Here is a 115,343-nt window from a genome sequence, read left to right as displayed (position 1 = left end):
CAGGTAGCCTCCATCGTCATGAAGTTGAATACACAATAAAAGCACGTGACTGCGCTCGTCGATCACGCTGCGCTCGATCGTCTGCCACGATATCTCGGATACCACCTCAACAGACGCACGTATGCTTAGATCGAGTCTATCCCACTGTTTCCGTAAGGTTATCTCCGTCAACTCCGCATCTATGGCCGACCCTGCCCATGCAACAATTCGTAGCGTGCCCTCGATACTGGAGGACACCAACGTGTCCTTCAGTTCACGCAATAGTCGCTCTGTGATCCGTTCGGCGCGATTCGACCGAAAATCGTCTACTATCCCTTCTAGGCGTCGAACGTCGGTTTTATTCTGCGGCGCTGTTCCCGACAATCCTGCGATCTTCTCAGCCATGGCTTCTTCGACAAGCAGGATCGAGAAGCCACTCAAGACGACATACTGCCGAGTCCAACGTTGCCATACCAATAGCACTGCGCTCGCATAGTACTTGAAGCAACTAGTGCCAAAGGCCGTCATGCTCGCACGATGCCAAACCGCGCACAGAAAAGCCGAGCTTATTGTCGAGGGAACGCCAAGCAAGCAAAGCCAGAATTCCATGTCCCCTGAGTGCTCATGATGCTTCGGCCAAGAGAAGAAAACAATTGAAGTCGTCACGAGGATGAGACCGATCGAGGCCACACCCAGCAACCAGACCGAAGGCCCTTTAGATACTGGTAGTTCTTCGAACTTCGGAATCGGCCAACCCATACTCACACTCCCAATTCATCGGTGCTGGCGAGTAGCCTCGCGCCGCAGGCAGTTCGGCAGCCGTGCACCGCGATAGGATGCCCGTTTTCCGTGTAACCTTCATCACCTTCAACGATTTGCACTATGCCGTGCTCGGGGCACCTAACCCGGTCGCCACGAAGCGCGCAGGCGCGACCGCCAATGACCAACGTGGTAGAAGCTGAAATGACACTTCCGCCGTGGTCGGTCGTGTCGCCATATCGAATCGGTGACTTGGTCACTACTAGTCCTTTCATTCGTAAAAGTGAATTTCTCTTGCTGGAAGACGTGTAAGACTAGGTTCTCGCTATATAGCGTTCCCTGACGTCACTTATGCAGCCTCCCCGACCTTCGGCTCTCACGTTCGCAAGCGCTTCGCGGCGCGAGACGATCCCACATATGACCCAAAAAAGCGCCCCCAGCGAGGCCGAAAAAACATCCTCGCACCAGTGAAAAAATCATGGAGATAATAGCTGCAACGTCCCAAAAAAATAATTGCTCCCCTGACTGATCGAAAATTCGGTAACTGACAAGTGCGCCCACAAACCCACCTAGAATTGCACCCCAAAGAGGCCCTGGAACTCTCATACATCGTCCAACCTTCTGTTCCTCGATATTGGAAACGACCCTGGAGAGTGGCTCTCACTCAACTGTGGGATTCGATCTTTTCCTCACTTGTAGCAGACGCGATCCAAAATAGACCGGAGCGCCAATCGTGTACGCCTCAAGCGAATATATGATTCCCGGAATGCCCGCCAAGCTGTTTCTCTTCGGAACAATCCCGACCTTTGGATCGCACCTCATATGATCCCATCCCTTATAATTCGTCACCTCGGGAGCCTTGCTCTTGAGGTCTCGAAATTCAGGCGAATCATAGTCGGAGATTGAGTGCTCCTCGCCCTTCACGGGATAGTCGAGATAAGTGCGCCCCCAAGCTTCCCCAATCGGCAAAGAACTCTGTATGACTCGCCCATTTTTCATCTCGATATAGCCACGGTCATCGACCACAACGAATTGCTTGACGTCCTGTGGCATGGGAAATTGACCATCATAGTGACCCCAATCTGGAACGAAAACATGCGCGTCGTTTTCGAACGTTCTCCCCCCGTCGCGGGACATTAGGATGCCACTGAAGTCTTCTAGCGGAATGGCAATGTACCGCGTCGATGGATGGACATAACGATAGAAGACAATGCGGTAAAACTGCGGAGATGCCTCACTTCTGATTCCAAGCTTCGAATCGACGTACCACAATGCGCCTTCACAGTCCCATCCTTTCAGTTCAAGCCAGCGGTGATCGTCGAACCGATAGATGACTTGCACGGGTGGATCCTTCGGCAGCCGCGCCGCCACGCCAGGCACCAGTGGCACGGCTGCAATAAGTCCAAGCGCAACCGAGATTGCACGCAGAATCTTGGCCCGACCGCGGTTCCATAGCCATGCAAAGAAGAGAACAATGCATCCCATACTCCAAAGCGGCACTACCCACCAGACGAAGGCGGTGTAATTAGCTGCCATGGTTCAGCCCTCCACATGCGGGTTCGGCAACGGCCACTGCCCCGTTCCACCAGCAGGCGTGGTTATCGCATCGTAGGAATCGAGCAGAACGTGTTGCACGGGAAAAGCCCATGCCGATGCGCCCACGTGTGCATAGCGATTGACGATTCCAGCAGGCAGTTTCGGATTGTTCATTTGTCGTTTGATGCCGGGCGGCAATAGTCCGCTCGTGAAATATCGTTTAGCGTCCGAATCTGGATTTTTCGGATGCCGCCAATCCCCGCGATGCAAAAGGCTCCACCAGAATTTTTCATCGTCGAACGCCACACTCAGTCCTACTGCAACGTCGAACGACATGCACTTTTCAATCGTCTCATGGCTCAATGTGATAGCCGAGTGCTGTGACCAATTTGATTGTCGTTTTGCCAATCTCGCAAGTCCATCCGCCTCTGTCTCAAAGCGGTCCACCAAGACGAAACCCGGATTGCCGTGCATCACCCACGCCCGCGCCACCTTATACGGATAGCCACGCGCCCCAAGCGTTACATTGATCGCACTCTGATCAGCCGCCACGTACGGGACTTGCGTGGCGGAAGGGTCGCTCTCGACACCCGTTGCGAGATTTACAACCTTTCTCAGCGTCCTCGCACCTTCGGCACCCAACGCAGTGCCTGCAAGATGCTCGCCTAGCCGATCCTTGCCTTCCAGAACGGCGAATTTATACGGCTCTGGAATGGCTGGGCCATTAATAGTCCGCTTCCCCTTGTCACTTGGAATCGGAAAAGCTCCATATGGAATTTCAAACTGCTCTGGGCCCACGCCGACGACATGCCCGTCCGAGAACACGCGCTGTTTGAAGTTCTCCCCCAACATCTTGAGCGCGACGTCCTCCACGCCTTGCCAACCGATTCCTTGGACATTGGGATGACTAACGACAGTATCTTGCGGGCAAAAGTAGTTGTAGACGGTTCCGAAGTTATCGCGGCTGTGACACGTCTCAGACCACGCCTTCGGGTTAGCTACGCCAGTACTGACGATACGCGACGACTCTACTGGCCTGCGCGCGTCATGCATCAACTTTACGAAATTCGAGAGAGTCTGAACGCGTGCGTCCCGAGACTGATGCTTTCCCGGAAATTCGAGCTCGATCTCGTTGGGGTCCAAGGCATAGGGCGAATCGCAGAGTATCACGCTGTCGACCGGCCGCTGTTTTGCTTCACGCACCATGAAGTTTGCCAGCATGGTTATCTCAGTACCCTGGCTATGAGCAATGATGTTGATAGCATCGTACTTAGCCGACGGGTGCTGACGGATCTCCAAGATCAAATCGGCGAGCCTGCGAGCGGCATGCACGTAGTAGATTCGATGCGGGTTCCTGTAAAGCCGAGCATCGGAACCTGAACCCAATCGCGCTATGGCAGCGCCTAGGTTGTAAAGCCGCCCACTAACGCCTGGCCCCCACATGTCGACCAGATTGTTCGTCGCATTAGGGAACGGGCCGCCGTCTTTCGAATAATGCTTGCTTAGCCAATTGTCGAAGTTGTCTCGACATGCGTATCCGGTCGAGGCATCGGTGCGACGGTCGATGTAATAAGCATCATACGGCAAATCGGGATTGTGGTTGCTGGCGTCGAGCTGTGCTTTGTAGCGACGCTGATCCTCTAGGTAGGCATCACGATCCACAGGCCTATATCCCCAGTGGAAAGGAATGACGGGAGAGCGCCCTTCTTCCCTGACACAAGGCAAGGACGGAACGTTATCTAGATTCAACTCCGGAATATTGTCCTCCGACCCTTCCGTCCAGGTCCCCCACTTATGTGGCGTTAGATCATCGCGTCCAAGGCGTTTATTCAGCCCCGCGCAGATATGCTTGTCGATGAGCGGCATGAACTGACCGTCATCGTTCACCCCGTGAATCGCGATGACGATACATGGCATCGGCCGCTTGGCGGGAACTTTGCATTCGAGCATTGCACCGCTATGAGCGGGCATCGGGATGGCTTGCACGCCTTCCTTCGAATTGCGAAGACTATTTTGCTCGATTGTCGCGTTACTCATGACTTGCACCCAGCACTTCAATCTTCAAGTTTTCTACGTCGTTGCGCTCAAACAATGGGCTCATACCATTCGCGTCTGTAACGCCCTCCTTAGTGTTTCCGTCGGGCAGATGAACCCGGAAACGATGATGCCCAAGCGGCGTGTCTGGATCGTCTTCCGGGTGCAAAAAGAACTTGCGTGCGAACGAGCCACTCGCAAACGACGGCATTGCCGCCGACGCCGTCTCGGCCCCGGCCTTCGATATTGACGGTGTTTTGACGAGAAAATTGCTACTACCGCCGACTTGCGGTTGGCTACCGGCCAACTTGAAGAACGCGCCACCGCCATTCGAAATAAGCAATTCCTCCTGCGCGGCTAGCAACAATCGCTTCCCCTTTATGATCACATCACCACTTGCAGTTAGCTCGATGGGGCCTGACTGAGCTTGAACCTGCACGGGACCATTCACGGCGAACAGCTTGAGTCCAAGCTTGTGGGCAAGAAGCGAAACAGCCTTGCCCGCCGCGACCGCGAACTTCTCTACGACGTTGAACTCTGCGTTTCCACCAGTCGTAGCAGTGATGTGCCTTCCGCTCGACATTTGAATATCGGCAGGCGTTACTGATACGATGCCATCCGGTGCACTAGTAAGCACTATCGCTTTCTGGAGTTCGGCATAGTCATTCTGCAGGCGCGCTTGCTGCGCTCTAACGTCTGCTAGCTCGGCCTGAGCTGCTTGCACGATGGACTGTAGAGAGGTGGATTGGTCGCAAGCCGCTTGCAACTGGTTCATCGCCTCTTGAATGTCTAGCTGCTTGCCTGAAGCATTCGGTTTCGCATCCGCGCTCAATAGCAGGCCCTTTCCGCCTCTGACCGCTACGTGCTCATCGCTGCGCAACTCCGCACCCCGCCCCCGCTCCTTCCGCTCCGCATCGACCATATGCCCAAGATTAAGCTCACTGGTCTGAAACGGCGTCGTAAGGTGAATGTGCTCGATGCCCTCCTTGTCCTCCATCCGCAACTCATTCTGCGCGGCCGTTCGAATGAGATTGCGAGTGTTGTTCAGATTGGTGACAAGGTCGGGATGCAGGCTGTCATGCATCGCCCCGACGATCATCGGGCGATTCGGGTCCCCGGCAGTGAACTGGAGCGCAACCTCGGCTGAGTCGATCAGCGGGAAATGGTGTCCGTAGTTGTCGCCACTATAGGGCTTGGCGAACCGCACCGGCCGGCTCGTCCCACCCGGGCTCCACTCGTCCAAGTCGAACGGCAGCTTTATTACGTACCAGCCTTCTTGAGTCAAATAGGCGTATCGGTAATTCCCGGGTGAGGTGATGCGTGCCGGCAGGATGCCGTTGATAGCCGGGCGCTCAATCGAATCCATTGGCGTTCGCCATACCCGGTCGGACGGGATGCCCTCGAACGTCACCCTATAGGACTTGTTGCGCGCGCCATGCGAGCGCACCGACGTGATGAAGATCCCGTGCTTTGCATCGACCTGTACAGGGTCGATTTGCATGACTTCACCGGCTTCCAGCCAGAACGGATTACCTGTGCCGATAAAGCTAACCTGCTCGGCCAAATGGGCCTCATGCCGCAGGCGCGCGATCGTCCGGCCCTCTTCGGGCGTTTCGTAGTGCTCACCCCAGTGGTAGTCGACCGCATTGGTGGTGTCGTCGCCTTTCGCGGCATTCTCTTCGACGAGCAGCGACACGTCGGCTTGCCGATGATTGTAGTCATGCAGCCGCACCGACTCCGGCACGCGTCGAGTACGCCGGCGCAACGTCTTGATCGAATCCGCACCGACACTTTCTAGCCCCGAATCTCGACGGAACGGTACGGTCCGGGGCTTGCGAGCATACGCATCGAGATCGTCACCGAAAACGACCACGGCGTAGTCCTTCTTCTGCTCCCAACGGAACCAGATGCCCTCCTCCGCACAGATACGCTGTATGAAGGCGAACGTCGTTTCGTGGTACTGCGTGACGTATTCGTGGCGTTTGTATTCCCGGCGGAGCTTGAAGACGAAGTCGACTCCGGCCCGGTAGCCTTCATGACGCAGCGTGTCGGTGATGATCTCTTCCACCGATTGCTTCTGGAACAGCCGGCTTGTCTTCCCTCGATTCAAATCGGCCAGCTTGGGTTCCAATACAGCGCGATAGCGGGTCTCATCAGCCGAAGTGTCGCACTCGTCGAACTTCGTGATGATGCCGTGAATGGCGTATGCCGGCGCCTTCTTGCTGTACTTCTCCGCATCGTTGCCGTACATCCTGCGAAGCGTGCCCATGTTCGGGTCGATCGGATCGATGGCAAACCGGGCGGGGCGCCCGAGTACCTGATCCATCGGGATTCCGGCCACGGGGCTTGTGAATTCGATCTCGTATCGGTAAAGCTGGCTGATTCTGTCTGAACCAGCGAACTTCAATATCGAGAACGGCGCCGGATGCGGCGCCAGCTTCAATTCATAAGCCTGTAAAGGCATGACCATCGACATCGGAAATCTCACTTAACACGCGAACACAATGGCACAGCCGGGGCACCAATCGGTGCCCCGGCGAGACCCTACGGGATACGTCAATACCGCCCGGGTTAGCTCTTGGCCTTGGGCATCTGCGACACGAGCGACAGCCCGATGTCCATACCCTCGACCTGGAAGTGCGGGATGATGAAGAGCTTGATGCGGAAGAAGCCCGGATTGTCTTCGATATCTTCCACCGTCACCTTGGCATCACGCAGCGGATGCGAAGCTTGCAGTTCGTCGCCCGGATCCTTCATCTCGGTCACGAGACCCTTGATCCAGTTGTTCAACTCCAATTCGAGCAGACGGCGGTCCTTGGTCGTGCCGATGTTCTCGCGCTGAATGAGCTTCAGGTAATGCGCGATACGAGAGAGCAGGACGATGTACGGCAATCGCGCGTTGATGCGGCTGTTGGCCGTCGCTTCTTTCGTCTCGTAGAGCGCCGGCTTCTGCGTGGAATTAGCCGAGAAGAAACACGCGAAGTCGTGGTTCTTGTAGAACGAGAGCGGAATGAAGCCGAGATTCGCGAATTCGAATTCACGCGTCTCGGGAATCAGCACTTCGGTCGGGATTTTCGGCTGAACGCCGGTACCGAGGTCGTACAAGTGAAGAGGCAGGTCCTCGACCTTGCCACCCGCTTGCGGGCCACGAATTTGAACGCACCAGCCGTTAGTTACGAAGCTGCGCGTCATGTTGGCCGCGAACGCGAACGATGCGTTCACCCACAGGTATCGGTTGTGGTCCGGGCCTTTCACCGCTTCTTCGTAATTGAAGGCACGCACCGGCACCGTGTCTTTGCCATACGGCAAGCGGCCGAGCACACGCGGCATCGTGAGACCCACGTAGCGGGCGTCGTCGGTGTCGCGGAAGCTCTTCCACTTAATGTACTCAGCGCGGTCGAAGTAGTTGCCGATATCCTGGATCGCCGCGACTTCTTCCATCGACTTTTTGCCGAAGAACGCCGCGCCCACCGAGCCGATGAACGGCATGTGAGCCGCCGCGGCCACCTTCGATATGTTGCGCAACAGCGCGATATCCATCGGCGAGTTCTCGAACTCGAAGTCGCTGATCATCGCGCTGATCGGCTGCCCGCCCGGCGTGTCATATTCTTCAATGTACGTGAGGCGATACAGGCCGCTCTGGATGAGCTCCGGCGTATCCTCGAAATCGCGCTGCAGTGCTTCCTTCGAGACGTCCAGCACCTCAATGCGTGCGTTGCGACGGAAGTCGGTGCGCGATACGAGCATCTTGAGACCACGCCAACGTCCTTCGAGCGCCTGGAACTCCGGCGCGTGCATCACGGCGTCGAGCTGACGGCTAATTTGGCGATCGAGCTGGCCGATATGGAAGTCGAGCAGCGACTTGTCGAGCCGGTCGACCGGCTGGCTGGATTGCGCCACGAGGTCGAGGAAAGCCCCCATGCCTCGGGCGATGCGCTCGTCAGCCGACGCTTCCGAGAGCATGTCGTTGTCGCGAAAGGCTTCGAGCGGACGCGCCTGGGCGACCGGTTTCAGATTGATTTTGTCGCACAGCGAGGCATAAATGCTGTCGTGTTCGAGCACAACGGTCTCTGTTGCGCGCTGCCGGGATTCGTTCTTGTTCATTGTTCGTTCTGTCTGCTTAGGTAGTGCAGCCTCGTTGCGAGGCGGCGATGGCTTGTCTGGGCCGTCGGCGCTCAGGCATGCCCTTCCGGTTGCGTAGCGGCTGCGGCGATTTGAGCCAACTCGCCGCGCAGCTTGTCAGACAGCCGCTTGTCTTTCAGAACCTTCTCGAACTCGCGACGGAACGTGCTGTTGTCGAGCAGGTTGGATTTCAGGTCGCGCAGCAGATTGCGCATCGCGAGTTGTGCCTGAAGCTCCGGAATCTGGCGTGCGACCTGCTCCGGCTCAAAGTCCTTCATCGAACGGAACGACAGGTTCACCGGCAGTTCGGAGCCGTCGCCAGCGAGCGTGTTCTGCGCCGAAAACCTGAGGTCCGGCGCATAATCGGCCAGCACGGCGTCGAAGTTATTCTTGTCGATATTGACTTTCTTGCGCTCGGCCAGCGGCGCCTGCTCCCGACCAGCGCTGAAGTCGCCGGCAACGAGCAGCTTGAGCGGCAGCTCTACCTTCTTCTGCGCCCCTCCTGTGTGAAGGTCCAGCGTGATCGACACGCGACTTTTTGGGATTTCTCGCTGAAAGCTGTCCATCGGTACTCCTTAAAAATTACCGTCAGATTACCGCCGAAAGATGCCGCCGCGACAGGGACGCTGGCGTGGAGCGCTGCGATCCTCAATTGCAACTGGAACCGCATGACCGTACTCACGGCGCCCCAAGTGCGTGACCTCCATTCAAGCGGCATTTTTTACCGCGACGTATTAGACCGGATTATTGTCTGGACGTCAAAGGAAATTCCAGATCGATTCTACTTCTGTTTTTTTGGGATAACTTATAGCACCGACAGGATAAGAACGGCTAGATAGGCGGGCCGCTATGGTTTGTGTCGACTCGGACATTTCCTATTTTTTTGATAATTTATTGGCTCAAGACACAGCCGTCTCTACTGACGTCATTCAAAAGGCTCCAATGCATCATGCATTAAGTCACCGATCAGAACATTAGTTATGCGAATTTAATGACGGCGTTAGGATACGCATGGGGTATACAGAATTCGATTGCCGAGTTTAGAATCCGCCGGCTTAAGGCAGTAGCAATGCGCGGGCGACGAATACATGCGAATCCACAAACCTCTTTGGCACGACGGCCTCATCCTTTCGCAGCAGCACTTCCAACAACAGGACCGGTGGACCGAATTCGCCTTGCAGCAAATTGTTAGCGCTGCTGTTGCCGATCCGTGGGGCACCCTGCGGGTAGAAGTGGACGAAGAAGCGCTCGCAACGGGACGCTTGAAGTTGACGCATCTCAAAGGGCGGTTTCCGGACGGCACTCCGTTCGACACGACCGTGGCCGACGCGCTTCCCGGTGCACGGGATCTGGCCCAGGGGATTGCGGTCGATCGACAGAGCGTTGTGGTGTATGCCGCGCTCGCGCTTCTCGATGCCAATGGCAACAACTGTCGCTTCGATGAAACTTCGCTCGCCCGTCCCAGACGTTCTTATCGCGAATTCACGAAGGTCACGGACCTGAACGGAATCAGCGAAGTCGAGATAGCGGCCGAACGGCACGCCATCCGGCTACTCTTCGATTTCGAGCCCCACGCGGATGACACCGTATGCGCCATTGCACGGCTCACGCGTGCAAGCAACGGCCAGTTTCAGGTGGATCATCGGTTCGTGCCGCCGTGTCTGACCCTCGGCAGTCATCCGCTGCATCTTGAGCGAATCAACCGTCTGGCCGACATCCTGATGGCCAAGAGCGTGGCGCTCGGCTCGCGTCGCAGTGAGCGACTCGAAGCGATCGTCGAGTATGGCGTCGCGGACGTCCAGCTTTATTGGCTGCTTCAGTGCATCCACACCGCCTGGCCGCATTTGCGACTCTACGCCTCGCACCCGGCCCGACCGCCCGAACACCTGTATGCCACGCTTGCGCAGCTCGCCAGTGCGCTCATGACGTTTTCCACCGCAGCGCAACTGTCCGATATTCCGTTGTATGACCACGCACGGGCCGACGAGGTGTTCGCAAAACTCGAGTCGATGATCCGGGAACTGCTGGATGCCATCATTCCGTCGCGGGTGGTGTCGATCGGCCTCACGCGCAAGGGGCCGACGACCTGGACAGGTCAATTCCTCGACGAACGCCTGGTCGAAGGAACTGCGGACTGGTACCTGTCGGTCAATGCGCCAGTGCCGGTATTCGAACTCGTGGAACGGTTTCCCCGACTGTGCAAGATCGGCTCGCCCGACGACGTCGAGCACATCGTCAATTCGGCGTTGATGGGCATTCCTCTGAAGGCCGTGCAAAGGGTGCCCGGCGCCATTCCGGTCCGGCTGGACAATCAATACTTCGCACTCGATTCCACCAGTCCCCTACACGCGAAGATGCTTGCTGCGCGGGCCTGTCAGATCTATCTCCCCGCTTCCGTGCCGGACGCCACCCTCGAACTCTATGCGGTGCTGCGCTCATGAACAATCTCACCCTCAGACATGATAAGGCGACGTTGATGAGCACTGCCGCTTCCGCCGACTACGTCAGCGGAAGCGGCAGCGGTATTCGTGATTTGCTGCGCGACACGGCGTTGCTTGTCACTTCGCTCGCTGCCGACGGAACGGTGACGGACGCCGCTGCATTGCGCGAGCGGTGCCGGCAGTTGATTACCGACTTCTCGGAGGCACTCACACGCCGGGGTCACCCTGAGGACGTCCGACAGGAAGCGATGATTGCGCACTGCGGATTGCTCGATGAAACCGCGCTACGGGAACTTGGCGACGAAGCTCGTTCGCGATGGGAACTCGAGCCGCTGCAAGTGGAGTTCTTCCGGATGCACGATGCGGGGGAGCGCGTGATCGACTGTCTCGAGGCACGTCTGCGCGATTCCTCCCCGAACGTCGATCTGCTCGAATTCTATTCAGCGATCCTCGGCATCGGGTTCATGGGGCGCTATGCCCGCGATGGGGCGGCCAAGCGCACCGAACTCGTTGCCTCGCTCAATAGCCGTCTGCAGAAGCTTCGGCCTGCTGTCGAACCGACGTTTATCGCGGACCACCCGGGAAGGCGCCTATCCGACTTGTTCTACCGGCTGTCGCCGTGGGCTATTGCAGGCATCGCCTGCGTCGCTGCCGTAGCCGTCTGGGTCACCTGGAATGTGGCGCTCGATTCGCAGCTCGCTCAGCTTGCGCACATCAAGTCCGAAAAGGTCAGCCGTCCGTGAAAGCCGATCTGCCGCACTCGCGCTCAGGGCCCAGCCGGGCGTCGGTTTTTGACCGCGCGCCGGACCAAGGTCTAGGCTACCCGTTCCGCTTGATGGTCGTGCTGGCCGGCGCGCTGGCTTTCGCCGTCACTTGGCTCGTGGCGCAGCCGGGTCCAAGCATGGCCTGGATGCTCACCGGCGTGGTTATCGCGACGGCCGTAGTGCTCATTTACTACCGCACGCGAATCCTTCGGCGAGCACGCAGCCAGAGCGCCGTCGTACTGGCCGCGCTCGGCGAAGCGACTGCGGACATTCCAGTCAGCCTGCTGTCGGTCCGTGAGAACTTGAACCACGACTCGCTGAGTCCAGCCGACGATCGACGCCAGGGCGGCCGCGCGTGCGGCCGCGGTGCTAGCGTTCGCTGTCTGCTCGACCTCGCCTTCAGCCGCGCGGATGACGGACTCGAAGCCGTCTGCGCCGGTCAGCCGCTGCAACGACGATACTCCGTACCACGCTGGCGTCGCGAGGTCGCTCGGCTCAGTCGTGAGCCTTTGATACATCGCGATATACCCAGGCAATGGGCCGGAGCCAAGCATGCGCGCGGCGTCCGCGACAGCCTGACGTATCATGCGCAGCGACTGCGTCAGCAGATCGGCATCGGTATAACGGGCAGGCACCACCGAGAGCACAACAGCGTCCGGAGCACGGCCGTCGCGCCACTGCTTGACGGCAACCGCGAGGTGCGGCAGGTCCTGTGGCCGCTCGGCTCGCAGCCATATCGCACCGTCGCCGACATGCGCGAAGCGGTCCCTGCCGTCCCGGTTGAAGAGCGCCGGCAGGTCGTCGCCGGTGACCAGCACCAGCGGCATGCGTGTGCGCAGCCCGCCACTGAGTGGGCGCTCTTCGGCGCTGGCTGGATCGATTGCGGTCCAGGAGGCGGGCCCAACGATCCTTGGACGCGTGAAGTCGAACTTCAGACTCGCGTTCTGCGCAGCACCGCCCCGGCTTCACCCACGCCATGGCCTCTGCCCCAGCCACTCATCGCGGCCGTCCAGCAACGGCGATGGGTGTCGCCGCGACTGGCCGCTTTCCTACATGGGTTTGCCTTGTTGGCCTGCGGGGCCGCATTCGCGTGTTTCTTTGCGGGCCTAAATAACCAGACGCTCCTCGCGCGCGTTGGCGCGGATCTCGGCCGGTATTCGACCATTCCGGCTGCACGCGACGCCGCGCGCCGTGATGCCCTGCAGACGCTGGTAGCCGATCGCGATGAACTGGACCGGTATGCGCGAGTCGGTGTCCCGCTGCGTCTGTCGTTCGGCCTCTATCGGGCAGAACGCACCATCCCGTCGCTCAACCAGGCGATCGCGAGCTACGTCGCGCCTCCCCCGCCCCCGTCGGTCGTCACGCTCGACAGCATGTCGCTGTTCAACAGTGGCAAGGCTCATCTCAAGGATGGCTCGACGCGCGTGATGGTCGATGCGCTCGAGATGATCAAGGCGCACCCGGACAAGCGGATCCTCGTCGCCGGCTACACCGATAACGTGGGCGATCCGGACAGCAATCTGAAACTCTCGACCGCGCGAGCCGTAGCCGTGCGCGACTGGTTAATCGGAGCGTCCGGCATCTCGTCCACGCAGTTCGCGATCCAGGGCTACGGGGATACGCGCCCCATCGCGAGCAATGACACGGAAGCCGGGCGTGCGAAGAACCGCCGCGTAGAGATCACGCTAGTCCCTGACGCGCGTCATGCAGAGGCCGGAGCCCCCGCGAATTAGTTTTAGCCCCCGAAGCATAGGCTTCGGGATGTTGAAGCCCGGTTAGAGATCCGGGCAGTTGTCGCAGTAAGAAGAAGGGAGTAAGAAATGGCAATTCCGTCATACATGTGGCTCAAAGACGATGGTGGCGCGGACATCAAGGGTTCGGTGACCGTGCAGGGCCGTGAAGGCAGCATCGAAATCACGGCGTTCGATCACAGCCTGCATATTCCGACCGACGGCAACACCGGCAAGCTCACGGGCACGCGCGTGCACGCACCGATCACCCTGATCAAGGAGACCGACGCATCGACGCCGTATCTGTACAAGGCAGTGACGAGCGGCCAGACGCTGAAGTCGGCGGAGATCAAGTGGTACAAGATCGACGACGCCGGCAAGGAAAAGGAGTACTTCAACACGAAGCTCGACAACGTGAAGGTCGTCGCTGTGCGTCCGAAGATGCTCGACATCAAGGTCCCCGACTACGAGAAGCATACCCGCCTCTGCGCACAAGTTGAAAACGGAGATCGAAGCCACGCTGCTCGAATACGAGCCGCGGTTGAGATCGATCGATATCGAGATCAACAAACCGGAGCCGGGCATGTTGCTGAGCTTCACGATGGCGTGTCATCTGCGGCGCGAAGGGCTGGTGCGCTTTGGGACGGATTTCACGCCGGATGGGAGGACTCGCTTAAGGATGCTGCAGCAGGCGCCGGAGCAGTTATGAGCGCATCAGCAGACGCTTCTCGCGAGGCTACAGCCTTATGTGGATTCAGCGTGCGAGTCGATGGCGTTCGCCAACCTTCGACGCATTCTCGATCGACGACGAATGAAGCATTTCTTGCGTGGTTGAGCAGATGTCCGTTGTGCTGCATCGACGGACGTTGTCTGGCATAGCCGACGCGCCCGCTTAAGCCCTGTGGATGACGGTGCTGCGGTTCACGTTTCCGGACGTATTCCGTACGGAAGTCCAGTACCTTAAGGTAACAACCGAAAAGAGCATCTACATGACCAAAATGATAGCGCTGAAAGGCAATCTCACGACGACCGGCGGCCGCGTGCTAGACGGCGACGAATCCATGCGCGATAACGGAATACCCGTTGCGCGGCACATGGGGCTCGCGTCGTGTCCTCGCTGCAAGAAGAACGGACCGATTTCGGGAACGGCCACGAACTGGGGTTTCTCGGGAACGCGAGGCGTAGTGGACGGCGATATCGTCATGTGCGAGTGCCCGCGCGGCGTCAATCGCGTTATTGCAAGGTCTTCGATGTTCGACTCGTGAGCGCAACTGAAGCAAACGCTTGCAGCTACGCTCTAGCCGCTCGCACACGGCGGCGTCTGACGATGACGTGCGCGAACATGCCGTCAACGGCTCTGGACAACGGTTATCCGCGTTGGCGACGTGCCAAAAGGCTCTTCTTGATCCACATCGAATGCATACCGTCGTGGTAATTGGTGGCTATGGCGCTTCTTGGCGAACGCATCTGCACAGCGCTCGCGCAGATGGAAGGCATTCGCCTGCCCAGATCACCTGGACTCGCGACGATGCGAGGCGTATTCGGCTATTGCGGCCGACCATTCCTGCGGCTCGTAGAGGGACGCTGGAATCCGACCCACGGGTGGGTCGATCTGCGTCGTTAGCCGCTTCCCGGACCTGTAGACAATCGCTTACTCAGCAGTTGCGCCTTACCTGATCCCGTCCTGTTTCCCCGTCGGTATCCCGACGTGCGCACCGTGGCTTTTCATACTGACTTCGCAAGCGCGCCAGCGCGTCTCGTCGTATGGCTGGCTGCGCAACTGGTGCGCGTCGGTCTGATGCCCACCGTCGTGCCGCTCGCGAAGCCGCTGCACGCGATAAGTCGCTGGCTCGAACCGCTCATCAGCGACAAAGGCGCCATGTTCGTCTCGCTCGAAGGCGTGGACGTCGAGGGCAAGCCGCTGAAGCTCGACTGGCATCTGCGGCGGCAAGAATTCATGGTCCGCATATTCCCTGTGGCGCCGCTATCGCTCTCGCGAAGCGACTCGCGCGCGGGGACAAACTGCCTCGCGGTGCCATGCCGTGTATTGGCTTGCTGACGGTCGACAAACATCTCGCCGAGGTGCAGGATCTCGCCCTCCATGAGGTGCCAGCGTGAGTAACTATCTCTTTCTCAAATGGATCCATGTCCTCAGTTCGACCGTGCTCTTCGGCACTGGAAGCGGCATCGCATTCTTAAAATGGATCACCGACCGCAGCGGAGACGTGCGAGCGATTCGTATCGTGACGGAGCGCACGGTACTTGCCGACCTGGATTTTTTCCACTCCCGCCATCGTCGTTCAGCCACTCACTGGCCTCGGCCTCGTCCATTGCGCCGGCTATGCATTGCTTAGTGGATGGATTTTCGACGCGATTTGTCTACACGTGATCGCGGGAACTCTTGCTGGCTTCCGGTCGTGTGGCTGCAGATACGCATGCGCGATCTCGCGCGAATTGCCGATAGCGATTCTCAAGCACTGACCCAGCAATACTGGGAATACGGTCGAGCCTGCTTCTGGCGAAGCGTGCCGGCGTTCATTGCGTTCGTTGGCGTATATTGGCTGATGGTGCTCGAGCCCAGTTCATGAACTCATGGGAGGACGTACGCCCACGCTCCCACGCGAAAGAGTGATACCTTGCGACTGCGAACTTTTTTGCAGGAGCACGCGAGCGCCGCGCCCACCGTCGAAGCCTGGCTCACACAGTGGCTCGACATGACGCGCATTGAAACCTCCACCCGCATCGGCTACGACGCGGCCGTCGAGTTCTGGTGTCGCGCGTCCTGCGACAACCGAGGGCGCAAGATGGGTAGCCTGCCGCTCGATCCACAACTACATCGAACTGTGGTTCTGGTCGGGGCTGCGCACGTCGGAGATCAACGGGCTGGAATGGCGCTTCGTGGATTTCAAGGACAACGCGATCGCAATCGAACGGGTGTTAGTGGCCGGTGAGGAGAAGAACCGCACGAAGACGGCCGAGGCGCGCCTCGTGCGCCTGAATCGCCGCGCGTACGCCGCCCTACAGCGCCAGCGTGCCTTCACGCAGGTGGCCGGCGGGCGCGTGTTCCAAGACCCGCGCACGAGCAAGCCGTGGCATAGCGAGGAGGCGTTCACCCGCGTGTACTGGTCACGCATCCTGACACGCCTCGGCATCCGTTACCGCCGCCCGTATAACATGCGCCACTCCTATGCCACCAGCATGTTGATGGCCGGCATGACGCCCGCGTTCTGCGCGCGCCAGCTCGGCCACACAGTCGAGATGTTCCTGCGCACGTATGCGAAGCTAGTCCTATGGAAAACAAGAGCACGGCCACAATGCCGATTGCATCTCAAGTGTAGCTTGCGACGAGCAACGCCGTAGCCCATCCGGACGGATTGTCCCAGCAGCTCGGTTCGGCACGCCACTCGCGCCTCTCTCTCCGCACACGCGATACACGCCGCGTCGTGCTAGCAAACGCTCATCGTCGGCTGCTGTCAGTTGCAATCAACGGTCGGGGGCGGCCACAATGCGTCGATCATTTGGGGAAGAACGGACCGCGACGCGGAGCAAACGCCGGCTGGGCAGGCGACGGCTACCGGCCCGGGCGGGCCACGACCCACCAGCGTCCCCGAATCGTCCTCAGAGTGTCTCTGAAGCCAACCGCCGGGCACCAAAACCCCGCTAAGCCTTTGATATGTGAAGTGAAGGCTGGTGGGCCGGGTGGGACTCGAACCCACTGTCGGTCGATTATGAGTCGACAGCTTATACCAGTTAAGCTTCCGGCCCCTCTCGAAAACGGAGGGCAAAAAGAAAGCGCCGTGCGGCGCTTTCTGATGCTTCAGAAGGATGCCAAAGGCGACTCTCGAAGGTCTGCGAGTTTGCCTGACAACGCCTCTCAATACAAGCCCGACACGCGCATCAATTGCCCTCGAGGAACGACTTCAACTTGTCCGACCGGCTCGGGTGACGCAGCTTGCGCAGCGCCTTCGCCTCGATCTGGCGAATGCGCTCACGCGTCACGTCGAATTGCTTGCCCACTTCCTCCAGCGTGTGATCCGTGCTCATCTCGATGCCGAAGCGCATCCGCAGCACCTTCGCCTCACGCGGCGTCAGCGAGTCCAGCACGTCCTTCACCACGTCCCGCATGCTCGCATGCAGCGCAGCGTCCGAAGGCGCCACCGTGTTCGTATCCTCGATGAAATCGCCGAGGTGCGAGTCGTCGTCGTCGCCGATCGGCGTTTCCATAGAGATCGGCTCCTTCGCGATCTTCATGATCTTGCGGATCTTGTCCTCGGGCATTTCCATCTTCTCGGCCAGCGTCGCCGGATCCGGTTCCAGGCCCGTCTCCTGCAAGATCTGCCGGGAAATACGGTTCATCTTGTTGATCGTCTCGATCATGTGAACCGGAATACGAATGGTGCGCGCCTGATCCGCAATCGACCGCGTAATGGCCTGGCGAATCCACCACGTCGCGTAAGTCGAAAACTTGTAGCCGCGACGATATTCGAACTTGTCCACCGCCTTCATCAGGCCGATATTGCCTTCCTGAATCAGATCGAGGAATTGCAGTCCGCGGTTCGTGTATTTCTTCGCGATGGAAATCACGAGACGTAGATTGGCCTCCGTCATTTCGCGCTTCGCCTGACGCGCCTTCAGTTCGCCCGCCGCCATCTGGCGGTTGGTTTCCTTCAGGTCCTTCAGCGGCAACACCACGCGCGCCTGCAAGTCCAGCAGACGCTGCTGCTGCTCTCGAATCGCCGGGATATTGCGCTCGAGCACCGCGCTGTAGTCGTGCCCTTCCGCGACGACCTTGTCGGCCCAGTCGAGGTCCGTCTCATTGCCCGGAAAGCGGGCGATGAACTCGGCGCGCGGCATGCCGCACTTGTCGACGACCGTATGCAGGATCTGACGCTCGACCTGGCGCACTTCATCGACCTGCGCGCGCAGCGTGTCGCACAGGCGCTCGACGGTGCGCGCCGTGAAGCGGATCGACATGAGTTCGGTCTGAATGGCTTCCTGCGCCTTCAGGTATGCCTTCGACTTGTAGCCTTCCTTCTCGTACGCGCGGCGCATCTTGTCGAACCACTCGCTGATCAGCGAGAACTTTTCGAGCGACTGGCGCTTCAGCGCTTCCAGTTGGGCGGCGTTGGCGCTCGCCTGCGCGGCGCCGTCATCGTCGTCCTCTTCTTCGTCGCTTTCCTCGTCGGCTTCCTCGTCCTCGGATTCGATCGCCTCGGCTTCCTGTTCGGAGAAGCCGTCGGTGTCTTCCGCGTTCGGATCGATCAGGCCATCGACGAGTTCGTCGACGCGCGTTTCCTCGTTCTGCACGCGCTCGGCCATCGCGAGAATGTCGGCGATGGTCGTCGGGCAGGCGGAAATCGCCATGACCATGTGCTTGAGGCCGTCCTCGATGCGCTTCGCGATCTCGATTTCGCCTTCGCGCGTCAGTAGCTCGACCGTGCCCATCTCGCGCATGTACATGCGCACGGGGTCGGTCGTGCGGCCAAATTCGGAATCGACCGTGGAGAGCGCGACTTCGGCTTCTTCCTCGACTTCATCGTCGGCCGAGGCGTTCGGCGCGTTGTCGTTGAGAAGCAGCGTCTCGGCGTCGGGCGCCTGCTCGTACACCGCCACGCCCATGTCGTTGAACGTGCTGATGATGCCTTCGATCGCCTCGGTTTCCGTGAAGTTGTCCGGAAGGTGATCGTTGATTTCGGCGTACGTGAGGAACCCGCGCTCCTTGCCGAGCTTGATGAGCGCGCGCAGTTTCGAACGGCGCTCTTCCAGCTCTTCGACCGTGCCGGGCGCGCTCGACGCGAACGCGTCTTTCAGAAGCGCCTTCTCCTTGGCGCGGCGGTCGCGTGCCTTGGCCTTTTCGACCTTCGCCGCGGGTGCGGCGGCCGGCTCTGCAGTTTGCGGTGCGTCGTCTTCGACGGGTACATCGTTCAGCTTTTTCGTCATGGAGTTCGCCATACAGGCTCTAGTCTCGACTCGCGGCTGCCGGACGGCAACCGATGGAACCGTGAATACCCAATGCGCACGTGCCTCGCCCTGCCTTGGCTGCGTGCCCTGCCCGGGGCGCTACCGCGGTTCGCGCGATGCGCTCGAACGCGAATCGCTCCTACCCGCAATAGCAGCCGCTTCCCTTGCGCCCGTCTGTTCGTCGGCGTGCTTATCCGCCTGTTTTGTGTGTCGCGCCCCGCTCGAGGCAAACGCCGCTTTCGCGCGCCGCGACAGCCGATTCAGCCAGCGCCCTTGCAACTCTCGCAGATTCCCTCAAAGCTTCCGTACGTCTCGCCGCTCAGACTGCCTAAGCCAGCGAAATCGTACAAATCGTTGAAAAAAAGCAACGAATTTTCAACTTTTTATTATAGCAGTTCACTTTTCGCGATCCGGGCTTGCGGCCCGTCCCGCCTTGATCTGCGCGACTTTCGCCGACAGATCCGAAAACTCCGCCACCTCCTCTGCCGAGAGGCTCGCTTGCCGCGCCAGTTGATCGAGCCGCGCGCGATAGCTGTCGTGCCGCAGCTTGACGACGGTCGCGAGCAACTCTTCCGTCAACAAGCGCTTCTGCTCGTCGACGCGTTGCGCGGCGTCTTCATCGGACGGGTCGCGTAGCAGCAAATCCCGAACGTTTTCATCATAGGCGAGAATTTCCTGGAAGATATCCTCGTAGGTCGGCGCATTTGCTGCATTTCTCAAAACGTCCGACAACATCTGAAATTCCGCCGCGCCGCCCAGTTCGCGCACATGCCCGAGTACTTCGCTGAACAACTCGCCGTGCTCGGTCATGGTCACGAGCGTGCGTTCGCTCTCTTCGTCGAGCGATGCCGCGATGCCCGGATACATCACCAGATTGCGCAGCGCCCGCTGCTCCTGGCCCGTCACGCGACGCCGCTCGCTCTTCGGCACCGACGCGCGGGCGACGGCCGCCGCCCGGGAATCGATATCGCAAAGCGCCGCAATTTCCGTGAACGGCGTCGCGAGCCGGTCTGCCAGCATATGCAGGATCTGCACCCGCAGCGCGTTGGCCGGAAGCGCCTGCAGGAGCGGCTTCGCGTCGAAGAGCGCCTTCGCGCGGCCTTCGGGCTGCTCCAGCTCCTTGTCGTTCAGCACTTCTTTCAGCAGGAACTGCGACAACGGCATGGCGCGGTCGACCTGCTCGCCGAAGCCGTCCGTGCCGAACTCGCGCACGTAGCTGTCCGGGTCATGCTCTTTCGGCAGAAAGAGAAACTTGATGGTCCGGTTGTCCGCCGCGTGGGGCAGCGCCGCTTCGAGCGCGCGACGTGCGGCGCGTCGGCCGGCCGAATCGCCGTCGAAGCTGAACACCACGGTGTCGGTCTGGCGAAAGAGCTTTTGCACATGGACGGGCGTGCAGGCCGTGCCCAACGTGGCGACCGCGTTCGCGAAACCGAGCTGCGCGAGCGCGACAACATCCATATACCCTTCGACGACGAGCGCGTACCCCAATTCCCGGATCGCGAGACGCGCTTCGAACAGGCCGTAAAGCTCGCTGCCCTTGCTAAATAGCGGCGTTTCGGGCGAATTCAAATACTTCGGCTCGCCGCCGTCCAGCACGCGCCCGCCGAAGCCGATGACGTTGCCCTTCACGTTGCGGATGGGGAACATCACGCGTTCGCGGAAGCGGTCGTAGCGGCGCGGCTGGCCTTGCGCGTCGGTCTTCTCGCTGACGATCACGAGGCCCGCTTCGACGAGATTGTCGTTGCGGTAATCGGGAAACGCGGCTTCCAGATTCTGCCAGCCGTCCGGCGCGTAGCCGAGGCCGAAGCGCGCCGCGATTTCGCCGGTCAGCCCACGCTTCTTGAGATACGCGATGGCGTTCGGCGCCGCGCGCAACTGCTTCCTGTAGAAATCGCAGGCGGTCTGCATGACTTCCGTGAGCGCGACGCTCACCGCCTTGCTCGGCGCGCTTTCGCTGCCATAACCGCCGCCACGGAACGAATTCGACGGCTCCTGCGGCACCGTCAATCCCGCGCCTTGCGCAAGATCCTTGACGGCTTCGGGGAACGTGAGCCCCGTATGCTCCATCAGAAAGCCGATGGCCGTGCCGTGCGCGCCACAGCCGAAGCAGTGATAGAACTGCTTCGTCGGACTCACGGTGAACGAAGGGCTCTTCTCGTTGTGAAACGGGCACAGGCCCATGAAGTTCGCGCCGCCCTTCTTCAACTGGACGTAGCGGCCCACCACGTCGACGATATCGACGCGGTTGAGCAAATCCTGCAGAAATGCGTGAGGAATCACCGGATGCGAGCGCGGGGTCGGTTACTTCGCGAGCGCCGCTTTCACCTGCGCGGAAACGGCGGTCATGTCCGCCTTGCCCGCGAGCTTCGGCTTGAGCACGCCCATGACCTTGCCCATGTCCTGCGGACCGGCCGCGCCCGTCGCGGCGACGGCGGCCTGCACTTCGGCGGCGATGGCATCGGCGGAAAGCTGCTCGGGCATGTACGCGGCGAGCACGGCGAGTTCGGCGTTTTCCTTCGCGACGAGATCGTCGCGGCCCGCGGCCTGGAACTGGCTCACCGAATCCTTGCGCTGCTTGATCATCTTGTCGATGACGGCGGTCACGCCCGCGTCGTCGAGGGTCACGCGATCATCGACTTCGCGCTGCTTGATGGCTGCGAGCAGCAGGCGAATGGTGCCGAGGCGCTCGGTTTCGCGCGCGCGCATGGCCGTCTTCATGTCGTCGTTGATCTGGTCCTTGAGGCTCATCTTTCACCCGGTGCAAATGCAAAAAGAATTTCGGCTGACTTCCTGCGCTGCGAAAGCAAAAGCCCGCTTGGAGACGTTCCTCAAGCGGGACTGTAAGCGGGCCTTCTGGAGCTTGCAGCGATGCGCGCCGCGGGTCGCGTCAGCCAGAGCGAAGAAGCGCGGCAAAAGGCGCGCGAACTCCTTCGATGACCGTCCGAGTATAGCAAACGGGTTTGCGATCCGAGACCGGTGAAACACCTGCCGCGAGGACGGCTCAGGCGACCTTCGCAGCGCCGTGCGCGTACTCCGACGCCGCCTTTCCCGCCGCCACGCCGGACGCCCACGCCCACTGGAAGTTGTAGCCGCCGAGCCAGCCGGTGACGTCCACCGCCTCGCCGACGAAGAAGAGGCCGGGCACGCGTTCGCTCATCATCGTGGCCGACGAAAGCTCGCGCGTATCGACGCCGCCGCGCGTGACTTCCGCCTTGCGGTAGCCCTCGGTGCCGCTCGGCGTGAGCGTCCAGCCGGACAGCGACGCGCCGATGCCTTTAAGCGTGCGGTCGGGGAGATCGGCGAGGCGCGCATCGACCGGCACGCGCTGCGCGTCGAGCCACGCATGCGCGAGGCGCGCGGGCACGTATTCGGCGAGAAAGTTGCCGATCTGCTTGCGCGATCCGGCTTTCGCTTCCAGAAGCGTTTCGGTGGCGTCGAGTTCAGGCAGCAGATCGACGCGAATCGGCTCGGACGGATTCCAGTAGCTCGAAATTTGCAGCACGCCCGGACCCGAGAGCCCGCGATGCGTGAGCAGCAGGTCTTCGTCGAACTCGCCGCGCGTCTTGCCGCTTCCCGTGCTGATGCGCACCGGCAGCGAAAGCCCCGACAGCGCGGCGAACGGCGCCCAGTCGGCGGACGTGAACGTGAGCGGCACCAGCGCGGGCCGCGTATCGACGAGCTTGTGGCCGAACTGCTTCGCGATGCGGTAGCCGAAGTCCGTCGCGCCGATCTTCGGAATCGACAGCCCGCCCGTCGCGATCACGAGCGCAGCCGCGCCGATCGCGCCGGCGGTCGTATCGAGCGCGAAGCGCGCGCCGTCGTGACGGATCGCGTGCACGCTCACCGGACGCCGCCACGCGACGCCTCCCGCGTCGCACTCGCTGCGCAAGACGTCGATGATCGTCTCGCTGGAGTCGTCGCAGAAAAGCTGACCCTTGTGCTTCTCGTGCCACTTCACGCGATACTGCTTCAGCAGCGCGAGGAAATCGCGCGGCGTGTAGCGGGCGAGCGCCGAACGGCAGAAATGCGGATTCGCGGACAGGAAATTGGCCGGCTGCGCGTTGACGTTCGTGAAGTTGCAGCGCCCACCGCCGGAGATGCGGATTTTCTCGGCGAGACGCTCGGCGTGGTCGATCAGCACGACGCGCCGGCCCGTCTGAGCCGCGACGGCCGCGCACATCATGCCGGCCGCGCCCGCGCCGATAACGGCGATATCGAAGGATTCCATGCCGCGCATTGTAACTGCCGCCGGGAAACGCGCCGTGCGGGCCGCTGCTATACTTTTCGGTTCGCTTTGATGCACCCAATGGATCTCACCCACATGCTCGTTCTCGGCATCGAAAGTTCCTGCGACGAAACCGGCCTCGCGCTCTACGACACCGAGCGCGGCCTGCTTTCGCACGCCCTTCACTCGCAGATCGCCATGCATCGCGAGTACGGCGGCGTCGTGCCGGAACTCGCGTCGCGCGATCACATTCGCCGCGCGCTGCCGCTGCTCGAACAGGTGATGAACGAGGCGCGCGTCGAACGCCAGAGCATCGACGCAATCGCCTTCACGCAAGGGCCGGGGCTCGCGGGCGCGCTGCTGGTCGGCGCGAGCATCGCCAATGCGCTCGCGATGGCGTGGGACAAACCGACTGTCGGCATTCACCATCTCGAGGGGCATCTGCTCTCGCCGCTTTTGGTCGATTCGCCGCCGCCGTTTCCGTTCGTCGCGCTGCTGGTGTCGGGCGGCCATACGCAACTGATGCGCGTGACCGACGTGGGCGCCTACGAGACGCTCGGCGAAACGCTCGACGATGCCGCCGGCGAAGCGTTCGACAAGACCGCGAAACTGCTCGGGCTCGGCTATCCGGGCGGGCCGGAAGTCTCGCGCCTGGCCGAATTCGGCACGCCGGGCGCCGTCGCGCTGCCGCGCCCGATGCTGCACTCCGGCGATCTCGACTTCAGCTTCAGCGGCCTTAAAACCGCCGTGCTGACGCACAGCCGCAAGCTCGACGCATCCGGCGGCAATGTCTGCGAGCAGGCGAAGGCGGATTTGGCGCGCGGTTTCGTCGATGCCGCCGTCGATGTCCTCGTCGCGAAATCGCTGGCGGCGCTGAAGAAGACCGGTCTCAAGCGGCTGGTCGTGGCGGGCGGCGTTGGCGCGAACCGGCAGTTGCGCGAGGCGTTGTCGGCGGCGGCGAAGAAGCGGCGCTTCGACGTTCACTATCCGGACTTGTCGCTCTGCACCGACAACGGCGCGATGATCGCGCTGGCGGGCGCGCTGCGGCTCGCGCGCTGGCCGGAGCAGGCCGTGCGCGACTACGCGTTCACGGTAAAGCCGCGCTGGGATCTCACCGCGCTCGCGCGCGCCTGACTGCCTATTTCGGCGGATTGAACGGCTGCATGATGGCTGCGAACACAGGCAGCGTCTCGCAGCGATCCGCGTGACCCATCAGCGACGGCCAGCGCGTTTGCGCGAAAAGCTGCGGATGCGCTTCGCGCGCAAAGCGCAGCGCGCATGCCACGGCGATGTCCGCATGACCGATCGAATCGCCGAACCAGTACGGCGTCGGGCGCGCGGCGCGGTCGGCTTCGAGCACGTCCAGCACGCGCTCGACCTGCCCCGTGCAGCGATCCACCCACGCCTGCGATTTTTCCTTGTGCAGCACACGCTCATAGACGAGCGCGACGGCTTTGTCGGCAAGGCCCGCGGCAAGCGCGCACACCTTCAGCGCTTCTCGCCGCGCTGCGCCCGCTGATGCGATCAGCGCGCGTGCCGGGCCCGCCTGCTCGTCGAGATAATCGAGAATCATCGCGCTTTCGATCAGCACGTCGCCCGAATCGAGCACGAGCGTCGGCACGCGAATCAGCGGATTGAACGGCGCGATCTTGTCGGCGTCGCCGAACACTGACCACGGGCGATGCTCGAACGCCATGTCGTACAGCGTCAGCGCGATGGCGACGCGCCGCACGTACGGAGAATCGTACTGGCCGATCAGGATCAAGATGCCCTCCGTATGCTGTTGAAGGTCGGGAGAGCATTCTACGGGCGGGCGCGTTCCGGAGACAACGGCGGCGAGCCGGACGCCAGCACGCGCCAGGTGCGCATGAAAAAAGCCGGTCGCTCGGACCGGCTTTCGCTCAACTCGACCACCTCGCGCAATCAGCGTTTGTCGCGCTCGATCACCGCATACGCGCTGTGATTGTGGATCGACTCGAAGTTCTCCGCTTCGAGCACGTAGGCGACGATGCGCTCGTCCGCGTTCAGCCGCGTCGCGATATCGCGCACGAGGTCTTCGACGAACTTGGGATTCTCATACGCGCGCTCGGTCACGAACTTCTCGTCGGGGCGCTTGAGCAGCCCCCACAGCTCGCACGACGCCTCTTCTTCCGCAATGCGCACCAGTTCTTCCACCGCGACCTCGCCCGCCAGTTCCGCGGTGATGGTCACGTGCGACCGCTGATTGTGCGCGCCGTGCTGCGAGATCCTCTTCGAGCACGGGCACAGGCTCGTGACCGGCACGAGCACTTTGAGCGTCAGACGCGTTTGGCCGTCGCGCTTCTCGGCGATGAATGTCGCCTCGTAATCGAGCAGGCTCTGCACGCCGGACACCGGCGCGGTTTTCATCACGAAGTACGGCAGCGTCACTTCGATACGGCCCGAATGCGCTTCGAGTTTCGCGAGCATCGACGCGAGCATGGCGCAGAGCGCAGCCTGATCGAGCGGCTCGCGATGTTCTTCCAGCAGCGCGACAAAGCGCGACATGTGCGTGCCCTTCTGTTCGGCCGGCAAATGCACGTCGAGATTCCATACGCCGACGCTCGGCTGAACGCCGCTTTCCGTGCGCACCGACAACGGATGCCGCACGCCTTTCACGCCGACGCGCTGAATCGCGATCTGACGGGTGTCGGGCGTGCTTTGGACGTCCGGCATCACGAAGGCGGGATTCATCTGATTCATGTTTTTATGTCCTATTTGCGCCGACGCTTCACGCGCGTGGCGCTAAACGGTGAAACGCATACGGCGCGGGACGAAGCCCGCGCCGTATGCAAACACACTGCGGCCATTGCCGATGAACGGCGCGCCCCGAGCGCCCGTGGCCGATTGCGCGTCAGGCGACGCGCTTGGTCAGCTTGCCCGCCGCTTCGACTGCGGACAGGAAACGCTCGCGGATGGAGTGCGCGATGCCGGCCGCATCCAGCCCGACGCTCGCGAGCAGCTTGGCGGGATCGCCGTGGTCGATGAACACGTCCGGCAGGCCGAGTTGCAGCACCGGCTTCACGACGCCGCTTGCCAAAAGCGCCTCGACGCACGCGGAACCCGCGCCGCCCATGATCGTGCCTTCCTCGACGGTCACCAGCGCGTCGTGCGTTGCAGCCAGTTCGCGCAGCAGGTCGGCGTCGACGGGCTTCACGAAACGCATGTTCGCCACGGTCGCGTCGAGCTCCTCGGCGGCGGCCAGCGACGGCGCCACCATCGTGCCGAACGCGAGAATCGCGATGCGCTTGCCGGAACCCATCTTCTGCGACGACTGACGGCGGATTTCGCCCTTGCCGAGCGGAATCGCCGTCATCTGCTTGACGGTGGCGACGCCCGTGCCCGCGCCGCGCGGATAGCGCACGGCCGTCGGGTTCGGCTGCTGGAGCGCCGTGTAGAGCATCTGGCGGCATTCGTTTTCGTCGGATGCGGCCATCACCGTCATGTTCGGGATGCAGCGCAGGAACGCGAGATCATAATTGCCCGCGTGCGTCGCGCCGTCGGCGCCCACCAGACCCGCGCGGTCGATTGCAAATACGACCGGCAGATTCTGCAACGCGACGTCGTGGATTAACTGGTCGTACGCGCGCTGCAGGAACGTCGAGTAAATGGCGACGACCGGCTTCATGCCGTCCGCGGCCAGACCGCCCGCGAACGTGACGGCGTGCTGCTCCGCGATGCCGACGTCGAAGTAACGGTCCGGGAAACGCTTCTCGAACTCGACCATGCCCGATCCTTCGCGCATCGCCGGCGTGATGCCGACCACGCGCGAATCCTGCGCGGCGGCGTCGCAGAGCCATTCGCCGAAGACCTGCGTGTAGGTCTTTTTCGACGGCGCGGTCGAGGGCTTGATGCCTTCGGCCGGGTTGAACTTGCCGGGGCCGTGATACAGCACGGGATCGGCTTCCGCGAGCTTGTAGCCTTGGCCCTTCTTCGTGACGACGTGCAGGAATTGCGGACCGCGCAGTTCCTTGATGTTTTGCAGCGTCGGAATGAGCGAATCGAGATCGTGGCCGTCGATCGGGCCGATGTAGTTGAAGCCGAACTCTTCGAAGAGCGTGGCCGGCACGATCATGCCTTTCGCGTGCTCTTCGAGCTTGCGGGCGAGGTCGAGCACCGGCGGCGCGGCGCGCAGCACGCGCTCCACGCCCGCGCGGGCGGCGGCATAGAAGCGGCCCGACATCAGCCGTGCGAGATGGCGATTCAGCGCGCCGACAGGCGGCGAGATCGACATGTCGTTGTCGTTGAGGATGACGAGCAGCGGCAGATCGTCGGCGACGCCCGCGTTGTTCATCGCCTCGAACGCCATGCCCGCGGTCATCGCGCCGTCGCCGATCACGGCGATGGAATAGCGATTGTCGCCCTGCAGCTTGTTCGCGATGGCCATGCCGAGCGCCGCCGAAATCGACGTGCTCGAATGCGCCGTGCCGAACGTGTCGTACTCGGATTCGCTACGGCGCGGAAAGCCCGAAATACCGTTGAGCTGACGCAGCGTCGGCATCCGGTCGCGGCGTCCGGTCAGAATCTTGTGAGGATACGTCTGATGGCCGACGTCCCAGACGATACGGTCGTTCGGCGTATCGAACACATAATGCAGCGCGATCGTCAGCTCGACCGTGCCGAGGTTGGACGACAGATGGCCACCCGTCTGCGACACGCTGTCGAGCACGTAGGCCCGCAGTTCGTCGGCAAGCGGCTGCAGTTGGCGTCGATCGAGGGCACGCAAATCGGCCGGATCGTCGATGGTTTTCAGCAAGTCGTACATCGTCGTCCCATTTTAGGAAAACTGGCGTGATTCGTTCAGCGCGAGTGACTTCTACGTTTCGCGCCGTGGGCTTCGTCACGCGTTCAACAATTAATGCGCCCGGTTCACGACCAGGTCGGCGAGTTCGGCGAGGCGCTGCGCGCGAGCGCCGAACGGCTGGATAGCGGCGTGCGCGTCGCGGCCGAGCTGCGCCGCGAGTTCGCGCGACGCGTCGAGTCCGATGATCGACACGTAAGTCGGCTTGTCATGCTGCGCGTCTTTGCCGGCGGTCTTGCCGAGCGTCGCGGAATCGGCCGTGACGTCGAGAATGTCGTCGACGACTTGGAACGCGAGCCCGACCGCAGCGGCGTATTGATCGAGCGCGGCGAGCACGTCCGCGCCCGGCTCGTCGCCTGCAAGCGCGCCCATGCGCACCGACGCGCGCAGCAACGCGCCCGTCTTCTTGCGATGCATGGTTTCGAGTTCGGGCCGCGACAGCTTGCGCCCGACGCTTTCGAGGTCGATGGCCTGCCCGCCCGCCATGCCGACGGAGCCGCTCGCGACCGCCAGTTCGCGCACGAGCGCGGCCTGCTGGCGGTCCGACAGACCATTGCCTTCGGCCGTCAGCGCGATGAACGCCTGCGACTGAAGCGCGTCGCCGACGAGCAGCGCCGTCGCTTCGTCATATTGAATGTGTACCGTGGGCTTGCCGCGACGCAGCGCGTCGTCGTCCATTGCGGGCATGTCGTCGTGCACGAGCGAATAGACGTGGATCATCTCCAGCGCGGCGCTCGCGGCTTCGACCGCCTGCGCGCTCGCGCCCGTCAGTTCGCCGGCCGCGTGAACCAAAAGCGGACGCACGCGCTTGCCGCCGCCGAGCACGGCATAGCGCATGGCTTCATGCAGACGCGCCGGCGCGACATCGGTGCCGGGAAGATAGTGCTCGAGCGCGGTTTCGACGCGGTCGAGCGTGGCGCGCATCCAGTGTTCGAAGGTCATAGATCGTCGTCCCCGTTGTCGTTCGTCGCGCGTTCTGCGTCGCCGGGCAGCGGCTTGAGCGTCTCGCCGTCGAGCACGCGAACCTGCTGCTCGACTTTTTCGAGCTGTTGTTGGCAAAAGCCGACAAGCGCCGCGCCTCGGCGGTACGCGGCAAGCGATTCTTCGAGGCTCAACGCGCCCTCTTCCATGCGCGCGACGAGCGATTCGAGTTCGGCCAGGGCCGCTTCGTAATTCTGCGGAAGCGGCGAGCTGTCCGCGCCCGGCGCATCGGCGCGGGCTTCTTCGCTTGTTGCGTCTTCTGCGGTCTTCGCCATGAATCGTGGATGTGCGGTGAAAATTGGAACCAAGTCGCACATTCTACGGCAAAAGCCGATTTTTCGACCCGCATCCCGTGCGCGCGACGCGACGGCGACCCCGGCGCACGGCGACGCCACGTCGCGCGGCATGCGGACGACATGCGCGCGGAACGACTCTTGCGCAAAATCAGCTAAATGAGCATTTGTAGGAACTCTCGCGACAATTTATACCCAAAACAAGACCTTATGCGCCCCGGCGAGGCGGATTTCGGTATAATCGCGGGCTCCCTAAATCGAATCTTCGATGGTTGGGTTGTTCACTGCTTTCACGTCTTCATCGGGAGTGGGAATGTCCAATCTGAGCAATGCATTGCAGTTGAAGGCTGTTCATAGTCAACTGCCAGTCACGGCTTACTTTGACGAAGCGCTTCTCACGCGCGAACTCGACGTACTTTTCAAGCAAGGTCCACGCTATATCGGGCACGAACTCATGGTCCCCGAAGCGGGGAACTATTTCGCGCTTCCCGGCGAAGGCGAAGGGCGCGTGCTCGTCCGCAATCAGCAGAACAACATCGAACTGCTGTCCAACGTGTGCCGTCACCGTCAGGCCATCATGCTGAACGGGCGCGGCAGCGCGGAGAACATCGTCTGTCCGCTGCATCGCTGGACCTATGATCTGAGCGGCCAGTTGCTCGGCGCGCCGCATTTCGCCGACAAACCGTGCCTGAATCTCGGCGCCACGCCGCTACAGAACTGGCAAGGCCTGCTCTTCGAGGCCGAGGGCCGCAACGTCGCGGCCGATCTCGCCAAACTCGGCACGGCGCGTCACTTCGATTTTTCGGGCTTCATGTTCGATCACGTCGAAGTGCACGAGTGCAACTACAACTGGAAGACCTTCATCGAGGTCTATCTGGAGGACTACCACGTCGCGCCTTTCCATCCGGGTCTCGGCAGTTTCGTGTCCTGCGACAACCTCGAATGGGAATTCGGCGACTGGTACAGCGTGCAGACGGTGGGCGTCCACAAGAATCTGGAAAAGCCCGGCAGCCCGACGTATCGCAAGTGGCACGACCAGGTCCTGCGCTTTCGCAACGGCGCGCCGCCGGAGTTCGGCGCCATCTGGATGGTGTACTACCCCGGTCTCATGATCGAGTGGTATCCGCACGTGCTCGTCGTGTCGTGGCTCATTCCGCGCGGCACGCAGAAGACGACGAACATCGTCGAGTTCTATTACCCCGAGGAAATCGCGCTGTTCGAGCGCGAGTTCATCGAGGCCGAGCGCGCCGCGTACATGGAAACGGCGCGCGAGGACGATGAAATCGGCGAGCGCATGGACGCGGGCCGTCGCGCGCTCATGTCGCGCGGCGAGAACCAGGTCGGGCCGTATCAAAGTCCGATGGAATCGGGCATGCAGCATTTCCACGAGTTCCTGCGGCATCAGCTCGGCACCATTTGAGCGCAGCGCATCATCGCAAGAGACGGGCTTTCGGGCCCGTTTTCTTGTTTACACTAGGCGTTCATCCACTTCGAAGTCCGTGCCGAAGATATCAGGAGCCGCCATGCCGCACACTCACTACACCACGCTCATTTCAGCGGCCAATCTCGCCCAATGGCTCGCCGACGCGCCCGGCAGCGTGCTCGTCTTCGACTGCCGCTTCGATCTGGCCGCGCCGGAAGCCGGAGAAACGGCCTACGCCGCCGGCCACATTCCCGGCGCGCATTACCTGCATCTCGACCGCGACCTGTCCGGCGCGAAAACCGGCACGAACGGCCGGCATCCGTTGCCGGAGCGCGCGGCGCTCGTCGAGAAGCTCGCGAGCTTCGGCTTGAACGAAGGCCAGCAAGTCGTCGCTTACGACGCGCAAGGCGGCATGTACGCCGCGCGTCTGTGGTGGCTGCTGCGCTGGCTCGGGCACGATTCCGTCGCCTTGCTCGATGGCGGCCTGCAGGCGTGGGAGGCCGCGGGCAAGCCGCTCGACACCGCCGTGCCGCCGAAGACGCAGGGCACGTTCAAGGCTGGCCAGCCGCTGCAAGTGACCGTGGATGCGCGAGCGATCGAACGCAGTATCGGCACGCGCGATCATCTGCTGATCGATGCGCGCGCCGCCGACCGGTATCGCGGCGAGAACGAAACGATCGATCCGGTCGGCGGCCACATTCCCGGCGCGCTGAATCACTTCTTCAAGAACAATCTGACGCAGGAAGGCCGCTTCAAGACGGCACACGAACTGCGCGAAACCTTCGCCTCGCTCATCGGCGAGACGCCCGCGGATCGCGTGGTGCTGCAATGCGGATCGGGCGTGACGGCGTGTCATAACGCGCTCGCGATGGAAATCGCGGGGCTGCACGGCGCCGCGCTCTATCCCGGCTCGTGGAGCGAATGGAGCGCCGATCCGGGCCGCCCCGTCGCGACCGGCGCGAATCCCTGATCCGTCTTACTTGACGCCGTGCTCGCGGAACCACGCGAGCGCGCGCTTCCAGCCGTCTTCCGCGTCGGCCTTGCGGTAGCTCGGACGATAATCCGCGAAAAACGCGTGCGGCGCGTCGTCGTAGACCACGAACTGCGAGCCGCGCGCGCTCGGCGGGCCGTTCGCGATGGCCTGTTTCATCTGCTCGATGGTGTCCTGCGGGATGCTCGGGTCCTGCCGTCCATATAGGCCGAGTACGGGCACCATGAGTTCGCCAGCGTTGTCAATCGGATTGCTTGGCGAATTCGCCGTCTTGTTGCCGGCGAGGCGCCCGTACCACGCGACCGCCGCCTTCACGCGCGGATTGTGCTCCGCGTACAGCCACGTGATGCGCCCGCCCCAGCAGAAGCCGGTAATGCCGAGCCGCTTGAGATCGCCGCCGTGCTCGCCGGCCCATTTGACCGTCTCGTCGATATCGGAGAGCACCTGCGAATCCGGCACCTTGGAGACGATCTGATCGTTGAGTTGCTGAATCGACGGATACACCGACGCATCGCCTTGCCGCGTATAAAGATCCGGCGCGATGGCCAGATAGCCGAGCTTCGCGAAGCGGCGGCAGACATCGGCGATATGCTCGTGCACGCCGAAAATCTCGTGGATCACGATGATGACCGGCAGATGCGTCTTGCCGAGCGGCTGCGCGCGATACGCCGGAATCAGCGTCCCGTCCGCGCCGCGCACGCCGATCGCGCCGGCTTCGAGGCCGTCGGCATCGGTATGAATGGTCTGCGCGGAGACGGGCAGCACGGCGGCCGCGAAGCCGGTGCCGAAAGCGGCCTTGATGAAGGTGCGTCGATCGAACGGAACGCGCGGGATGAGGCTGTCGACTTCGGGACTCAGCATACGAAGCTCCTGCGGCAAGCGCCGCCAACGCGCCGCCGATGCGGCTCGCTCGTCGTCGAGCCACAGCCGCACCGATGGCACTGAACCGGAAACCGCGCTGGAACGTCTCAGCACGGCGCTACACGACCAGACACGGGCGGCAAGCCGCATCGCCCGGGCGCGCACGACAGCGCGCGTGCCGCTCATTCTAAACAGCTTTGTTCCGCAAGCGCTTAAGCGGTCAGTGCAGCTTCACACGCGGCGCGGTGGACCGGCGCAGCCAGTGCGCGAAGGTATCGAGCACCATGCGCGCGTAGCCATGCAGCGCCGCGACGTGCAGCCGGTACAGCGACATGTACATGAAGCGCGCGAAGAGCCCTTCGATCAGCATGTTTCCGCCGATCAGCCCGCCCATCAGATTGCCGACCGCGCTGTAATGCCCGAGCGAAACGAGCGAGCCGAAATCGCGATAGGTGTATTCGGGCAGCGGCTTGCCGTCCATGCGCCGCGCGAACGCCTTGAACAGAAAGCTCGCCTGCTGATGCGCCGCCTGCGCGCGCGGCGGCACGTTGCGCTCGTTGCCGGGCCACGGACAGGCCGCGCAATCGCCGAGCGCAAAGACGTTGTCATCGATCTCGGTTTGCAGCGTGCGGCGCACGATCAACTGACCGAGGCGATTGGTCGGCAGGCCGTCGAGTTGCGACAGGACCGCGGGCGCCTTGATGCCGGCCGCCCACACCGTCAGGTCCGCGCGAATGATCTTGCCGCTCGCCGTGCGGATCGAGTCGCGCGAGACCTGCGCGACGGTCTCGCCCGTCATCAGCTTCACGCCGAGCTTCGTGAGCAGTTCCGCCGTGGCGGTCGACACGCGCTCCTGCAACGCCGGCAGAATGCGCGGCCCCGCTTCGATCAGCAGGATGCCGATGTCGTTCTTCGGATCCAGCTTGTGCAAGCCGTACGCCGACAGCACTTGCGCGGTGTTGCGCAGTTCCGCCGACAGTTCGACGCCCGTCGCGCCCGCGCCGACGATCGCGATCTGAATGCGCGGCGCGGCTTCCACGACGACCGGCTCCTGCGCCGCCCCTTCGACGGCCAGTTCGGGCACGACGTGCTCGGCGCGCATGCACGCGGCGATCAGCCGTTTGCGAAAAAGCTCCGCCTGACCGACCGTATCGAGCGCAATCGAATACTGCTGCGCGCCCTCGACGCCGAAGAAATGCGTCGTGCTGCCGATCGCGATCACGAGCGTGTCGTATTCCAGTTCGCGCTGGGGCAACAGTTCGCCGGCTTCGTCGTCGCGCAGCGCGCCTATCGTGATGCGCCTTGCCGCGCGGTTCAGGCCGATCATCTCGCCCTGCTGAAACTCGAAGCCGTGCCACAGCGCCTGCGCCGCGTATTCCAGTTCCTGCGTGAACGGGTCCATGCTGCCCGCCGCGACTTCGTGCAAGAGCGGCTTCCAGATGTGCGTCGGATTGCGGTCCACGAGCGTGATCTGCGCGCGCGGCGCTTTGGCGTCCGTTTTGGCGTCGGCCTTGCCTTCGCCCGAACCGAAGCGGTCACCGAGACGCGTCGCGAGTTCGAGACCGCCCGCCCCGCCGCCGACGATAATGAAGCGATGCATGAAGAGCTCTCCCTTTGCCTGATGGATTGCACGGCGCTGTCCGCTCGCCTCGTTGCCTCATTGTGCGTGATGCGACGCGGCATTCACAAGCGCCGCCGTCGCATGAACGACATATGCTCGATGCCGGCCGCTCAGTGCGCCCTCAGTCGCCCTCAGTCGCCCTCAGTGTGCTTCTTCCCAGTTGTTGCCGACGCCCACTTCCGCGACGAGCGGCACCTTCAGTTCGGCGACGCCGCACATTAGTTCGGGCAGACGCTTGCGCACGTCCGGCAGTTCTTCTTCGGGCACTTCGAGCACGAGTTCGTCGTGAACCTGCATGATCATCTTCGTGCGCATGCCTGCTTGTTCGATCCAGTCCTGCACCGCGATCATCGACATCTTGATGAGGTCGGCGGCGGTGCCCTGCATCGGCGCGTTGATCGCGGCGCGCTCGGCGGCCTGACGGCGCGGACCGCTGCCGCCGTTGATCTCGGGCAGCCACAGGCGCCGCCCGAACACGGTTTCGACGAAGCCGTTCATTTTCGCCGTGACGCGCGTGTTTTCCATGTACGCGGCCACGCCCGGATAGCGCGCGAAATAGCGGTCGATATAGAGCTTCGCCGCGTCGCGCGTGATGCCGAGATTCGACGCCAGACCGAACGAGCTCATGCCATAGATCAAGCCGAAGTTGATGACCTTTGCGATGCGCCGCTGGTCGTTGTCCACTTCGAGCGGCGTCACGCTGAACACTTCGGATGCCGTCGCGCGGTGCACGTCCTCGCCTTCCGTGAACGCGCGCATGAGCGAGGCATCGCCCGAAATGTGCGCCATGATGCGCAATTCGATCTGCGAATAATCCGCCGACACGATCTTGCTGCCCGGCGGAGCGATGAACGCCTCGCGAATGCGCCGGCCTTCGCCGGTGCGCACCGGAATGTTTTGCAGGTTCGGTTCGTTCGACGACAAGCGCCCCGTCACCGCGACGGCCTGCGCGTAATTCGTGTGCACGCGGCCCGTAGCCGAATTGACCATGCGCGGCAGCTTGTCCGTGTAAGTCGACTTGAGCTTCGACAGCGCGCGATGTTCGAGCAGCACCTTTGGCAGCGGATAGTCTTCGGCGAGCTTTTGCAGCACTTCTTCGTCGGTGGAAGGCGCGCCGCTGGGCGTCTTTTTCACGACGGGCAATTGCAGCTTCTCGAAGAAAATCTGGCCGATCTGCTTGGGCGATCCGAGATTGAATTCGCCGCCCGCATGCTCGTAGGCTTCGGTCTGTAATTCGATCAGGCGCTTGGCGATCTCGTTGCTTTGCGCGTCGAGCTTCTCGCGGTCGATCAGCACGCCGTTGCGCTCCATCTTGCGCAACACGCGCGCGGTCGGCATTTCGATGTCGCGATACACCCGCAGCAGTCCTTCTTCTTCCGCGACCTGCGGATAGAGCGTCTGATGCAGGCGCAAGGTCACGTCGGCGTCTTCGGCTGCGTATTCGGCGGCCTTCTCCAGCGCCACTTCGTCGAAGCCGATCTGCGCCGCGCCCTTGCCCGCCACGTCTTCGTACTTGATGGTCTTCACGCCCAGATGCCGCAGCGCGAGGTTGTCCATGTCGTGCGGACGATGCGACTCCAGCACGTACGATTGCAGCAGCGTGTCGTGCTCGACGCCGTTCAGTTCGATGCCGTGATTGGCTAGCACTTGCTCGTCGTACTTCAGATGCTGGCCGACCTTCTTCTTCGATGCATCCTCGAGCCAGGGCTTGAGCTTCGCGAGCACTTCGTCGCGCGGCAACTGCACGGGCGCGTCCGGCCCGCGATGCGCCACCGGAATGTACGCGGCGTGTCCCGGCTCGACGGCCACGGACAAGCCGACGATCTGCGCGACCATCGGATCGAGCGAGGTGGTTTCCGTATCGAACGACGTGATCTCGGCGGCTTCGATGCGCGCGAGCCATGCATCGAACTGCTCCCACGTCTGCACGGTCTCGTAGTGATGGACGATCTCGGTGACTTCGGCGGGCGGTGTATCGGTCGGGCCTTCGACGGCATCCGCGATTTCTATTTCGCGCAGCCAGGTCTTGAAACCATGCCGCAGGAACACGTCGCGCAACTCGTCGCGCGATTCAGGGCGTGTTTGCAGCGTCTCTTCGATAGAGTCGATCTGCGAAGTGAGGTCGCATGCCGTGTGCACGGTGACGAGCTTTCTCGCCATCGGCAGGAAGTCCAGAGCCTTGCGCAGATTGTCTCCTACCGCACCTTTGATCTCGCTCGCGTGTGCGACGATGCCATCGAGCGTTTCGTATGCGGTAAGCCATTTGATCGCGGTCTTGGGTCCGCACTTTTCGACGCCGGGCACATTGTCGACCGTATCGCCGATGAGCGACAGATAGTCGACGATGCGCTCCGGGGGCACGCCGAACTTGTTCACGACGCCTGCGCGATCGAGCGTTTCGTTGGTCATCGTATTGATGAGGGTGACATGATCCGTCACGAGCTGAGCCAGATCCTTGTCGCCCGTCGACACGATTACCTTCATGCCGCGCTTTTCGGCCTGCACAGCGAGCGTGCCGATGACGTCATCGGCCTCGACGCCTTCGATCATCACGAGCGGCCAGCCGAGCGCGCGCACCGCGACGTGAATGGGCTCGATCTGCTTGCTCAGGTCTTCGGGCATCGAAGGACGGTTGGCTTTGTAGTCGGCGTACCAGTCGTCGCGGAAGGTCTTACCCTTGGCGTCGAAGATGCACGCGCTATACTCTGCATTGATTTCGCGGCGAAGGCGCCGCAACATGTTCACCATCCCATACAGTGCGCCGGTGGGACCGCCGTCGGGACCACGCAGGTCAGGCATCGCATGGTAAGCCCGGTACAAGTAGCTAGAACCGTCGACCAATAGCAGGGTCTTACCTTCAAGACTGAGTTCTTCAGGCATTATGAACAAGAGAAAAGTGATTCCGAGTCTGCGATCACTCGCAGATCAAGAGCGCGCGACAGCCAAGAAGGCCCGCGCGTCGTGGCAGATGTTCACGATTATGGCAGAGTTTATCGAGGCGACCGAGTACCTCTCGGAGATCCGCCCTGCCATCAGCATCTACGGTTCGGCCCGTCTGAAACCGGAGTCGCCGTACTATCAGCGCACCATCGAAATCGCGCAAAAGTTCTCGGATGCAGGCTTCGCCGTCATTTCGGGCGGCGGTCCGGGCATCATGGAAGCGGCCAACAAGGGCGCGCACGCGGGCAAGTCGCCGTCGGTGGGATTGAACATCGAATTGCCGCACGAGCAGTCGGGCAATCAGTGGCAGGACATTTCGCTGCGCTTCCGTCACTTCTTCACGCGCAAGGTCACGTTCGTGAAGAATTCGGATGCGGTCGTGGTGATGCCGGGCGGCTTCGGCACGCTCGACGAACTCGCGGAAGTGCTCACGCTCATTCAGACGAAGAAGTCGCGTCATGTGCCTATCGTGCTCGTCGGCGCGGAGTTCTGGGCGGGGCTGCTCGACTGGTTCAAGAAGACGCTGTTGACCAATGGCGTGATCAGCGAGAAGGACCTCGATCTGATGCAGGTTATCGACGAGCCGGATCAGGTGCTCGATGCCGTGCTGCGGTTTTATGAAGACCGCGAAGAGAAGGTCGAAGAACCGGCTGAGGGTAAGTCGGACGAGGATCGGATGTTTTATTTGTAAGGCTGTCGATTCATCAAGGGAAGGGCCGCGCCTGGTCCTTCCTTTTCTTCTTCCCGGCAAGGCCTTGCCGCGGCTTCACACTTTTCCATAAACGACCGCGTTGTGAACGGTATGCTCGCGCCCGCGCCGCATTGGGAACGCGCATACAGGCCGCACGAGCGGTACTTCGCGTCGATTCCACGGCTTCCATTAATAGTCTCGGCTCTTCGGGATGGCGTCTGACGAAGAGCCGCCGTCATTTGCCCGCAGTGGCAAGCCTGGAGCAAGCATGAAGCAAGCGCTGTATCGAACACTTCAACTGACCGTCGCGACGGCAATTGCCGTCTCGCTCATTGCTGGTTGCGAGAAGGAGACGAATACGCCAGCCGTCACTCCGTCCGCGACCACGCAGGACGCGAAACTCGCTCTCTTGAAGGACATATCCGGCGTCTGGAGTTCGTCGTCCGCAATCGGACTCACGACAATTCAATACGCCGACAACCGCTTGCAGATCCTCCAGGGCGACACACCGTTAGCGGTCACGCTGGGTGACGTCGATCCTGGCGAGGAAACGGTGAACGTCAACACTGTCGTCAATCGCAAGGAAGAGATCCTCACGCTCCGCAAGAAGTGGAACGCGGATCACACGGCTTACAACCTGACGATGACGGGCAGTGACGGACAACAGGACGTGCTCGGGTTCGTGCGCCGCATCAGCAACGACGATCTCAACAGAATCAGCCGGCTGAGCGTGGCGCGGGCGTCGTCCCCGGCGCCGAGTCAGCCGACCGAATCGGCACCCGCGCCGGTCGCTTCGAGCGACCGCGGCATCATCGACATGTGGCTTGGCGGCATCGACATGAACATGCGTTCGTGTCCCGGCTCGACGTGCGCAGCGCTGCTGATCGTTCCAAAGGACTCGAAGATTAGTGCCGATACATCCACGATCCGGAACGTCACCGAGTCGTCGGGAGCCAACACGCCGTGGGTTCGGGTGACGTATGAAGGCGCGTATTGCACGCCAGAAGAACTGGATCAGCAAACGGGCTGCACCCCCTCCCACGGCACGGACGCACCCGTCACCGGCTGGATGAACTACACCCGCTTGTTGAGCGCGCCGCGCCCGCAACAATAAGCCACTGCATCGCGGGCGGCGACTCTGTGCCGCCCGCGCGCATGCGTTCCTTACTGAAACGCCACCTCCGCAAAACTGCGCAACTTGCGCGAGTGCAGCCTCGACAAGCCGTTCATCCGCAACAGTTCCATCGCTTTCACGCCGATCTGCAAATGCTGGTCCACCTGGGCGCGATAGAACTGGTCCGCCATGCCCGGCAGCTTGAGCTCTCCGTGCAGCGGCTTGTCCGATACGCATAGCAAGGTCCCGTACGGCACGCGAAAACGGAATCCGTTCGCGGCGATGGTCGCGCTTTCCATATCGAGCGCGATCGCGCGGCTTTGCGACAAGCGCTGCACCGGCTCGCGATGATCGCGCAGTTCCCAGTTGCGGTTATCGACACTCGCGACCGTCCCCGTTCGCATCACGCGCTTCAGCTCGACACCTTCCAGCTGCGTCACCTGCGCCACCGCTTTTTCGAGCGCGACCTGCACTTCCGCGAGCGCCGGCACGGGCACCCAGAGCGGCAGATCGGCATCGAGCACGTGATCTTCGCGCACATAGCCGTGCGCGAGCACATAGTCGCCGAGACGCTGCGTGTTGCGCAGGCCAGCGCAATGGCCGAGCATGACCCAGGCATGCGGACGCAGCACCGCGATGTGATCCGTAATCGTCTTCGCGTTCGACGGCCCCACGCCGATATTGACCATCGTGATGCCGCTGCCGTCCGCGCGCTTCAGGTGATACGCGGGCATCTGCGGCAAACGCGCCAGCGCCGTGCCTTCGTCGGGCTGCTCGCCGAGATTCGCGTTGTACGTGATGACGTCGCCCGGCTCGACGAACGACGAATATTCGCTGCGATACGCGCGGGTCTCTTCGTCGTCGGCGCGCGACATCAGCGTGCGGCCGAGCTTCACGAACTCGTCGATATAGAACTGATAGTTCGTGTAGAGCACGTAGTTCTGAAAATGCGTCGGCGAGGTCGCCGTGTAATGGCGAAGCCGATGCAGCGAAAAATCCACGCGCGCCGCCGTGAACAACGCAAGCGGATGCGGCTCGCCCGGTCCCGGTTCGTACGTGCCGTTGACGATGCGGTCGTCGAGCAGCGCGAGATCCGGCGTATCGAAGACATTGCGCATCGCGAGCAGGCGGTCGCGGTCGAGATCGCCTTCGAGGTGAATGCCTTCCGCAAACGCGAAGTGAATCGGAATGGGCTGCGCCGACACGCCCACTTCGATGCCCACGTGATGATTCTTCGTGAGCAGGCGCAACTGCTCGCGGTAGTAGTCGCCGAACAGATCGGGCCGCGTGAGCGTCGTCTCGAAGATGCCCGGCCCCGCGACGAAACCGTACGAGCGGCGCGAATCGATGTGCGTGTTCAGCTCCGTTCGCACTCGCACGAACGGATAGCACGCGCGCACCCGATGCGTGAACTGCTCGTTGCGCCGGTATCGCGCGAAGGCGTCGCGCAGGAAAGCGGTGTTCGCTTCGTAGATGGCGGAAAGGCGCGTGACGGCGGCGACCGGGTCATCGAAGGATTCGGTCGGGAAATCGTTGGCCGGCGTGCCTTGCGTGGTTTGAGTGCGGTCGTTTGTCATGATTTTGTGTGCGTGTGCTTCAATGCCCTGTCGATGAATCGACATTAACACGGAAGAAAGTGCGGACCATGAAGCCCCTACCGCGCGCCTTCCGATAAGCCGGACACGCGGGAAGCAACGCGGGCCGTTACGCTTCGATAGGGTTTGTTAGAATCCGGCCATCCCTGGAGAATTATCATGAAGCCGCTTCTTTCTGTCGCCGCAGCGGCAGTCCTCGCCGCCGCAAGCGTTGGCGCCTTCGCGCAGCCGATATCCGACGCGAACCCGCCGGCGGCGCAACCGGCTCAGCACACCATGTCGGCGGAAGAAGCCGCGGGCCTTCCGGATCTCAAGGCCATCAACCGGCCGCCCGCCAATGTCAGCTCCAAGGTCGAGATCTCGCCGCCGCGCACGCCGAGCTTTCACGAACTGAGCCCGAACGGAACCGAGATCACCGAGTACCGCGACAAGGGCAAGCCGGTCGAGATCAACGTCCACTCGAATTTCGGCACGCATTATCAGATGAGCGCGCCTGCGGATACGTCGCCGCAAGTGCGCGACAACGGCCGCGCGAGCACGCGCCTGCCGTCCGTGAATCTGCGTTATTGAGTCAAGTAAGATAGCTTCGAGCCCGCTCTCCGTGAGCGGGCTTCGTCATTCGGCCCGCGCGGGCCAATCAACCAGACCGACGTTTCCTGCATGGCCGTATTCACCCCCGTCTCTGACGCCGAGCTCGGCGACTGGCTGCAACACTACGATCTCGGCGATGTCGTCGAATTTCGCGGCATCCAATCGGGCATCGAAAACAGCAACTTCTTCCTCACGACCACGCACGGCGAATACGTGCTGACGATCTTCGAGAATCTCACGGCCACGCAGCTTCCGTTCTATCTGGATCTGATGCGCCATCTCGCCTCCCATCGCGTGCCGGTTCCCGATCCGATGCCGCGCTCCGACGGCTCGCTCTTCGGCATGCTGCGCGGCAAGCCGGCCGCCATCGTCACCAAGCTCGAAGGCGCGCCCGAACTGGCGCCGACGCCCGCGCACTGCATCGAAGTCGGCAACATGCTCGCGCGCATGCATCTCGCGGGGCGCGACTTCGCGCGGCATCAGCCGAATCTGCGCAGCCTGCCGTGGTGGCAGGAGAACGTGCCGGCCATCATCAATTTCCTGAGCGACAGCCAGCGCGAACTGATCGAATCCGAGCTCGCGCATCAGACCGCTTTTTTCGCCTCGGCCGATTACGCGGCGCTGCCCGCCGGCCCGTGCCATTGCGACCTCTTTCGCGACAACGTGCTGTTCGCGCATGGCCGCGAGCACGCGCGGCTCGGCGGCTTCTTCGATTTCTATTTCGCGGGCGTCGACAAGTGGCTGTTCGACGTGGCCGTGACCGTGAACGACTGGTGCGTCGACCTGGCGACCGGCGCGCTCGATGCGGCCCGCGTCGATGCGCTTCTGCGCGCCTATCAAACCGTGCGTCCTTTCACGCCGGCCGAGGAACGCCACTGGAACGACATGCTGCGCGCGGGCGCCATGCGTTTCTGGGTGTCGCGGCTCTATGACTTTCATCGTCCGCGCGAAGCGCAGATGCTGAAGGCGCACGATCCCGGCCATTTCGAGCGCATTCTGCGCGAGCGCGTCCAAGCCGCGTCCTCTTCCGCCCAACGGTAATTCAGCGACTCCTCATGCGACTCATCGAAGTTCCCGCCAAAACCGGCTACGTGTGGTTTCGCCAGGGCATCTGGCTCTTCCGCCGCAACCCGTTTGCGTTCCTCACGGTGTTCTTCGCCTATTTGTTCGTGATGACGCTGATTTCGCGCGTGCCGCTCGTCGGTCCGTTGCTGCCGCTCTTGTTCATTCCTGGCGTCGCCGTGGGTTTCATGGCCGCGTGCAGGAACACCATCGCGGGCAAGCCCGTCTGGCCGACCATCCTCGTCGACGGATTTCGCTCGTACGGAAGCGTGGTCGCGCGCCGCTTGCTGGTGCTGGGCGCGCTCTATGTCGTCGCGATGGCAGTGATTTTCGGCGTCTCCGCCCTCGTCGACGGCGGCGCGCTCCTCAACCTGATGATGGGCAACGGACCGTCCGGCGATCCGGAGACGGTCGCGGCCGGCTTCAGTCCGCTGGCCGTGCTGGTGGCCATGGCGTGTTATCTGCCGGTCGCCATGCTGTTTTGGTTCTCGCCGATTCTAATTGCATGGCACGAGGTTCCGACCGCGAAGGCGCTGTTCTTCAGCCTCGTTTCCTGCTGGCGCAATCGCGGCGCGTTCATCCTGTACGGCGTCCTATGGATCGCGGTGGCGCTCGCTATCTCCTTCGGCCTCACGGCGCTGATGCAGGCGCTCGGCGTCGGACAGGAGATGGCGTTCGCGGTGCTGATGCCGGCGTCGATTCTCGTGACCACCGCGCTGTACTGCTCGTTCTACGCGACGTATCGCGGCTGCTTCGGCGTGCAGACGCCGGACGCGCCGGACCTGCCGAACACGTCCGGCGCCTCGGGACGCTGACGGCGCCGCGTGCATGCGGCGAGTAGGCAACAAAAAAGCCGGCTGACTGCCGGCTTTTCTCACATCGACTCAAGCTCGCGCCGAGGGACGACTCAGTTCGCCATCCACGACGGATGACGTGCTGCGGCACGCTGGTCCAACTTCTTCATGCGATATTCGAGATCGTAGATGTCGGTGGCTTCAGCGAGGTACGCGTCGTCACGCTCGCGGTCACGCTCTTCAGCGGTCTTGGTCAGGAACAGGAAAATACGGGAAAGCAGGAACATGATTGGCCTCGCTGGATACTGGGGTAACTACCTATAAGCGTGATTATAGGGTAATCCCTGAGCCAGCGCCAGCATTTACCGCTAGAACGCTGATACTAAAGACGAAATTGCAACACCTGAAACAAAGCCGCCGCGTTTAAGCGACGAACGCCGCGCGCGCGGGCTCGCTGGAGCGGCGCTGATGCTTGAAGAACTCCCACAGCACAGCGGACGAATCCGGCCCTTTTGAAGAATGGAAAGCCACGGTGTCGTCGCCGCCCGCCCACGCATGCCCGAGCCCGCGCACGATCGACGTCTTCACGACGCGCCGCCCGTTCTTGAAAAAGTCGCGCACGACGCCGTCGGCATGCGTTTCCTCCCGTACTTCGCCCGCGCGCGGCTTGCCCGCTGCGTCGATGAAGCCGTTCAGCCGAAGGAACTGCTGCGTCAGTTGCTCGGCGTTCTCGGCGGACACCACCGAATCGAGCTCGCCATGGATGATGACTGCCGGCATGCCCGGATAGTCGCGCACGTCGAGCGCGGCGTCGATCAGCGTCACCGGGTCGGTGCGGCTTGCGCGGCGCATGACGTCCATCGCGCCGATCGCCGAGTTCGCCTCGCCGAAAACCACGCCCGAATGCAGCCCGACCGCCGCGAACAAATCCGGATAGCGGACGGCGAGCAGCGCCGCGAGTCCCGCGCCCGCCGAGATGCCCGCGAGATAGACGCGTTCGGGATCGAAATGGTGCTCGGCGACCGTCGCGCGGATGAGCGATACGATCGACGCCGCCTCGCCGCCGCCGCCGTTGTCGGAATCGTCGTACCAGCGCCAGCAGCGATGCGGATGGTCATGTTTCGACTGCTCCGGGTACAGCACCGCGAAGCCGTATTTGTCCGCGAGGAGATTCATTCGCGTGCCTTGCGCGAAGTCGTCGGCGCTTTGCTTGCAGCCGTGGAGCATCACCACAACGGGCATGCGGCCGAGGCCGGTTCTCGGCGGCACGTACAACGCGTAGGAAAGGTGGTTGACGAACCGGCCGGCGGTCGGCGGGGCGGAATGATACGAGCGATCCCACTTGCCGCGCGCCCATGCGGACGCACGCGGCCGCACGCGAGACTCACGCGTTTCGGGGCGACGGGCAGCGGGCGCGAAAGCCGCGGCCTTCGAGGCGGCGCCGGACTTGAGCTTCGATCGTACGGTTTTTGAACGCGCGGGCTTCGCAGCCGGGCGCGACTTGGGCGGGCGAATACTTTCGACTTGGACAGCGACCAGGCGTCTCAAGCCACGCAACCAGAGTTTGGTAAGGCTCTTCGACATTCGGCTGGTTCTCCTAAAGCGTGTTTCAGATGACGCGCGTTTAGCGCGTCGTGTTGCAGTGCACAATACCATTAAATGGATGGACTCGCTGACTCGCGCGCGGCGGCCGGTCCGAAGGTTTGTGACATTTAGCGCCAAAAGCCCGACGATATCGCTCAATAGGCCGCGTTACCGACGGTGCGTTCGCCAAAATTTCGTCTTCTTCCCAACCGGTATACTGCTGCTCGCAACGGCTTTCTGTTCCTGTCCCTGCCGCAACGCAGCAACTGCTATTCCTATTGCTCCTGATGAACGTCGACATCCCCGTTTCGCTCTGGTTGAGCATCACCGCCCTCGGCAGCGTCGGCGTCATGCTGCCGGTCGGGCTCGCCGCTGCCGCGTGGCTCGCGCTGGGTTATCGCTGGAAGTACACGCTGGAATGGCTCGCGCTGCTCGGCGCGGGCAGCGCATGCGTCGGGCTGAGCAAGATCGCGTTCATCGGCTGGGGAATCGGCGTGCGCACTATCGACTTCACGGGCATCAGCGGCCACGCTTACATGGCGACCGCGGTGCTTCCTGTGGCGCACTTCGTCGCGCTGCTGCCGGCACGCGGCCCGTTGCGCGCGGGCGGCGTGGGCGTCGGTCTGCTGCTGGGCGCGCTGATCGGCGGGTCGCGCGTGGTGGTCAACGCGCATTCGGTATCGGAAGTCGTCGCGGGCTGCGCGCTCGGCGGCGCGGTGGCAATCGCGTTCGTGAGCATCGCGTGGAAAGCGGAAGCCGGCAAGCTATCGCCCACGCCCGTGGTGGCGAGCCTTGGCGCCGTCGTCGTCGCGCTGCATGGCGTGCCGGTGCCGACGCAGCACTGGATCACCGAGATTGCGCTCGGATTATCGGGCCACGAGCGCCCGTACGTTCGGGCGCGCTGGAAGGCGAAGATCTATCGCGTGCCGGACCGGCGCGCCGACTCGCACGCGCCGCGCGAACCCGTTGCCGCGTGAAGCAACGGAAAACGCGTCAGTCGTTCACGCCGATGATGACGCTCGACGCCTTGACGACGGCGACAGCCTTCTGGCCCTCGGCCAGCCCGAGCGCCTCCGCGCTCTGATTCGTGATGATCGCGGTGACGGTCGTCGACTCGTCGAGCGCGAGCGTCACTTCGGCGTTGACCGCGCCGCGCGTCACGCTGGCAATGGTCCCGCGCAACTGATTGCGCGCCGACAGCTTCGCGGGCGTGTCCTCCATCAGCATGACCCACGACGCCTTGATGAGCGCGAACGCGTCGCTGCCCTGCTGCAAGCCGAGCGCCTCCGTGCTCTCATGCGTGACGACCGCGACGATGGTCTGACCGCCCGGCAACCCGAGTTCCACTTCGTCGTTCACCGCGCCGCGCGTGATTTTCGTGATCTTGCCGGCCAACTGGTTCCGCGCACTCGTTCTCATCCCCAATCTCCCGATAAGCCGCCAGTCGCGGTCGAAGCCTTCGATGGCCTCGCCCACGTGTTCAAGAAACTTGCGATGCTCGCGGTCGACCGCGTGATAGGTGTCGATGAGCCGCAGCGCCGACGCAGTCAGTCTCGTTCCGCCGCCGCCCCGGCCGCCGGTCGCGCTGGCCACGAGCGGCTCGCCCGCGAGGTTGTTCATCGTATCCACGGCGTCCCACGCCGCTTTGTAGCTCATGCCGACGCGTTTCGCGGCCGACGTGATCGATCCGGTGTCGCGAATCGCCGCCAGCAGCGCGATGCGCCCCGCGCCGCCGAGCGTCTCGCCACCGCTTTTCACCCAGACCGAGCCGCCGAACTCGAGCGGTTCGGGGACGGCGGGCGGTGTTTCCTTGGTCATCGGTCGCCTCTCGAGTGACGGAATACGCGAAACGTGCCGCCGAATTATATCGACGCCCTTGGCGCCCCAGCGGGTGTTCATACATGTTCGCGGCGCGACACATCAGAGGAAATAGGAATTGTTCCGAGAGTCATGAAAACGACACACGCGCCATGAAACATGACCTTTTCCCTTCGCCGGCCTATTGCTTCGACATTGCCGGAGTTCCTCGCCTCAAGGACGCGCCATGAACCAGGTTGTCTTTCCGCAAGCGCAAGGCCGCACGCCAGGGCAACGCTTCGCGTTTCTGTTGTTCCTGCTCGCCATCGGAGCGGGCGTCGTGTATTGCATCCTGCACCTGTTCGAGGATCTCGCGCCGGTGCGCGAATCGTCGGTGTTTCCCTACCTTCTGCTCGGCGTCGCGCTCGTCATCGCGCTCGGCTTCGAGTTCGTGAACGGCTTCCACGATACGGCCAACGCCGTCGCGACCGTCATCTACACGCACTCGCTGACGCCCAATCTGGCCGTCGTGTGGTCCGGCGCGTGGAACTTCATCGGCGTGCTGATTTCGAGCGGCGCAGTGGCGTTCGGCATCCTTCAGTTGCTGCCGGTGGAACTGATCATCGGCGTCGGCAGTTCGCAGGGCTTTGCGATGGTCTTCGCGCTGCTGATCGCGGCGATCATCTGGAATCTCGGCACGTGGGCGCTCGGGCTGCCGTCGTCGAGTTCGCATACGCTGATCGGCTCCGTCATCGGCGTCGGCCTCATGAATCAGATGCTGCACGGAAGCAACGGCACGTCGGGCGTCGACTGGAGCCAGGCGGTGTCGGTCGGCAAGTCGCTGCTGTTCTCGCCGCTCGTCGGTTTCGTGCTCGCGGGCTTTCTGCTGTACGTGCTGAAGCTCGTCGTGCGCGTGCCGGAGCTCTATCAGGAGCCGAAGAAGAACACGCCGCCGCCGTTCTGGATTCGCTGTCTGCTGATCCTGACGTGTACCGGCGTGTCGTTCGCCCACGGCTCCAACGACGGCCAGAAAGGCATGGGCCTCATCATGCTGATCCTCATCGGGACGGTGCCCACGGCCTACGCGCTCAACAAGGCAGTCACGCCTGCCGAGACGCAGACGTTCCTCGCGGTGAGCCACAGCGCGACGGAAACGCTCCAGCGATACAGCGGCGGCGCGTCGGCGGCGCCGGACGCGCGCGCGCAGGTCGAGAAGTTCGTGCAGACGGAGACGCTCGCGCCCGACACCATCGCGTCGTTGAAGGCGCTGATCGGCTCGATCGAATCGCAGATCCGCCCCAGCGAGACGATCGCCTCGGTGCCGCAAGGCAACGTCCGCAACGTGCGAAACGAGATGTACATCGCGTCCGAGGCCCTGCGCGTGATGGAGAAGCAGAAGTCGCCCGCGTTCGCGCCTGCCGACGTCGCCGTGCTCGACAACTACAAGCATCAGCTCGATCACGCGACGAAGTTCATTCCGACGTGGGTGAAAGTGGCGGTCGCCGTGGCGCTCGGGCTCGGGACGATGGTCGGCTGGAAGCGCATCGTCGTGACGGTGGGCGAACGCATCGGCAAGACGCATCTGACGTATGGGCAAGGCGCGTCGGCGGAACTGGTCGCGATGCTGACCATCGGCGCCGCCGACGTCTACGGCCTGCCCGTCAGCACGACCCACGTGCTGTCGTCCGGCGTCGCGGGCACGATGGCCGCCAACGGCTCCGGCCTGCAATGGCGAACGGTCCGCAGTCTGGCGCTCGCGTGGCTGCTCACGCTGCCGGTTTCGATCGCGCTGGCCGGCGCGCTCTTCTGGGCGTTCCGCGGACTGTTCTGACGCACAGCCGGGCGCGCGCGTTTCGCTTTGAAAATTTTGCGCGCGCCGATACCCCGTCTTTCATTTTGACAATCGGCATCGTTGCACGCGGCCTCGCGCACGCGTGCGGCGCCTTGCTGCCGCGCCCGCGCCGACGTCGGCACGGGCTTTGCTTTTTGCTCCTTGTCGATCGCAACGCTGGACGGCCAGCGGCTTTAATGCCGCTGCGCTAAGACGTGTAGCGGGTTGGGAGGTGCACGTCGAGCCGGATGGTCGCGCGGTCTTTTATAAGGAGAAGTCAAATGACGATCGGAACCATCCTGCTCATCATCCTGATTCTGCTGTTGATCGGCGCGATCCCGTCCTGGCCGCACAGCCGAAGCTGGGGCTACGGACCCAGCGGAATTCTCGGCGTCGTGTTGATCGTGGTGATCGTTTTGTTGTTGATGGGCCGTATATGACATCGGGCGGGCGCCGCAAGCGTCCGCCGCCTCGCTGCAAAAAAGAAGGGCGCTCGACTGAGCGCCCTTCTTCGTTTGATGCAGTGTGATTCAGACCTGCATGACCTGACCGTTCGGCTCGATCTTGCGGGGGATGACAGGCTCCGTCTGTCGGGGCGACGCCGCCTTCGCGCGCGGCGCGACCGTCGGTGCCTCGATGGAAGCTTTGTCGGCGATCTGCTTGACCGCCGCCACGCTTCGGGCCTTCTTCTTCGCGACCGTCCGCGATGCGGCGTGCGTCTTCGCCTTGCTCTTAGCCGATTGCGACTTCGCTTCCGGCGGATTCCAGACCTCCGTGTACCGCTGCGCCGCCATGACCGGCGACGTTCCGAGCACGAAAGCCATCGTCAGGAATGCGAGTTTCAATTCGTTGCGCTCCATCGGTTGAGTATGGGTTGCCGCTCAGTGACCCTGACGCGCGCTGCGCGACAGGATTGCGTCGAGCGTGCGTTCGGAGGTTTCCAGTTCGCGTAGCGCGGCATCGAGGCGTGCGAGCGACCGCGCGACGGATTGCGTGCCCTCCTCGAACTGCGGCTCGCCTCGCGTGGCGTCGAAGGCGGCGTTCACCGCGCGGCTTGCGCGCATGAAGCGTTCGAGCGCGGCAGCTTCGAGCGAATCGTTGCGAGAGATCATCGGCAAGCTCCTTGTTGCAGACAAGCTGTACGAATATACAGTAATGCGGCGAGCCGGCAAACTGTCGATGCGCCCCGTGGCAAAAATGCCGAAGGGTCTATTGACCGGCGAAGCAGCGCATTGCAGAACGCGCGAGGAGCGGCGTTTTGCCGCATGTCGCACGCAGCGGATACGGATTAAGCCGAGCTTAATTGTCGGCGCACACACTCGATGCGCGATCACGCCCGGCCGCCCACAGCCGGGCATCCACGTGAGGAATGTGCCATGTCCGCCAACCCCGCCGCGCGCCCTTTCGCCAACCTCGCCCGCGCCATGCGCCGCCATACGGCGCTCAAGTTGAGCCGCTGCCGCCTGTCCGCGCCCATCGAGCCGCCCTGGGGCGAGCCGTATCGTACCGTCGAATGGACGCTCAAGAGCGATCCGCGGGTGCAGCGGCGCGTGTTGCGGGCCGATTGCACGCCGTCCGATATCGCGGATGCGCTTCAATCTCACACGCCGGGCCGTTGCTACGGTCCCGCCGACGACGATGACTGACCGCGCAACCGTCGCTGGAAAGCTAGATTTGGCTTGTATAAATCCATATATGGACTAACATGCGTTAAAGGTTCCTTTGGAGACTTAACGACATGCCCCATGCCGCACGCGCCGCATCGTCGGCGGCCGGCCAACCGGCGCCGCGTCCCGCGCCGGATCTCGGCGACCTGTCCGCTGCCGGCCTGCGCGCCTTTTTCAAGATCGCGGAAGCGTGGTCCCTCTCAGCCGACGAGCAAATCGTCCTGCTGGGCAAACCCGGGCGGTCGACCTTCTTCAAGTGGAAGAATGCGCCGCAAGCCGCGCGCGTCGGGCGCGATACGCTCGAACGCCTTTCGCTGATTCTCGGCATCTACAAGGCGCTGCAAATCCTTCTTCCCGATCCTCAAGCCGCCGACACGTGGGTCAAGCGCCCGAACACCGCGCCCGCATTCGGCGGCCGGCCGGCGCTCGAACGCATGCTCGCGGGCAATGTCAGCGATCTCGTTGCCGTCCGGCAATATCTCGACGCAATGCGGGGCGGCTGGGCGTGACGGGCACTCAGGCTGTATCGAACTGGCGGGACCGCTGGCCGCACGCCGAGCTGGAGTGGTCGCCGGCGTTTCGCGTGATTCCGACTCGCTTTCCCGCCGTGAATCTCTTCGACCGGGTGGCATCGCCGCAAGATTTCGACGCCCTGTACGCGCTCGAAGCCATGACCAACGACCGCCTGCGCACGGAGGTCGGCGAACTCGACCTCGTGCCGCCGGAAGAACGTTGTTTTGGGCCCGGCTGCGGTCCGATCATGGCGGCCTTCACGCATCTGAACCCGAACGGCAGCCGTTTCTCGGACGGCAGCTACGGCGTGTTTTACTGCGCCCGCGACCGGCAGACCGCGATTGCGGAGACGCGCTATCACGCCGGCCTCTTTCTCGCCGCGACGAAGGAAGCGCCGCTGCGTCAGCAAATGCGGCTCTACCGCGTGACGGCGCGCGGCGAAGTCGTGGATGTGAGGGGCGATCGCATAGCGCAGGCGGGGCTGAATCCGCAGATCCTCGCGCCGGACGATTACGCGCCCGGCATGGCGCTCGGCCGGGCGGTGCGGGCAGCGGGCGCGCCGGGCATCGTCTATCCGTCAGTGCGCGATCCGCAGGGCGAATGTCTCGCCGCGCTGCGCACGACCCTCTTGCGCGACTGTCATCACGCCGCGTATCTCGAATACAACTGGAACGGTCACGCAATCGATTGCGTGTTCGAACTGAACCAGGTCGGCTAGCTTCGGGCTAGTTGATCGCGACGGCCGTCGAACTGCGCGTGCGCGACAGCTTCTTCGTCGCGGGCCGCGCGGCTTTCGGCGAGGTCTTGCGCGCCACCGTCTGGAGCGCCTGCGCCGCCGCGCCCTTCGCGCTGCCCTTCAGCGCCCCTGCGCGCGCCTTCTTGCTCGATTCCGCGAGGAGGCCGGTGAGCCGCGCGTCGCTCGCCGCTGCGCCCTTGCGGTTAGCGCGGGCCGCCTCGCGGGCGCGGCGCTTCGCGTCCTTCTCCAGAAAGATGACGAGCGCGGCCTCGTCCGTCTTGAGCCCGTGCCGCCGCGACGCCGGCAGCGCCTCGGCGAGTTCGCCCGCCTCGAACGCCTCGATCACGGCCGGATGCACGTAGCACTTGCGGCACACCGCCGGCGTATTGCGCAGCAGTTGCGACACTTCCTTGATCGTGCCGACCACATGCTTGCGCGCTTCCGTCACCGTCTCCCACTGCAGCTTGCGCAGCGCCGCCAGCGCGAACACGCTGCCCGCCCACGTGCGGTAATCCTTCGCGGTGAAATCGGCGCCGGTGATCTCGCGCAGATAATCGTTGATGTCGGACGAACTGACCGAGTGGCGCTCGCCGTCGGGATCGAGATACTGAAAGAGGTCCTGTCCCGGCAAATCCATGCAGCGCTTGACGATCCGGGCAACCCGCGCATCGCTCACGGCCACGTCGTGCTCGATGCCGCTCTTGCCGCGAAACTTGAAGCGCAGCGTCCCCGACGACACCTTCAGATGGCGCTTTCTCAGCGTCGTCAGTCCGTACGAGCGGTTCTCCCGCGCATATTCCTCGCTGCCGATGCGAATGAGCGTCGTGTCGAGCAGGCGGACGACCGTGGCGAGCACCTTGTCGCGCGGCATGCCGTCGAGCGCGAGATCGCGCGACACGCGGGCGCGCAGCTTCGGAAGCACCGCGCCGAACGCGAGCATGCGTTCGTACTTGTTGGCGTCGCGCGTTTCGCGCCATTGCGGGTGATAGCGATACTGCTTGCGGCCGCGCGCGTCGCGGCCCGTCGCCTGCAAATGGCCGCGCGAGTCCGGGCAGATCCAGACATCGACGTAAGCGGGTGGAATGGCGAGCGCGTTGATGCGCCGGATTTCGGCTTCGTCTTCGATGCGCTTGCCTTGCGTGTTGAAGTAGACGAACGCGCCGTCGATCCATTCGCGCGTGTAGCCGCGACGGGAATCGTCCACGTAACGCAGGCCGGGCGGAAGCTCTTCCGCGAGCGACTGCGCAAGAACGTTCTGCGCGCCGCGCGGTTCTTCCGCGGCCCCGTTGCCGCCGCTGCGTGCGGCGTTTTGTCCAGCGTTGCGTCCGATTCTCGCCACTGCGTGCCTCGACTCGTTGCTTTTGGTTCGTGGCGAGACTGCGAGCAACGGCCGTGCCGCGCGCTATTTTCTGAGCGCGACGCTCACGGCAACGCGAGTTCGCGCGCCCCTTCGGACGCCGCCCAGCGTTCCTTGACCGACCAGATCTGGTCGCTGCCGACTTCCACGATGGTCAGCCGTCCTTCCGCAGCGAACGCGCCCGTATCGATATAGATCTGCGAGCCGATTTGCCGGACTGCGCGCATCGGCGTGTGGCCGCAATAGGTCGGCGACAGCCCGCGCTGGCGCGACGGGTCCGCGTTGCCGAGCGCGAGGCTGCGGCCCCAGAGCATCTGGCTGCGCGTGTCGTCGGAGAACTCGGCGGCATCCAGATCCGCGTCGCTGCCGAAGAATTCCGCGTGCAGCACGTTGAAGCGTCGCGCGCCTTCGCCCACGACGCGCACGAGCGGCAGCGTCGAGAGCTTGGTGGCGAGCGCGGCGAGTTGGTCGTCGGGAAGCGCCTCGGCCCACGCGCCGCCGATGGCGTACCACGACTGACGGCGCATCTGGCCCGCCGCCACCGCGACCAGCGAATCCTCGTGATTGCCGAGCACCGGATAAAACCACGGCTTGTCGATGAGCTCGACGGCCGCGAGCGAATCCGTGCCGCGGTCGACCAGATCGCCGACCGAAAACAGGCGGTCGCGCGAGCCGTCGAAGCCGATCTCGCTCAAAAGATAGCGCAGCGCATCGACGCAGCCATGCAAGTCGCCGACGACGAAGTCGCGGCCGATATCGTTGGCCGGATGCCTGCAGACGGCGGAATAGGTCGGATCATTCATGCGTCGATCTTAGCGCCGGGACAATGGAACGTGTGCGTGTTGGGTCGCTTTCGCTGCGGATTTCGTAGCGTCGGCGGGCGGCGTTTCGCAAGCCGGTCCGATGCCTGATTCCTTGCTCATTCATTGGCTCTCGGCAGGAAGCGAACTGAGCGAGCCCTATTATTGCGCGATCGAGCGCAGCCGCGCGACATCTTCGGGCTGCGTCGTCGCGCGAGGGTCGCCGAACTGCTGCGTCACATAGTTGGCGAGCGCGGCGACGTCCTCATCGGATAAGGACGCGCCGAACGCCGGCATGAGCGCCGGGGCAGCGTGGGTCTCGCGGTTCACGCCATGCAGAATCACGAGGACGAGGTTGCTCGTGTCCATCGAGCCGAACGCGGCAGTCACAGCGTTGTGGACGAGCGACGGGAACGCAACGCCCGCGCCCTCGCCCGAGACGCCGTGGCAACTTGCGCAGGCGGCGGCGTAGAGCCGGGCGCCTTGGGGATGGGTGGCGTTGGCTGCGCCGGGGTCGCCTTTAGTGGCGTGTCGCGGGCTCTTTTGGGCGTCTGCGCTGGCGTGGGCGGGATCCGTTGAGGCGGTCGGCGTCTTCGCGGTGCTTGCGCTGTCGTGGCCGACTTTCGTCTCGGTGGCTGGCGGTTTCGCGGTGCTCGCGCTGTCGCGAGCGATCTCAGTCGAGGTGGCCGGCGTTTTTGCAATGCTCGCGCTGTCGCGGCCGAATTCCGTCGCGGTGGCTGGCGCTTCTCCGGTGCTCGCGCTGGCGCGGCCAAGTTCCGTCGCGGTGGCTCGGATTTTCGCGGTGTTCGCGCTGTCGCGGCCAGATTCGCTCGCGGTGGCCGGCGTTTCTGCGGTGCTCGCGCTGTCGCGGATGGAACTGGTCTCGGCACTCCGCGTCCGGGCAGTGCTCGCACTGTCGCGGGCGATCTCGGTCGAGGTGGCCGGCGTTTTCGTGATGCTCGCGCTGTCGCGGCCAAGTTCCGTCGCGGTGGCGGCCGCTTTCGCGGTGCTAGCGCTGTCGCGGGCGATCTCAGTCGAGGTGCCCGGCGCTCTACCGATGCCCGCGCTAGCGGGGCCGGAGCTTGTCGCGGGACGTGAAGTCTTCGCGCCGCCAGCACTGTCGCGTTCAGAATCCGCAGCCGCCGCCCGCCCTCTCCCGCCGTTCCCGCCGTCGCCCCCAAACGCGCCCACCGCATCTAGCGTCGTGATATCAGCCTGCCCCGCCGCGCCGAAGCTCCATCGCGAACGCGTGCCGCTATGCCCGGCGACAACCGGCATCGCGCGAAGATAAGCAACCATCGCCCGACGATCCTCATCGGTCAGAAACTGCGTGCCGTTCGCGACGACTTCCGCCATCGGCCCGATCGCGTACGCGCGCCCCGGCGCAGCGCCGCTCGCCAGATAGCGCAGCAACTCGTCGTCGCGCCATGCGCCGATGCCCGCCATCCGATCGGGTGTCTGATTGCCCGCGCGCCACCCCGCCACCGACGCGCCGCCGAGCCGCTCGCTCTCCTTCAACCCGCCCAGCACGTTGCGCGGCGTGTGGCACTGTCCGCAATGCGCGAGGGCTTCGACGAGATACGCGCCGCGATTCCACTCCGCGCGCTTGCCCGGGTCCGGCACGAACCGGCCCGGCGTGAAGTTGAACGCGTTCCACGCAGCCATCAGCCAGCGCCAGCCGAACGGAAACCGCAGCGCGTGCGGCGGCGGCGCGTAGCGCACGGGCGGCACCGTCGCGAGATAAGCGCGCATGGCGAGCACGTCGGCGTCGGAGAGCCGCGTATAGGCCGTGTACGGAAATGCGGGATAAAGATGCTCGCCGTTCCTGCCGATGCCTTCGCGCATCGCCCGGACGAACTGCGCGTCGGTCCATGCGCCGATGCCCGTCGCGCGGTCGCTCGTGATGTTCGGCGTATAGAAGGTGCCGAAGCGCGTCTGCATGGCGCGGCCGCCCGCGAACGGCCGCGCCGGGTCCGCCGTGTGGCACGCCATGCAGCCGCCTGCGCGCACCAGATATTCGCCGCGCGTAGCGCTCTCGGCCCGCGCGGGCGCCGCGGTCTCGCCGTGTTGCGGTTGCGCCGAAAGATGGCCGAACGCGACCGCGAGCGCAACCGCAAGCATCGCGGTCACGACGAGCAAACGCCGCCGCGTCATCGCAGCGACGCTTCGATGGTGCCCGCGAGCCGCAGCGCGAGCGCCGCGATCGTCAGCGTGCAGTTGACCGAGCCGCCCGCCGGCATCACGGCGCTCCCCGCGACGAAGAGATTCGGGTGGTCGTGCGCGCGGCAGTCGGCATCGACGACGGAATCGCTCGCGTCGCGGCCCATGATCGCCGTGCCCATGATGTGGCTGCTCGGCTCCAGACCGTCGTCGTGCTCGATGTGCTCGCCGCCGAACCATCCGGCAATGCGCTCGAACACCGCCCGCGTATCAGCGGCGCTGCGGCGCACGTAATCGTCGATGGAGTAGCGAATTTCCGGGCGCGGCAAACCGAGCGCGTCTTTCTGCGCGGACAGCGTCACGCGGTTGTCCGGCGACGCCAGTTGTTCGTGGAAGCTGCCGAGCGTCAGCCGTCGCGCGGACTGCTCCCGGATTTGCCGGTCGAGCTCGCCGCCGGTCAGCCCGGCTTCGATCAGCTTCGACGTGACGACGAGCGTCGGCGATGCATTCGACAGATGCAGCTTCTTCGCCGCCTGCTGCGCGCGAAAGGGGCCGTCGCGGAAATCGACGACCGAACTCATCTCCACCGGCCCGCGGCCCGGCCAGAGCGCCTCGTTCGCAAGGAAGCTCACGGCCACGCCCGGATGGTCCATCAGATTGCGTCCGACCTGATCCGACGCATTCCCGATGCCCTTCGGAAAGCGCGTGGACGCCGACATCAGCAAGAGCTTCGGCGTTTCAATGCCGTTCGCCGCGATCACGAAGCGCCTGCCGGTCACGCGCGTGCTCGCGCCGTTCGGGTCCTTGTAGTGAATGGCGATGATCTCGCCCTTGTCGTTCGCTTCGATGCGATACGCGACCGCCTGCGCAATCAGCGTCGCGCCGGCGCGTTCGGCCTTGTCGGCGTGCGTGCCGCCGTGATAGAGCGCGCCGATCGGGCACACCGGCATGCAACTGTTCGCGCCGCAGCACGGCGGCCGGGCGTCGTACGCGCGGCTGTTGCGCGCCATCGGCTCCGGCACCGCGCGCATCGACTGCCCCGCGAGCACCTGCGCGAACCGCTGATCCAGATACGAGAGCGGCAACGGCGGCATCGGATACGGCGTCGAGCGCGGCGAGCCGAGATCGACGTCCGGCCCCGCGACGCCCAGCTCGCGTTCGGCCTGTCCGTACCACGGTTCCAGCGTTTCATAGGGAAACGGCCAGTCACGGCCGACGCCATGCAGCGTGTGCAGCCGAAAGTCCGCCGGCAACAGACGCCACGCCGCGCCTGCCCAGTGCCACGTCGTGCCGCCGACGAGTCGCAGAAACTGCGGCTCGTACGCCTTCTCCCCGCGATTCACGAGATAGCTGCCCGGATTCGCCGGATCGGAGCGCGGCGCGTGGCGAACGAGCGGATAAGGCGCGCACAGATCGCGCTTCTCGGGCGCGCGCCGGAAGTTCTCGACGATCTGCCAGCGCGCGAGACGCGGCCCCGCTTCGAGCAGGATCACCGACGCGCCCGCCTTCGCCAGCCGGTACGCGACGAGACTCCCCGCCACCCCCGACCCGACGATGACCACGTCCGCCGCTGTCGATCCCGCCATGCGCTTCGCCTTTGTTCGTCGTTGTCGTTGTCGTTCGGGGAGCCGGGATATCGGCTACGGCTTGTTCGCCCAGTCGGCGGGCGCGCCGCGGCAGTACGAGGGAACCGTGAGCATGTCGCGGACGGGATCGAACATCAGTGCGCGTTCGAACGCAACGACCTCCGCCTGCTCGCCTTCGCCGACGACGCCCAGATACCACGCCCGCACCACGCTGCCGACGGCCTTCGCGAGATCGGGCTGTGTCGCCCGCAGCGCGGCAGTGACGACGTCGCTCGGCGTGCCGCCGTGCGTCGCGAGCCAGTGTTCGAGGCGCTTCATGTTGTCGGCGAAATTCGCATCGGCGCGAAGCAGAGCCGCGTGAACGCGCGCGGCGACGAGCGGATCGAAGGCGGCGCGGCCGGTCAGCTTCATCGACACCGCGATGAACGTGTCGAAGTCTTCGCCGACCGCGGGCGCCGCGCGCGAAGGCGCGAACGCCAACGCAGCCGACGCCCCCGCGCCCGCCAGCATGCCTCGACGCATCGTGAAGGACACGCGCTTACGTTCAGCCATCGGTCGTCCTCATGTCTATGTAAGGCGCGTCAGTGATAATCGCTGGCGTCGAGCGAACCGAGCCGTTGCCACGCGATGAACCTTATCCCGTCCGTTTTGCGCACTCGTCCGCGAGCCATGATCGGCCTGCTGGTTGGTTTCGTCATCGCGGCTTTGGTTCCGGCGCACGTGCGGCCGGCCGCCCGCGCGCTGATCGGCTGGGACTCGGCTGTCTGGCTCTATCTCGCGCTGATCTGGCTACAGATGGGCACCGCGCGCCAGAGCAACGTGCAGGCGCTCGCCGAACGCGAAGACGAGAACGCCGCCGCCGTGCTCGTGATCGTGAGCCTCGCCGCCATCGCGAGCCTCGTGGCGATCGTCGTCGAACTCGCCGCAGCGAAGAGCCTCGGCTTTCGCGCGTTTCCCAACTATCTGCTGACCGGCGCGACGATGCTCGGCGCCTGGTTCCTCATTCCCACGATGTTCACGCTGCACTACGCCCGGCACTACTATCGCTCGCCGCGAGGCGATGCGGCGCTGAGATTTCCCGACCGGCATCTGAAACCCGATTATTGGGATTTCCTCTACTTCTCGTTCACCATCGCGGTCGCTTCGCAGACTTCGGACGTCGTGCTCTGCTCGACGAGCGCGCGACGCACTGCGCTCGCGCAGTCCGTCCTCTCGTTCTTCTTCAATCTCGCGGTGCTCGGTTTGTCCGTGAACATCGCCGCGAGCCTCGTCGGCGGCTGACGCCGGGCATTCGTCTCCGCTCTTCCTCTGACGCGGCGCGCAACGCGCCTGTCACACGCCGTCCTTAGTCTCTCCAAGCGCCCGACGAAACGCGTCATGTAAAAACGCGGCGCGCGCGGCTGTCAGTTTTACATGCGCGACGGCTTCGCGCGTTTCGGGTTTTCGCGTGCGCGCGAGCAGACCCTCGTCGAGCATCAGTCCGAAATGATCGTGGTCCAGCGCACATACCGCACCGACCAGTGGCACGTAGATTGCTGCACTGCGCCAGCACTACGAATTAACCCCGATCAGCACCAGGATCGCGCGGCCCGGCCTTTTCCTCGTCACCCGAGTACGCACGTCGATGACGCACGTCGATGCACGTGAACGAGGCGCATGGTCATCGTCCGCGTCTGCCCGCACAGGAGCCCATTTTGCCTTTGAACGTACTGCTGGTCGCCTCCGAGGCCGTTCCGCTCGCCAAGACGGGCGGCCTCGGCGATATGGTCAGCGCCTACGCCGCCGCCCTGCGCGCAGCAGGCGTCGATGCCACCATCCTTCTTCCCGCCTACCCGAAAGCGCTCGCGCAGGCCGAAGGCGTGAGCAAGCTCTGCACCTTGCGCGGCCTGCCGGGCGGCGACGCCGCGCTCTTGCGCGCCCGCATGCCGGACACCGGCGTCCCGGTTCTGTTGCTGCGCTGCGATGCACTCTACGCGCGCACCGGGCTCTATCAGGATGCGCAGGGCCGCGACTATCCGGACAACGCCGTGCGTTTCGCGACGCTTTCGGCCGCCGCCGTGCGCATCGCGCAGGGCGTGCGCGGCGTGAAGAAGCCCGACCTCGTTCATGCGCACGACTGGCATACCGGCCTCACGCCGCTTCTGATGAAGGATGCGGGCGTGCAGGCGAAAAGCGTCTACACGATCCATAACCTCGCGTTCCAGGGCAACTACACGCTGTCGCTGGGCGCATCGCTCGGCGTGCCGGCGAAATGGCTGGTTCATGCGCTCAGCAATCCGGAAAGCATCGAATTCTATGGCGCGCTGAGCCTCATGAAAGCCGGCATCGTCCATAGCGACCGCGTGACGACCGTCAGTGAAACGTATGCGCGCGAGATCCTGACGCCGCGCTTCGGGCACCTGATGGAAGGCGTGCTGCAAAGCTGCGCGGACAAGCTCTCGGGCGTCGTGAACGGCATCGACGAAGACGTGTGGAATCCTGCGACGGACCCGCTGATCGAGCGCGCCTATTCCTTCGACGACATGCGCGGCAAGCACGCGTGCAAGCGCCGTCTCCAGCGCATGTTCGGGCTGCCGGCCGATCCGTTCGCGCCGCTCATGGCGATCGGCAGCCGCATGACCGGCCAGAAGCTCGCGGACGTCGTGATCGACGCCTTGCCGCGCCTCCTGGAGAAGCATCCGCGTCTGCAGTTGGCCGTGATCGGCCAGGGCGAGGCGTACATCGAGCGCGGTTTCCGCCAGCTCGCGCAGCAATGGCCGGATCGCGTCGGCGTCCATATCGGCTATGACGAGCGCCGCGCGCACGCGCTGCACGCGGGCGCCGACATTCTTCTGCACGGCAGCCGCTTCGAGCCGTGCGGCCTCACGCAGATGTACGCCATGCGCTACGGCACGCTGCCAGTCGCCTCGCGCGTAGGCGGGCTCGCCGATACCATCGTCGATGCCGGGCACCACGCCGAACTGGCCTCGCGCGAGACCCTCTATGTCCGCGACGGCACGCATGACGCGCCCATCGCGATGCATGACGCGCACGACACGACGCCCGCGCCCACGGGCTTTCTCTTCGACGGCGAAACGCCCGACGACGTGATCGCCGCCGCGAGCCGCGCCATCGACGCCTACATGCGCCCGCCGGTCTGGCGCGCGATGCAGCGCAACGCGATGTCCAGCGATTTCGGCTGGGGCGAAACCGTGGCGAAGATGGTTGCGCTCTACAGCGATCTCACCGGCCTGCGCCCGAGCCGCACCGCCGTCCGTCTGCGCCGCGCTGCCGATAGCGACGCCCACGCGCTCGGCCACCGCACGCACGAGAGCGGCAAGCCGCTCGTCGCGAAGACCGCCTGACCACCGCGTGAGCCCATGCCGCGCGCGCCCGCCCGCCTGAGCGCACAGCAGCGATGCAGCGAATGCGTCGCTGTTGCGCCGGGCGCGGCACGTAACGTGCTCCCAAGCCCGTGCAATGCCCGCAGGACATCCCTTTTGGGACCGTGGCGCCCACCGGCGAGCGCGACCAGGCGGCAGCTGCGCTCGATGCATGGTGCACACGAGACGCGACCGGGACTTGCGCCGCTCGACGGCGCGGCGGTGTCCCACGGTTCGCGACGCGCGATGCGCGCCATGCGGCGTAACGTGCGGACCGGCTCTTCAGCCAGTTTGACCCGTGAGCGTGATCGCGATTGGTTGCCCGCATCCCCGCCACCGCAGGACGACTCTGGAAAAGACGAACGATGGAAAACCATCAAGCTCATCATGCGTACGCACCCCGTATTTATTTCATCGATCCCCTGCTCGTCGGACCGCTGTCCAACTGGCCTGCCCAGTTCGAACACGCGGCGGCGCTCGGTTTCGACCATGTCCTGATCGGCTCCCCGTTCGTGCCCGGCAGCAACGGGCATCGCGAGGCCGTCGCCGATCATCATCGCCTGCACCCTGTCTTCGAATGCGACGCGAGCGCCGCGGACGGCCTGCGCCAGCTCGCCGACGCCGCGAAAACGCATGGCCTGACGCTGCTCGTCGATATCGTGATCAACCGCGTGAGCGCGGAAGGCGGTCTGTATCAGGACAACAAGCACTGGTTTCAGCCGTTCGAGAGCGCGGATGCGCGGCTCGATCCGCGCCGTCCGCCGCAACAGCGCGACGTGGCCTACGCCAATTTCGCCGATGGCGAAGCCGCGCATCAACTGACGCAGTGGTGGGCGCGCGAGCTGAGCGTGATCGCGGACGCGGGCATCGGCGGCTTTCGCTTCGACTCGCCGCACGCGGTGCCGGCGCACGTGTGGCGGCGGCTCGGGGCCGCGGTGCGGGAAAAGCATCCGCAGACGCGCTGGCTCGCGTGGACCGTCGGCGTATCGCGCGATGACCTGCGCGCGCTCGCCGATGCCGAGTTCGATGCCGTCTTCGCCTCGACGCGCTGGTGGGACTTCAAGGGCGCCTGGCTCGTGGACGAGCACGCGGCGCTTTCGCGCATCGCGCCGCCGATCTCGTTCCCCGAGGAGCCGTTCGGCAAGCGCCTGATCGCGGACCTGAGCGATACGAGCGATACCGCGCTCGTCGAACGTGCGTATTGCCGCGCGCTCTACACGGCTACCGCGCTCGGCACGGGCATCCTCGTGCCGATGGGCTTCGAATTCGGCGTCGGCTTGCCGATGTCGCAGCAGTACGGCGTCGCAGCCGAGTATCAGCGCGCACAGAGCGAGGCGCGCATCGACCTGTGCGAGCAGATCAAGCGCGCGAACGGATTGCAGCGCGATACCGCGACGCTTTCCGATGTCGGCGAACTGCGCTCGCTGACAGGCGCGGGCACGCCGTACGCCGCGCTGATTCGCGCGGCCGGCGGCGACTTGCGCGATAGCGATTCGGCGGTGCTCGTGCTCGTCAATCCCGATCTGGTCGCGCCGGTGCAGGTGGACACGCGGCATTTGCTGGAAGGCGTGCCCGGCAACTACACGCGCTTCGCGCCGCTCGGCGACGCGAACGCCCCGGCGGAGCGCCTCGCGGCGTTGTCGCTGAAAGCCGGCGAAGTGCGCCTCTTCCGCGCGGAAGCCGAGCCGTTCATTCTGCTCGCGCAGCCGCAAGTGAAGCGCGGCGCAAAGACCGCCGACAAGAAGTCCGTGAACGAAGCGATCGCCGCGCCGCGCGTATCCATCGAAAGCGTCACGCCTTCGGTCGATCACGGGCGCTTTCCGGCCAAACGCATCGTCGGCGAAGCGGTCGAGATTCAGGCCGCGATCTTCGCGGAAGGTCACGACAAGATCGCGGCGGCGGTGCAATGGCGCGCCGCCGACGAAACCGAGTGGCACGAAACGCCGATGTCGCTCGTGCTTCCGCTCGGCAACGACTTGTGGACGGCGCGCATTCCGCTCGAACGCGTGGGACGTCACGAATTCGTGGTGATGGCGTGGCGCGACGACTTCGCGTCGCTCGTCGATCACATGCAGAAGAAGCTGAAGGCCGGGCAAACGGTCGAGCTCGAACTCGAAGAAGCCAAGCACCTGTTCGCGCTGATCCTCGCGGAAGTGAAGACCGTCGAGGGCTCGGACAGCGCGCCGCTCGAAGCCATCGTCAAGGAGTTCACGAAGGCCGAGTCCGAGCGCAAGCTCGAACTCGTGCTCTCGGCCGCGACGGCGAAGGCGGTCGCGGCGGCGCGGCACCGGCCGTTCCTGTCGCGCGATCCGGTCGTGTATCGCATCGACTCCGAACGCGCGGCGGCGCGCTTCGCGAGCTGGTACGAGATCTTCCCGCGCTCGATGAGCGACGACGAGAACCGTCACGGCACGTTCATCGACGTGATCGGCAAGATGCCGCGCATTCGCGAGATGGGCTTCGACGTGCTGTATTTCCCGCCGATCCATCCTATCGGCATGGCGAACCGCAAGGGCAAGAACAATTCGCTGACGGCCGAGCCGGGCGACGTGGGCAGCCCGTACGCGATCGGCGCGAAGGAAGGCGGCCACGATGCGGTGCATCCGGAGCTCGGCAACTTCGACGACTTCAAGCGCATGCTCGAAGCCGCGCACGAGCACGGGCTTGAGATTGCGCTGGACTTCGCCGTGCAGTGCTCGCCGGATCATCCGTGGCTCAAAGAGCATCCGACATGGTTCGCGTGGCGGCCCGACGGCACGTTGCGCTATGCGGAGAACCCGCCGAAGAAGTATCAGGACATCGTGAATCCGGACTTCTACGCGCAGGACGCGAAGCCCGATTTGTGGATCGCCTTGCGCGACGTGTTCCTGCACTGGATCGCGGCGGGCGTGCGTATCTTCCGCGTCGATAATCCGCATACGAAGCCGTTCCCGTTCTGGGAATGGGTCATCGGCGACGTGCGCGCGCGTCATCCCGATGTGATCTTCCTCGCTGAAGCGTTCACGCGGCCGCGCGTGATGAACCGGCTCGCGAAGCTGGGCTTTTCGCAGTCGTACACGTACTTCACGTGGCGCGAGACCAAGCGCGATTTCCTCGAATACATGCACGACCTGACGCAGACGGACGCGAAGGATTACTTCCGGCCGAACTTCTTCGTCAACACGCCGGACATCAACCCGCGCTTCCTGCAAAGCTCGGGGCGTCCCGGCTTCGTGATTCGCGCCGCGCTCGCCGCGACGCTTTCCGGGCTGTGGGGCGTGTACAGCGGCTTCGAATTGTGCGAGTCCGCCGCGCTGCCGAATAGCGAAGAGTATCTGGATTCCGAGAAGTATCAGTTGAAGGCGTGGGACTGGAACCGGCCCGGCAATATCGTCGGCGAAGTGACGGCGCTCAATCGCATTCGACGCGCGAATCCCGCGTTGCAGACGCATCTCGGCGTGAACTTCCTGCCCGCGCATAACGATCACATCCTCTTCTTCGAGAAGGCCAACGCATCGCGCGATAACGTGGTGCTCGTCGCGATCAATCTCGATCCGTTCAACGAGCAAGGCGCGGATATCGAACTGCCGTGGCAGACGCTGGAGCGCTGGGGCGTGAAGGAATGGGACGCCATCGCGGTCGAGGATCAGATGACGGGCGAGCGTTTCGAGTGGCGCGGCCGGCGTCAGCATGTGCGGCTCAACCCGCATTCGCTGCCCTTCGCGATCTGGCGCATCTCGCCGACGTGGGGTCTGCCGAAGCCTTCGCCCGACGGAGAACGTTAATTGCGACACGGTACGAATGAGCAGCCAACGTCAGCGACGACAGCGAACCGATAACAGGGCAGAGATTCGCCTACAAGAGCACTGGAGCAAACCGTGGATACAAGGGTGAAGCGCAGCAAGAAGTCGTCGACTCTCAGCGACGATCCGCTGTGGTACAAGGACGCGATCATCTATCAGGTGCACATCAAGTCGTTCTTCGATGCGAACAACGACGGCATCGGCGACTTCCCGGGCTTGCTCGCGAAGCTGGATTACATCGCGGAGCTCGGCGTCGACGCCATCTGGCTGCTGCCGTTCTATCCCTCGCCGCGCCGTGACGACGGTTACGACATCGCCGATTATCGCAACGTGCATCCGGATTACGGCACCATCGCCGATGTCAAACGCTTCATTCAGGAAGCGCACGCGCGCGGCATTCGCGTCATCACGGAACTGGTCATCAATCACACGTCGGACCAGCATCCGTGGTTTCAGCGCGCGCGCCGCGCGAAGCCGGGATCGAATCACCGCAACTACTACGTGTGGTCCGATACCGACAAGAAGTACGAAGAGACGCGGATCATCTTCATCGACACCGAGCCTTCGAACTGGACGCATGATCCCGTCGCGGGTCAGTACTACTGGCACCGCTTCTATTCGCACCAGCCGGATTTGAACTTCGACAATCCGGCCGTGATGAAGGAAGTGCTGCAGATCATGCGCTTCTGGCTCGACATGGGCATCGACGGTCTGCGGCTGGACGCGGTGCCGTATCTCGTCGAACGCGAAGGCACCAACAACGAGAATCTGCCCGAGACGCACGCCATCCTGAAGCAGATTCGCGCGACCATCGACGCCGAGTATCCGAACCGCATGCTGCTCGCCGAAGCGAACCAGTGGCCGGAAGACGTGAAGGAGTACTTCGGCGACGAAGACGAATGCCACATGGCGTTCCACTTCCCGCTGATGCCGCGCATCTACATGTCGATTGCGAGCGAAGACCGCTTCCCCATCACCGACATCATGCGGCAGACGCCGGACCTCGCCGAAACGAATCAGTGGGCGATCTTCCTGCGCAACCACGACGAACTCACGCTCGAAATGGTCACGGACTCCGAGCGCGATTACTTGTGGAACACGTACGCGAGCGACCGCCGGGCGCGCCTGAACCTCGGCATTCGCCGGCGTCTCGCGCCGCTGATGGAACGCGACCGCCGCCGCATCGAGCTCATCAATTCGCTGCTCTTTTCGATGCCGGGCACGCCCGTCATCTACTACGGCGACGAGCTCGGCATGGGCGACAACATCCACCTGGGCGACCGCGACGGCGTGCGCACGCCGATGCAATGGTCGTCGGATCGCAACGGCGGCTTCTCGCGCGCCGATCCCGAACAACTCGTGCTGCCGCCGGTGATGGGCTCGCTCTACGGCTACGACGCGATCAACGTCGAAGCGCAAAGCCGCGACCCGCATTCGCTTCTGAACTGGACGCGCAAGATGCTCGCGGTGCGGCGCTCGAAGCACGCGTTCGGACGCGGCACCATTCGTTTTTTGAAGCCGAGCAATCGCAAGATTCTCGCGTATCTGCGTGAACTGAAGGGCGAGCCGCCTATTCTCTGCGTCGCGAATCTCTCGCGCGCGCCGCAAGCGGTGGAGCTCGATCTGTCGGAATTCGCGGGCTCCGTGCCGCTCGAAATGACGGCGGATCAGCCCTTCCCCGCCATCGGTCAGCTCACCTATCTGCTGACCTTCCCGCCTTACGGCTTCTTGTGGTTCCAGCTTTGCCCCGGCAACATGCGCCCCGCATGGTCGCAGGCACCGTCGGAGCAGTTACCGGAGTTCGTCACCATGGTGATTCGCGCAGGGCAAACGGGACCGACGCCCGAGAACGTGCGTCTGCTCGAATCGGAAGTGCTGCCGAGCTATCTCAGCAAGCGCCGCTGGTTTGCATCGAAAGATCAACAGTTGCATGCGGTGCGCCTCGCCGCGCTCACGACAATCGAAGGCGCGGGCTTCGCGTTCACCGAGATCGAAGCCGACGTCGGCGATCACACCGAACGCTATGTGTTGCCGCTTTCCATTGCATGGGGCACGGAAACCACGTCGCCGCTCTATATGCAACTCGCGCTCGCGCGCGTGCGGCGCGGCCGCACGATCGGGCATATCACGGATGCGTTCGCGGTGCCGCAATTTACCTACGGCATCTTGCAGAAGCTCGCGCAGCGCGCCGTGGTGCCGACCGTGCAGAAGAGCGAGATCCGTTTCTTGCCGACCGAACGCTTCGGCACGCTCGACATGAATCCCGCGTCGCCGCCCGAGATTCGCTGGCTCGCGGCGGAACAGAGCAACAGCTCGCTCGTGATCGGCGACAAGATCGTGCTGAAGCTGGTGCGGCGCGTGGTCGGCGGCATTCATCCGGAAGCGGAGATGAGCCGCTATCTCACGAAGCTTGGCTATGCAAACACCGGCCCGTTGTATGGCGAAGTCGTGCGTGTCGATCCGCAAGGCGTCCCGCATACGCTCGTGATTCTGCAAGGCTTCGTCGACAATCAGGGCGATGCATGGAACTACGCGCTCGACTATCTGCGCCGCGTGGTGGATGAGCTTGCCGTCACGGTCGATACCGAAGATAGCAAGCCGGATCACAGCGCTCAATTGAACGGCTTCGAAGGCTACGGCAACATCATCGGGATCATCGGCAAGCGGCTGGGTGAATTGCACGTCGCGCTCGCCACGCCGACCGACGACGAAGCATTCTCGCCGCGTCGCGCGACGGCGGAAGACGTGCAAGGCTGGATCGACGGCACGCTGCAACTGCTCACCAGCGCGCTCGATATCCTCGCGCAGAAGATCGGCGGCTTCAACGAGCACGACCGCTTCCTCGCGCAAAGCCTGCTGGACCGCCGAGAGAAGCTCATCGAAGCGGTGAAGCAGCTCGTGACGTCCGACGCCGATGCGCTGTGCATTCGCATCCACGGCGACTTCCACCTCGGTCAGGTGTTGATGGCGCAAGGCGACGCCTATCTGATCGACTTCGAAGGCGAGCCCGCGCGCACGCTCGAAGAGCGTCGCAAGAAGACGAGCCCGCTGCGCGACGTGGCCGGTCTCTTGCGTTCGCTGTCGTATGCGAGCGCCGCCGCGCAGCCGACCACCGAAGCCGCGCCGGCGCAAACGGCCGACCGCAAGCGCGCGCTGTTCGAACGCATGCGCGCCGTCGCGGAAGAGAGCTTCATGCGGCAATACCGCGAAGCGATTGCGTCGTCGCCCGAACCGATTGCGGGCGAGAGCGCGTTGCCTGCGCTGCTCGATCTCTTCCTGATCGAGAAAGCCGCTTACGAAATCCGCTATGAAGCGGCGAACCGGCCGACGTGGATCGGTCTTCCGCTGCGGGGCCTCGCGTCGCTCGCGAGCCGCCTGCTCGGCGACACGGGCGAGCCGCCCGCGCCCGGCACGCGGCCCGTGTTCGATGTAACCAAGGACAATCCGGATGGAACTCACCATGAATAACCGTAGCGATCCGGGAGCGGATACGAGGAATCCGGCCCACGGCCTGAATCCGCTCGACATCGATGCGCTCGTCGAGGCGCGGCATCCCGATCCGTTCTCGATGCTCGGCCTGCATCAGACCGAGCACGGCTATGTCGTGCGCGTGTTTCTGCCGAACGCGGCCGGCGTGAGCGTGCTCGATGCGGGCAGCGGCGAGCCGCTCGGAACGCTCACGCGCATTCACGATGCGGGTCTTTTCGCGGGATTCATCGAGCGGCCCACGGCTTACCGGCTTCTGATCGACTGGCACGGCACGCCGCAGGAGACACACGATCCGTATTCGTTCGGCCCCGTGCTCTCCGATGACTGGCTGCATCGCCTGTCGCAAGCCGATCCGTATGCGGTGCTCGAATGTCTCGGCTCGCGGCCGATCACGCATGGCGGCGTGGCGGGCGTGCGCTTCGCGGTGTGGGCGCCGAATGCGCGGCGCGTGTCGGTGGTCGGCGACTTCAATACGTGGGACGGACGCCGCCACCCGATGCGTCTGCGTCATAACGCGGGCGTGTGGGAGCTGTTCATTCCGGGCATCGGCGCGGGCACGCGCTACAAGTACGAGATCGTCGCGCGCGAGGGCTACACGCTGCCGCTGAAGGCCGATCCGTGCGCGATGCAAAGCGAGAAGCCGCCTTCGACCGCATCGGTGGTGGCGGATGCGGACGCCATCGACCATTACGCATGGACCGACGCCGAATGGATGAACTCGCGCGCCGGCAAGCAGACGCCACAGGCGCCGATCGCGATTTACGAAGCGCATGCGGAATCGTGGCTGCGCGTGCCGGAAGAAGGCAATCGCGGCATGAACTGGCACGAGCTCGCCGAGCGCCTCATTCCGTACGCGAAGGGCATGGGCTTCACGCATATCGAGTTCATGCCGGTCGCGGAGCATCCGTTCGGCGGATCGTGGGGCTATCAGCCGCTCGGCCAGTTCGCGCCGTCCGCGCGCTTCGGCACGCCGGAGCAGTTTGCGGAGTTCGTGAACCGCGCGCATGAGGCCGGGCTCGGCATCATCATCGACTGGGTGCCGGCGCACTTTCCGAACGATGCGCACGGCCTCGTGCACTTCGACGGCACGCCGCTTTACGAGCATGCCGATCCGCGCGAGGGGTATCACCAGGACTGGAACACGATGATCTACAACCTCGGCCGCAACGAGGTGAGCGCGTTCCTGATCGCATCGGGGCTCGCGTGGCTGAAGCGTTATCACGTCGATGGACTGCGTGTCGATGCGGTTGCATCGATGCTGTATCGCGACTATTCGCGCAAGGCGGGCGAGTGGGTGCCGAACATCTATGGCGGCCGAGAGAATCTCGAATCGATTGCGTTCCTGAAGCGGCTGAATCAGGAAGTGCGGCACATTCCGGGCGCGATCACGATTGCGGAAGAATCGACGGCGTGGCCGGGCGTGACGGCGAGCGTCGATAGCGGCGGACTCGGTTTCGACTTCAAGTGGAACATGGGCTGGATGCACGATACGCTGCACTACATGCAGGAAGATCCGGTGTACCGGCAGTATCACCATCACCTGTTCACGTTCGGTATGGTGTACGCGTATTCCGAGCGCTTCGTGCTGCCGCTATCGCACGATGAAGTCGTGCATGGCAAGGGATCGCTCATCGGCAAGATGCCGGGCGACCGCTGGCAGAAGTTCGCGAACCTGCGCGCGTATTTAAGCTTCATGTGGACGCATCCGGGCAAGAAGCTGCTTTTCATGGGCGGCGAGTTCGGCCAGGTCGCGGAGTTCAATCACGATCAGTCGCCGCACTGGCATTTGCTCGATGACGCGATGCACGGCGGCCTGCAAAAGCTCGTGCGCGATCTGAACATGCTCTATGCGCATGAGTCTGCGCTGCACAAGCTCGATAGCGATCCGCGCGGCTTCGAGTGGATTGTCGGCGATGACAATGGCAATAGCGTCTTTGCGTTTCGGCGCACGGACGCCGAGGGGCGCGAACTCGTGGTCATATGCAACATGACGCCGGTGCCGCGGCATGGGTATCGCGTAGGGTTGCCGCGCGGCGGGCGCTGGAGTGAGATCCTCAATTCGGATGCGGCCATTTATGGCGGGTCCAATATGGGGAATGGGGGCGTTATTCATGCCGATGACCATCCTAGTCATGGGAAGCAGCAGTCTGCTGCACTGACTTTGCCTCCTTTGGCTGCTATCGTTTTGCGGGCTGATTAGACGTTTTGCTTTTGCCTGCGGCGCTTTTTCGGGGAACTTGCTTTCGCGTCGGTCTATTGGCGTTGCCCCTCCCCGGGGCGGGGGTCACTTTCTTTGCTGCTGCAAAGAAAGTAACCAAAGAAAGCAGCTTTTTTCTGGGCCCGCAGCACTGAAAAGGTAGTCACTTCGCAGAGAGACCGTGGCACTCAGTTGGATACAGCCTTGAATCGCCTTCCGCGCCCGCTGAGCACCACGTCCTCCGAGCCCCTTGGCTCGTTAACACCAACGTGCGTTTGCGCGTGTCGCATGCAAGAAGGAAGTGCCTGTGTCCAACGATCTCGAACTACCTGCGCGCTTCGATTGGCTTGGGCAACGCGAGAAGAGCGACATGAGCGATGTTCCCGACGGTTTTGACGAGCCAATGGGCTTGAGGACGTGCTGGTCGGGGGGCGTCGAGGGTAACGCAACTTCGGCCGCGCTACTGGCAGGCATCATACGAGCGATGCTCCCGAAGGTTTTGACGAGCCAAGGGGCTCGGAGGACGTGGTGGTCAGCGGGCGTGGAGGGTGATTCAGGGTTGATTCAAGCTGAGTGCCAATGACTTGCTGCGGAGTGACCACACTGTTCGTGCTTTGGGCTAAAAAAAGCTGCTTTCTTTGGTTACTTTCTTTGCAGCAGCAAAGAAAGTGACCCCCGCCCCGGGGAGGGGCAACGCTAATAGACCGACAAGAAAACAAGTTCCCCGACAAAGAAACCAAGCACCCCTGAGCGAAGCTCAAAAAAAACCACTATGCCGAACGCACTCCCCGAAAAGTTGCTCCCGGGCGCTCCGTACCCGCTCGGAGCCAACTGGGACGGTTTGGGCGTCAACTTCGCCGTGTTCTCGTCGAACGCGCACCGCATCGAGGTGTGTCTCTTCGACAGCACCGGCCGCAAGGAGCTGATGCGCTTCGACCTGCCCGAATGCACCGACGAAATCTGGCACGGCTATCTGCCGGGCGCGCATCCCGGCACCGTGTACGGCTTTCGCGCGCACGGGCCGTATCAGCCGCAGCACGGGCATCGCTTCAATCCGCACAAGCTGCTGCTCGATCCGTACGCGAAGAAGCTCGTCGGCCCGTGGCGATGGTCCGATGCGCTCTTCGGTTATCGCGTGCATTCGAACCGGCTCGACATGTCGATGGACCGCCGCGATTCCGCGCCCGCGATGCCCAAGTGCATCGTCACCGACGACGCCTTCGACTGGTCCCGCGACGTGCGCCCCGATACGCCCTGGGGCGAAACCATCATCTACGAAACGCATGTGCGCGGCGCATCCATGCTGCGCGGCGATATTCGTCAGCACGAACGCGGCACGTTCGCGGCGCTCTCCTCGCCGTGGTTCATCGAGCACTTGCAGAAGCTCGGCATCACCGCCGTCGAGTTCCTGCCGGTGCACGCGTTTCTGAACGACCGCTTCCTCATCGAGCGCGGACTGCGCAATTACTGGGGCTATAACACCGCGGCGTTCTTCGCGCCCGAGCCCACGTATCTGTCCACGCATCGGCTCAACGAAATGCGCATCGCCGTGCGGCAACTGCACGCGGCAGGCATCGAAGTCATACTCGACGTCGTCTACAACCACACCTGCGAAGGCAGCGAACTCGGGCCGACGCTGTCGTGGCGCGGGCTCGACAACGCCAGCTACTATCGTCTGATTCCCGGCGACGAACGGCATTACATCAACGAGACCGGCTGCGGCAACACGGTGAATCTCTCGCATCCACGCGTGCTGCAAATGGTGATGGATTCGCTGCGCTACTGGTGCACGGCGTTCAACATCGACGGCTTTCGTTTCGATCTCGGTGTCACGCTCGGGCGCGAAGGTCATGGCTTCGATCCGGGCTCGGGCTTCTTCGACGCCATCCGCCAAGACCCGATTCTCTCCACGCGCAAGCTCATTTCCGAGCCGTGGGATATCGGGCCGGACGGTTATCAGGTCGGCAATCATCCGCCGGGCTTCGCGGAATGGAACGACAAGTTCCGCGACGGCGTGCGGCGCTTCTGGCGCGGCGACGCCGGCATGCGGCCGGATCTCGCCGCGCGTCTCACGGGCTCGGCGGAACTCTTCAACCGGCGCTTTCGCAAGCCGTGGGCGTCGGTGAACTTCGTCGCGTCGCACGACGGCTTCACGCTCGCCGACGTGACCGCCTACACGCACAAGCACAACGAAGCGAATCAGGAAGGCAACAACGACGGCCACAACGAGAATTTCAGCGCGAACTGGGGCGTGGAAGGCCCGACCGACGACCCGAAGATCCTCGACATCCGCGCGCGTCTCGCGCGTTCGATGATCGCGACGACGCTGCTCTCGCTCGGCACGCCGATGATCCTCGGCGGCGACGAATTCCTGCGCACGCAGCGCGGCAACAACAACGCGTACTGTCAGGACAACGAGTTGTCGTGGATGGATTGGGACGCGGCGCAAAGCCCGCGCGGCGTGGAGATGACGGAGTTCGTCGCGCGCGTGATCGCGCTGCGCAAAAAATACCCGGTGCTGCGCGAAACGCGCTTTCTCTACGGCGACCGCGAAGTGCTGCCCGGCCTCTACGACGTCAGCTGGTTCGACGAACGCGGCAACGCGCTCGCCATCGAAGCGTGGCAGGACCCCGAAGGCCGCGCGTTGACTTTGCGTCGCGCGGGACCCGGCATCCACAGCGAAATCGACGTCATCCTCATCATGATCAACGGCTCCGCGAGCCCGCTCGCGTTCGCGCCGCCCGCGCCGCACTTGGAATGGAACGTGCTGCTAGACAGCGCGGAACCTGACGCCGTCGAACGGCCGCTCGTGGGCAGCGAACTGCAGCTGGAAGCGCATAGCATCGTCGTGCTGCTGGCGCAGCCGTCGGGCCAAGCGGACTGGCAGGCTGTCTGGATGGCGGGCGCGCATCAGGGCCCGCGACTTCTGACCGCGCTGCCGCCGGACCCCGGCACGTTGCCGTCGAACCGGCCACACGAGACCGATTCGACGCAGTAGCGCCACGTCGGACGCACGACGTCGAGGCTCGCGCGGCACGCTCCACCGTAGGCAATGCGACAAGCAAACCTGGCACTCAATCATGTCCGAACGTCCGATCGATCCTCATCAGCATCACCACGCGCATTGCCTTCCTTTCGGCGCGCATCTCACCGGCGCGGCGGGCGACAATCCGCGCACGCGCTTTCGCTTTTGGGCGCCTTCGCGCGACCACGTTCAAGTGGAGATTCAACGCCCCGGCAACACGACGCCCGACCTCGTCGACATGCAGCCGGCCGGCGACGGCTGGTTCGAAGCCGAAGCCGATGGCGGCGCGGGCACGCTGTATCGCTATCGTCTTGATGCGGACCTCGCCGTGCCCGATCCGGCCTCGCGCTTTCAGCCGCAAGACGTGCACGGCCCGAGCGAAGTGGTCGATCCGCGCGCGTATCGCTGGACGAATACCAACTGGCACGGCCGGCCGTGGGAAGAGACCGTGCTCTACGAGCTGCACGTCGGCGCGATGGGCGGCTACGCGGGCGTTACCGCGCGTCTGCCGGAACTCGCGCAACTCGGCGTCACGGCCATCGAACTGATGCCGCTCAACGACTTCTCCGGCACGCGCAACTGGGGCTATGACGGCGTGCTACCGTATGCGCCCGATTCGGCGTATGGCCGTCCGGAAGAACTGAAGCAGCTAATCGACACCGCGCACGGCTTGGGTCTCATGGTCTTTCTCGATGTCGTCTATAACCACTTCGGCCCGGACGGCAACTATCTGCACGCCTACGCGAAGACCTTCTTCCGCGAAGGCGTGAACACGCCGTGGGGCCCGGCTATCGACTTCGAACGTCCGCAAGTGCGCGACTTCTTCTTCGACAACGCACTGTACTGGCTCAACGAGTACCGTTTCGACGGCCTGCGCCTCGACGCGGTGCATGCGATCAACGACGACGAATGGCTGCGCGAACTTGCGGACCGCGTGCGCAGTTCCGTGGAGGCGGGACGTCACGTGCATCTGGTGCTCGAGAACGAGCACAACACGGCGAGCCTGCTCGAGAACCACTTCAACGCGCAGTGGAGCGACGACGCGCACAACACGCTGCACGTGCTGCTCACGGGCGAAAACGAGAGCTACTACGGCGCGTATGCGGAGGAGCCCATTCAAAAGCTCGCGCGCGTGCTGTCCGAAGGCTTCGTGTATCAGGGCGATCCGTCGCCGATTCACGACGGCGCCCCGCGCGGCGAGCCGAGCGGTCACTTGCCGCCCACGGCCTTCGTCATGTTTCTGCAGAATCACGATCAGGTTGGCAACCGCGCGATGGGCGACCGCCTGCGCGCGCTGACCGACGACGAATCGCTCTATGCGGCCACCGGCCTTTTGCTGCTATCGCCGCAAATTCCGATGCTTTTCATGGAAGAACAGTACGGCTCCAGGCAGCCGTTCCTGTTCTTCACCGACTATCACGATGAACTGGCCGACGCCGTGCGCGAAGGACGTCGCAAGGAATTCGCGAAGTTCTCCGCGTTCACGGATGAAAAGCGCCGTGCGCAGATTCCCGATCCGAACGACAAGCGCACATTCGAGATGTCCTCGCCGAACATCGCGAACAAGGAAGACGAACTGGATCGCCTCGAATGGCTGCATTTCTATCGCTCGGGGCTGACGGTGCGCGCGAAGCTCATCACGCCGCGTCTGAAAGGCGCGAAGGCGCTCGGCGCGAACGTGCTCGGCGAGAAGGCGCTCGTCGCGCGCTGGAAGCTCGGCGACGGCGAGACGCTCACTATCGCGCTGAACTTGGCCGATGCGCCCGTCGCGCTTTCCGATGCACCTTCCGATGCACCACAAGGCAAGGTGATCTTCGAGACGCCGCCGCGCGCGCAGGATCGCACGGCCAAGGGTGAACTGGGCGGCCGCACGTTCGTCGCGTGGCTGACCGGCGAAGTGAACGAATACGCGACCGCGCACGACGCGCGCCGCTTCGAACCGACTGAAGGACAACGCTCGTGAGCGCCGCGAATCAAGGCAAAAGTGAGCGCCCGCGCTCGTCGATCGAAACCCTCGCCGAGCGCGCGGGTTTCGAAGTCGAGTGGCAGGACGCGCACAAAAAGACGCAGCGGGTGCCGGAAAACACGCTGCGCATCCTGCTCGAAAAGCTCGGCCTGCCGTGCGGCAACGCCACGCAGATCAAGCAAAGCATGGCCGCCGTCGATGCCGAAATGAGCGGCCGCAAGCTGCCGCCGCTCATCACGGCGGAAGTGGATCGCGGCATCGCGCTGCCGGCGGCGGCGGCGAAATCGGGCGCGCGCTATCGCGTCGAGCTTGAGAACGGCGAGATCATCGACGGGCGCTTCACGTCGCCCAAAGGCGAAACCGCGCTGCTCGCGCCGATTGCCGAGCCGGGCTATCACACGCTCGTCATCAACGACCATCGCACGACGCTCGCTGTCGCGCCGACGCGCTGCTATACGGTCGATGACGCATGGCGCGCGTTGCAGGACGACGCCGGCGACACCGAACACGCGCCGCCGCTCTGGGGCATCGCCGCGCAAGTGTATGGCTTGCGCCGCAACGGCGACGGCGGCGTGGGCGACTTCACCGCGCTCGCCTCGCTCGCGACGCAGGCGGCGAAGCAAGGCAGCCACGCGCTCGCCATCAGTCCGATGCACGCCATGTTCACCGCCGAGCCGAACAAGTGCAGCCCGTACTCGCCGTCGTCGCGGCTCTTCGTCAACATCGCGCATATCGATCCGGCCGCCGTGCTCGGCGCGCCGGCTGCACGCGCCGCGATCGAGAAAGCCGGCGTCGCCGATGAACTCGCCGCGCTCGAAGGACTGCCGCTGATCGACTGGCCGCGTTTGATGCAAGCGCGCGTGGCCGTGCTGCGCGCCCTCTTCGACGGCTTCTCGCAAGACGACGATTCGCCCTTTGCAAAGGACTTCGCATCGTTCGTCGAGAAAGGCGGCCGCGCGCTGTTAGACCACGCGCGCTTCGAGGCGCTGCAAGCCGAACAGATCGCGCAGAACGGCGAAGGCCACTGGCGCAACTGGCCCGAGGAACTGCGCGACCCGCGCAGCGAAGCGGTGACCGCGTTCGCCGAGGCGCATCGGCGCGAAGTGGACTTCTATCTTTTCACGCAATGGCTCGCGGCCAAGGGACTCGCGCACGCCCAGCATGCTGCGCGCGATGCGGGCATGGCGGTCGGTCTCGTGGCGGATCTCGCGGTCGGCTGCGATAGCGCGGGCAGTCACGCGTGGTCGTATCGCGACGACATGCTGACCGGCGTGTCCGTCGGCGCGCCGCCCGATCTCTTCAATCAGGCCGGGCAGTCGTGGGGCCTCACGACGTTCTCGCCGCGCGCCATGCGCATGCAGGGCTTCGCCGCGTTCATCGACATGCTGCGCGCCGCGTTCGCGCACGCGGGCGGCATCCGCATCGACCATATTCTCGGGCTGCGCCGCCTTTGGCTCGTGCCCGAAGGCGAAAGCGCGAAAGACGGCGCGTATCTGCGCTATCCGTTCGAAGACCTGTTGCGGCTGATCGCGCTGGAATCGTGGCGGCATCGCGCGATCGTGGTCGGCGAAGACCTCGGCACCGTGCCGCCGGGCTTCAGCGAGCGCTTGCAGGAGCAGGGTTTGCTAGGCATACGTGTACTCTGGTTCGAACGTGCTCAGGATGGCGAAGGATTCAAGCCGCCGGGCGAGTGGAGCGATGGCGTGACGGCAACGACGACGACGCACGACCTGCCGACCGTCAACGGATGGTGGCGCGGCGAAGACATCGAATGGCGCTCGAAGATCGGCCAGACGATGGCGCGCGCCGATGGCCGCGATCCGGTCGAGGCGGCGATGGAAGAGCGCGGCGTCGATCGCGGGCATCTGTGGCAGGCGTTCCAGGAAGCCGGCATCGCGCCGAAAGACGTGCCGCCGCCTTCCGTCGACAACGCGCCCGTGGACGAGGCGTTGGCCTTCGTCGGCATGACGCCCGCGCCGCTCGTCACGTATCCGCTCGAAGACCTGCTCGGACTCGTGGAGCAGCCGAATCTGCCCGGTTCCATCGACGAGCATCCGAACTGGCGGCGGCGTCTCGCGCTGCCGGTGGACGAGATGATGAACGACGATGCGTTCCGCGACCGTCTGCTCGCCGTCGAATCAGCCCGCAAGCGCGCCGTGCGCCCTGACAACTCAGACACACCCAAATCCGAAACACCATGACCGTACCGCGCTCCACGCTAAGGCTTCAGCTTCACAAGGACTTCACCTTCGACGACGCCGCCGCGCAAGTGGACTACTTCGCGTCGCTCGGGGTGAGCCACGCGTATGCGTCGCCGATCACGACCGCGACCTCCGGTTCCACGCACGGCTACGACACCGTCGACTACACGAAGGTCAACCCCGAGCTCGGCGGCGAGGAAGGCTTGCGCCGCTTCGTCGAAAAGCTGCGCGCGCATGACATGGGCTTGATCGTCGACGTCGTGCCGAACCACATGGGCGTCGGCGGATCGGAGAACGCGTGGTGGCAGGACATCCTCGAATGGGGACGCCACGCGGCGCATGCGCGCTTCTTCGACGTCGACTGGCACTCGCCCGATCCCGCGCTGCGCGGCAAGGTGCTCGCGCCTTTTCTGGGCGCGGCCTACGGCGAAGAGCTGCAAGGCGGCAAGATCAAGCTCGCGTATCGTCAGGAGGAAGGCCGCTTCGTCATCGAGTATTACTCGCATGTGTTCCCGGTGTGTCCGGTGGATTACCCCGCCGTGCTTCAGGAAGCGCCCGAGCTTGCGCAACGCTTCGCCGGCCTGACGACGCAGCCCGTCGATCAGCCGCGCGCCGCCGACGCGCGCACGGCGCTCGTGACCATCGCGAACACGGAAGGCGGCCGCGCCGCGATCGAAGCGGTGCTCGCCGCGCATTCGCCGCAAACGCCGGCGGGCCGCGAGCGTCTGCACCGGCTGCTGGAGCGCCAACACTACCGGCTCGCATGGTGGCGCACGGCAGCGGACGAAGTGAACTGGCGGCGCTTCTTCGACGTGAGCACGCTCGGCGGCGTGCGCGTCGAGCGGCCGGAAGTGTTCGAGGCATCGCATGCGCTGATTTTCCGGCTCTTCACCGAAGGGCTGATCGACGGCGTTCGGATCGATCACGTCGATGGTCTCGCGGAACCGCGCGAGTATTGCCAGCGCCTGCGCGCGCGGCTCGAAGAACTGTCGGCGGAGCGGCCCGAAGCGTTGCGCAACGGCAATGGCCACACGTATTTCGTCGTCGAGAAGATTCTGGCGCGCGGCGAGCCCTTGCGCCGCGACTGGCAAGTGGACGGCACGACCGGCTACGACTTCATGAACGACGTCGGCGCGCTCCTGCATGATCCGGCGGGCGCGGAGCCGCTTGCCGCGCTGTGGGCCGAGATCACGGGCAAGAGCAGCGAATTCGCGGACGAGGCGCTGATCGCGCGCCGCAAGATTCTCGCGGAGAACCTGTCGGCGGAACTGGATCGCGTGACGCGGGCGCTGCATCGCATTGCACGCGATGCGCAGACCACGCGCGATTACACGTTCACGTCGATTCGCCGCGTGGTGGCGGAACTCGTCGTCCATTTCCCGGTGTATCGCATTTATCCGGTCGGCGGCGTGCGCAGTCCCGAAGACGAGCGCTACTTCTCGCAGGCGCTCGAAGCCGCCCGCGCGTCGCTGGCGCGCGCGGATCACGTGATACTCGATCAAGTCGCGCAATGGCTCGGCGGCAAGCTGCCCGACGACGGCGCGCAGCACGAGCGCGGCGACAAGAACGACCGTCAGCGGGATCGCGCGGCCGAACGCAATCGCGACCGCAATCACGCGCAGGTTCACGCGGGTCAAGGCCAGAACCCGAATCAGAACCCGCAGGCATCCGCGGGATCGCAGCGGCGCGCGGCGCAGACGTTGTTCTCGCAACTCACCTCGCCTGTCGCGGCGAAGGCGGTCGAGGATACGGCGTGCTATCGCTACGGCCGCCTCATCTCGCGCAACGAAGTGGGCGCCGATCCGGGCGAGTTTTCACTGTCGCTCGAAGAGTTCCACAAGGCCAATCGCGAGCGGCTTGCCTCCTTCCCGCACGCGATGCTTTGCACCGCGACGCACGACCACAAACGCGGCGAGGACGTGCGCGCGCGCATCGCCGCATTGAGCGAGATTCCCGACGAATGGGCTGCGACGCAGAAGGCGTGGTCCACGCTGAACGCGCCGTTGCGGCGCGGCCCGAACGGCGGCCACAACGAAACGAGCGACAGCCACGACTGGGCGCCCGGTCCCGCCGCCGAATCGATGCTCTATCAGACGCTCGTCGGCTGCTGGCCGCTCACGCTCTCGCCAGACGACGAAGCGGGCGTGCAGGAACTCGCCGAACGCGTCGCGCAATGGCAGCTGAAGGCATTGCGCGAAGGCAAGCTGCGCACGAGCTGGTTCGCGCCCGACGAAGCCTACGAGCAGGCGTGCCGCGACTTCCTGTTCGATATCGTCGCGCCGCAGCGCCGCAGCGGCTTTCTTCAGGAGCTATCGAAGTTCGTCGAGCGCCTTGGGCCGCTCGGCGCCATCGACAGCTTCCAGCAGACGCTCCTGCGGCTCACGTCGCCGGGCGTGCCGGATCTGTATCAGGGCACCGAGCTGTGGGATTTCAGTCTGGTCGATCCGGACAATCGGCGTCCGGTGGATTACGCGCTGCGCCGCAAGTGGCTCGAAGAGATCGACGAAAAAGGACCGCCGTCCGAGCAGATGGAAAACTGGCGCGACGGGCGCGTGAAGCTCGGGCTCGTGCGGCGAGCGCTGGCGCTGCGCAAGCACTGCGAGTCGCTGTTCGCGCAGGGCGACTACGTGCCGCTCACCGTGCAGGGCCAACACGCGAAGCATGTGATCGCCTATGCGCGGCATGCGGGCAGCGCGTATGCGATCGTCGTCGCGACCCGGCATGCGGCGCGTTTGCTCGGCGATAAGCGCGATGTGCCGCTGGTCGAGCCTTCGGTCTGGGGCGATACGTCGATCGTGCTGCCGGAAGCGCTGCATTCGCGCGCGCTCTTCGACTGGCTCAGTCCCAACGCGCCGAAGGCCGATGGCGAGCGGTTGTTCGTGCGCGACGTGCTCGGCGTGATGCCGGTCGCGTTGCTCGTGGAGGAAGGCGTTCCGGGCGGTTGATAGGTCGATGTTGCGATGGCCGCGAGCGCCCGCTCGCGGCCACGCGTTATTCGGCCCCTTCGAGCGCCTCTTCGCGGGGATACACGCGAACGAGCACGATTCTCGGCCCGTTCATCTTCTTGACGACGATATCGAAGCGATCGAAGCCCACGCGCTGCCCTTCCGACGGCAGATCGCCCAGCGCGTTGATGACGAGCCCGCCGACCGACTCCGCTCGGCCTTCGTCGATATCGATACCGAGCGCGCGCTCCAGCGACACCACCGGCAATGAGCCCTTGCCCATCAGCGTGCCGTCGTCCATGCGCGACCAGTCCGCGTCGCCCTGGCGGAATTCATCGTGAATCTGGCCGACGAGCGCGCCGAGCAGGTTATCGAGCGTGATGAAGCCGATCGGCTTCGCGCCCTTCCTGCCGACAATGGCGAGATGCGGCGCGCCCTTGCGAAAGCGCCGGAAGAGTTCGAGCGCGGACAGATTCGGCGCGACGTACTGCACCGGCCGCGCATAGCGCGAGAGCTTCTCCAGCTTGCTCGCGTCCTTCGTGATGCTGAAGCTGAACGTGCGGCTCGCTAGCCCGCGATCCAACAGCAAGTCCTTCAGATGAACCATGCCGATCACGCGCTCGCCGGAAGCGTCCGCATACAGCGGATAGCGGCTGAAGCGATGCCGCGAAATGATCGCGAGATTCTCGCGGGCGGGCAAGTCGTTGCGCAGGCCGACGAGTTCGTGCGCGGGCCGCATCAGATCGGAGACCGTCATGCGGCTGAAATCGAGCGAATGCGCGATGGTGTTCCACTCGTCGGCGTTATACGACGACGCGCCGCCATGACGCCGGCCGCGCAGGATCAGCTTGAGTTCGTCGGTCGAATATTGGGCGTCGTGGCCGTGCTCAGCCGACATGCCGAAAAGCCGCAGCACGAGATTCGCGCTCGTGTTCAGCACCCAGATGAACGGGTACATGAGCCAGTAGAAACCGTAGAGCGGCGTGGCGAGCCACAAGCCCACCTGTTCGGCGCGGCGAATGGCCCACGACTTGGGCGCGAGCTCGCCGACGACGATATGCAGAAACGAAATGACGGAGAACGCGAAGAACAGCGAGACGGACTCGATCACCTGCTCCGAATGCACGCCGACGAGCGCGAAGAGTGGATGCAGCAACGCGGCGAATGCTGGTTCGCCGATCCAGCCGAGCCCGAGCGATGCCAGCGTGATGCCGAGCTGGCATGCGGAGAGATAGGCGTCGAGCTGCCCGTGCACTTTGGCGAGCAAGCGGCCGGGCAAGCCGTTGGTCCGCGCGATGGCCTTGACGCGCGTCGCCCTCAGTTTGACGAGGCCGAATTCCGCCGCAACGAAGAAGCCGTTGAGAGCGACCAACAACAATGCGCCGATCAGCGCGACAACCTGAGCCAAAGCAACTCTCTTCGAAAATGGAAAGTGTCAGTATATGGGCGACAGGTAATCGAAAGTCAACTTACATTCCTGCGACCGCGATACGCACCGACAGCACGGCCTCCTGGCCGTCGACGATATTCGCGTGCTCGAAGCCGCCGCCGTGCGCCTCGGCAACGCGTTTGCAGAGCGCGAGCCCCCACGCGATGCGACCGGCCTCGCGCGGCTCGAGCGCCTGCCTGCGCGCGAACGCTTCGAGCGCGTGCGGGGAGGACGCATCGGTCAGCGCCTGCGCCGATGTCGTGAAGCGCACGTCCGTGCGCCACATGCCGCCTTCCATGACGCTCGACACTTGCACGCTCGCGTCGCGCGCGCTCGCTTCCGCGGCGAACGTGAGCATGAGCCACAGCATTTGAGTGAGACGCTCGGCATCGCCTTCGACCTGCTCTTCGGCCAACGACGATTCCACCGCGAAGCCGATGCCACGCGAGCGCGCAATGCTTGCACGCGCGAGCGTCACGCTCTTGTCGAGCAGCGGTCGCACGGCCACCGGCGCCAGCGAGAGCGCGACGGCACGCGTTTCGGCGCGCGTGGTATCGACGGATTGCTCGATCAGCTTGACCTGCTGCTCGACGCCGGAGCGAATGCCCGTCAGCGCGCGTTGCGCGGCGGGATCTTTGGCGTCGACCTTGCGTTCGAGCACGTAGCCCCAGCTGTGAATGGCATTGAGCGGCCCGCGCAGGTCATGCGAGACGATGGACAGCACGTGATCGCGCATGAAGAGCGCGGCCTCCGCCCGAAGATGCGCGATGCGTCCGGGCGCCACGTCCTGCGACGCATCGGCCGATGGCGAGACCACGACCGTCACCGCCCCTGCCGATGGCAACGCGAGAATGGTGAAGCTGCGCGAGGCGGCATCGTCATCGAACGTCACCCGCGCGCGGCTGATGCCGTTGCCGGCGAGCGCGGCGTCCGCGGCTTCGCCGAGCGCGGCCGCGAGCGGCTTGGGCAGCGGCGTGTCGGCGAGCGCGCGATTGGCGAGGCCCGCGGCGTCCAGTTCGAAGAGATGGGCGAAGGTGGCATCGGCCGAGACGCAGCGCAGCGCCGCGTCCAGCACCAGCACGCCGTCGTTACCTGCGACGACCGGATCGCCGGACTGCGCGCCTGTGCGTTCGACCGTACTTGAGAAAGACGTGGTCACGGTTGTTAGTCCTTGCATGTATCGATGTTGCAGTTGATGACGCTGAAGCCGATGCGTTCCGGTCGCCGATGAGCGCCCTGAGCGATGCAAGCCGTGTGGCCAATCTGTGTAGCCCTATCGTCAGCCCATTATATGTGAGCGCCGAACGCGCATGCGGCGAGAAACAGCGCCACTTGCGTCCATCCCGGCTCGCGGCAATCCCCTGCCCGATGAGCAAGCGGCGTGCGTGACACGGCTTTCGCCTTGCGTTTTATGCACGTCCGTGCGGCGAGCGTGCGTCGTCGAACGTCGCGGCTTCAGAGAAAGGTCTATGCTGCGGTTCTCGATAGCGCAATGACTTTATGTCCTCGACGCGCGCTCGCTCATCGGGCGCAAGCGCGAATCCATGTATCGCCGCACGGGACGCTGCTCAGTCGACATCCTCGCCGAGGCTTCCATCCCAGCGCTTCGCTCTCTTTGCGTCGCGGATGCACACGCGCGCCGGTTCGTGCGTGTGGCAACCCACTGAACAATTCTTTTTTTTCCTGTTAAATACGCGTTACTTGTGTCCGCGTCATACTCGTGCCCCGTGGTGCGATACTGACGCGACTCGGTCATGTCGTTGCATCGTTACCTCGCATGTTCCTTCGCTCACTCGCCGTCAGGCCACGACGCGGGTGCTTCACCTTCTTCGGCCTACGTCCTGCCGCTGCAACGCGCGCGTCCGACGAAACTATTCGTCCGATGCGTTGTCAGGCAATGGCTCGCCGAAAGGGCGAACATGCATGGGTCACGTATGAGTCAGCATTTTTTGCGTCATCGAAATCAAGCGCAGCACTCAAGCCGGGAAAAATCGCTCAATGGCATCTTTTCGAAAGAACTTCACGATTCTGATGACGTTGCAGGTATCGACGTACCTCGCACCGCTCCTGACGCTGCCGTGGCTCGCACGCGTTCTGGGCCCGAGCGAGTATGGCCGGCTTTCGTTCGCAATGGCCTTCACGGCCTATTTCATCACCCTCACGAATTTCAGTTTCTCACTGACCGCCACACCCAAGATATCCATCAATCGCGATAACCGCGCGGTGCGTTCCCAGATCTTCTGGGAGACCATGTATGCGCAGATCGCGCTCTCGGTAGCCGGCTTTCTCGTGCTGCTCGTGCTGACGTTCGTCGTTCCGACGCTCGCGGAGAATCGCCAGTTGCTGCTCGTCGGTTTCGGCATGGCCATCGGCTCGATGCTCATTCCCACGTGGTACTTCCAGGGCGTGGAAGACCTCGGCGTGATCAGCGCGCTCGTGTTCGTGGGCCGCGCGCTCAGTATCCCCGCGATGTATCTCTTCGTGCGTCATCACGACGACGTGAACAACGCCATGCTCGTCAACACGCTCGTGCCGCTCGGCTCGGGCATCGCGATCTGCATCTACTTGTACTTCCGGCGCGATATCGACTTCGTTCACGTCTCGCTCAAGACCGTCATCGATCGTCTGAAAGACGGATGGAGCGTCTTCATGGCGACATCGCTCGTCGACATCTATGCGTCGAGCAACATCGTGCTGTTGACGTTCATCTCCGGCAACGTCGCGGGCGGTTACTTCGCCGCGGCGGACAAGCTGATTCGCGCCGCGCTGAACATGCTGAGACCGCTCAAGACGGCGGCTTATCCGCGCGTGAGCTTCCTCATGCATCACGCGCGCGAAGATGCGTTCGCGTTCCTGCGCAAGATGTTCGTCGTGCAAGGCACGATCGTTTCGCTCATTTCCGTGGGCATTTTCTTCGGCGCGCCGCTTGCCGTGAAGCTGCTGTACGGTCCGCAGTTCGCACCGACCGTCGATGTGCTGCGCTGGATGGCCTTCGTGCCGCTGATGTCGGGCCTCACCGATCTCTTCGGCGTTCAGACCATGCTTCCGCTCGGCATGAAGTCGCACTTCAGCCGGGTGCTGATCGGCTCCGCGATTCTGAACTTCAGCCTGCTCGCCGTGCTGGCCATGCTCTTCGGCGAACAGGGCGCGGCGGCAACCGTCCTCATCGTGGAGACGGCCATTGCGGCAGCCATGGCCTTCACGCTGCATCTCGAAGGCGTGCCCTTGCTGAAGCGTCCCATGACGCCCGGTGGAGCGGGTTGAGACCTGGCCCGTTTCCTGCGTCTTCACGTGGGCTGTCTTGCCTGACAGCCCCGATTTTCCTTCGCACCCCGACTCTGCCTGCACTGTCCTGCTATAGAACTTTCACAGGCGACATGCCAAAGCTGCACGTCGCTCGGTGAAGTGTTTGCATCTTGCTTGCCTGCTACTCCGAAAGTTGCACCGGTGTATGTGGGCGAGCGCACGGACGGATCATGATTCGGGGCTTAAGGTACTAGGTATCAATCCTTATTGTGAGCGGTGGCATGAAACCAGACGACCTATCGTTCGAACGCGTGCAAAGGCTGGTCGAGCGCGCTGAAAACTTGCGTATGCAATCCGCTGCGGTGCCGGTAAAGGATCTTCGTATCCTGCTGGACGTATGCGAAATAGCCTTTGCACAACGGACCATGTCCGACATCAAAACAGAACCCGAAGTCAACTGACTTCACCATCATCAGTAAAGTCCGCGTGGGTCGGCCGGCACGGCAATGCGCAACATGCCCGGCCTGTCGGCACAGGCTATCGTCGAACCGGTCGGTTTCGACTGATTGCATGACAAATGGACTTTACGTTTCCGCACGGATTTTTTAAAGCAGACTCGATAACCTCGCTTGCGCGGCGATTCGTGCGCGCGAACGGACCTGCGTTATCTGTCCGGAAAGATCGATTGAGCATTACCTGACTCGCCTGCTCGGACGAACGGCGAGTGCTGACGGGATGGCGCATCTCACGAAGGACGCGGCAACAGCAGAAGACAGACGATACGTTCTAGTGGCTGGCGGCGTGCGCAGCAACGCATTCCGACCGAGTGGTCGAAACCACACTCGATAAGCAATGCCGCGCGCCTAGTTCTGTTTTTTGTGTTTTCCTTTGAACGTGGATGCGCCTTTGCCGTCAGAGCATGCTGCACATGGCGATATGTGGGTTACCGACCATTGATAACGACAAGACCGCTGTTCTTCTCCATTGCGATTGCCGCGGGGCGCAGGTAATACGCTATTCGAAGAGTCAAACATGAAAGAGATCGTCCATATAACAGAAGCGTTCGGAGGCGGGGTTCTCTCGATGCTGACCCAGCTTTCCAACCGCGCAGCGGCCGCAGGAGTCGGCGTAACGATCCTTCATTCCATCCGGCAGGAAACCCCAGCTAACTTCGAGAAGCTCTTCCACCCTGCGGTCAGGCTCAAGCACGTCAACATGTGCCGCGAAGTGCATCCGAAAAACGACTTTACCGGCGTTCGGGATCTGGCGCGCGCGCTGCGCGAATGCGATCCGTCGGTCGTGCATCTGCATTCCTCGAAGGCCGGCGTGCTGGGCCGCATCGCTGCTCGCATCGCCGCGCCGCGCGCACGCGTCTTCTATTCGCCGCATGGACTCTCGTTCCTGCGCCGCGATGTATCGCCTACCAAGCAGTTCGCGTATCTCACGTTCGAGCGCATCGCGGCGCGCATGGGCGGCACCATCGTCGCCTGTTCGACGAGCGAGCTGCGCGAGATCGAAACGAAGGTCCGGCCGCCCGACGCGCGGATGATCGAGAACGGCGTGAACGTGGCCGAGATTCCGCCGCGCATCGAGAAGACGAGCGGCGAGCTCGTCATCGGCATGAGTGGCCGCGCTTCGTACCAGAAGAATCACGAGGCGTTCGTGAAGCTCGCGACCGACTTGCATGCGCCAAAGGTCAAGTTTCTGTGGATCGGCGGCAATGTCGAAGAACTGCCGGGCCAGTCGAAGAGCGCGGTCGAATGCAGCGGCTGGGTGACGCGCGAGCGCGCGCTCGAACTGACATCGGAACTGGACATCTATGTGCAGACGTCGCGCTGGGAAGGCATGCCTATCGCGCTGATCGAAGCGCAGGTGGCGGGCATTCCGGCAGTCGTCACCGATGTGGTGGGAAACCGCGACGTGGTTCAGCACGGCGTGACGGGCTTCGTCGCGAAGAGCGAGGAAGAGATGGAAGGCTATATCGCGCGTCTGCGCGACGACTCCGCGTTGCGCGCTCGCATGGGCGCCGAAGCGCGCGCGTCGGCTTGCAAACGCTTTTCGATGGACGCGATCTTCCGCCAATGGCTCTCGATGTATGAGTTCGGCTCGGACCGCCATTCGCGCGAACCGCTCGGCGCGAATGAAGTGGCATCGTATGAGACGAGCTCCGATTCACAGTTCTGACGCGTAAGACATGAATACCTCCTTCGCCCCAAACAAGCTCGTCTACAACGGCCGCTTCACGAGCCAGAAGACTACCGGCGTGCAGCGCGTCGCGCGCGAACTCGTCGCCGCCTTGATGAAGCTGCCCGAGGGCTCGCATGTGACGCTGGCGGTGCCGCCGCAGCCGGGCCTCGTGCCGGTGGACGGCGTGCCGACCGTCGAACTCGGATTCGGCAAGGGCGTGTTCTGGGAGCAGATCGTGCTGCCGCTGTTTGCGGGGCGCTCGCGCATCGTCAATCTCAGCAACTCGGGCTCGATCTTCCGGCCGAACCAGATCATCTACATGCACGATGCCGCGGTGTTCGACACGCCCGCGCATTTCTCGTGGAAATTCCGCATGTGGTACCGCGTGATGTTCTGGATTCTCGCGCGTACTTCGAGCTGCGTGATGACGAACTCCGAGTTCTCGCGTGATCGTCTCGCGCATCACGTCGGCGTGGACCCGAAGCGAATCGGCGTCGTGCCGCTCGCGGCGGACCATCTGGATCACATCGTGCCGGATACGTCGGTCATCGGAGACCTCAAACTCACGCCGAACCGCTACGTTCTGGCCGTGAGCAGCATGAATCCGACGAAGAACTTCAAGCGTCTCGTCGAAGCGTTCATGCGCCTGAACGATCCTTCCATCGACCTTGTGATCGTCGGCATGAAGAATGCGACGATCTTCGGCAAGGCGCAGGATCTCTCGAGCGCGCCGAACATCAAGCAAGCGGGCTACGTGAGCGATGAAAAGCTCAAGGCGCTGTACCAGCATGCAGCCTGCTTTCTTTACCCTTCGATCTATGAAGGCTTCGGCATTCCGCCACTGGAAGCAATGCGCAATGGGTGCCCCACGCTCGTCGGCCGCGCAGCCGCGCTGCCCGAAACGTGCGGCGATGCGTCCATCTACTGCGATCCCTTCTCGGTGGAAGACATCGCCGCGAAGCTGCGTGAATTGCTGGACTCGCCGCAACTGAGCGAAGACCTCCGACGTCGTGGGCTCGCGCATGCGGAGCGGTATCGCTGGACCGAGAGCGCGCGAATGCTGATGCAGTTCATAAATAGACGATAAAGCAGATGTCAAAGCGCGCCAACGCGTGCGACAGGGGAACCACAGTGAACGTTGGAATCTATTGCGATTCGGGCATCAACGGTGGGCACGAGGAGATGCTCAAGCGTTTCATGCTCGCGCTCATCTCGAGCGGGAATGTCGACACGCTCCACATTCTCGTGCCGCGGAGTAACGCAGCCCTCTACCGCTATGTCAGCGATCTGAGCCGCCAGCATCCGAAGGTCCGCACCGTCGGGCTCGCTTATACGGCGGAGTCCATTCGCGGCGACCTATTTGCGCTCTTGGGCGCGATTCGCTCCACAGCAGCGACGCTGCGCACGCTCAATCTCTCGAAGCTGCTGATTGCACAGGGCACGATTGCATCGGGCCTCGCGGGGCTGCTGGGCGCGCGTTATGCGCGCGTGCCGACGCTGAGCTATTTGCCGCTCGTCGATGAAGCGCCCGAACACGCCGGCGTCACCGACAAGATCAAGTGGCTCGTCAAACGCGTGCTGTACCGCATGCCGGACGAGTTCGTCACGCTCAACGAACATCTGCGCGGCCAGTTGCGCGCGCTCGCGCCACAGGCGCGCACGATGATCCTCGAAAACTACGTCGACGATCGCTTCAGCCGTTCCATGCTGACGAAGCCCGCCGCGCGCGCCGCGTTGGGCTTGCCGGACGATGGCACGACGATCATCGCGCATATCGGCCGCATCAACTTCAAGCAGAAGCGTCAAGACTTCCTGATGGAAGCCATCGAGCGGCACGCGGACGCGTTCAAACATACGGTCGTGCTGATCGTCGGCGAAGGACCGGATGCCGCGCGGCTTGCCGAGATGGTCGATGCAAGCCCGGTCTTGTCCGCATGCGTGCGCATCGTCGGGCCGAAGCACGACGTGCTGCCGTACATCGTCGCAAGCGATACGCTCGTGTTGCCGTCGGCCTTCGAAGGCGTGCCGCTCGTGATGATCGAAGCGGTGCTGGCCGAGCGGCCCATCGTCGTGTCGCGTATCTCCGGACTCGATTCGTACTTGCCGAATGCGCTACTCTTCCGTCCCGGCGATCACGAGGCGTTCGTCGAGCGCATCTTCGCCGCGCGCGATGTGCCGATAACCGCGCTGGCCAACAGCTTCCGTCGCCGCTTCTCGCGCGAAGCGTTCGACGCCCAAGCGCAAAACGTGATGCTGCCCGCCATGCCGTGCCGCGGCGCGTTCGATCCGGCATCGCCTCAGCACTCCGATGTTCCGGGCTGATCTGGTTTTCTCATGAGGGATGCATGTTGAAGCAAAGGCTGTGGGTTGCCATCTCGTTGGTCGGCGCGCTCGTGTGCGGCTCTGCCGTGGTGCAGGCGCGAACCGGCGCGGTGCAGTCCGCACCGTCCGATGCCCCGAAGATGAACTGCGGTGATCGCACGAACGGCGTGTTCTACGGCGTCGTCGGTCATCTGGAACATCGCGGCGTTTATCGCACGACCGACTTCGACCTGCAGATTTCGCAACTGCGCGATCTGGGCGTCACGATGTACGCGCAGGACGTGTCGAGCGAAGACAGCGCGCATCTCGTCGCGGATTTCGCGCGTCAGGCCGCGAAATCCTGCATCGGCGTGCTCGCGCTCGTGACGCCGTTCGAGCCGCAAAAGCGCGCGAACGAGCAGGAGACCTTCGAGCGCGGCTATGCGCTCGGCAAGACGGCGGGGCGCGTGTTGAAGGGCCTCGTCACCTACTATCAGGTCGGCAACGAGTACGACAACTGGACCATCCTGGGCTCGGATCGCAGCGGCGAGCATCCGTCGGATTACGACAACGCGCGGTTCATGAAAGCGCGTGGCTCGATACTCGGCCTCATCAAAGGCATACGCGAAGCGAACCCGGACGCGAAGATCCTGCTCACGTCCTTCGGATGGCTGCATTACGGCTTCACGGACATGCTCTTTGCCGGCACCCAGCCGGACGGAACCAAAGGGCATCCCATCCCTCAATGGGATATCACCGCGTGGCACTGGTATTCGAACATGGGTTCGATCACGGCGGCCGGCCCGAAGAAGGTCAATGTGCTCGAACGTCTGCGCGATAGCTACGGCAAGCCTATCTGGATCACGGAATTCGGCGTGCGCCCGAACCATGCGGACCCGGGCGGCTTCCTGACCGGCAAGGACGCGCTTGCGGGCTTCGTGAAGGCGGCCAAGACCTACGACATTCAGAACGTCACGCTCTACGAGCTTTACGACGACCAGCGCTTCGGCGGCGACGGAAACTACGGCGTCATTCACGACGACGGACAGACGCGCAAGCCGCGCTTCAATGTCGTGCGCGACTTCATCAAAGCGAACCCCATGCCATAACGGAAAAAACGTAATGTGTGACGAATGTCGCGCGGGCCAAACCAGTAAGTATGGCCTGTTGCGCCGCGGATGCAAGTGCGCTAACCGTCATTACGCTCATATTTGGTTCGCTACTTAACAGACGGAAGCAGTTCGAGTCCGGAAGATTAGTCTGACGCTACGTATTTTGGGCGTATGGTGTCGATTCGCACACACGGCGTGGGGCGAACACCCTGCCGTTGCAGATCGATAGAGCGCCTTGCCGATTCGCGCTCTTCTCGTTCGGGCGCAACTCGACGAGCCGTACCGCCTGACGCCCTTTGACTCTCCCGGCCACGCCGGATACACACACGAACGACGTAACGCGGCCAACCGCGCGGGCTTTGCGTTTTTGTCTGGCCCGGAAAACTACGCTCAACATTCGAACAGAGGATGCCGCCTTTGAACACGCTATACGTCAACTCCGGATCTTCGCGTCCTGGCAAGGACGACAATGAATTCACTGCGGGCGACATGATCAAGCTGCTGCGCGATCACATCGGCATGTTGCTGGTGTTCATCGTCGCGGCCGCTGCGCTCGCCTCCGCTTACGCTTTCCTCGCGGAACCGATCTATTCGGCCGACGTCGTCGTGCGTGTCGATCCTCCGGATCCGAACGCGCTCGGCATCGCGCCGCAAAACCAGATGCAGGCGCAGCAGCAGCAAACGCCGGTCACTCAGCTCGCGCCGGCTGAAATCTCGGTAATGAAGAGCCGCTCGGTGCTGGAGCCGGTCGTCAATCAGTTCCACTTCGACATCAAGGTCAAGCCGCATACCATGCCGGTGCTCGGCTGGATCGCAGGCATGTTCGCCCAGCGCGGCCATCTCGCGCCCGCATGGTTCGGCATGAAGTCGTACGCGTGGGGCGGCGAAGATCTGCGCATCGCGCGTCTCGACGTTCCGCCGTCGCTCGAAGACGCGAAGCTCGACTTCACGCTGCTCGACAACAATCAGTTCCAGCTCGAAGACCCGGACGGCAACGTGCTGTTGCGCGGCACCATCGGCCGCCCCGCTTCGGCGCACGGCGTGTCGATGCTCGTCGAAGGCGCGGTCGGTCATCGGGGCGTGCACTTCACGGTCACGCGCTACAACACGCTGGATGCCATCGATCTGCTGCTGAAGTCGATCAAAGTGGCCGAGTCCACGAAGGACACCGGCATCGTCGAAATCTCGTATAACGGCGACGATCCCGATCAAACCGCCGATGTGGCGAACGCGCTGGGCCAGGCGTATCTCGCCGCCGCCGTCGCGAGCCGTCAGGCCAACGATACGAAGACGCTCGAATTCATCCGCTCGGAACTGCCGCGCCTCGAGCGCGATCTGAAGGACGCCGAAGGCCGTCTGAGCGCATTCCGCGCGAAGTCGCAGTCGGTGCAGCCGATCAACGAAGCGCAGGCGTATCTGCAAGGTAGCATCACCTCGATGCAGCAACTGGCGATGCTGCAACTGCAACGCACGCAAGCGTTGCAGCGCTTCACGCCGGACAGCCCGCAGGTTCGTAATCTCGATCAGCAGATCGCGCAATACGAGCAGACCAACAAGCAGATCCAGTCGCGCTTCGACAGCATGCCCGCTTCGGAACGCCAAAGCGCCGAGCTCACGCGTGATGCGCGCGTCGCGGAGACCGTCTATCTCGGCATGATGAACAAGGCCGAAGAGCTGTCGATTCGTCGCGCCAGCACGAGCGGCGGCGCGCATATCGTCGATAACGCACTGCGTCCGCATCGTCCGGTGAAGCCGAACAAGCCGCTCGTGATCGTCGCGGGCACGGCCCTCGGCTTCTTCGTCGGCACGTTCTTCATCTTCCTGCGTCGTCACGCGATGATCGGCGTCACCGATCCGATGTTCGTCGAACGTCGCCTCTCGGTGCCGGTGCTCGGCGAGGTGCTCTTCAGCCGTCAGCAGCAGTTGCTCGATCACGAGATCTCGGTGTCGCCTGTGGGTCACGCGCTTGGGTCTTCGGGCATGCAGACAGGCAGCGCGCCGAAGGCGTTGCCGCACGTCAAGCGCGAAGCGCACGATGACATCACCATGCCGAATCTCGGCGATAACGACCGCGACGCTTTCGTGCTCGCCACGCGCTATCCGCACGATCCGGCCGTCGAAGCCCTGCGCGCGGTGCGCACGGAGCTGTATCGCGACCTCGTGAACGCGCCGAACAACATCGTGATGCTGACCGGTCCGATTCCGTCGGCGGGCAAGAGCTTCGTCGCAGCGAACCTGTCCGTGCTGCTCGCGGAGATCGGCCTGCGCGTGCTCCTGATCGACGGCGACTTGCGCCGCGGCCATATCGCGTCGTTCTTCAAGCAGTCGAATCCGGGCGGTCTGTCGGAAGTGCTGAAGGGGCAAGTGGGCACGGCCGAGGCCATTCGTCAGGTCGGCGTGCCGGGGCTTTCGTTCATGTCGTGCGGCAGCTACCCGGAGAATCCGTCGGAACTGCTGATGATGCCGGGCTTCCGCGACATGCTCGCGCGCCTGAGCGATCAGTACGACCTCGTGCTCATCGATACCCCGCCCTTCCTCGCCGTCACGGACGCGGCCATCGTCGCAAGCGATGCAGGTTCGACGGTTCTCGTTCTGCGCTCGGGCATCCAGAGCGAAGAGGAGATCGAAGAGACCGTGAAGAAGGTGCAGCGCGCAGGCGGACGTCTGGTCGGCTCGGTGTTCAACGCCATTCCGAAGCGTCGCAGCAACCGCCGCACGTATGGTTACGCGGCGGCCTACACGAGCAGCTTCAAGTCGGCGAACTGATGGTCGTCTCGAAGCACAGCATGATTGCCTGAGCGAAACGCCGCGTGCCTGCCACGCGGCGTTGCGTTTCAGGGCACGGCCTTCGGGCAACGGCAGGCAAAACAAAAGACGCAGCCACACTCTCTACGATGAAAGACAAAGCAACGCTGATCGACAAGTACTACCGCATCTGGGCTTTCGCGATGCCGGTCACGTCGTTCCTCGTGTTCCCGTCCATTCAGGGCACGACGATCGGCTATCTCATGTGCTTCCTTTCCGTGCCGCTCGTGCTTTTGTTCGGCGGCCGTTCGCGCAAGAACTACTTGCACTTCGTGGGCGCGGCCATCCTCGTCTGGCTCCTGATGCTCTGCACGACGCAACTCGCGGACGTGATGGCGCCGTTCGATCCGGACTTCAGCAAGATAGCGCTCGTCGACGACAAGGATCCGGTCACGTTCATCCTCCGCAAGAGCATGTTCACGCAGTCCATCTACGTGGCGGCGGTCGTGCTGTACGCGGCGTACGTGTACTACTACTACCGGCCGACGTGGGACCAGTGGATCTTCGCGGCGGTGACGCTCTTCGCCCTCTACGGCATCTATGAAGTGGTGTTCTACGTGCTGACGGGCTCGCCCGGCGACTTCATCTCGAACCGCGCGTTCGGCGACCAGTTCGGCCGCGGCATCGTGCGCTCGGACGGCACGGTGAACGGCAGCTCGTTCCAGGTCGTGAGCGCGGGCGGCATGTCGATACAGCGTCTCAAGGCGCTGACCGGCGAACCGTCGATGTACGCCATGTCCATCTTCCCCTTCTGGATCTACTTCAACGCGACGGCGCGCTTGCGCTGGCCGGTGTGGATCATCGGGCTGTCGCTCGTGATGAGCACGTCGTCGACGGTGCTGATCGGCTATGCGGTGTTCGCGCTCATTCGCATGCGCAAGCTCGGCATCAATCCGATCAAGGCGCTCATCGGCGTCTTCCTGCTCGCGGTGGTCGCGTTCGTGTTGCAGGACTATATCGCCGACCTGTTCCAGCAGATGGTGATGGACAAACTGGAAGGAAAGAACGAGTCGGGCTCCGACCGCGCCATGCTCTTTTTCGAGTCGTTGCGCCTGTGGGTGCATGCTTCGCCGCTGAACCAGCTATTCGGCATCGGCTTCGGCTATATCCGCTCCACCGACCTGTTCTCGACCCTGCTCGTCAACACGGGCGTGATCGGTCTCGTCGGCATCAGCGCGCTGATGCTCTACCCCGCGTTCAAGCTCGACTGGGACGCGCGCGGCATGGCCCTGCGCCAGTGCTGTGTGGCGACGTGGACCATGATGATGGTCTCGGTGCCCGAGTTCGCCTACCTCGCGCCGTGGACGTTCATCGCGATGGCGTACGTGCGCGTGCGGGCGCTGAAGCTCGCGCGGAAGAACACGCGTGACGTCATGCCGGGTCATGCGATGGAGCCTTCGTACATCAGCCCGGAATTCGGCGTGAGCGTGAGTCCGAACGTCGGCGCCCGGGTCGGCTCGCCGATGAACGCGAACCGCCCGCGCATCGGCAGCCGCATGAATCCGCGCGGCCGTCACTCCTGATCGCCCTGACTCGCTTCGTTGCTACGCTCTACAATGGTGGTTTCGACCATCGGCGTAGAGCCGTGCAACCAGGAGCAAACAATGTCGACAGTCACGACCGATTCCGGTCTCAAGTATGAAGACGTCACCGTCGGCGAAGGCGCCGAAGCCGTCGCGGGCAAGACCGTCAGCGTGCACTACACCGGCTGGCTGACCGACGGCCAGAAGTTCGACTCCAGCAAGGACCGCAACGATCCTTTCGCCTTCGTGCTCGGCGGCGGCATGGTCATCAGGGGCTGGGACGAAGGCGTGCAGGGCATGAAGGTCGGCGGCGTGCGCCGTCTCACCATTCCGCCGCAACTCGGCTACGGCGCGCGCGGCGCGGGCGGCGTGATTCCGCCGAACGCCACGCTCGTCTTCGAAGTGGAACTGCTCGACGTCTGAGCATGACGGCATGAACGCGCCGGTCCCCCGCCCTACCGTTTCGCTGCGCCGCTATGAAGCGGTGCAGGCGTCGGACGAGCACGACTTCCATCAGATCGTGCTCGGTTTCGATGGCGCAATGGGCATGGCGGTGGATGGCGGCGAATCGCTCATCGACCGTCATCGCGCGTGGATCATCCCGGCCGGCGCGCGTCACGAGTACTGGGCCGAAGGCGTCAATCGCCAGCTCGTGCTCGATCTTCCCGCTTCATCGGTCGCGGTGCCCGCGCGTTTTTTCGAGCGCGCGCGTACCGTCGATCTCGATTCATCGGTCACGCAGCTCGTCGCGAACGTCGCCAAGCGCCTTCCTACCGACGACGCCGCCCTGCCCGCGCGTCTGGGTTGGCAAGCAGCCACGCATCTGTGCGGCGCCTTGATGGCCGGCGCGGGCGCATCGCTCGATGCCGAGTTGCGCGGCCTCGACTTCGCGCGCATCGACCGGTGGCTGCGCGCGCATCTTTGCGAGCCGCTGCGCATCGCGGATCTCGCCGCGCATTGCGGCTTCGGCATGCGGCGCTTTCACCAGTTATTCAGCGAGGCGTTCGGCGAAACGCCGCATCGCTATCTGCATCGCCTGCGTCTGGACACGGCGCTGACCCTGCTCGCCGATCCGCGCGCCTCGCTCACGCACGTCGCGCTTGAAGTCGGCTTCGCGGATCAAAGCGCGTTCACGCATGCGTTCTCCAAGCGCTTCGGCATCGCGCCGGGGCAGTGGCGCAGCGGCGCGTTAATGACACAGCGCGAGCCACAGACGCAAAAAAGCCCGCTCGTCTGATCGACCGAGCGGGCTTCTCGAAACCAATACGAAGGCTTATTCCACCGACAGTTGCAGATGCAGTTGCGAACGCGCGGGACCGCCTTCGAGCGCCTCGCCCGCGATATCGCGGTCCGTTTGCTCTTGCGGCGCGAGACGCGCGGTTTCGATGCGATCGAGATAGTCGGTCGTGACGTCGCCGGTAATGTAGTGACCGTCGAAGCACGACGCCTCGAAATCCTTCAGCGCCGGATTGATGTCGCGCACCGCGTTCTTCAGGTCCTCGACATCCTGATACACCAGATAGTCCGCGCCGATCATGCGCGCCACTTCTTCGTCGCTGCGGCCATGCGCGACGAGTTCGCCACGCGTCGGCATATCGATGCCGTACACGTTCGGGAACTTCACCGGCGGCGCGGCAGACGCGAAGATCACCTTGTTCGCGCCTGCATCGCGGGCCATCTGCACGATTTCATGCGATGTCGTGCCGCGCACGATCGAATCGTCGACGATCAGCACGTTCTTGCCCTTGAACTCGATGCCCATCGCGTTCAGCTTCTGGCGCACCGACTTCTTGCGCACAGCCTGGCCCGGCATGATGAACGTGCGGCCCACGTAGCGGTTCTTGAAGAAGCCTTCGCGATATTCGACGCCGAGCTTCGCGGCCACCTGCATCGCGGCGGGGCGCGACGAATCGGGAATCGGCATCACGACGTCGATCGGCACGTCCGGCAGCACGCGCTTGATCTTCTCGGCGAGATAGTCGCCCATGCGCAGACGCGCGTTGTAGACCGGCACGCCGTCGAGGCACGAATCCGGACGCGCCAGATACACGAGTTCGAAGATGCAGGGGTTCAGCACCGGCTTTTCGGCGCACTGGTGACTGTGCAGATTGCCGTCTGCGTCGATGAAGATCGCTTCGCCCGGCTCGATGTCGCGCACGAATTCGAAGCCGATGCCTTCGATCGCCACCGATTCCGACGCCACCATCCACTCGACGCCCGTCGACGTTTCCAGCTTGCCGAGCACGAGCGGGCGAATGCCGAACGGATCGCGAAACGCCACGAGACCGTAGCCCGCGATCAGCGAGACGATCGCGTAGGACCCCTTCACCCGCCGATGCACGCCCGCGACCGCCTTCCACAGCGCGGCTTCGTCGAGTTCGAGGCCGGAGCTCGCCAGTTGCAGTTCGTGCGCGAAGACGTTCAGCAGCACTTCGGTGTCGGACGCGGTGTTGATGTGCCTGCGGTCGATCCGGAACATCTCGTCCTTCAGCTGCATCCAGTTCGTCAGATTGCCGTTGTGCGCGAGGATGATGCCGAACGGCGCGTTGACGTAGAACGGCTGCGCTTCTTCCTCGTTCGACGCCGAACCGGCCGTCGGATAGCGCACTTGCCCGATGCCGACGTTGCCCGGCAGGCTGCGCATGTTGCGCGTGCGGAACACGTCGCGCACCATGCCGTTGGCTTTGTGCATGTGGAAGTTGTTGCCGTTCGCCGTGGCGATTCCCGCCGCATCCTGCCCGCGATGCTGCAAGAGCAGCAGGCTGTCATAGATGAGCTGATTGACGGGGCTTTGGGAAACTACACCTACGATGCCGCACATGGCATGGTCCTTCAAAGAGTCGAAACGGTAGAGAGGCGTGCCGGCGTCGCGCCAGGTCGAACGAGCCCCGCCAGCGGGCGCGTTCGGCGGCGCAAGTGGCCGTCGCGCGTTCCTCGTGTAGCCTGCCGTTCGTCTATTGTGCGGCGCTTGGCGCCGTGTCGCCTGATTGCGGCGCGACGTGCACATACGCGGCGAGCGTATCGGGGAGAAGCGGTCTCAATTCGCGCACGCCTTGCTCGGCCATGGGCCGCAGCAGCGCGTGACGCCAAAAATCCTTCTGCGGCAATTCGGTCAGACCTGCGAGCGCGACCAGAATCACCACCAATATAGCGCCTCGGACGAGGCCAAACAGCAGCCCGAGCGAACGATCCACGCCGCGCAGGCCCGTCACTTCCGTGATGCGCGTGAGCAGCGCCGACAACACGCTCGACAGCAGCAGCACCGCGCCGACCACCAGCAAAAACGCGACGAGCCACTGAGTCAGCGCGCCGCCCGGCCAGTATGCCGGGATGTACGGCACCACCACGCTCACGAACCGGCCCGCGATCAAAATCGCAGCGACCCAGCCGATCAGCCCGAAGGCTTCGGCGAGCAACCCGCGCCACATGCCGCGCAAGGCGGACAGGCCGATCACGGCCATCACGGCGTAGTCGAAGCTCGTGAACATCGACATCGACGCTTAGTTCGACGCCGACCGCTTGCCGCCGGCCAGACCCGCCTGCCGCACCTTGACGAGCGCGGCGGACGCCGACGCGCGATCCGGGAACGGTCCTGCGCGCAACAACGCGCGGGACGAGCCATCCGACTGCTGACGATGTTCGAGATATGCGGGCACGCCCGCGGCTTTCAACTTGTTGACCCAGTTTTGCGCTGCCGTGTCGTCGTCGAACGTGCCGATCTGAAGCACGAAGCGGCTGCCGGCCGGCGACGACGGCGTATTCGCCGCGCTCGATGCCGGACTCGCGGTGGTGTCCTTTTCCGCGGCCGCTTGAGCCTGCGGCTTCGCGGCTTCCTTGACAACGGGTGCCGGCTTGCTTTCAGCCTTCGCTTCCGGCTTCGCCTGCGCAGTGGCAGCGGGCGCCGAAGCCGACGGTTGCGGCTGCGTCACGCCTGCGGCCACGTTCGCCGTATCGGTTGCCGCAGCGGGCGACTCATGCGCGACGCCTGCCTGCGTGTCCGCGTCGTTCGCCTCGCGGGACTGCTTCGCGGCGGGCGCGGCGCGGTTGGGAATATCGATGGAAATGTCGTCGGCGACGGGTTTGGGGCGCGAATCCAGCACCATCGGCAGGACGATGACCGCCGCCAGCACCAGCGCGATGGCCCCGACGAGCCTGCGCCGCGCGCGCTGCTTCTCGGGAAGCGTGGGGTCGAGCATCATGGCGTCGGCATCGGGACGGTCCGTGCGGCGCGTGCGGCGCTCCGTGCGCGCGGTATGACGCGAGCCGCGCGGGGAATCGGAGTATGCGTCGCTCGCGGCGCGGGCGTCGTCTTTCTTGCCGAACGAGAAAAGTCCCATGTATGGCTTGGTGCGAGAAGCTTCAGACGGCCTGCCGTCTCAGTGATGCTGCGATTTGCGGTAGGCCATGACGCCAGCCACCGTATAGAAACTGCCGAAAACCACGATTCTATCATTTTCGGACGCGCGGCTTAACGCGTCTCGAAATGCATCGGCCGGGGTCTCGAATCGTGCAACGCTGCTGTCGGGGCCGTCGTTGACACCGGCATCGCGCAGGACGGCTTCCAGACGGTCGGCGGTGGCCGCACGCGGCGTCGGCAGCGCGGTCACGTTCCAGTGGTCGATCTCGCCCGCGAGCTGCTTCACGATGCCTTCTATGTCCTTGTCGCCCATCGCGCCGAAAACCGCGTAGGTGTACGGGAAATAGCCCATGTTGCCGAGGTTTTGCGCGAGCACGGCGGCGGCGTGCGGATTGTGCGCCACGTCGAGAATGATCTGCGGCTTGCCCGGCAGCACCTGAAAGCGCCCCGGCAATTCCACGTTCGCGAGCCCCAGACGAATGTCCTGCGCGGACACCGGCAGCCGGTCGCGCAACGCCTCCAGCGCGGCGAGCGCCGCCGACGTATTGATGAGTTGATTTGCCCCGCGCAGCGCCGGGTAAGCGAGCGCCGCGCGCCGCTGCGTGCGGCCGATGTAGCTCCACTGCTGGCGTTCGTTGCCCGGCTGGGCTTCGTAGCGAAAATCGCGGCCGACGAGCCACAGATCCGCGCCCACGGCGGCGGCATGGTCGATCAGCGTCTGCGGCGGCGAAGGATCGCCGCACACGGCAGGCTTGCCCGGACGGAAGATGCCCGCCTTCTCGAAGCCGATCTTCTCGCGCGTGTCGCCGAGATAGTCCGCATGATCGATGTCGATGCTCGTCACCACGGCGCAGTCCGTATCGACGATATTCACCGCGTCCAGCCGCCCGCCGAGCCCCACTTCGAGGATCACGACATCCAGCCCGCGCGACGCGAACAGATGCAGGATGGCGAGCGTCGTGAATTCGAAATACGTCAGCGAAACCGGATCGGGTAAGCTGACTCGCGCCTTCTCGACGGCTTCGAAGTGTTCCAGCAAGTCAGCGTCGGTGGCTTCAACGCCGTCGATGCGCGCGCGCTCATTGAACGACAGCAGGTGCGGCGACGTATGGCAGCCCACGCGATAGCCCGCGCGCAGCAGAATGCTTTCAAGGATCGCGCACGTCGAGCCCTTACCGTTCGTGCCGCCGACGGTGATCACCGGGCAGTCGAAGCGCAGGCCGAGCGCCTCCTTGACGCGCCCGATGCGCGCGAGGCCCATGTCGATGCCGACCGGATGCGCCGCTTCCAGATGGGCGAGCCACGCGTCGAGAGTGGGAAATGTGGTCATGTTCGGTAGTCGGAAAAGCAAAAACGCCGCGCGGAACCTCGCGGTTCACGCGCGGCGCGGCGCGGGCACATTACGGCGTCAAGCCACCGAATCGGCCGGCTGTCGCGTCATCAGCGCCATCAATTGAGCGATTTCTTCGCGCATCTTGCGGCGATCCACGATCATGTCGATCGCGCCCTTCTGCAACAGGAATTCCGCGCGCTGGAAGCCTTCGGGCAGCTTCTCGCGCACCGTCTGCTCGATCACGCGCGGGCCGGCAAAGCCGATCAGCGCCTTCGGCTCCGCGATCACGACGTCGCCCAGGAATGCGAAGCTCGCGGACACGCCGCCCATCGTCGGGTCGGTGAGAACGGAAATGAAGGGCAGTTTCGCGTCGGCAAGCTTGGTCAGCATGGCTGTGGTCTTCGCCATCTGCATCAGCGAGAGCAGGCTTTCCTGCATGCGCGCGCCGCCCGACGCCGTGAAGCAGACGAACGGCACGTTCTGCTCCAGCGCGTTGCGCGCGCCGCGAGCGAAGCGTTCGCCGACCACCGAGCCCATCGAGCCGCCCATGAACGCGAACTCGAAACACGCGACCACGCACGGCAGCGTATGGATTGCGCCGCCCATGACGACCATCGCGTCGGTTTCGTCGGTGTCTTCCATCGCCTCTTTCAGGCGGTCCGGATACTTGCGGCTGTCCTTGAACTTGAGCGCGTCGACCGGCACGATTTCCTGGCCGATCTCATAGCGGCCTTCCGGGTCCAGCAAGCGGTCGAGCCGCTCGCGCGCGCCGATGCGCATGTGGTGGCTGCACTTCGGGCAAACATGCAGATTCGCCTCGACGTCGTTGCGGTACAGCACCGCCTCGCACGACGGACACTTCACCCACAGCCCTTCCGGGATGCCCTTGCGGTTCTTGGGATCGGTTTGCTTGATCTTGGGCGGCAGCAGTTTGTCGAGCCAGCTCATCGTTGTTCCTTGACTGATCGGGGCAGCGCCGCGCACCGTCGAGGACGGCCGCGGCGGCTAAATGTTATTTGGCGGAATCGAGCGCCGCGCGAATTTCCGCAATGAAGCTCGTGAGCGACGCGGCGGCCGTGTCCGGCGGCGCCTCTTCGAGCAACTGCACGAGCCGGCTTCCGATGACGACCGCGTCCGCGACCTCCGCGACGGCGCGGGCCGTCTCTGCGTCGCGAATGCCGAAACCGACGCCGACCGGCAGCGGCACCTGCGACTTGATGGCCGGGATTTTACTCGCGATGCTGGAAACGTCCAGATTTGCCGCGCCGGTCACGCCCTTGAGCGACACGTAATACACGTAGCCGCTCGCGATCTTGCCGACCGCCGCCACGCGTTCATCGGTCGATGTCGGCGCGAGCAGAAAGATCGGATCGATGCCGGCCGCGCGCATCGTCGCGCCGAAATCGCTGGCTTCCTCGGGCGGATAGTCGACGACGAGCACGCCGTCCACCCCCGCCTGCTTCGCGGCTTGCGCGAACGCGTCCGCGCCCATGCGTTCGATCGGGTTCGCATAGCCCATCAGCACGACGGGCGTGTCGGCGTCGGTCTCGCGAAAGCGCGCCACATCGGCGAGCACGCGCTTGAGTGTGACGCCGCGCGCCAGCGCGCGCTCCGACGAACGCTGGATGACGGGGCCATCGGCCATCGGATCGGAAAACGGCACGCCCAGTTCGATGACGTCCGCGCCGCCCCGGGCGAGCGCGTGCATGAATTCGACGGTTTGCTCGGGGTTCGGATCGCCCGCCGTGATGAACGGAATCAGCCCTTTGCGGCCTTGCGCGGCAAGCGTCGCGAAAGTGTTCTTGATACGGGACATGGGAATTCTCGTAAGCGTATACGTTAGCGTCGATCATTCGACGCGATCAGCGACGAAGCTGCGGCTCGCGCGTTATTCGGCGGTCTCGGTTTCGGCGGTCAGCGGCGCATCGAGCTTCGCCAGGCGGCTTTCCGCGATGGCGCAGTAGTCCGCGTTGATCTCGAAGCCCGTGAACAGCCGGCCCTGGCGCGCGCACGCAACGGCGGTCGTGCCGCTGCCCATGAACGGATCGAGCACGCGGCCGCCCGGCGGACAGCTTGCCAGCACCATGCGCTCGACGATTTCCAGCGGCTTTTGCGTCGGATGATCGACCCGCTCCGCGTGCTGCCGATGCAGCCGCGAGACGGACCACACATCCTTCGGGTTGTAGCCCATCTCGAGCCACTTGCTGCCTTCGAAAATCTTGCGCGAGCGCGCCTTTTTCGTCGCTGCGTCGTAAGGAATGCGCACCGGATCGAGATTGAAGTAGTAATCCTTCGATACCGCGAAATAGCCGATGTTGTCATGAACCGACGTGTATTTGCGCGTGGTTCCGCCCATGCTCGGCACGCGCCGGTCCCAGACGATCTCGTTGACCATCGTCATCCGGCGCTTCAGGAACACGAACAATTCCGGCGAATACTGCCAGGTGCAGAAGATGTACATCGACCCGCTTTTCTTGAGCTTCGGTATCGCGATGTCCAGCCAGCGATACGTCCACGCAAGAAAGGCCTCGCCGGACAGCATGTCCGAATCGTTCCCGTAGTCCTTGCCGAGCCCATACGGCGGGTCGGCGACGATCAGATCGATCGACGCATCGGGAATGGAGGCGGCATCGGCGAGAAAATCGCGGTTCCGAATGTCGATGCCGGCGCCTTGCAGCGCGCCGGCGGACATCGGTTCGTCGATAACGGTGCGCATCTGCGGCTTAGAACTGGATGCCCGATCGCTCGGCGACCGTGTGCATGTCCTTGTCGCCGCGGCCCGACAGGTTGACGAGCAGCACCTTGTCGCGCGGCAACGTCTTCGCGAGCTTTGCGCCGTATGCCAGCGCGTGACTCGACTCCAGCGCCGGAATGATGCCTTCGATCCGGCAGCAGTCGTGGAACGCTTTCAGCGCCTCGTCGTCCGTGATGCCGACGTACTCTGCGCGGCCGACGTCCTTGAGCCACGCGTGCTCCGGACCGACGCCCGGATAGTCGAGCCCCGCCGACACCGAATGCGTCTCGATGATCTGGCCGTTGTCGTCCTGCAAGAGATACGTGCGGTTGCCGTGCAGCACGCCGGGGCTTCCGCCCATGAGCGACGCCGCGTGCCGGCCGGTGTCGATACCGTCGCCGGCCGCCTCCACGCCGATCAGTCGCACGGCTTCATCTTCGATGTACGGATAAAAGATGCCCATCGCGTTCGACCCGCCGCCGACGCACGCGATCACGGCATCCGGCTGGCGGCCCGCCATTTCGGGCATCTGCACGCGGCATTCGTCGCCGATCACGCGCTGGAAGTCCCGGACCATCATCGGATAAGGATGCGGCCCGGCCACGGTGCCGATGATATAGAACGTGTTTTCGACGTTCGTCACCCAGTCGCGCATGGCCTCGTTGAGCGCGTCCTTCAGCGTACGCGAGCCCGATTCCACGGGCACGACGGTCGCGCCGAGCAGTTTCATGCGATAGACGTTCGCCGCCTGCCGCTTGACGTCCTCCGCGCCCATGTAGACCACGCACTCCATGCCGAAGCGCGCCGCGATGGTCGCCGTCGCCACGCCGTGCTGTCCTGCGCCGGTTTCCGCAATCACGCGCGGCTTGCCCATCTTGCGGGCGAGCAGCGCCTGCCCGATCACGTTGTTGACCTTGTGCGCGCCCGTGTGATTCAGGTCTTCGCGCTTCAGATAAAGCTGCGCGCCGCCGAGCATGTCGCTCCAGCGTTTTGCGTGATAGATCGGGGAAGGACGGCCGACGTAATGCTTCAGTTCGTAGTCGTATTCGGCCTGGAATGCCGGGTCCTGGCGGGCTGCGTCGTATGCGCGGCGCAGTTCGTCCAGCGCGTGGATAAGCGTTTCGGAGACGAACACGCCGCCATATTGGCCGAAGTGGCCTCTTTCGTCAGGCAAGTTGTACATTGCGTCACTCTCTCGGTGGCGAGCCATGGTTGGCTCGCAGTCGGAATCAGCCGGCGTCCGCTTCGCGCACTGCGCGCACGAACGCGGTCATTCGGGCGGAATCTTTCACGCCCTTGGCGCCCGGCACTTCGATGCCGCTCGAGACATCGACCGCGAACGGGCGCACGCGCCGGATGGCGTCACTGACGTTTTGCGCGTTCAACCCACCACTCAAAACGGCCCGATGCCCGAGATCTGTTGGAATAAGTGACCAATCGAATACCTTTCCACCGCCGCCGAAGCCCTCGACGAGTGCGTCGAGCAAAATACCGCCTGCAGCCGCATAGTTAAGCGACGATTCTACCAAATCGCTTGCGGCCGCATCAGGCCCTACACGCACTGCGCGCCACCAGGGCAAACCCGCAATCGCGGCCAGTTCTGCGCACTGCTCGGGGGTTTCGTCGCCGTGGAATTGCAGCAGCGAGAGCGGCACGTTCGACGTCACCTCGCGAACCCATTCGGGCGTCGCGTTGACGAACAGACCGACCGCCGCCACGAGCGGCGGCACGTAGCGGCACAACTCCACCGCTTGAGGCACGGTCAGCGAGCGCGGACTCGGCGGATAAAAGACGAAACCCACAGCGTCCGCGCCCAGCGCGACGGCGTGCTTAACGTGCTCCTCTGTCGAGAGCCCGCACAGCTTGATTCTGGTCCGGTGCAAATCTTGAGTTGTCATGGCTGGTCAGCCCAAACGGCGCTCCACGGCATGCTTGCAATATGCGGCGGCGGAACCGCGAAACGCTCGGGATATCCGACTTCCGCGAGATAGAGCCCGTCGGGCATGAAGGTCGGCGCGGCGGCGCGACGGTCGCGCGCTTCGAGCACGTCCGCCATCCACGACGCGGGATAGCGTCCGCGCCCGATCGCGACGAAGCAGCCCATCAAATTGCGCACCATGTGATGCAGGAACGCATTCGCCCGAAAACGAAAGTGGATGAAATCGCCCTGTTCGCGCACGTCGATCCGATAGAGATGCTTGACCGGCGTCTTCGACTGGCAATCGGCCGCGCGGAACGACGAGAAATCGTGCTCGCCGATGAGGCACGCGGCGGAATCGCGCATGGCGGCGACGTCGAGCGGCGTGTGCACCCAGCCCGCGCGTTTCGCCACCATGGGTGAACGCACCGGATTGACGTACAGAACGTAAAAGTACGTGCGCTCGAAGGCCGCGAAACGGGCGTGAAAGTCGTCGGGCATCGGCTTAGCCCACTGGACGGCGACCGAACTCGGCAGAAACGCGTTCGTCCCGCGCACCCACGAGAAGTCGGTACGGTCCAGTTCGGTGTCGAAATGCACCACTTGCCCGAGGCCGTGGACGCCCGTGTCCGTGCGTCCAGCGACGACCGTCTGAACCGGCGTCTGCGTGAATTCCGTGAGCGCACGCTCCAGTTCATTCTGCACCGTATTGCCGTGCGGCTGCGATTGCCAGCCGCAAAACGCCGCCCCGTCGTACTGAACGCCTAACGCGATGCGCATATCAGGAGTGCGGCGCGAGCGTCGAGAGCAAACCGGCCGCTTGCTGGCGCGTCGCCTGATCGTTCGATGCGATCACTTCCTGCAACAACGTGCGAGCGCCGCCCAGATCGCCCAGTTCGATGTATTCGACCGCCAGCTCCAGCTTGTTGCGCGCGATGGTCGCCAGTTGTGCGGCGGTCAGCGCGGGCAGCGGCTCGGTGTGGCTCGATGGCAGGTCCAGATTGAAGTCGAGACTCAACGGGCCGAACTGCGTCGCCCCCAGCCCTGCGACCGACGGCGCGCCGGCCGTTCCCGCTTCGATACGCGCTGCGGCGGACGACTCAACCTCGTCGGCAACCGACGGCAGCGCGAACGCCTGCGCCTCGTGGGCCGCGTCGGTCTCGGCAATCGGCTGCGGAACGAAAGGCTCCTGCCCGACCGACGCGTGCGCCGGCGCGTCGTGGCGCGGAGCGTGGTCATCGGAAGGCGGAGCCAGCGTCAGTTCCATGCGAGGCGGCAGGCTCATGTCGAGCGAGTCCAGCGCCTGGACGGCTTCGGTCGGAAACTTGGGCATCGGGAAGCGATCGGCGGATGCCGGTTCGTCGTCCTCGACGCCCGCAAGATGCTGCTCGGCGTCGCGCGCGGCTTGCTCCTCGACGGCGCGTTGCTGCGCTGCGCGCTGCTCCGCCGCTTGCTGCTGGGCGGCAACCGCCTGCGCTTCGCGCAATTCGGCTTCGCGAGCGATGATCTCGCGCGCCGCCGCCTCGCGAGCCTGATGCGCTTGCGCTTCCTGTTCGGCGGCTTCGCGAGACGCCTCGTCGCGCCCGGCAAGCTCGCGCTCCAGTGCTTCGCGCGCTGCGGCTTCACGCGCTGCGGCTTCGCGCTCCTCCGCTTCTCGCGCGGCGGCCTGCCGCGCGGCGGCTTCCCGCTCCTCGGCTTCCCACTTTTCGGCTTCGTGCGCTGCGGCCTCGCGCGCGGCGACTTCCCGCGCGTGAGCCTCCTGAGCCTCATGCGTTTGCGCGTCGGCCGTGCCCGCATGCGAAAGCGGCGGAACGAAGGCAGCGTGAGCCGCGGCCGGCGGCGTCGGAATGAACGGCTCGGCCGGCTCTGTGCGATTCGGCTGGTCCGTGCGCCCTTCGGGCGTTCTGACGGACTCGGGCGCGTCATCCTCCGACGGCGTCGCGAAAGACTGCGCCGCCTCGTAACTTTCAAGGCTCGCGGCCACGGCGTTCAGTTCGGATTGATCGCGCGCGACGGCGGTGCCTTCCAGATCCGCCGCCGATTCAGCACGCGGCGGCGTTGCGGCGGGAACCGGCGCGGGCGGCTGCTGGTGGGCTTCGGCTTCGGCCTGAGCGCGGCGCTTGTTGCGGCGGAGCAGGAGGAACAACAGCACGGCGACGACCGCGAGAACGAGAGCGATCACCTTCGGATCAATGCCGCCGTGGGTTTGCGGCGCAGCGTCGGCCGCGGGCGCGCTCGCGACGGGCGCGACGGCAGGCGCGGCCTCGGGCGTGGCTTGCGATGCCGCCGAAGCCGTGGCCGGCGTCGCCGGCTCGCTCGCGGCCGCTTCGGCGGCGGACGCCGCCGGCTGAACCGGCGCGCTTTCGACCGCCGGAGACGACGACTGCGCTGCACTCGCCGCATTCGTCGACGGCGCGCTCGGCTGAACCGCCTGCGGCGCTGGCGCCGGCGCCGCGGCGCCCTCAGAGGCCGCGCCGGCATCCGTGGCCGGCACGTTCAACACCGCGCCGAGCTTCAGCCGATTGATGTCGTGGCCCGCGAACGCGTTCGGATTCGCGTCGAACAGCGCGCGCGCCATCTTCTCCTTGACGGCCCGCTCTTTCGAACCCGTGAGCTCGCCCGCGATATCGCTCAGCGACTGCCCCGGCTTCACGGCGTACCGCTGCGCGGGCGCATTGCCGGGCGCGCCGGCATCGGCTGTCGCGCCGCTCGCCTGCGCGAACGCCGCGCCGGAGTTCGTCCAGAGCGCCGCGCACAGAACGGCGCTGGCCGCGGCAAGCGCCGCACGCGATGACGGGATGAAGGACCGGCGGGGTCGTCGAATCATTGAAGCTCCAGAAGTACGGCGAAGGTTGATACGAACAGCAAGACTGATGCGCGCCCCAATCGTACGACCGGTCGATTCGCTCGCAGTCCCAAAAATGCGGCTCCATAAACAAAAAGCGCCGCGATAACGCGACGCTTCCTGGACGAGGTCCGCGCTCTCAGGCGCGTAGTTTACTTTACTTGTCCAACAGAATGCGAAGCATGCGGCGCAACGGCTCCGCGGCGCCCCACAGCAGCTGGTCGCCGACGGTGAACGCCGACAGGTATTCGCCGCCCATCGCGAGCTTGCGCAGACGGCCGACCGGCACCGTCAGCGTGCCGGTGACGACTGCCGGCGACAGATCGCGCATCGACGCTTCGCGCTCGTTCGGCACGACTTTCACCCAGTCGTTTGCCGAGGCCAGAATGCCGTTGACCTCGTCGAGCGGCACGTCCTTCTTCAGCTTGATGGTCAACGCCTGCGAGTGGCAGCGCATCGCGCCGATACGCACGCAGAGGCCATCGACTGGAATGGAACCCGGCTGGCCCATCGCGGGCTTGCCGAGAATCTTGTTGGTTTCCGCGCCGCCCTTCCACTCTTCCTTCGACATGCCGTTGCCGAGATCCTTGTCGATCCACGGAATCAGCGAGCCGGCGAGCGGCACGCCGAAATGGTCGGTCGGCATCGCGTCGCTGTTCATGGTGGCGAGCACCTTGCGATCGATATCCAGAATGGCCGACGACGGATTCGCGAGATCGCCCGCCACCGACGCGTTCAGCGCGCCCATTTGCGACAGCAGTTCGCGCATGTTCTGCGCGCCCGCGCCCGATGCGGCCTGATACGTCATGGCCGTCATCCAGTCGACGAGGTTTTCGCGGAAGAGGCCGCCGAGCGCCATCAGCATCAGGCTGACGGTGCAGTTGCCGCCGATGAAATCGCGCCCGCCCTTGACGAGCGAATCCTTGATGACGTCGAGGTTCACCGGATCGAGAATGATGACCGCGTCGTCCTTCATGCGCAGCGCCGAGGCCGCGTCGATCCAGTAGCCCTTCCAGCCCGCCGCGCGCAGCTTCGGATACACGTCGTTCGTGTAGTCGCCGCCCTGGCAGGTGATGATGGCGTCGCACTTTTTCAGGTCGTCGATGCTCGTCGCGTCTTTGAGCTTCGTCTCGTTTTTGGCGAACGACGGCGCGTTGCCGCCCGCATTGCTGGTGCTGAAAAACACCGGTTCGATCAGGTCGAAATCGCCTTCCTGCTGCATGCGCTGCATCAGCACGCTGCCGACCATGCCGCGCCAACCCACGAGACCTACGTTCATGACTAACCTTATTTGTTGAGGCTTCCCCGCATCCTTACCCGGCGTGGCCGCGCGGGGAAGACGCTCGGACACGAGGGACGATCAGCGAATCGTGATCGCTTTGATGGAGAGTTTCGTAATGCGCGTTTTCGACGTGCCGATAGTGCCGATAGCGCCAATGCTGGCGATGCCGTCGATGCGCGTGACGATGGCGAAGCCGGTCGCGCGAGCGTCGATGCCGCGGCCGATGCAATCCGTAGAGAATTGAGAGTTCTTCGCCATGACCAAAGAATATACACGAAACGCGGCGTTTTCGTCGGAAGTACCGCCTTTCCGGTGAAATCGCCGCGAATTACGCGTCAACTGTACCGACTCGGGCGATCCCGAGACGGACATTACAGCGCTGCCAGCACCGCGTCGCCCATTTCCTTCGTGCCGACGGTCTTGCCGTCCTGCGTCGCGATATCGCCGGTGCGGTAGCCCTGCTCGAGCACCTTCTTCACCGCGTTCTCGATGCGATCCGCCTGCTCCGTCTTGCCGAGCGAATAACGCAGCATCATCGCGGCCGAAAGAATGGTCGCGAGCGGATTGGCCACGCCCTTGCCCGCGATATCCGGCGCGGAGCCGTGCGACGGCTCGTACAGACCCTTGTTGTTTTTGTCGAGCGATGCCGAAGGCAACATACCGATGGAGCCGGTCAGCATCGCGGCTTCGTCGGAGAGAATGTCGCCGAACATGTTGCCGGTCACGACCACGTCGAATGCCTTCGGCGCCTTGACGAGCTGCATCGCCGCGTTGTCCACATACATGTGCGACAGCTCGACGTCCGCGTATTCCTTCGCGACGTCGATCATCGTGTCGCGCCACAGTTGCGACGTTTCCAGCACGTTGGCCTTGTCGACGCTCGTCAGCTTCTTCTGGCGCTTCTGCGCGGCCTGAAACGCGACGTGCGCGATACGGCGCACTTCGGGCTCCGAATAGCGCATGGTGTCGAAACCTTCGCGCGCGCCTTCGAACGGGCCGTCCGGCGCTTGCCGCACGCCGCGCGGCTGGCCGAAGTAGATGTCGCCGTTCAGTTCGCGCACAATCAGGATGTCGAGCCCCGACACGATCTCCGCCTTCAGCGACGACGCAGCCGTCAGTTGCGGATAGCAGATTGCCGGGCGGAAGTTCGCGAAGAGCTGCAGATGCTTGCGCAGGCCGAGAATGGCTTGCTCCGGGCGCAGCGCGCGCTCGAGCGAGTCGTACTTCCAGTCGCCGACCGCGCCGAAGAGAATCGCGTCGGCCTCTTTCGCGAGCGCGAGCGTCTCGTCGGGCAGCGGATGCCCCTTCGCCTCGTAACCCGCGCCGCCGACGGGCGCTTCCTCCAGCTCGAACTTTTCGCCGAGCGCGTTCAGCACCTTGACCGCTTCGGCCGTGATTTCCGGACCGATCCCGTCGCCGGGGAGCACTGCAATCTTCATGTCGCTTCCTTCTACGTGTGCGTGTTTCGTTTATCCGACGAGCCGATTGTTCAGCCACGGCTGCTTCGCGAGCCGCTCGGCTTCGAACTGCTTGATCTTGTCCGCGTGACGCAGCGTGAGACCGATGTCGTCGAAACCGTTCAGCAGGCAGTACTTGCGAAAACCGGGCACGTCGAACGCGTACTCGGTGCCGTCTCCGGTGCGCACGACTTGCGCTTCGAGGTCGATGGTCAGCTTGAAGCCGACGAACGCGTACGTCTCGTTGAAGAGCTTGTCGACCTGTTGCTCCGACAGCACGACCGGCAGCAAGCCGTTCTTGAAGCAGTTGTTATAGAAAATGTCCGCGAAGCTCGGCGCGATGATCGCGCGGAAACCGTACTGTTCCAGCGCCCACGGCGCATGCTCGCGCGAGCTGCCGCAGCCGAAGTTCTTGCGCGTGAGCAGAATCGACGCGCCCTGATAGCGCGGCTGGTTCAGCACGAAGTCCGGATTCAGCGGACGCTTGCTGTTGTCCTGGCCGGGCTGGCCGACGTCCAGATAACGCCATTCGTCGAACGCGTTCGGGCCGAAACCGGTGCGCTTGATCGACTTCAGGAACTGCTTCGGGATGATCGCGTCGGTATCGACGTTCTCGCGGTCCAGCGGCGCCACGAGGCCGCTATGCACGGTGAATTTTTCCATGATCTGTCTCTGTGTCCCGTTGGGTTACGCGAGCTTGCGCACGTCGACGAAGTGGCCTTCGATCGCCGCCGCCGCGGCCATCGCCGGGCTGACGAGATGCGTGCGGCCGCCCGCGCCCTGACGCCCTTCGAAATTGCGGTTCGACGTCGATGCGCAGCGTTCGCCCGGCTCCAGACGGTCCGCGTTCATGGCGAGACACATGGAGCAGCCCGGCTCGCGCCACTCGAAACCGGCGTTGGTGAAGATCTTGTCGAGCCCCTCGCGCTCGGCCTGCGCCTTCACGAGACCCGAGCCCGGCACGACCATGGCGGTGCGGATGTTCGACGCCACGCGCTTGCCGAGCGACTTCACCACGTACGCGGCGGCGCGCAGGTCTTCGATGCGCGCGTTCGTGCAGGAGCCGATGAAAATCTTGTCCGGCTTGATCGATTCGATCGGCGTGTTCGGCTGCAGCGCCATGTAATGCAGCGCGCGCTCCATGGCATCGCGCTTGACGGGATCTTTTTCGCGCTCGGGATCGGGCACGCGACCGTCGATGGACGTCACCATTTCCGGCGACGTGCCCCACGTCACTTGCGGCACGATCTCGGCGGCATTGATTTCGACGACGCGGTCGAAGTGCGCGTCCGGGTCCGACTTGAGCGTGCGCCAGTACTCGACTGCCTGATTCCACTCGACGCCCTGCGGCGAATATGGACGATCCTTCAGGTAGTTGATGGTCGTATCGTCGACGGCGACCGTGCCCGCGCGCGCGCCCGCTTCGATCGCCATGTTGCAGACGGTCATGCGGCCTTCCATGCTGAGCGCGCGAATGGTGGAGCCGCCGAACTCGATGGCGTAGCCCGTGCCGCCCGCCGTGCCGATCTTGCCGATGACCGCGAGCGCGATGTCCTTGCCCGTGCAGCCGCGCGGCAGCGGACCTTCCACCTTGACGAGCATGTTCTTGCTCTTCTTTTGCAAGAGCGTTTGCGTAGCGAGCACGTGCTCCACTTCCGACGTGCCGATGCCGTGCGCGAGCGCGCCGAACGCGCCGTGCGTGGAGGTGTGCGAGTCGCCGCAGACGATGGTCATGCCCGGCAGCGTCGCCCCCTGCTCCGGCCCGATGATGTGGACGATGCCCTGCCGCAAGTCGTTCATCTTGAACTGCGTGATGCCGAACTCGTCGCAATTGGCGTCGAGCGTGTCGACTTGCAGTTTCGACACCGGATCGGCGATGCCTTGCGAGCGGTCGGTGGTCGGCACGTTGTGATCGGACACGGCCAGATTCGCGCTGATGCGCCAGACAGGACGCTGATGCAGCTTGAGCCCTTCGAAGGCTTGCGGGCTCGTCACTTCATGCAGCAGATGACGATCGATATAGAGGATCGAGGTGCCGTCCTCTTCCGTGTGGATGACGTGCGAGTTCCACAACTTGTCGTAGAGAGTCTGGGACATGGTGAGCGCTTCTCAGATGACTGCGGGGTGACGCTGCTTCGCTTCGTCGGCAGCTTGTTGGACGATTATGCCACCTTCGCGCGCCGCGTGGGTACTAGGCTAGGGCAAAAAAGCTATTGAAAACATGGGGTTATGGTAGTGGTATCAGTACCTGGATGGGCACTACCAGCCTAACGTTTCCTGCTTTTCAATGCCGGAGCACCGCGTTGACGCCGAGCTCTTCCGTGACTTTGTGCAAGCGCTTGTCGCGCGTCCAGATCCTCATGCCCTTTCTACCGACGACGGCGAGCGCCTTCAACCTCCGGCTGACTGCCGCCGACGCTCGCAAGCCGCCGCGCTGCTTCGCGTTGCACGAGCGCCTTCAGTGCCTCGTGAACAATTGCGGATTCGTCGGTCAGACCGGTGTAAGCCTGAGCTTTAGCCAATAGGTCACGATCAATCGCGATAGTCGTTCGCATATCAGTATCCCCGTCGATTCTGTCATCCACAACGCAAAAGGCCCCGGCAGTCACCCGCCGGGGCCTTCAACCTTACTTCAACCGGGAATCGGCTTACCGCTGGTCGAGCGGCTTCACCTCACGCGGCGTATGCCCAACGAACAACTGACGCGGACGGCCGATCTTCTGCTCGGGATCCGCAATCATCTCGTTCCACTGCGCGATCCAGCCGACGGTACGCGCCATCGCGAAGATGCAGGTGAACATCGACGTCGGAATGCCCAACGCGCGCTGCACGATGCCCGAGTAGAAATCGACGTTCGGGTACAGCTTGCGCGACACGAAGTATTCGTCTTCCAGCGCGATCTTTTCCAGTTCCATCGCGAGCTTGAAGAGCGGGTCGTCGTGCAGGCCGAGCTCGTTCAGCACTTCGTGGCAGGTTTCGCGCATCAGCTTGGCGCGCGGGTCGTAGTTCTTGTAGACGCGGTGGCCGAAGCCCATCAGCTTCACGCCCGAATTCTTGTCCTTCACCTGCTTGATGAATTCGGGGATGTTCTCGACCGAGCCGATCTCTTCCAGCATGTTGAGCGCGGCTTCGTTCGCGCCGCCGTGCGCCGGGCCCCACAGACACGCGATACCGGCCGCGATACACGCGAACGGATTCGCGCCCGACGAGCCCGCGAGACGCACGGTGGAGGTCGACGCGTTCTGCTCGTGATCCGCGTGCAGAATCAGGATGCGGTCGAGCGCGCGCACCAGCACGTCGTTGACCTTGTACTCCTCGCACGGGTTCGAGAACATCATGTGCATGAAGTTCGCGCTGTACGACAGGTCGTTCTTCGGATACACGAACGGCTGGCCGATGCTGAACTTGTACGCCATCGCGACGAGCGTCGGCAGCTTCGCGATCATGCGAATCGCGGAGACCTCGCGGTGACGCGGGTCGTTGATGTTGAGCGAATCGTGGTAGAACGCCGACAGCGCGCCGACTGCCGCAGTCAGCACGGCCATCGGATGCGCGTCGCGACGGAAGCCGCGGAAGAAGAAGTGCATCTGCTCATGCACCATCGTGTGACGCGTCACCGTATCGACGAATTCCTTGTTCTGCGCCGCGTTCGGCAGTTCGCCCTTCAGCAGCAGGTAGCAGGTTTCGAGGAAGTCGGCGTTCACGGCCAGTTGCTCGATCGGGTAGCCGCGATACAGCAGCTCGCCCTTGTCGCCGTCGATATACGTGATCGCCGAATTACACGCCGCCGTCGACATGAAGCCCGGGTCGTACGTGAACTTGCCGGTCTGCCCGTACAACTTGCGGATGTCGATCACGTCCGGGCCCATCGTGCCCTTGTAGATCGGCATTTCGACGCTCGGCGAGTTGTCGCTGAACGATAGCGTGGCTTTAACATCTGACGGGGTCATAGCACATCCTCAATCGAAGTATGGATACAGGTTTTCGATAATTTGCACGACGGAAGCTGCGCGGCAACGCTCGGGTAGCCGCGAGTGCTTAGGCTGGTCGTCGCTTGGGGTTTCGGCCCGGTTCCTACGCGTATTGTGCAAAACTCCCGGGATCTCTGCCGAAATCACACCGAACGCAGCCACTGCAGCAGGCGCAACACGTCCGGCGTGGCGAGATCGCCTTCCGGTTCGGTGCGCGCGAGCAGCAGGTCCATCAGTTCGTTGTCGCTCAGCTCCAGCAGGCGGGTCAATGCGGCCACGTCGGCGTCGCTGAGGTCATGCTCATATCGGCTGAAAAAACGCTCGAAGATCAGATCGTTTTCCAGCAAGCCGCGCCGCGCGCGCCAGCGAAGACGCGCACGGCGAAGAGGGTCGGACTGATGCGAGTCGTCTTGCTTGTCGACCATGTCATCATCCTTTGTCAAACCGCCCGCCGCACCAGCATTTCCCGAATCTTGCCGATGGCCTTCGTCGGGTTGAGACCCTTCGGGCACACATCG

General features: G+C 63.7%; 93 protein-coding genes, 1 tRNA gene and 3 pseudogenes (1 of these 97 running past the window's edge). 44 read left to right on the top strand and 53 right to left on the bottom strand.

Annotation, left to right across the window (positions count from 1 at the left end; genetic code table 11):
* From NCR34_RS14830 to tssB, 7 genes are all read right to left on the bottom strand, one after another.
* Positions 1–738 carry the 5' portion of a KPHS_23130 family T6SS system protein gene (locus NCR34_RS14830; protein ID WP_250500267.1) on the bottom strand. Its footprint begins 720 nt before the window's first position, so the window shows 738 of its 1,458 coding nt (coding positions 1–738); it begins with the start codon at positions 736–738; its stop codon lies off the left edge, out of view.
* Positions 739–740: 2 nt separating this feature from the next.
* Positions 741–1,013: a PAAR domain-containing protein gene (locus tag NCR34_RS14825; RefSeq protein WP_250500266.1), complete on the bottom strand. Its 273-nt coding sequence runs from the start codon at positions 1,011–1,013 to the stop codon at positions 741–743.
* Between the two features lie 385 nt (positions 1,014–1,398).
* Complete coding sequence (locus NCR34_RS14820) at positions 1,399–2,274, bottom strand: T6SS immunity protein Tli3 family protein (protein ID WP_250500265.1); 876 nt, start codon at positions 2,272–2,274, stop codon at positions 1,399–1,401.
* Between the two features lie 3 nt (positions 2,275–2,277).
* Positions 2,278–4,311: a T6SS effector phospholipase Tle3 domain-containing protein gene (locus NCR34_RS14815; RefSeq protein ID WP_250500264.1), complete on the bottom strand. Its 2,034-nt coding sequence runs from the start codon at positions 4,309–4,311 to the stop codon at positions 2,278–2,280.
* A complete protein-coding gene (locus NCR34_RS14810) occupies positions 4,304–6,784 on the bottom strand; it encodes a type VI secretion system Vgr family protein (protein WP_250500263.1) in 2,481 nt (826 codons plus the stop codon). The genes NCR34_RS14815 and NCR34_RS14810 overlap by 8 nt, the downstream gene beginning before the upstream one ends.
* Positions 6,785–6,879: 95 nt before the next feature.
* Positions 6,880–8,412 (bottom strand): type VI secretion system contractile sheath large subunit, encoded by a 1,533-nt coding sequence (tssC, locus tag NCR34_RS14805; RefSeq protein ID WP_250500262.1) that lies wholly within the window; start codon positions 8,410–8,412, stop codon positions 6,880–6,882.
* Positions 8,413–8,483: 71 nt separating this feature from the next.
* A complete protein-coding gene (gene tssB, locus NCR34_RS14800; RefSeq protein ID WP_250500261.1) occupies positions 8,484–8,996 on the bottom strand; it encodes a type VI secretion system contractile sheath small subunit in 513 nt (170 codons plus the stop codon).
* Between the two features lie 522 nt (positions 8,997–9,518).
* Between tssB and tssK the strand changes: the two genes are divergently transcribed.
* From tssK to NCR34_RS14755, 11 genes and pseudogenes are all read left to right on the top strand, one after another.
* Positions 9,519–10,871 carry a type VI secretion system baseplate subunit TssK gene (gene tssK, locus NCR34_RS14795; protein WP_250500260.1) on the top strand — a complete coding sequence of 451 codons (1,353 nt, stop codon included), beginning with the start codon at positions 9,519–9,521 and terminating at the stop codon, positions 10,869–10,871.
* On the top strand, positions 10,868–11,614 hold the full coding sequence (locus tag NCR34_RS14790; protein WP_250500259.1) for a DotU family type IV/VI secretion system protein: 747 nt from the start codon (positions 10,868–10,870) through the stop codon (positions 11,612–11,614). Before tssK ends, NCR34_RS14790 begins: the two co-directional genes overlap by 4 nt.
* Positions 11,611–13,368, top strand: a complete 1,758-nt coding sequence (locus NCR34_RS14785) for an OmpA family protein (RefSeq protein WP_502800079.1) — start codon at positions 11,611–11,613, stop codon at positions 13,366–13,368. The genes NCR34_RS14790 and NCR34_RS14785 overlap by 4 nt, the downstream gene beginning before the upstream one ends.
* A gap of 87 nt (positions 13,369–13,455) precedes the next feature.
* Positions 13,456–13,851, top strand: a pseudogene (gene tssD / locus NCR34_RS14780) (type VI secretion system tube protein TssD); the annotation flags it as partial.
* A pseudogene (locus NCR34_RS14775) lies at positions 13,835–14,074 on the top strand (GPW/gp25 family protein); the annotation flags it as partial. The pseudogenes tssD and NCR34_RS14775, both read left to right, overlap by 17 nt.
* A 280-nt stretch (positions 14,075–14,354) precedes the next feature.
* Positions 14,355–14,630 (top strand): PAAR domain-containing protein, encoded by a 276-nt coding sequence (locus tag NCR34_RS14770; RefSeq protein ID WP_250500258.1) that lies wholly within the window; start codon positions 14,355–14,357, stop codon positions 14,628–14,630.
* A gap of 452 nt (positions 14,631–15,082) precedes the next feature.
* Complete coding sequence (locus NCR34_RS14765; RefSeq protein ID WP_250500257.1) at positions 15,083–15,424, top strand: hypothetical protein; 342 nt, start codon at positions 15,083–15,085, stop codon at positions 15,422–15,424.
* A 55-nt stretch (positions 15,425–15,479) separates the two neighbouring features.
* The gene (locus tag NCR34_RS28215; protein ID WP_350029433.1) at positions 15,480–15,719 is read left to right on the top strand and encodes a DUF2269 family protein; all 240 of its coding nucleotides are present in this window, start codon (positions 15,480–15,482) and stop codon (positions 15,717–15,719) included.
* Complete coding sequence (locus NCR34_RS14760; RefSeq protein ID WP_250500256.1) at positions 15,628–15,846, top strand: DUF2269 family protein; 219 nt, start codon at positions 15,628–15,630, stop codon at positions 15,844–15,846. Before NCR34_RS28215 ends, NCR34_RS14760 begins: the two co-directional genes overlap by 92 nt.
* Positions 15,783–15,953 (top strand): DUF2269 family protein, encoded by a 171-nt coding sequence (locus NCR34_RS28210; protein ID WP_350029432.1) that lies wholly within the window; start codon positions 15,783–15,785, stop codon positions 15,951–15,953. The genes NCR34_RS14760 and NCR34_RS28210 overlap by 64 nt, the downstream gene beginning before the upstream one ends.
* Before the next feature lie 136 nt (positions 15,954–16,089).
* Entirely contained in the window at positions 16,090–16,725 is a 636-nt protein-coding gene (locus tag NCR34_RS14755) for a site-specific integrase (RefSeq protein WP_250500255.1), read from the top strand.
* Between the two features lie 328 nt (positions 16,726–17,053).
* On the opposite strand, the gene NCR34_RS14750 is transcribed toward NCR34_RS14755, so the two are convergent.
* From NCR34_RS14750 to NCR34_RS14730, 5 genes are all read right to left on the bottom strand, one after another.
* A tRNA-Ile gene (locus NCR34_RS14750) sits at positions 17,054–17,130 on the bottom strand.
* A gap of 132 nt (positions 17,131–17,262) precedes the next feature.
* Positions 17,263–19,317 carry an RNA polymerase sigma factor RpoD gene (gene rpoD / locus NCR34_RS14745; protein ID WP_206469201.1) on the bottom strand — a complete coding sequence of 685 codons (2,055 nt, stop codon included), beginning with the start codon at positions 19,315–19,317 and terminating at the stop codon, positions 17,263–17,265.
* A 405-nt stretch (positions 19,318–19,722) separates the two neighbouring features.
* The gene (gene dnaG, locus NCR34_RS14740) at positions 19,723–21,606 is read right to left on the bottom strand and encodes a DNA primase (RefSeq protein WP_250500254.1); all 1,884 of its coding nucleotides are present in this window, start codon (positions 21,604–21,606) and stop codon (positions 19,723–19,725) included.
* Positions 21,607–21,627: 21 nt separating this feature from the next.
* The gene (locus tag NCR34_RS14735) at positions 21,628–22,074 is read right to left on the bottom strand and encodes a GatB/YqeY domain-containing protein (protein ID WP_159835794.1); all 447 of its coding nucleotides are present in this window, start codon (positions 22,072–22,074) and stop codon (positions 21,628–21,630) included.
* Between the two features lie 253 nt (positions 22,075–22,327).
* A complete protein-coding gene (locus tag NCR34_RS14730) occupies positions 22,328–23,554 on the bottom strand; it encodes a BaiN/RdsA family NAD(P)/FAD-dependent oxidoreductase (protein ID WP_250500253.1) in 1,227 nt (408 codons plus the stop codon).
* 93 nt (positions 23,555–23,647) lie between these two features.
* Here NCR34_RS14730 and tsaD point away from each other — a divergent pair, with 93 nt between their 5' ends.
* Positions 23,648–24,685: a tRNA (adenosine(37)-N6)-threonylcarbamoyltransferase complex transferase subunit TsaD gene (tsaD, locus tag NCR34_RS14725; protein ID WP_250500512.1), complete on the top strand. Its 1,038-nt coding sequence runs from the start codon at positions 23,648–23,650 to the stop codon at positions 24,683–24,685.
* Between the two features lie 4 nt (positions 24,686–24,689).
* Here tsaD and NCR34_RS14720 read toward each other — a convergent pair whose 3' ends face one another.
* The 5 genes from NCR34_RS14720 to NCR34_RS14700 form a co-directional block, all read right to left on the bottom strand.
* Positions 24,690–25,316, bottom strand: coding sequence for a glutathione S-transferase family protein (locus NCR34_RS14720; RefSeq protein ID WP_250500252.1), 627 nt, complete (start codon positions 25,314–25,316; stop codon positions 24,690–24,692).
* Positions 25,317–25,474: 158 nt separating this feature from the next.
* Positions 25,475–26,272, bottom strand: a complete 798-nt coding sequence (gene folE2, locus NCR34_RS14715) for a GTP cyclohydrolase FolE2 (protein WP_250500251.1) — start codon at positions 26,270–26,272, stop codon at positions 25,475–25,477.
* Between the two features lie 151 nt (positions 26,273–26,423).
* Positions 26,424–28,334, bottom strand: a complete 1,911-nt coding sequence (dxs, locus tag NCR34_RS14710) for a 1-deoxy-D-xylulose-5-phosphate synthase (protein ID WP_250500250.1) — start codon at positions 28,332–28,334, stop codon at positions 26,424–26,426.
* A gap of 90 nt (positions 28,335–28,424) precedes the next feature.
* A complete protein-coding gene (locus tag NCR34_RS14705) occupies positions 28,425–29,312 on the bottom strand; it encodes a polyprenyl synthetase family protein (RefSeq protein ID WP_248323006.1) in 888 nt (295 codons plus the stop codon).
* Positions 29,309–29,626: an exodeoxyribonuclease VII small subunit gene (locus tag NCR34_RS14700; RefSeq protein ID WP_250500249.1), complete on the bottom strand. Its 318-nt coding sequence runs from the start codon at positions 29,624–29,626 to the stop codon at positions 29,309–29,311. Before NCR34_RS14700 ends, NCR34_RS14705 begins: the two co-directional genes overlap by 4 nt.
* A 331-nt stretch (positions 29,627–29,957) precedes the next feature.
* Between NCR34_RS14700 and NCR34_RS14695 the strand changes: the two genes are divergently transcribed.
* Positions 29,958–31,064 carry an aromatic ring-hydroxylating oxygenase subunit alpha gene (locus NCR34_RS14695; RefSeq protein ID WP_250500248.1) on the top strand — a complete coding sequence of 369 codons (1,107 nt, stop codon included), beginning with the start codon at positions 29,958–29,960 and terminating at the stop codon, positions 31,062–31,064.
* A 103-nt stretch (positions 31,065–31,167) separates the two neighbouring features.
* The gene (locus tag NCR34_RS14690) at positions 31,168–32,037 is read left to right on the top strand and encodes a sulfurtransferase (RefSeq protein ID WP_250500247.1); all 870 of its coding nucleotides are present in this window, start codon (positions 31,168–31,170) and stop codon (positions 32,035–32,037) included.
* 6 nt (positions 32,038–32,043) lie between these two features.
* On the opposite strand, the gene NCR34_RS14685 is transcribed toward NCR34_RS14690, so the two are convergent.
* From NCR34_RS14685 to polA, 3 genes are all read right to left on the bottom strand, one after another.
* Entirely contained in the window at positions 32,044–32,919 is an 876-nt protein-coding gene (locus tag NCR34_RS14685) for a dienelactone hydrolase family protein (protein ID WP_250500246.1), read from the bottom strand.
* Between the two features lie 220 nt (positions 32,920–33,139).
* On the bottom strand, positions 33,140–34,519 hold the full coding sequence (locus tag NCR34_RS14680; protein ID WP_250500245.1) for an NAD(P)/FAD-dependent oxidoreductase: 1,380 nt from the start codon (positions 34,517–34,519) through the stop codon (positions 33,140–33,142).
* A gap of 162 nt (positions 34,520–34,681) precedes the next feature.
* A complete protein-coding gene (polA, locus tag NCR34_RS14675; RefSeq protein WP_250500511.1) occupies positions 34,682–37,420 on the bottom strand; it encodes a DNA polymerase I in 2,739 nt (912 codons plus the stop codon).
* Position 37,421: 1 nt separating this feature from the next.
* Here polA and NCR34_RS14670 point away from each other — a divergent pair, with 1 nt between their 5' ends.
* The gene (locus NCR34_RS14670; RefSeq protein ID WP_175940962.1) at positions 37,422–38,171 is read left to right on the top strand and encodes an LOG family protein; all 750 of its coding nucleotides are present in this window, start codon (positions 37,422–37,424) and stop codon (positions 38,169–38,171) included.
* A 484-nt stretch (positions 38,172–38,655) separates the two neighbouring features.
* Positions 38,656–39,285, top strand: a complete 630-nt coding sequence (locus tag NCR34_RS14665) for a hypothetical protein (RefSeq protein ID WP_250500244.1) — start codon at positions 38,656–38,658, stop codon at positions 39,283–39,285.
* A gap of 50 nt (positions 39,286–39,335) precedes the next feature.
* On the opposite strand, the gene NCR34_RS14660 is transcribed toward NCR34_RS14665, so the two are convergent.
* The gene (locus NCR34_RS14660) at positions 39,336–40,862 is read right to left on the bottom strand and encodes an AMP nucleosidase (protein WP_206469192.1); all 1,527 of its coding nucleotides are present in this window, start codon (positions 40,860–40,862) and stop codon (positions 39,336–39,338) included.
* Between the two features lie 177 nt (positions 40,863–41,039).
* Here NCR34_RS14660 and NCR34_RS14655 point away from each other — a divergent pair, with 177 nt between their 5' ends.
* From NCR34_RS14655 to NCR34_RS14645, 3 genes are all read left to right on the top strand, one after another.
* The gene (locus NCR34_RS14655; RefSeq protein ID WP_248322996.1) at positions 41,040–41,450 is read left to right on the top strand and encodes a hypothetical protein; all 411 of its coding nucleotides are present in this window, start codon (positions 41,040–41,042) and stop codon (positions 41,448–41,450) included.
* 90 nt (positions 41,451–41,540) lie between these two features.
* Positions 41,541–42,512 (top strand): homoserine kinase, encoded by a 972-nt coding sequence (locus NCR34_RS14650; RefSeq protein ID WP_250500243.1) that lies wholly within the window; start codon positions 41,541–41,543, stop codon positions 42,510–42,512.
* 14 nt (positions 42,513–42,526) lie between these two features.
* Positions 42,527–43,348, top strand: a complete 822-nt coding sequence (locus NCR34_RS14645) for a BPSS1780 family membrane protein (protein ID WP_250500242.1) — start codon at positions 42,527–42,529, stop codon at positions 43,346–43,348.
* A gap of 92 nt (positions 43,349–43,440) precedes the next feature.
* Here NCR34_RS14645 and NCR34_RS14640 read toward each other — a convergent pair whose 3' ends face one another.
* Together NCR34_RS14640 and NCR34_RS14635 are read right to left on the bottom strand one after the other, a co-directional pair.
* Positions 43,441–43,614 carry a DUF3563 family protein gene (locus NCR34_RS14640; RefSeq protein WP_175940956.1) on the bottom strand — a complete coding sequence of 58 codons (174 nt, stop codon included), beginning with the start codon at positions 43,612–43,614 and terminating at the stop codon, positions 43,441–43,443.
* 136 nt (positions 43,615–43,750) lie between these two features.
* Positions 43,751–44,911, bottom strand: a complete 1,161-nt coding sequence (locus NCR34_RS14635; protein WP_250500241.1) for an extracellular catalytic domain type 1 short-chain-length polyhydroxyalkanoate depolymerase — start codon at positions 44,909–44,911, stop codon at positions 43,751–43,753.
* A 287-nt stretch (positions 44,912–45,198) separates the two neighbouring features.
* Here NCR34_RS14635 and NCR34_RS14630 point away from each other — a divergent pair, with 287 nt between their 5' ends.
* Positions 45,199–45,888, top strand: a complete 690-nt coding sequence (locus NCR34_RS14630; RefSeq protein ID WP_250500240.1) for a phosphatase PAP2 family protein — start codon at positions 45,199–45,201, stop codon at positions 45,886–45,888.
* A 16-nt stretch (positions 45,889–45,904) separates the two neighbouring features.
* Here the strand turns inward: NCR34_RS14630 and NCR34_RS14625 are convergent, their stop codons facing one another.
* Positions 45,905–46,729, bottom strand: a complete 825-nt coding sequence (locus NCR34_RS14625) for a TOBE domain-containing protein (RefSeq protein ID WP_250500239.1) — start codon at positions 46,727–46,729, stop codon at positions 45,905–45,907.
* Between the two features lie 226 nt (positions 46,730–46,955).
* On the opposite strand from NCR34_RS14625, the gene NCR34_RS14620 reads away from it, so the two are divergent.
* Positions 46,956–48,539, top strand: coding sequence for an inorganic phosphate transporter (locus NCR34_RS14620; protein WP_250500238.1), 1,584 nt, complete (start codon positions 46,956–46,958; stop codon positions 48,537–48,539).
* Between the two features lie 281 nt (positions 48,540–48,820).
* Positions 48,821–48,979: a DUF3309 family protein gene (locus tag NCR34_RS14615; protein WP_040050372.1), complete on the top strand. Its 159-nt coding sequence runs from the start codon at positions 48,821–48,823 to the stop codon at positions 48,977–48,979.
* A 90-nt stretch (positions 48,980–49,069) separates the two neighbouring features.
* On the opposite strand, the gene NCR34_RS14610 is transcribed toward NCR34_RS14615, so the two are convergent.
* Both NCR34_RS14610 and NCR34_RS14605 read right to left on the bottom strand, forming a co-directional pair.
* Positions 49,070–49,384, bottom strand: coding sequence for a hypothetical protein (locus NCR34_RS14610; RefSeq protein ID WP_248322990.1), 315 nt, complete (start codon positions 49,382–49,384; stop codon positions 49,070–49,072).
* Positions 49,385–49,420: 36 nt separating this feature from the next.
* A complete protein-coding gene (locus NCR34_RS14605; RefSeq protein ID WP_250500237.1) occupies positions 49,421–49,651 on the bottom strand; it encodes a hypothetical protein in 231 nt (76 codons plus the stop codon).
* A gap of 264 nt (positions 49,652–49,915) precedes the next feature.
* On the opposite strand from NCR34_RS14605, the gene NCR34_RS14600 reads away from it, so the two are divergent.
* From NCR34_RS14600 to NCR34_RS14590, 3 genes are all read left to right on the top strand, one after another.
* A complete protein-coding gene (locus NCR34_RS14600; protein WP_175940949.1) occupies positions 49,916–50,185 on the top strand; it encodes a DUF2866 domain-containing protein in 270 nt (89 codons plus the stop codon).
* Positions 50,186–50,277: 92 nt separating this feature from the next.
* On the top strand, positions 50,278–50,715 hold the full coding sequence (locus tag NCR34_RS14595) for an MbcA/ParS/Xre antitoxin family protein (protein WP_250500236.1): 438 nt from the start codon (positions 50,278–50,280) through the stop codon (positions 50,713–50,715).
* Positions 50,712–51,437 (top strand): RES family NAD+ phosphorylase, encoded by a 726-nt coding sequence (locus NCR34_RS14590; protein ID WP_250500235.1) that lies wholly within the window; start codon positions 50,712–50,714, stop codon positions 51,435–51,437. Before NCR34_RS14595 ends, NCR34_RS14590 begins: the two co-directional genes overlap by 4 nt.
* Positions 51,438–51,444: 7 nt before the next feature.
* On the opposite strand, the gene NCR34_RS14585 is transcribed toward NCR34_RS14590, so the two are convergent.
* The 5 genes from NCR34_RS14585 to NCR34_RS14565 all read right to left on the bottom strand — a co-directional run bounded on the left by NCR34_RS14585 (position 51,445) and on the right by NCR34_RS14565 (position 57,910).
* The gene (locus NCR34_RS14585; RefSeq protein WP_502800090.1) at positions 51,445–52,785 is read right to left on the bottom strand and encodes a DNA topoisomerase IB; all 1,341 of its coding nucleotides are present in this window, start codon (positions 52,783–52,785) and stop codon (positions 51,445–51,447) included.
* 92 nt (positions 52,786–52,877) lie between these two features.
* Positions 52,878–53,615: a metallophosphoesterase gene (locus NCR34_RS14580; RefSeq protein WP_250500233.1), complete on the bottom strand. Its 738-nt coding sequence runs from the start codon at positions 53,613–53,615 to the stop codon at positions 52,878–52,880.
* 159 nt (positions 53,616–53,774) lie between these two features.
* Positions 53,775–55,766: a c-type cytochrome gene (locus NCR34_RS14575; RefSeq protein WP_250500232.1), complete on the bottom strand. Its 1,992-nt coding sequence runs from the start codon at positions 55,764–55,766 to the stop codon at positions 53,775–53,777.
* The gene (locus NCR34_RS14570) at positions 55,763–57,358 is read right to left on the bottom strand and encodes a GMC family oxidoreductase (protein ID WP_250500231.1); all 1,596 of its coding nucleotides are present in this window, start codon (positions 57,356–57,358) and stop codon (positions 55,763–55,765) included. The genes NCR34_RS14575 and NCR34_RS14570 overlap by 4 nt, the downstream gene beginning before the upstream one ends.
* Positions 57,359–57,412: 54 nt before the next feature.
* Positions 57,413–57,910: a sugar dehydrogenase complex small subunit gene (locus NCR34_RS14565; RefSeq protein ID WP_250500230.1), complete on the bottom strand. Its 498-nt coding sequence runs from the start codon at positions 57,908–57,910 to the stop codon at positions 57,413–57,415.
* Positions 57,911–57,985: 75 nt separating this feature from the next.
* Between NCR34_RS14565 and NCR34_RS14560 the strand changes: the two genes are divergently transcribed.
* The 9 genes from NCR34_RS14560 to treY all read left to right on the top strand — a co-directional run bounded on the left by NCR34_RS14560 (position 57,986) and on the right by treY (position 80,325).
* Positions 57,986–58,639 carry a DUF1345 domain-containing protein gene (locus NCR34_RS14560; protein ID WP_206469169.1) on the top strand — a complete coding sequence of 218 codons (654 nt, stop codon included), beginning with the start codon at positions 57,986–57,988 and terminating at the stop codon, positions 58,637–58,639.
* Between the two features lie 413 nt (positions 58,640–59,052).
* On the top strand, positions 59,053–60,702 hold the full coding sequence (glgA, locus tag NCR34_RS14555; protein ID WP_250500229.1) for a glycogen synthase GlgA: 1,650 nt from the start codon (positions 59,053–59,055) through the stop codon (positions 60,700–60,702).
* A 383-nt stretch (positions 60,703–61,085) separates the two neighbouring features.
* Complete coding sequence (locus NCR34_RS14550) at positions 61,086–64,484, top strand: maltotransferase domain-containing protein (RefSeq protein WP_250500228.1); 3,399 nt, start codon at positions 61,086–61,088, stop codon at positions 64,482–64,484.
* A gap of 105 nt (positions 64,485–64,589) precedes the next feature.
* Complete coding sequence (gene treS / locus NCR34_RS14545; RefSeq protein WP_502800089.1) at positions 64,590–67,970, top strand: maltose alpha-D-glucosyltransferase; 3,381 nt, start codon at positions 64,590–64,592, stop codon at positions 67,968–67,970.
* Positions 67,963–70,191, top strand: coding sequence for a 1,4-alpha-glucan branching protein GlgB (glgB, locus tag NCR34_RS14540; RefSeq protein WP_250500226.1), 2,229 nt, complete (start codon positions 67,963–67,965; stop codon positions 70,189–70,191). Before treS ends, glgB begins: the two co-directional genes overlap by 8 nt.
* Positions 70,192–70,960: 769 nt before the next feature.
* Positions 70,961–73,186: a glycogen debranching protein GlgX gene (gene glgX / locus NCR34_RS14535; RefSeq protein ID WP_250500225.1), complete on the top strand. Its 2,226-nt coding sequence runs from the start codon at positions 70,961–70,963 to the stop codon at positions 73,184–73,186.
* 82 nt (positions 73,187–73,268) lie between these two features.
* Positions 73,269–75,176, top strand: a complete 1,908-nt coding sequence (treZ, locus tag NCR34_RS14530) for a malto-oligosyltrehalose trehalohydrolase (RefSeq protein ID WP_250500224.1) — start codon at positions 73,269–73,271, stop codon at positions 75,174–75,176.
* Complete coding sequence (gene malQ / locus NCR34_RS14525) at positions 75,173–77,380, top strand: 4-alpha-glucanotransferase (protein ID WP_250500223.1); 2,208 nt, start codon at positions 75,173–75,175, stop codon at positions 77,378–77,380. Before treZ ends, malQ begins: the two co-directional genes overlap by 4 nt.
* Positions 77,377–80,325 (top strand): malto-oligosyltrehalose synthase, encoded by a 2,949-nt coding sequence (gene treY, locus NCR34_RS14520; RefSeq protein ID WP_250500222.1) that lies wholly within the window; start codon positions 77,377–77,379, stop codon positions 80,323–80,325. Before malQ ends, treY begins: the two co-directional genes overlap by 4 nt.
* Before the next feature lie 46 nt (positions 80,326–80,371).
* Here treY and NCR34_RS14515 read toward each other — a convergent pair whose 3' ends face one another.
* A complete protein-coding gene (locus NCR34_RS14515; RefSeq protein ID WP_250500221.1) occupies positions 80,372–81,733 on the bottom strand; it encodes a hemolysin family protein in 1,362 nt (453 codons plus the stop codon).
* 61 nt (positions 81,734–81,794) lie between these two features.
* Positions 81,795–82,913 (bottom strand): sensor histidine kinase, encoded by a 1,119-nt coding sequence (locus NCR34_RS14510; RefSeq protein WP_250500220.1) that lies wholly within the window; start codon positions 82,911–82,913, stop codon positions 81,795–81,797.
* An 839-nt stretch (positions 82,914–83,752) separates the two neighbouring features.
* On the opposite strand from NCR34_RS14510, the gene NCR34_RS14505 reads away from it, so the two are divergent.
* The 10 genes from NCR34_RS14505 (at position 83,753) to NCR34_RS14460 (ending at position 96,165) form a co-directional block, all read left to right on the top strand.
* Positions 83,753–85,018, top strand: a complete 1,266-nt coding sequence (locus tag NCR34_RS14505) for a flippase (protein ID WP_250500219.1) — start codon at positions 83,753–83,755, stop codon at positions 85,016–85,018.
* Between the two features lie 263 nt (positions 85,019–85,281).
* A complete protein-coding gene (locus NCR34_RS14500) occupies positions 85,282–85,461 on the top strand; it encodes a hypothetical protein (protein ID WP_250500218.1) in 180 nt (59 codons plus the stop codon).
* 571 nt (positions 85,462–86,032) lie between these two features.
* A complete protein-coding gene (locus tag NCR34_RS14495) occupies positions 86,033–87,184 on the top strand; it encodes a glycosyltransferase (protein WP_250500217.1) in 1,152 nt (383 codons plus the stop codon).
* Between the two features lie 10 nt (positions 87,185–87,194).
* On the top strand, positions 87,195–88,274 hold the full coding sequence (locus NCR34_RS14490; protein ID WP_250500216.1) for a glycosyltransferase family 4 protein: 1,080 nt from the start codon (positions 87,195–87,197) through the stop codon (positions 88,272–88,274).
* A 44-nt stretch (positions 88,275–88,318) separates the two neighbouring features.
* Positions 88,319–89,509, top strand: coding sequence for a glycosyltransferase (locus NCR34_RS14485; protein ID WP_250500215.1), 1,191 nt, complete (start codon positions 88,319–88,321; stop codon positions 89,507–89,509).
* Positions 89,510–89,532: 23 nt separating this feature from the next.
* Positions 89,533–90,597 (top strand): glycosyl hydrolase, encoded by a 1,065-nt coding sequence (locus tag NCR34_RS14480; RefSeq protein ID WP_250500214.1) that lies wholly within the window; start codon positions 89,533–89,535, stop codon positions 90,595–90,597.
* A 411-nt stretch (positions 90,598–91,008) separates the two neighbouring features.
* Complete coding sequence (locus NCR34_RS14475) at positions 91,009–93,366, top strand: polysaccharide biosynthesis tyrosine autokinase (RefSeq protein WP_502800078.1); 2,358 nt, start codon at positions 91,009–91,011, stop codon at positions 93,364–93,366.
* A 128-nt stretch (positions 93,367–93,494) separates the two neighbouring features.
* Positions 93,495–94,928, top strand: a complete 1,434-nt coding sequence (locus tag NCR34_RS14470; protein ID WP_250500212.1) for an O-antigen ligase family protein — start codon at positions 93,495–93,497, stop codon at positions 94,926–94,928.
* Between the two features lie 81 nt (positions 94,929–95,009).
* Positions 95,010–95,351 carry an FKBP-type peptidyl-prolyl cis-trans isomerase gene (locus tag NCR34_RS14465; protein ID WP_248322958.1) on the top strand — a complete coding sequence of 114 codons (342 nt, stop codon included), beginning with the start codon at positions 95,010–95,012 and terminating at the stop codon, positions 95,349–95,351.
* Between the two features lie 10 nt (positions 95,352–95,361).
* A complete protein-coding gene (locus NCR34_RS14460; RefSeq protein WP_250500211.1) occupies positions 95,362–96,165 on the top strand; it encodes an AraC family transcriptional regulator in 804 nt (267 codons plus the stop codon).
* A 36-nt stretch (positions 96,166–96,201) separates the two neighbouring features.
* On the opposite strand, the gene purF is transcribed toward NCR34_RS14460, so the two are convergent.
* From purF to sdhB, 20 genes and pseudogenes are all read right to left on the bottom strand, one after another.
* Entirely contained in the window at positions 96,202–97,749 is a 1,548-nt protein-coding gene (purF, locus tag NCR34_RS14455) for an amidophosphoribosyltransferase (RefSeq protein WP_244849796.1), read from the bottom strand.
* A 133-nt stretch (positions 97,750–97,882) separates the two neighbouring features.
* Positions 97,883–98,416 carry a CvpA family protein gene (locus tag NCR34_RS14450; RefSeq protein WP_206469556.1) on the bottom strand — a complete coding sequence of 178 codons (534 nt, stop codon included), beginning with the start codon at positions 98,414–98,416 and terminating at the stop codon, positions 97,883–97,885.
* Between the two features lie 12 nt (positions 98,417–98,428).
* Positions 98,429–99,265 (bottom strand): SPOR domain-containing protein, encoded by an 837-nt coding sequence (locus tag NCR34_RS14445; protein WP_250500210.1) that lies wholly within the window; start codon positions 99,263–99,265, stop codon positions 98,429–98,431.
* Between the two features lie 39 nt (positions 99,266–99,304).
* Positions 99,305–100,615, bottom strand: a complete 1,311-nt coding sequence (gene folC / locus NCR34_RS14440) for a bifunctional tetrahydrofolate synthase/dihydrofolate synthase (protein WP_250500209.1) — start codon at positions 100,613–100,615, stop codon at positions 99,305–99,307.
* Positions 100,616–100,693: 78 nt separating this feature from the next.
* Positions 100,694–101,566 carry an acetyl-CoA carboxylase, carboxyltransferase subunit beta gene (gene accD, locus NCR34_RS14435; RefSeq protein ID WP_250500208.1) on the bottom strand — a complete coding sequence of 291 codons (873 nt, stop codon included), beginning with the start codon at positions 101,564–101,566 and terminating at the stop codon, positions 100,694–100,696.
* Between the two features lie 64 nt (positions 101,567–101,630).
* Positions 101,631–102,434 carry a tryptophan synthase subunit alpha gene (gene trpA / locus NCR34_RS14430; RefSeq protein ID WP_250500207.1) on the bottom strand — a complete coding sequence of 268 codons (804 nt, stop codon included), beginning with the start codon at positions 102,432–102,434 and terminating at the stop codon, positions 101,631–101,633.
* 72 nt (positions 102,435–102,506) lie between these two features.
* Positions 102,507–103,334, bottom strand: a complete 828-nt coding sequence (locus NCR34_RS14425) for a DNA-methyltransferase (RefSeq protein ID WP_250500206.1) — start codon at positions 103,332–103,334, stop codon at positions 102,507–102,509.
* 7 nt (positions 103,335–103,341) lie between these two features.
* A complete protein-coding gene (gene trpB, locus NCR34_RS14420) occupies positions 103,342–104,535 on the bottom strand; it encodes a tryptophan synthase subunit beta (RefSeq protein ID WP_206469133.1) in 1,194 nt (397 codons plus the stop codon).
* Positions 104,536–104,581: 46 nt separating this feature from the next.
* Positions 104,582–105,250, bottom strand: a complete 669-nt coding sequence (locus NCR34_RS14415) for a phosphoribosylanthranilate isomerase (protein ID WP_250500205.1) — start codon at positions 105,248–105,250, stop codon at positions 104,582–104,584.
* Positions 105,247–106,050, bottom strand: a complete 804-nt coding sequence (gene truA / locus NCR34_RS14410; RefSeq protein WP_250500204.1) for a tRNA pseudouridine(38-40) synthase TruA — start codon at positions 106,048–106,050, stop codon at positions 105,247–105,249. Before truA ends, NCR34_RS14415 begins: the two co-directional genes overlap by 4 nt.
* A gap of 1 nt (position 106,051) precedes the next feature.
* Positions 106,052–108,097, bottom strand: coding sequence for a FimV/HubP family polar landmark protein (locus NCR34_RS14405; protein ID WP_250500203.1), 2,046 nt, complete (start codon positions 108,095–108,097; stop codon positions 106,052–106,054).
* Between the two features lie 175 nt (positions 108,098–108,272).
* Positions 108,273–109,394 carry an aspartate-semialdehyde dehydrogenase gene (gene asd / locus NCR34_RS14400; RefSeq protein WP_250500202.1) on the bottom strand — a complete coding sequence of 374 codons (1,122 nt, stop codon included), beginning with the start codon at positions 109,392–109,394 and terminating at the stop codon, positions 108,273–108,275.
* Positions 109,395–109,475: 81 nt separating this feature from the next.
* Positions 109,476–109,769 (bottom strand): hypothetical protein, encoded by a 294-nt coding sequence (locus tag NCR34_RS14395; RefSeq protein ID WP_250500201.1) that lies wholly within the window; start codon positions 109,767–109,769, stop codon positions 109,476–109,478.
* On the bottom strand, positions 109,769–110,836 hold the full coding sequence (leuB, locus tag NCR34_RS14390) for a 3-isopropylmalate dehydrogenase (RefSeq protein ID WP_250500200.1): 1,068 nt from the start codon (positions 110,834–110,836) through the stop codon (positions 109,769–109,771). Before leuB ends, NCR34_RS14395 begins: the two co-directional genes overlap by 1 nt.
* A 30-nt stretch (positions 110,837–110,866) precedes the next feature.
* On the bottom strand, positions 110,867–111,517 hold the full coding sequence (gene leuD / locus NCR34_RS14385) for a 3-isopropylmalate dehydratase small subunit (protein WP_175940913.1): 651 nt from the start codon (positions 111,515–111,517) through the stop codon (positions 110,867–110,869).
* Between the two features lie 24 nt (positions 111,518–111,541).
* Positions 111,542–112,951 (bottom strand): 3-isopropylmalate dehydratase large subunit, encoded by a 1,410-nt coding sequence (gene leuC / locus NCR34_RS14380; RefSeq protein WP_250500199.1) that lies wholly within the window; start codon positions 112,949–112,951, stop codon positions 111,542–111,544.
* 272 nt (positions 112,952–113,223) lie between these two features.
* Positions 113,224–113,409, bottom strand: a complete 186-nt coding sequence (locus tag NCR34_RS14375) for a type II toxin-antitoxin system VapB family antitoxin (RefSeq protein ID WP_250500198.1) — start codon at positions 113,407–113,409, stop codon at positions 113,224–113,226.
* A 93-nt stretch (positions 113,410–113,502) separates the two neighbouring features.
* The gene (gltA, locus tag NCR34_RS14370; protein ID WP_248322946.1) at positions 113,503–114,804 is read right to left on the bottom strand and encodes a citrate synthase; all 1,302 of its coding nucleotides are present in this window, start codon (positions 114,802–114,804) and stop codon (positions 113,503–113,505) included.
* A 164-nt stretch (positions 114,805–114,968) separates the two neighbouring features.
* Complete coding sequence (locus NCR34_RS14365; RefSeq protein ID WP_206469119.1) at positions 114,969–115,250, bottom strand: FAD assembly factor SdhE; 282 nt, start codon at positions 115,248–115,250, stop codon at positions 114,969–114,971.
* A gap of 14 nt (positions 115,251–115,264) precedes the next feature.
* A pseudogene (gene sdhB / locus NCR34_RS14360) lies at positions 115,265–115,343 on the bottom strand (succinate dehydrogenase iron-sulfur subunit); the annotation flags it as partial.

Source organism: Caballeronia sp. GAWG1-5s-s (assembly GCF_023631445.1).
GTDB lineage: Bacteria > Pseudomonadota > Gammaproteobacteria > Burkholderiales > Burkholderiaceae > Caballeronia.
The sequence above is the reverse complement of the archived record's forward strand: the minus strand, read 5'-3'. Positions and strand labels throughout refer to the sequence as shown.

What these genes read in the sequence shown, in the direction of transcription:
- NCR34_RS14825 (WP_250500266.1), bottom strand. Translation starts at nt 1,013, where the DNA reads ATGAAAGGACTAGTAGTGACCAAGTCACCGATTCGATATGGCGACACG.
- NCR34_RS14820 (WP_250500265.1), bottom strand. Translation starts at nt 2,274, where the DNA reads ATGGCAGCTAATTACACCGCCTTCGTCTGGTGGGTAGTGCCGCTTTGG.
- NCR34_RS14815 (WP_250500264.1), bottom strand. Translation starts at nt 4,311, where the DNA reads ATGAGTAACGCGACAATCGAGCAAAATAGTCTTCGCAATTCGAAGGAA.
- NCR34_RS14810 (WP_250500263.1), bottom strand. Translation starts at nt 6,784, where the DNA reads ATGTCGATGGTCATGCCTTTACAGGCTTATGAATTGAAGCTGGCGCCG.
- tssC (WP_250500262.1), bottom strand. Translation starts at nt 8,412, where the DNA reads ATGAACAAGAACGAATCCCGGCAGCGCGCAACAGAGACCGTTGTGCTC.
- tssB (WP_250500261.1), bottom strand. Translation starts at nt 8,996, where the DNA reads ATGGACAGCTTTCAGCGAGAAATCCCAAAAAGTCGCGTGTCGATCACG.
- tssK (WP_250500260.1), top strand. Translation starts at nt 9,519, where the DNA reads ATGCGAATCCACAAACCTCTTTGGCACGACGGCCTCATCCTTTCGCAG.
- NCR34_RS14790 (WP_250500259.1), top strand. Translation starts at nt 10,868, where the DNA reads ATGAACAATCTCACCCTCAGACATGATAAGGCGACGTTGATGAGCACT.
- NCR34_RS14770 (WP_250500258.1), top strand. Translation starts at nt 14,355, where the DNA reads ATGACCAAAATGATAGCGCTGAAAGGCAATCTCACGACGACCGGCGGC.
- rpoD (WP_206469201.1), bottom strand. Translation starts at nt 19,317, where the DNA reads ATGGCGAACTCCATGACGAAAAAGCTGAACGATGTACCCGTCGAAGAC.
- NCR34_RS14735 (WP_159835794.1), bottom strand. Translation starts at nt 22,074, where the DNA reads ATGAGCCTCAAGGACCAGATCAACGACGACATGAAGACGGCCATGCGC.
- NCR34_RS14730 (WP_250500253.1), bottom strand. Translation starts at nt 23,554, where the DNA reads ATGGAATCCTTCGATATCGCCGTTATCGGCGCGGGCGCGGCCGGCATG.
- tsaD (WP_250500512.1), top strand. Translation starts at nt 23,648, where the DNA reads ATGCTCGTTCTCGGCATCGAAAGTTCCTGCGACGAAACCGGCCTCGCG.
- folE2 (WP_250500251.1), bottom strand. Translation starts at nt 26,272, where the DNA reads ATGAATCAGATGAATCCCGCCTTCGTGATGCCGGACGTCCAAAGCACG.
- dxs (WP_250500250.1), bottom strand. Translation starts at nt 28,334, where the DNA reads ATGTACGACTTGCTGAAAACCATCGACGATCCGGCCGATTTGCGTGCC.
- NCR34_RS14705 (WP_248323006.1), bottom strand. Translation starts at nt 29,312, where the DNA reads ATGACCTTCGAACACTGGATGCGCGCCACGCTCGACCGCGTCGAAACC.
- NCR34_RS14700 (WP_250500249.1), bottom strand. Translation starts at nt 29,626, where the DNA reads ATGGCGAAGACCGCAGAAGACGCAACAAGCGAAGAAGCCCGCGCCGAT.
- NCR34_RS14695 (WP_250500248.1), top strand. Translation starts at nt 29,958, where the DNA reads ATGTCCAATCTGAGCAATGCATTGCAGTTGAAGGCTGTTCATAGTCAA.
- NCR34_RS14690 (WP_250500247.1), top strand. Translation starts at nt 31,168, where the DNA reads ATGCCGCACACTCACTACACCACGCTCATTTCAGCGGCCAATCTCGCC.
- NCR34_RS14685 (WP_250500246.1), bottom strand. Translation starts at nt 32,919, where the DNA reads ATGCTGAGTCCCGAAGTCGACAGCCTCATCCCGCGCGTTCCGTTCGAT.
- NCR34_RS14680 (WP_250500245.1), bottom strand. Translation starts at nt 34,519, where the DNA reads ATGCATCGCTTCATTATCGTCGGCGGCGGGGCGGGCGGTCTCGAACTC.
- polA (WP_250500511.1), bottom strand. Translation starts at nt 37,420, where the DNA reads ATGCCTGAAGAACTCAGTCTTGAAGGTAAGACCCTGCTATTGGTCGAC.
- NCR34_RS14670 (WP_175940962.1), top strand. Translation starts at nt 37,422, where the DNA reads ATGAACAAGAGAAAAGTGATTCCGAGTCTGCGATCACTCGCAGATCAA.
- NCR34_RS14660 (WP_206469192.1), bottom strand. Translation starts at nt 40,862, where the DNA reads ATGACAAACGACCGCACTCAAACCACGCAAGGCACGCCGGCCAACGAT.
- NCR34_RS14655 (WP_248322996.1), top strand. Translation starts at nt 41,040, where the DNA reads ATGAAGCCGCTTCTTTCTGTCGCCGCAGCGGCAGTCCTCGCCGCCGCA.
- NCR34_RS14650 (WP_250500243.1), top strand. Translation starts at nt 41,541, where the DNA reads ATGGCCGTATTCACCCCCGTCTCTGACGCCGAGCTCGGCGACTGGCTG.
- NCR34_RS14645 (WP_250500242.1), top strand. Translation starts at nt 42,527, where the DNA reads ATGCGACTCATCGAAGTTCCCGCCAAAACCGGCTACGTGTGGTTTCGC.
- NCR34_RS14640 (WP_175940956.1), bottom strand. Translation starts at nt 43,614, where the DNA reads ATGTTCCTGCTTTCCCGTATTTTCCTGTTCCTGACCAAGACCGCTGAA.
- NCR34_RS14635 (WP_250500241.1), bottom strand. Translation starts at nt 44,911, where the DNA reads ATGTCGAAGAGCCTTACCAAACTCTGGTTGCGTGGCTTGAGACGCCTG.
- NCR34_RS14630 (WP_250500240.1), top strand. Translation starts at nt 45,199, where the DNA reads ATGAACGTCGACATCCCCGTTTCGCTCTGGTTGAGCATCACCGCCCTC.
- NCR34_RS14625 (WP_250500239.1), bottom strand. Translation starts at nt 46,729, where the DNA reads ATGACCAAGGAAACACCGCCCGCCGTCCCCGAACCGCTCGAGTTCGGC.
- NCR34_RS14620 (WP_250500238.1), top strand. Translation starts at nt 46,956, where the DNA reads ATGAACCAGGTTGTCTTTCCGCAAGCGCAAGGCCGCACGCCAGGGCAA.
- NCR34_RS14615 (WP_040050372.1), top strand. Translation starts at nt 48,821, where the DNA reads ATGACGATCGGAACCATCCTGCTCATCATCCTGATTCTGCTGTTGATC.
- NCR34_RS14605 (WP_250500237.1), bottom strand. Translation starts at nt 49,651, where the DNA reads ATGATCTCTCGCAACGATTCGCTCGAAGCTGCCGCGCTCGAACGCTTC.
- NCR34_RS14600 (WP_175940949.1), top strand. Translation starts at nt 49,916, where the DNA reads ATGTCCGCCAACCCCGCCGCGCGCCCTTTCGCCAACCTCGCCCGCGCC.
- NCR34_RS14595 (WP_250500236.1), top strand. Translation starts at nt 50,278, where the DNA reads ATGCCCCATGCCGCACGCGCCGCATCGTCGGCGGCCGGCCAACCGGCG.
- NCR34_RS14580 (WP_250500233.1), bottom strand. Translation starts at nt 53,615, where the DNA reads ATGAATGATCCGACCTATTCCGCCGTCTGCAGGCATCCGGCCAACGAT.
- NCR34_RS14575 (WP_250500232.1), bottom strand. Translation starts at nt 55,766, where the DNA reads ATGACGCGGCGGCGTTTGCTCGTCGTGACCGCGATGCTTGCGGTTGCG.
- NCR34_RS14570 (WP_250500231.1), bottom strand. Translation starts at nt 57,358, where the DNA reads ATGGCGGGATCGACAGCGGCGGACGTGGTCATCGTCGGGTCGGGGGTG.
- NCR34_RS14565 (WP_250500230.1), bottom strand. Translation starts at nt 57,910, where the DNA reads ATGGCTGAACGTAAGCGCGTGTCCTTCACGATGCGTCGAGGCATGCTG.
- NCR34_RS14560 (WP_206469169.1), top strand. Translation starts at nt 57,986, where the DNA reads ATGAACCTTATCCCGTCCGTTTTGCGCACTCGTCCGCGAGCCATGATC.
- NCR34_RS14550 (WP_250500228.1), top strand. Translation starts at nt 61,086, where the DNA reads ATGGAAAACCATCAAGCTCATCATGCGTACGCACCCCGTATTTATTTC.
- glgB (WP_250500226.1), top strand. Translation starts at nt 67,963, where the DNA reads ATGAATAACCGTAGCGATCCGGGAGCGGATACGAGGAATCCGGCCCAC.
- glgX (WP_250500225.1), top strand. Translation starts at nt 70,961, where the DNA reads ATGCCGAACGCACTCCCCGAAAAGTTGCTCCCGGGCGCTCCGTACCCG.
- treZ (WP_250500224.1), top strand. Translation starts at nt 73,269, where the DNA reads ATGTCCGAACGTCCGATCGATCCTCATCAGCATCACCACGCGCATTGC.
- treY (WP_250500222.1), top strand. Translation starts at nt 77,377, where the DNA reads ATGACCGTACCGCGCTCCACGCTAAGGCTTCAGCTTCACAAGGACTTC.
- NCR34_RS14505 (WP_250500219.1), top strand. Translation starts at nt 83,753, where the DNA reads ATGGCATCTTTTCGAAAGAACTTCACGATTCTGATGACGTTGCAGGTA.
- NCR34_RS14500 (WP_250500218.1), top strand. Translation starts at nt 85,282, where the DNA reads ATGAAACCAGACGACCTATCGTTCGAACGCGTGCAAAGGCTGGTCGAG.
- NCR34_RS14495 (WP_250500217.1), top strand. Translation starts at nt 86,033, where the DNA reads ATGAAAGAGATCGTCCATATAACAGAAGCGTTCGGAGGCGGGGTTCTC.
- NCR34_RS14490 (WP_250500216.1), top strand. Translation starts at nt 87,195, where the DNA reads ATGAATACCTCCTTCGCCCCAAACAAGCTCGTCTACAACGGCCGCTTC.
- NCR34_RS14480 (WP_250500214.1), top strand. Translation starts at nt 89,533, where the DNA reads ATGTTGAAGCAAAGGCTGTGGGTTGCCATCTCGTTGGTCGGCGCGCTC.
- NCR34_RS14475 (WP_502800078.1), top strand. Translation starts at nt 91,009, where the DNA reads ATGCCGCCTTTGAACACGCTATACGTCAACTCCGGATCTTCGCGTCCT.
- NCR34_RS14470 (WP_250500212.1), top strand. Translation starts at nt 93,495, where the DNA reads ATGAAAGACAAAGCAACGCTGATCGACAAGTACTACCGCATCTGGGCT.
- NCR34_RS14465 (WP_248322958.1), top strand. Translation starts at nt 95,010, where the DNA reads ATGTCGACAGTCACGACCGATTCCGGTCTCAAGTATGAAGACGTCACC.
- NCR34_RS14460 (WP_250500211.1), top strand. Translation starts at nt 95,362, where the DNA reads ATGAACGCGCCGGTCCCCCGCCCTACCGTTTCGCTGCGCCGCTATGAA.
- purF (WP_244849796.1), bottom strand. Translation starts at nt 97,749, where the DNA reads ATGTGCGGCATCGTAGGTGTAGTTTCCCAAAGCCCCGTCAATCAGCTC.
- NCR34_RS14450 (WP_206469556.1), bottom strand. Translation starts at nt 98,416, where the DNA reads ATGTTCACGAGCTTCGACTACGCCGTGATGGCCGTGATCGGCCTGTCC.
- NCR34_RS14445 (WP_250500210.1), bottom strand. Translation starts at nt 99,265, where the DNA reads ATGGGACTTTTCTCGTTCGGCAAGAAAGACGACGCCCGCGCCGCGAGC.
- folC (WP_250500209.1), bottom strand. Translation starts at nt 100,615, where the DNA reads ATGACCACATTTCCCACTCTCGACGCGTGGCTCGCCCATCTGGAAGCG.
- accD (WP_250500208.1), bottom strand. Translation starts at nt 101,566, where the DNA reads ATGAGCTGGCTCGACAAACTGCTGCCGCCCAAGATCAAGCAAACCGAT.
- trpA (WP_250500207.1), bottom strand. Translation starts at nt 102,434, where the DNA reads ATGTCCCGTATCAAGAACACTTTCGCGACGCTTGCCGCGCAAGGCCGC.
- NCR34_RS14425 (WP_250500206.1), bottom strand. Translation starts at nt 103,334, where the DNA reads ATGCGCACCGTTATCGACGAACCGATGTCCGCCGGCGCGCTGCAAGGC.
- trpB (WP_206469133.1), bottom strand. Translation starts at nt 104,535, where the DNA reads ATGTACAACTTGCCTGACGAAAGAGGCCACTTCGGCCAATATGGCGGC.
- NCR34_RS14415 (WP_250500205.1), bottom strand. Translation starts at nt 105,250, where the DNA reads ATGACAACTCAAGATTTGCACCGGACCAGAATCAAGCTGTGCGGGCTC.
- truA (WP_250500204.1), bottom strand. Translation starts at nt 106,050, where the DNA reads ATGCGCATCGCGTTAGGCGTTCAGTACGACGGGGCGGCGTTTTGCGGC.
- NCR34_RS14405 (WP_250500203.1), bottom strand. Translation starts at nt 108,097, where the DNA reads ATGATTCGACGACCCCGCCGGTCCTTCATCCCGTCATCGCGTGCGGCG.
- asd (WP_250500202.1), bottom strand. Translation starts at nt 109,394, where the DNA reads ATGAACGTAGGTCTCGTGGGTTGGCGCGGCATGGTCGGCAGCGTGCTG.
- NCR34_RS14395 (WP_250500201.1), bottom strand. Translation starts at nt 109,769, where the DNA reads ATGTCCGTCTCGGGATCGCCCGAGTCGGTACAGTTGACGCGTAATTCG.
- leuB (WP_250500200.1), bottom strand. Translation starts at nt 110,836, where the DNA reads ATGAAGATTGCAGTGCTCCCCGGCGACGGGATCGGTCCGGAAATCACG.
- leuD (WP_175940913.1), bottom strand. Translation starts at nt 111,517, where the DNA reads ATGGAAAAATTCACCGTGCATAGCGGCCTCGTGGCGCCGCTGGACCGC.
- leuC (WP_250500199.1), bottom strand. Translation starts at nt 112,951, where the DNA reads ATGTCCCAGACTCTCTACGACAAGTTGTGGAACTCGCACGTCATCCAC.
- NCR34_RS14375 (WP_250500198.1), bottom strand. Translation starts at nt 113,409, where the DNA reads ATGCGAACGACTATCGCGATTGATCGTGACCTATTGGCTAAAGCTCAG.
- gltA (WP_248322946.1), bottom strand. Translation starts at nt 114,804, where the DNA reads ATGACCCCGTCAGATGTTAAAGCCACGCTATCGTTCAGCGACAACTCG.
- NCR34_RS14365 (WP_206469119.1), bottom strand. Translation starts at nt 115,250, where the DNA reads ATGGTCGACAAGCAAGACGACTCGCATCAGTCCGACCCTCTTCGCCGT.